The following is a 94,049-nucleotide window of genomic DNA, read 5'->3' as shown; positions in this document are numbered from 1 at the left end:
GACGACCAACACCGCCTGCACGCCCACGCAATCACCCAGCAACAAGACCACCTCTACCAACGCCAATACGACTACGACAAAACCGGCAACCTCACCCGCCTGCTCGATACGCGCAAAGGCGAACACCACTACCATTACGACCCGTTAGGCCGCCTCACCCGCGCCGACCACTCCCAAGACCTGCAGGAACGCTTCGGCCACACCCCGGCCGGCAACCTGCTCATGCAAGACCGCCCCGGCCCCGATATCGTCGCCGGCAACCGCCTGATGATCCAGGGCGACCGCCACTACGACTATGACGCCTTCGGCAACCTGATCCGTGAACGGCGTGGCCGTGGGCACGCACTCGTCACCGAATACCGCTACGACTGCCAGCATCGGCTGATAGGCCTCACCCAACCCAACGGCCAAACCGCCAGTTACCGCTACGACCCGTTTGGGCGGCGCATCAGCAAAACCGTGGACGGCATCACCACGGAGTTTTTCTGGCAAGGCGACAGGCTGATTGCCGAACACCATGCAGACCGCCATCGCAGCTATCTCTACGAACCCGACAGCTTTCGCCCGCTGGTTTTGTTGGAGGGCTTCGGCCCAAAAGATACCAAGCCCTACCACTACCAACTCGACCACCTCGGCACGCCGCAGGAGCTGACCGCCCCCGACGGCGAAATCATCTGGTCCGCCCACTACCGCGCCTACGGCCAGATCAGCCGTCTCGACAAAGGCAAAATCGACAACCCGCTACGTTTTCAGGGTCAGTACTTCGATCAGGAAAGCGGGCTGCACTACAACCGTCATCGCTACTACAATCCGGATATTGGGTGTTACCTGACGCCTGATCCGGTGAAGTTGGCGGGTGGGATCAACGCGTACCAGTACGTGCCCAATCCTACGGGGTGGATTGATCCGCTGGGCTTAAGCACCTGCCCTGGTGACGAATGCAAGCCTAACGCTCCTCCTATTTTTCCGAAGCCTAGCGTTAACGAAGGCGCGCCCGCTCTACCTCAACTGCCGAGCACTCAGCGACAGGCGAGAATAGATGAACTGACAGAGGTAAATGCAAAACAAAAAGTACTGGGTTGGGAACAGGAATACGATATGCACTCGGTTGAAAAGCATGGCCCAGAGATACCAGACAACGCTTTAAGGCAACGATCTATTGATGGAACGAATCCAACCACAGGGGAGAGGGAAACTATCAGTTCCAGCTCCCAATTTAAAACCTGGAGAATGCAGCTTCACGCTCTAAACAAAGCCATGGGTAGGATGCAAAGCAATTCACCATCTCCTACAGGTCTTGATGGAGCGGGTAACCCAGTAGTTATAGTCGAGCTACCCGGAGCTGGACGAGGCTACAAACCTAACCGGCGGGACGCAAACGATCCTAAGTACATTGAAAACATGGACAGAGCGGAGGTCAGATTTGATATAAACAATCCAACTCGGCCATTTACCGCATTCCCTAAGTGAGCAGACAATGCTGAAATGCCCATTCATGAATACACCTTACATTCCTAACATTTCTCATATATTGGGAGCCTTATCGATATACGACCTTGAGGATACAGTTGGCAAAGAACTATGGAAGTACGACCCTAACAATGAGAAAGACAGAGAGATAATTATTATTTCTTTTGTCCTGAAGAAACTTATGCATTTGTCATACAGACATCGCTTCGTATTGATGTCTGCACTCCGAGATGTGCTAGACAAACCCGACTTTGACTTTTCGAAAGAATTCGAAAGCGATTACGACGAATACATAACTATGGCTTGGGACGAAACAGAAATCGCCGACCCTAGAGGCTTCTTCGCCGATATCTACCGTTTAGCCAATGAGGTCTGGAAAGACGACCTGCAAAAAGCCAGCCTCGAAGACCAGTCAACGTGGTAGCGCTACCATTCTCCCTGACACCCCAACGCCCCCTGTGGCGAGCGAGCTTGCTCGCGTGGGGCCGCGAAGCGGCCCCAGTCAAGGCAATACGGTGTTTCAGGTAGATTGGCGGTGTCTGGTTTAGGGCTGCTACGCAGCCCAACGCGAGCAAGCTCGCTCACCACAAGTGTTCGCTCACCAGGGGGGGGTTACGTTGCCCTTAGATCCCAGCCAACGCCAAGTCCATAGCAAAGTAAGTAAAGATCAAATCCGCCCCCGCACGCTTGATCGATCCCAACGTTTCCCGCACAACCCGATCCTCATCGATCGCTCCCGCCTGGGCGCCGAACTTGATCATCGCGTATTCGCCGCTGACCTGGTACGCCGCCACCGGCAGGCGCGAGGCTTCGCGGATGTCGCGGATGATGTCGAGGTAGGCACCGGCCGGCTTGACCATCAGTGCGTCCGCGCCTTCCTGTTCGTCCAGCAGCGATTCGCGCACGGCTTCGCGGCGGTTCATCGGGTTCATCTGGTAGCTTTTGCGGTCGCCCTTGAGCGCGCTGCCGCCGGCTTCGCGGAAGGGGCCATAGAGGGCCGAGGCGAATTTGGTGGAGTAGGCCATGATCGGGATATGGGTGAAGCCGGCCTCATCCAGCGCACGGCGGATGGCCTGGACCTGGCCGTCCATGGCGGCCGAGGGGGCGATCACGTCGGCCCCGGCGCGGGCAGCGGCAACGGCCTGCTTGCCGAGGTTGACCAAGGTCGCGTCGTTGTCGACATGGGCGCCGTGCATCACGCCGCAGTGGCCGTGGTCGGTGTATTCGCAGAAGCAGGTGTCGGACATTACGATCATGTCCGGCACCGCGTCCTTGATGATCGAGGACATCCGCGAGACAAGGCCGCGTTCCTTCCAGGTGTCGCTGCCGTTGGCGTCCAGATGATGGGACACGCCGAAGGTCATCACCGACTTGATACCGGCACGGGCATAGCGCTCGATCTCGGCAGCCAGCTTCTTTTCCGGGATGCGTTGCACACCGGGCATGCTGGTGATCGGCACGAAGTCGTCGATGTCTTCTTCGACGAAAATCGGCAGCACCAGGTCGTTGAGGGTGAACTCGGTTTCCTGGAACAAGCCACGCAGCTCCGGGGAGCGGCGCAGGCGGCGTGGACGGGCTTGGGGGAACTGGCTGGTCATGGCTGTCCTGAAAAAGTGGCGGGAAATCTTTGGGGCGAAAGCTTATGCCCCAAGGCCCCGGCAGCACAAATGCCCAGGGGCCAACAGTGTATTGCGGGGGCCGTAATAATGTATTGATCTAGAGCTGTAGTCGCCCGTCGATGCACACCGCGACAGCGCCACCGACCCAGATTTCATCACCTTGACGTTCGACCCGAATCCGCCCCGCACGCCCCATGGCCGTGCCCTGGCTGACCACGTAGCACTCAGGCGCGAGTCCTTCGCCGAGCAGCCATTGTGCGACGCCGGCATTCAGGCTGCCGGTGGCCGGGTCTTCCTGGGCCCCGTCGCCTGCGACAAAGGCACGCACCTCAAACTGCGCGTCCACGTCGTCAGCCGGGTTGCAAGGCGCAATCACGCCGACGGCCAGTCCCAGCAGCTGCGAATAGTCCGGCTGCAAGGCCAGGACCTGATCACGGTCAGCCAGCATCACCGCGAGCCACCCCGCGCCATTGTCGACCCACTGGCTGCGCACAATGGCCCCCGGCGCCAGGCCCAATCCCAGGCGAACGCGCTCCAGCAACGCGGAGTCCACAGCGCCGGCGCGCATCAACGGCGGTGCAATAAACGCCAGTTCATCGCCTTGACGCCGAATACGCACCAGGCCGATTTCACACTCCTGGATAATCTCCTCGCCTTGGGGCACCCCACCCGCCTTGAGCCACGCATGGCAACTGCCCAGCGTCGGGTGCCCGGCGAACGGCAGCTCCTGCAAGGTGGTAAAGATCCTCACCCGGTAGTCCGCCCGAGCATCGCGCGGTGTCAGCAAAAACGTGGTTTCACTGAGGTTTGTCCATTTGGCGAAGTCAGCCATCTGTTGGTCGCTGAGGCTGTCGGCACCCAGCACGACGGCCAGCGGATTGCCCTTGAGCGACACGCTGCTGAATACATCCAGTTGTTTGAAATCGAAAGTCGGCATGCTTCAGCTCGGAATATTCAGGCCACGGATGACTGCCGGCCGGGCGACAAAGCCGTCCAGCGCGCGCAGTACGTTAGGGAAGTCGGCAATGCCCACCAGATCGCCCGATTCATAGAAACCGATCAGGTTGCGAATCCAGGGGAAGGTGGCGATGTCGGCGATGCTGTAGTCGTCGCCCATGATCCAGGTGCGGCCGAGCAGGCGCTTTTCCAGCACCTCCAGCAGGCGACGGGATTCCGCGGCGTAACGGTCGCGGGGGCGCTTGTCTTCGTAGTCCTTGCCGGCAAACTTATTGAAGAAACCCAGTTGGCCAAACATCGGACCGATGCCCCCCATCTGGAACATCAGCCATTGAATCGTTTCATAACGTGTCGCCGGATCTTCGGAAAGCAACTGGCTGGATTTTTCCGCCAGGTAGATCAGGATTGCGCCTGACTCGAACAGCGCCAACGGCTGGCCCGCCGGGCCGTCGGGGTCGATGATCGCGGGGATTTTGTTGTTGGGGTTCAGGGACAGGAACTCGGGGGAAAACTGGTCCTGGGTCTCGAAACTGACCTTGTGCGCCTCATAAGGCAGGCCCAGCTCTTCGAGCATGATCGAGACTTTTACCCCGTTGGGCGTGGGCAACGAGTACAGTTGCAGGCGCTCCGGATGCCGGGCGGGCCATTTGCTGTTGATCGGGAACGCGGCGATCGGGTTCATCGGGAAACTCCCTGGCGGAAAGCCCCCATGATAATCATCTGACCCACGTCCTGCATGGGTCATCAATGCGCAACATCAGCGGGCTATTATCCCCCGTGGGCGAACCAATACGCCCGCGTGCACTCTTAAGTGCGCTCAAACGGTGAATGGAGGCACCTCGCTGTACCGACACGGAATACCCGCAGGACGCCCCAGGCGTCATTGGGGCCAGGCTTGTCCGCCTTAACGTGACGCACGAAGACTCGAACCCATAATGACGATCAAGCCTCTGCGCCTTGTGCAACGACTGCAACACTACGCCTACATCCTGTTACCCCTTTTGCTGGTGAGCGGCGCCATGGTTGCCGCCCTCGACGCCCGGGAAAGCCGCGCCCAACCGGTGGACGGCGTGCAAACCCTGGTGTTCCTGCGCCACGCCGAGAAACCGGCCGGCGGCCTGGGCCAACTCAATTGCCAGGGGTTGAACCGAGCAATGAACCTGGCCACCCTGCTGCCGGAAAAATTCGGCAAGGCCAACTTCGTGTTTGCCGCCAACCCGACGCGCAATGTCGAGGAAGGTGAGCTGGACAATTCCTACAGCTATATTCGCCCGTTGATGACCATCAGCCCCAGCGCCATCAAGCTGGGCCTGCCGGTGAACATCAAGTTCTCGGCCAACGACACCAGCGACCTGGCCGACGAGCTGGTGGAAGACAAATACCACAATGCCACCATCTACACCGCGTGGTCCCACGGCTACCTGCCGGAGCTGATCAACAAGGTGGCCAGTGAGGCCTCCGGCGAAAAACACACGATTACCGACGACTGGTCCGGCAGCGACTACGACACGCTGTACGTACTGACGCTGACCTGGCACAACGGCAAAGCCTCGCTGCTCAGCCGCAACTACAAGCAAGGCCTGAACGACGGTGAAGAAACCTGCCCGCAGCCAACACAGGTGAGTGCCGATAGCTGAGGGCGTATGATGCACCGCTATTGACTCATCTGCGGACCCTCCTCCATGCCCAACCTCGCCTCCACCCAGCCCGTCCGGGGCTGGTCGTTCTGGTGGAAACCTGCCCTGTTCCTACTGGTAGCCTGTGTCGGCCTCTACTACGTGAAGTGGTCGCCCTACTACTTCAAGGCGTTTGTTGCCGCTGACAACCACAGCATCGGCGCCTCGATCCTCAACGATCAACAAAGCTCGCCATTGGCAGCAGCGCTGGCCTACGCCCAGGTGTATTTCCTGGCGATCTGGAAGGCTGCCGTACTGGCGGTGATCCTCGGCTCGCTGCTGCAAGTGCTGATCCCCCGCGACTGGTTGCTGCGCCTGTTTGGCCGTGCCGGCCTCGGCTCGACCTTGCGCGGCGGGCTGTTTGCCTTGCCGGGGATGATGTGCAGTTGCTGCGCGGCGCCCGTCGCGGCAGGTATGCGCCGCCAGCAGGTGTCGGTGGGCGCGGCACTGGCCTTCTGGATTGCCAACCCGGTGCTGAACCCGGCCACGCTGGTGTTCATGGGCTTTGTGCTGGGCTGGGGCTTTACCGCCTTGCGGCTGGTGGCGGGCATTGTGCTGGTGGTCGGCGTGTCACTGGTGGCACAGCGCATCGCACGGCCGGACCAAGTGCCGGAAGTTGCCTTGGACGCGGTGGCCGAGGCCAGCCAGGTCGAAGCACAACCCTTCTTCAGTCGCTGGCTGCGTACCCTGTGGCAGCTGTTCTGGAGCACCATACCGATCTATATCCTGGCGGTGCTGGTGCTCGGTGCCGCACGGGTGTGGCTGTTCCCCCACGTGGACGGCGCCATGGCCAACAGCCTGGTGTGGCTGGTGCCCCTGGCGATTGTCGGCACGCTGTTTGTAATCCCTACAGCGGCAGAAATCCCCATCGTACAAACCATGATGACCCTGGGCATGGGCACCGGCCCGGCCGTGGCCTTGCTGATGACCCTGCCCAGCGTGAGCCTGCCGTCGCTGTTGATGCTGCGCAAGGATTTCGATGCGCGGGTACTGGTGACGGTGGCCGGGCTGACCATGCTGGTGGGCGTGGTGTGCGGGTTGATCGGCGCGCTTATTCTCTGAGGGCGCGCTCGCGCAGATAGGCCGTGACTGCGCCCTGCTCTCCCGCAAACTCGATGCGTGCGCCTTTGCTTTCACGCTGGAAGGCGTACATCGGGTCGTAATACTCGCGCAACAGCCCCTCAATCCAGGCGCGATGCAGGTCCACGGCGCCGCTGCGCAGCTGTTCCGCCAGGGCATCCTGCATGATCGCCTGCAACCGCTGGAAGCGCTCGCCGCCCAGGCGCTTGTGGATATTGGCCAGGCTCTGGGTCAGGCGCTCGGCAAACAGCGCCTGGCCCTGCTCACCAAACACCGCGATGAATTCTGCGCACAGGTCAATCACGTAATCGCGCAGGATGCGCTCGACACGGCCTTCGACGCTGTCTTCCAGCCACACCATCGGAAAGGTCTGCATGCCCTTGTGCAACGGCAACGGCAGCGCGCAGCTGCCGATCATGCGGCTTTCATCCTCGACCACGAACTGCTCGATACCGCCCGCACGTTTTTTCAGCAGGTCCACCGCCAGGCGGTTTTCGAAGTCGATAGTGGAGGGTTGCGCCGTGGCGCGTTTGCCGAAGCTGGAACCGCGGTGGTTGGCATGGCCCTCCAGGTCCAGGGCGTTGCGCAACTGGCCCAGCACCTCGGTCTTGCCGGTACCGGTCATGCCGCCCAGCAGCACGAAATCACAGTGAGCTGCCGCCTGGTCAAGGGTCTCCAGCAGGAAGGTCCGCATGGCCTTGTAGCCACCGCCGACCCGCGGGTACTCGATGCCGGCTTCGGTCTTCAACCATTGCTGCACGATCTGCGAACGCAGCCCGCCCCGGAAGCAATACAAGTAACCATCAGGATTGGCCTGGGCAAACCGTGCCCATTGTTCGATGCGTTCAGCCTTGATCGCCCCCGATACCAGCTCATGCCCCAGCACAATCGCGGCTTGCTGGCCCTGCTGCTTGTAGCAGGTGCCGACGCGTTGGCGCTCGTCATCGGTCATCAGCGGCAGGTTGATCACGCCGGGGAACGCGCCCTTGGCGAATTCGACCGGCGCGCGGGTATCCATCATCGGCCGGTCGTTGAGGAAAATGTCGCGGTAATCGGTGATGTCAGTTGCCATCAAACCACCTCTACCGCGTGGGTCTGTCGCTCAACCAATTGGCCGATCGGCTCAAGGCTCAAGCCCAATTCAGCCGCCGTCGCGCGGAACTCGGCGTCGCCTTCAGGCGTGACCGCGATCAGCAGGCCACCGCTGGTCTGCGGGTCGCACAGCACGCGTTTGTGCAATTCCTGCAGACGCCCGACCTTGCTCGAGTAGCTGTCGAAGTTGCGCAAGGTGCCACCCGGCATGCAGCCCTGGTCCAGGTAGTCCTCGATCCCGGGCAGACGTGGGACTTTGTCGTATTCGATACGTGCGGTCACGGCGCTGCCGTCCGCCATCTCCACCAAATGGCCCAACAGACCGAAACCGGTGACATCCGTCATTGCCGTCACACCGGCCAGCTTGCCGAAACGGCTGCCGGGTTTGTTGAGGGTGCACATCCAGTCACGGGCCAGGCCGATATCCGCCTCACGCAACTTGCCCTTCTTTTCGGCGGTGGTGAGGATGCCGATGCCCAACGGTTTGGTCAGGTACAGGCGGCAGCCCACGGTGGCGGTGTCGTTGCGCTTCATATGGCGCTTTTGCACGATGCCGGTGACGGCCAGGCCGAAGATCGGCTCGGGCGCGTCAATGGAGTGCCCGCCCGCCAACGGAATACCGGCTTCGTCGCACACCGAGCGGCCGCCACGGATCACTTCACGGGCGATCTCCGGCGCCAGCACGTTCACCGGCCAGCCAAGAATGGCGATGGCCATCAACGGATCGCCGCCCATGGCGTAGATGTCACTGATGGCATTGGTGGCGGCGATGCGGCCGAAATCGAAGGGATCATCGACAATCGGCATGAAAAAGTCAGTGGTAGAGACCACGCCGCGCTCATCGTCGATGGCATACACCGCCGCGTCGTCGCGGGAGGCGTTGCCCACCCACAGGTTCGGGTCGAGGTTCTGCGCGCCGCTGCCCGCCAGGATCACTTCCAGCACCTGGGGCGAAATCTTGCAGCCACAACCCGCGCCATGGCTGTACTGGGTAAGGCGAATCGGCTCGTTCATGGTGGACCTCAAGCTATCAAGTGGGCGGATTCTAACAGACAGCAAAAAGCCGGCTGGGCTCTTGTGGGCACAGCCGGCCTTTGGGGTTGCAGCGTTACTGCCGGGCAGCGAGCAGACGCTTGTGACGGTTGCGCCGAGCGATGTTCAGGCACTCGATGGCCGCCGAGAAGGCCATGGCCGCGTACACGTAGCCTTTAGGCACATGGGCGCCGAAGCCTTCGGCGATCAGCGTCATGCCGATCATGATCAGGAAGCCCAGGGCCAGCATCACCACGGTCGGGTTGTCGTTGATGAACTTGGCCAACGGCTCGGCCGCCACCAGCATCACGATCACCGAGGTCACCACGGCGATGATCATGATCGGCAAGTGCTCGGTCATGCCCACGGCGGTAATGATGCTGTCGATGGAGAACACCAGGTCAAGCAACAGGATCTGCCCGATGGCCGCAGCAAAGCCGATGGCCACGACATTGCCAGCGCTGGCTTTCTCTTCAGGCTCCGGGTCCATGCTGTGATGGATCTCGGTGGTGGCCTTCCAGACCAGGAACAGGCCACCGGCGATCAGGATCATGTCCTTCCACGAGAACGCCTGGCCGAGCACTTCGAACACCGGCGTAGTCAATTGCACGATAAACGCAATGGTGCTCAACAGGCCCAGGCGCAACACCAGCGCCATGCTGATACCGATGCGTCGCGCCTTGGCCCGATGTTTCTCCGGCAATTTGTTGGTGAGGATCGAGATAAAGATCAGGTTATCGATGCCCAGCACGATTTCCATCACGATCAAGGTGGCCAGGGCAATCCAGGCGGTAGGGCTGGCGGCCAGTTGTAAAAGGTAATCCATAGGTCAGTCCTGACGTTGTGCTGGGGAGATTAGGTTTCTTTGGTGTTCGATTCAGACTCGTTTTCTTCCTGATCATCCTTTTTTTGTGGATTGATCAGGCCATTTGTCGCTTCACTCAACGCCTGCTCGGCAGCTTTCTGGGTGTCATCGATGGCTTGCTTGGCCGACTCGGTGGCTTTGCCCATGACCTGTTGCGCGCTTTTTTCGACCTGATCGCAACCGCTGATCATCACCAATGAAAGCGCAAGCAACGATGCCGCGCCCAGGGAATTGAGTTTCATGATGTCTTCCTCGTTAGAACCATTGGGTCCAAATAGTGGCCCCGCGATAGCGAGGCATTCTATGCAGGCAAACAGTTCAGGAAAATTCGTATTTTTCTCGCGTATACTTCGGTTTTTACGAAGTGATGATCATCATGCTCAATTACCGACAGTTGCATTACTTCTGGGTAGTGGCCAAGACCGGCAGCATCGTGCGCGCCTGTGAGCAACTGAACCTCACGCCCCAGACCATCAGCGGGCAGATCAGCCTGCTGGAGCAAACCTACGGGATTGCGCTGTTTCAGCGGGTAGGCCGCCAGCTTGAACTCACCGAAGCCGGGCGCCAGGCCCTGCCCTATGCCGAACAGATGTTCCAGACCGGCAATGAACTGGAGGCGATGCTGCGCGCGCAGCCCAATGAGCAACAGATCCTGTTTCGGGTCGGTGTGGCGGATGTGGTGCCCAAGTCCATCGTGTACCGGCTGATCGCGCCGACCATGGAGTTGAGCGAGCCCCTGCGCATTACCTGCCGGGAAGACAAACTCGAGCGTTTACTGGCCGACCTGGCGATCCAGCGCCTGGACCTGGTGATCTCCGACAGCCCCATGCCCTCGCACCTGGATATCAAGGGCTACAGCCAGAAACTGGGGGAATGTGGCATCAGTTTTTTCGCCACCCAGGCATTGGCTGACAGGTACGCCGGTGACTTCCCACAGTGCCTGCACGGCGCGCCCCTGTTGATCCCCGGCGCGGAAACCGTAGTGCGCAGCCGTTTGCAGCGCTGGTTTGCCGAGCAGCAGATCCTGCCCAGGATCATCGGCGAGTTCGATGACAGCGCCTTGATGCAGGCCTTTGGCCAATCCGGCAGCGGGATCTTTATCGCGCCCAGCGTGATCGCCGATGAAGTAGTGAGCCAGTACGGGGTGGCGTTGATTGGCCAGACCGATGCCGTCACCGAGTCGTTCTACGCGATCTCGGTGGAACGCAAGGTCAAGCACCCCGGCATCGTGGCGATTACCGAAGGTGCACGGCGAGAGTTGTTTACCGCCCTGCCCTGAGCGTTCAGGCGTTGGACGCGACCGCTGGCCTGGCGGTCATCAGCCACAGCGCCAGCAGCATCGACACCAGGATAAACCCGGAAGCGGCAAAGCCCAGGCTGCCGAGGCCGAGGGTGTCGATCACATGCCCGCCGACCATGGCCCCCAGGCCAATGCCCAGGTTGGCCCCGGCGATATTCAACGACGCCGCAAACGCCGGCGCATGGGGTGCGGCCTTCATCAACCGCACATGGCTGACCAGGAACAGCGCCGCTTGGGTCACGCCCCACACCGCCATCGCCGCCGCCAGGCCGACCGTGGAGTGGATCGCCGGTACCAGCGCGACCATGCCGGCGATCATGAAACCGCAGAACACCATGGAGGCGATCAGCGGGTGACGGTCCACCGCACGCCCGCCCAGGGAGTTGCCGATCAGCCCCACTGCGCCAAAGCCCATCAGGCACCAGCCCACCAGCGTGCCGTCGAAACCGGCCAGGCGCTCAAGGATGTCCGCCAGGTAGGTATACGCGGTGAACATGCCGCTGAATACCAGGACCGACAACAGGATATGGCCTTGCATCAGCGGGTTGCGCAGGATCTTGAACTGCGAGCGCAACGACACCTGGTCGTTCTTCGGTTGGGTCACCGGCAGGTAGATAAACAGCAGCAAGGCCTTGGCCAGTGCGACCACGGCGAGGATCGCAAACGCGGCGCGCCAGCCGAACATATCGGAAATCAGCGTGCCCACTGGAATCCCGAACACCGTGGCGCAGACGATGCCGAAGCCGATCTTTTCGATGGCGCGCCCGGCGTATTCGGGGCCGACGATATCCACTGCGGTTTCACTGGCCAGGGCCCAGAACACCGGCAGGCCCAGGGCCGGGATCAAGCGCGCCAATGCCATCACCCAGATATTCGGCGCCAATGCGGCCACGGTATTGGCCACGCCGAACAGGAGCAGGATGCTGATAAACAGACGCTTGCGGGGGAAACGGGCGCAGTAAGCCGTCAGAAACGGACCAAAGGCCGCCACGGTAAACGCAAACAAGGTCACCAGCAGGCCGGCCTGGGACACGCTGACGTTGAGGTCCCGGGCAATGGACGGCAACAGGCCGACGATAACGAATTCTGTGGTCAGCACGGTAAAACCGGCGGCCGACAGCAGCAGGATGGGAAACAGCATGAAAACTCCAGAAACGGCGACATCAACGACAGCCCGAAGGGCCCGCTGACGGAGAGGAAAGGTGAGAGGGCAGAATCTTAACAGAGTATGTCCGGCTTTTGCGAAGCCCCGGCGACCCAATGCCGCAGCGGCCGGGACAGGTCCAGCGGCATGCTAGACTTCGCGCCCTGCTTCCTACAGCCCTTTCCGCCTGCATTGCTGTGCCCTTAAAAAAACTAGAGACAACCTTCATATGACTGCTGCCCCTTCCCTTTTCCAACGCCTGGCCCGCATCAGCCTGGTCACGCAAATCGTCATCGGCTTGATCGCCGGCATCCTGCTGGCCCTGCTCTTGCCGGAGGCGGCCAAGGCCACCGGGTTTATCGGCAAGGTATTTGTTGCCGCGCTCAAGGCCGTGGCGCCGATCCTGGTGTTTGTGCTGGTGATGGCGTCGATCGCCAACCATAAACACGGCCAGGAAACCCATATCAAGCCGATCCTGTTCCTGTACCTGCTGGGCACCTTTGCCGCCGCCGTGGTGGCGGTGATTGCCAGCATGTGGTTTCCCTCATCGCTGGTGCTCGCTACCCATGACGCCACCGTGAGCGCTCCCGGCGGCATCGGCGAGGTCTTGCAAAGCCTGCTGTTGAGCGTGGTGGACAACCCCATCAGCGCACTGATGAACGCCAACTTCATCGGCATCCTGGCCTGGGCCATCGGCATGGGCATTGCCATTCGCCATGCCGGCGAAACCACCCGCACGGTGCTCGACGACCTGTCCAACGGTGTGACCCTGATCGTGCGCGTGGTGATCCGCTTCGCCCCGCTGGGTATCTTCGGCCTGGTGGCCTCGACACTCGCCACTTCGGGCTTCGGCGCCCTGCTCGGCTACGCCCACCTGCTGGTGGTGCTGATCGGCTGCATGCTGTTCGTGGCACTGGTGGTCAACCCGGCCATCGTGTTCTGGAAACTGCGCCGCAACCCGTTCCCGCTGGTGCTGATGTGCCTGCGCGAAAGCGGCATCACCGCGTTTTTCACCCGCAGCTCCGCAGCGAATATCCCGGTGAACCTGGCCTTGAGCAAACGCCTGGGCCTGCATGAAGACACCTACTCGGTGTCGATTCCACTGGGTGCCACGATCAACATGGCCGGTGCTGCGATCACCATCACCGTGTTGACCCTGGCGGCCGTGCACACCCTCGGCATTGCCGTGGACCTGCCGACCGCCGTGCTGCTCAGCGTGGTCGCGGCGATCTGTGCCTGCGGCGCGTCGGGTGTGGCCGGCGGCTCGCTGCTGCTGATTCCCCTGGCATGCAGCCTGTTCGGTATCCCCAGCGAAATCGCCATGCAGGTGGTGGCCGTAGGCTTCATCATCGGTGTGCTGCAGGATTCGGCGGAAACCGCACTCAATTCGTCCACCGATGTGCTGTTTACCGCGGCCGCGTGCCTGGGCAAGGAAGAGCAGTCGGCTTAAGCGCCAGGCGTAAAAAAGCCCGGGGTGGTTCAGGAATGAACCACCCCGGGCTTTTTTTCGAGCCTTAGAAAGCGCCCATGTAGTCACGCTTGCCCACTTCCACACCGTTGTGACGCAGCAAGGCGTATGCGGTGGTGACGTGGAAGAAGAACTGCGGCAGGCCGTAGGTCAGCAGGTAGGACTGGCCGCTGAAGCGCTTCTCTTTCGGCGTGCCTGGGCGGGTAATGATCTCGATGCCTTCCTTGCCGTCGACTTGCTCGGGCTTGATGGTGTCGACAAACGCCAGCACCTTGGCGATCAGCGCTTGCAGGTCGGCGAAGGTGACTTCGGTATCTTCGTATTTCGGCACTTCGATCTCAGCCAGGCGTGCGGAAACGCCCTTGGCGAAGTCGACGGCGATCTGCACCTGGCGCACCAGTTGGAACATGTCCGGGAACAGCCGCGCTTGCAGCAAGGCGTTGGGTTCGATGTTCCTGGCGGTGGCGTGGGCTTCGGCTTTGTTCAGCACATCGCTCAGGGCGCTGAGCATTTGCTTGAAGACGGGGATGGAGGCGGCGTACAGGGAAATAGTCATGGCAGTCTCATGGGTAATGGCAGGGTTGGAACCAGCGGCGATTATAGACACGCCAGGCGCTTGTCTTTTATTTTTTCCGGCTTAGGCTAGGCGGGGGCGTTCTCAATTAGTTTCCCCGCCGCGCTGGGGAAACTAATTGAGAGCGCCCCCATTCACAGCATAGGGAAAGCGCGATGACCGCCGAGCACGACACCGACACCCCTGAGCCGCGCCTGAACAGCACGGAAATTCGCGTCCTGGGTTGCCTGATCGAAAAACAGGCGACCAACCCGGAAACCTATCCCCTGACCCTCAACGCCCTGGTCCTGGCCTGCAACCAGAAGACCAGCCGCGAGCCGGTGATGAACCTGAGCCAGGGCCAGGTTGGCCAGAGTCTGCGTGCGCTGGAAGGCCAAGGCTTCACGCGCCTGGTGATGGGCAGCCGCGCCGACCGCTGGGAGCATCGCGTGGACAAGGCGCTGGAACTGGTGCCGGCCCAGGTGATCCTGACCGGGCTGATGTTCTTGCGTGGGCCGCAGACGGTCAACGAACTGCTGACCCGCAGCGGGCGCATGCATGACTTCGAGGATGCCGAGCAGGTGGTGCACCAGTTGGAGCGCCTGATCGCCCGCGGGCTGGCGCTGCTGGTGCCGCGCCAGGCAGGGCAGCGGGAAGATCGTTATACCCATGCGCTGGGGGATCCGGCGGACATCGAGGTGATTATCGCGGCGCGGGGAAGCCCGGTGGAGCGCTCTGCCGGCGCAGTCTCGCTGGATCGTATCGAAGAGCTTGAAGCACGAATTGCAGCTCTGGAAGAGCGATTGGCGCAGCTGGAACAGGCCTGACACGGTCAACCAGTGTGGGAGGGGCTTGCTCCCTCCCACATTTAGAGCAGCAGCGGCCTTCAGTTGCGGGCGAAGGCTACTGCCGCCTGGAACTGTTCATCCGTAGGCCGCACGCCGGTGTACAGAACGAATTGCTCCAACGCCTGGATCGCAATCACCTCCAGCCCAGTGATCACCCGCTTGCCTTTGGCCCGTCCACGCATGATCAGCGGCGTTTCGGCGGGGATCGCCACCACATCGAAGACAGTGTCCGCGGCATCCACGGCATCCGCGTCGAACGCCAGGGCATCCGCCTCGGCCCCGCCGGTCATGCCGATGGGGGTGACGTTGATCAGCATCTGTGGGCGCAAATCGCCCAGTTCCGCCTGCCACTCATACCCCAGGTTCTGCGCCAGCGCCCGGCCTGCCGCTTCGTTACGCGCCACGATCACACCATTGGCGTAACCGCCATCCCGCAAGGCGCTCGCCACGGCCTTGGCCATACCGCCGCTGCCACGCAGGGCGAAGGTCGAATCCTGCGGCACGGCGTGTGTCTTGAGCAATTGTTCGACGGCGATGTAGTCGGTGTTGTAGGCCTTGAGATGGCCATTGGTATTGACGATGGTATTCAGGGAGTCAATGGCTTGAACCGAATCGTCCAGTTCGTCCACTAAGGCAATGGCGGCCTCCTTGAAGGGCATGGACACCCCGCAACCCCGGATGCCCAACGCGCGGATACCACCTATCGCGCCGGGTAAATCCTGGCTGCTGAAGGCTTTATAGTAGAAGTTCAGCCCCAGCTGTTCGTACAGGTGGTTATGAAAACGCAAGCCAAAATTCCCAGGGCGGGCCGAAAGCGACATGCACAGTTGGGTGTCCTTGTTGGGGTGCATCTGCATGGATAACTCCTTTGAGTAAGCAAATCGGTACAGACCTTACACAACCTTTACCTAGCGGCCGTGCTGTTTTTCAGAAATACGTTGTCTTAAAAGTATCCCCGCGACATTACTTGAGTCTATTGATTGCAGACCACAAGCGCAGGGGCTAACCGAGGAATGACCATGATTCGTACAATCCCCAAGATCGCCTTGCTGGTAGGTGCACTCGCTATGGCAGGCCAAGCCTCCGCCCATGGTGGTGGATGGGGTGGCCCAGCCGTCTTGGGTGCCCTGGTCGGCGCCGCCGTAGTGGGCTCCGTGGTGGCCAGCCAGCCCCGTGAGGTCTATGTGCAGCAGCCGGTCTACGTGCAACCGCAGCCGGTGTATGCCGCGCCGCCGCCCGTCTACTACGCACCACCGCCACCGGTGTACGTGCAGCAGGAGGTTTATTACCGCCCGGCGCCGGTCTATTACGGCCCACCGCGTGGCTACTATGGCCCGCCCCACGGCTATTACCGCCGCGGCTGGTAAGTCTCAACCGTCAGCTATGCAACAGGCCTCGCCCACCCGCGGGGCCTTTTCTTGTGGGTAACGTCCGGATTTATCCTGCCAAGGTCGCTCTGAGGACAATGACCGGGCTGCAATCCCACATGATTAAGGTCGAAAGTCTACTTGCCCGAACGGGGCTCACGCTGTCATGTTTGTGTCACGCCACACTCCCACTATCAATCCTGTCCACTCCATAACAACAAGGACGACTGACCATGCCCACACAAAATCCGCACCGCACCGCTGGCCTGTGTACGTCCAGCAAGGTCTACAGCGCCCTCACGGAGCTCAAGCACCTGGAAGGCCACCGCAGCGCCAAGTTCCTCGCGCTGCTGGCGGAAAACCTGGTGCACAAAGGCCTGCTTAATGAGCAGGAAGTGGTGAGCATGCTCGATCAAGTGGTCGACTGAGGCCTTTTGTTGATGTCGACTATCGAGCCAGATGATTTTTCCTGAGCGCCTGTGCCCCGTAAGGTGACCTCCATAGCGATTGGAGGTCCTTATGCCCACTGTTCAAATCATGTCCGTCATCGGCAGCGCCGTCCCTGCCCCGCTTCGAGAGCTGGGTTTGCTGGCGTGCTGGTACGTGGTGCGCGACGGCGAAGCCATCAGCGGCCCACTCACTTCCCTGTCTGACGCCGAAAAACAACTGCAGCAAGCCTCGAACTTCCGCCTGCACGCCTGAGACTCAAGGCAACGGCAACTTGACCCGCGGCTTGCTCTCGACAAACAACGCCCAGCTGGACATGAACAGCGCCGCCACCAGCGGCCCGATCACGAACCCGTTGAGGCCGAATACCGACAGGCCGCCCAGGGTCGAGATCAGGATCAGGTAGTCCGGCATCTTGGTGTCCTTGCCCACCAGGATCGGGCGTAATACGTTGTCCACCAGGCCGATCACAAACACGCCGAACAGGCCCAGCACCACACCCTGCCAGATCGAACCGCTCAACAGGAAGTAGGCGGCCACCGGCCCCCACACAATGCCCGCGCCCACGGCCGGCAGCAGTGATAGAAACGCCATCAGCACCGCCCAGAGCAACGCACTGGGAATGTCCAGGAACCAGAAGATCAAACCACCCAGCGCCCCCTGGGTTACGGCCACCAGCACATTGCCCTTGACCGTGGCGCGCACCACCCGATTGAACTTGAGCTGCAACCGACGCTTCTGCGGCTCGGCCAGCGGCACCGCCGTGCGGACCTTGCGCACCAGTTCCGGGCCGTCGCGCAGCAGGAAAAACAGCAGGTACAACATGATGAAAAAACTCACCAGGAAATCAAACGTGCCCTGGCCGAAGCTGAACGCCTGGGTCGCAAAGAACTGGCTGCCCTGCATCGCACTCTTGACGATCTTCTCGCGCAGCCCTTCCAGGTTGCCCATGCCGAAGCGGTCCAGCAGGTGCTGGAAGTACGGCGGCAGGAAGTTCTTGAACTGCTCGATATAGCCGGCCACGTCCAGCTTGCCGCTCTCGACGTTTTTGTACAGCGTGGCGCCCTCTTGCACCAGCAACGCGCTGGTAATGATCACCGGCAGGATCGCGATCACCAGGCACACCATCAAGGTGGCCAGGGACGTCAGGTTGCGGTTCCAGCCGAAGCGCTGCTGCAGGCGACGCTGCATCGGCGCAAAGATGATGCCGAGGATCACCGCCCAGAACACTGCACCGTAGAACGGCAGCAATATCCAGATAAAGGCGACGGTCACCAGGGCCAGCAGGAGCAGCAGGGTCTTGAATTGCAGGTTGGTTTGATTCATGTCCGATCCATGTCAGAAAAGCAGGCCGCGCGTGTGCGTCCAGCTGCTTAGTCCACCGCAAATCCCGGGAGTGCCATCTTTGTTGCGGTAAGCGTAGACCCAGATCAATAAAGCCCGGTACACGTTGGGCTACGCTCGCGGCCTTTTGCGACCCGATCCCCATGCCTCTCGTCCTTGCCCCCGAACTGCTCGCCCCCGCCGGCACCCTGAAAAACATGCGCTACGCCTTCGCCTACGGCGCCGACGCGGTCTACGCCGGCCAGCCGCGCTACAGCCTGCGGGTGCGCAACAACGAGTTCGACCACGCCAACCTCGCGCTCGGCATCCAGGAAGCCCACGCGCTGGGCAAGCGGTTCTACGTGGTGGTGAACATCGCGCCACACAACGCCAAGCTCAAGACCTTCCTCAAGGACCTCGCCCCGGTGATCGCCATGGGCCCGGATGCGCTGATCATGTCCGACCCGGGCCTGATCATGCTGGTGCGCCGGCACTTCCCGATGATGCCGATCCATCTGTCGGTGCAGGCCAATACGGTGAACTGGGCCAGCGTCGAGTTCTGGCAGCAGCAAGGGATTTGCCGGGTGATCCTGTCGCGGGAGCTGTCCCTGGAAGAAATCGGCGAGATTCGCCAGCAGGTGCCGGCCATGGAGCTGGAAGTGTTCGTCCACGGTGCCTTGTGCATGGCCTATTCCGGGCGCTGCCTGCTCTCGGGCTACATGAATAAACGTGACGCCAACCAGGGCACCTGCACCAACGCCTGCCGCTGGAAATACCAGGCCACCCCGGCGGTGGAAAACGCCACGGGCGATATTGTCCAGGTGTATCAACCGGAACCCACACTGGGGATCGGCGCGCCCACCGACCAGGTGTTCCTGCTGCAGGAAGCCAACCGCCCCGACGAACAGATGCCCGCCTTCGAAGATGAACACGGCACCTACATCATGAATGCCAAGGACCTGCGCGCCGTGCAGCATGTGGAGCGCCTGACCCACATGGGCGTGCATTCGCTGAAGATCGAAGGCCGCACCAAATCGCATTTCTACTGCGCCCGCACGACCCAGGTGTACCGCCAGGCAATCGATGATGCCGTGGCCGGTCGTGCGTTTGACCGCAACCTGATGACCGACCTGGAATCCCTGGCCCAACGCGGCTACACCGAAGGTTTCCTGCGCCGCCACGTGCACGACGAATACCAGAATTACCAGAACGGCAGCTCAGTGTCCGAGCGCCAGCAGTTTGTCGGCGAATTGACCGGCGAGCGCCGCGGCGAACTGGCCGAGGTCAAGGTGAAGAACCGCTTTGCCGTGGGTCATCACCTGGAGCTGATGACCCCCGCCGGCAACTTCCACTTTGACCTGGCCAGCCTGCACAACGCCAAGGGTGAAGCCATCGATGTGGCGCCGGGAGATGGACACACGGTGTATGTGCCCCTGCCGACCGAAATGGACCTGCGCTTCGGTTTGCTGATGCGCGACGTCTAACGGGTCGCAGCGCAGAACCGGTGGATCGCCTCGCAGGCCTGGCGCAACGAGGCGTCGTCCAACGCGTAGGCGATGCGCAGGTACGGCGCCAGCCCGAACGCACTGCCGGGCACCACGGCCACATGGGCTTCGTCGAGCAAGGCATCGGCCACGTCTTCGTCGGTATGCAGCCGCTTGCCGGCCGGCGTGGTGCGGCCCAGCAGGCCGGCGCAGGACGCAAAGGCATAGAACGCACCGTCCGGGTTCATGCATTCCAGCCCCGGGCTGGCGTTCAGCAAGGCCACCACCAGGTCACGGCGCTGCTCGAATACCGCCCGTGACTGCTGGATAAAGTCCTGCGGGCCGGTCAATGCAGCAATCGCGGCCTGCTGGGAAATCGCACTGGCCCCCGACGTCTGCTGGCCCTGGAGTTTTTCCATGGCGGCCAGCAACCAGCGCGGGCCGGTGGCGAAGCCGATGCGCCAGCCGGTCATGGCATAGGCCTTGGACACGCCATTCATGGTCAGCACCCGTGGCGCCAGGCGCGGCTCGACTTGCGCCAGGGTGTGGAAGGTTTGCCCGCCGAACAGCAAGTGCTCGTAGATATCGTCCGCCAGCACCAGCACATGGGGATGTTTCAACAGCACCTGCGCCAGGGCCTGCAACTCCAGCCGGCTGTACACGGCGCCGGTCGGGTTGGACGGTGAGTTGAGGATCAGCCAGCGCGTGCGGGGGGTGATCGCCTGCTCCAGCGCCGCCGCGGTCAGCTTGAACCCCTCCTGGGCGGCGCACGGCAAAATCCTTGCGGTACCGCCGCACAATTCGACCATTTCCGGGTAGCTGACCCAATAAGGCGCGGGCACGATCACCTCGTCGCCTGCATTCAAGGTGGCGGCCAGGGCGTTGTAGATCACATGCTTGCCGCCGTTGCTGACCAGGGTGTCCTGCCAGGTGACGTCCAAGCCGTTTTCGCGACGGAACTTCTGCGCCACGGCTTCACGCAACGCTCGCACTCCGGCGACCTGGGTGTAACGCGTATGGCCGTTGCGGATCGCATCGATACCTGCCTGGCGGATGTGTTCCGGGGTGTCGAAATCCGGCTCCCCGGCACACAACGAGATGATGCTTGCGCCCTCGGCGCGGCGTGCGGCCACGCGGTCGATGATACGGTAGGTGGCAGACGGTCGGGCCTGGGCCAGGCGCGTGTTCAGGCGTTCAATGGTCATGCGTCCTTCCTCTGCAAGGTGTGATAGCCCAAAGACTCACGCGCCTGCCTGAGTGTCCTGCCGGCCTCGATCTGCGCGCGGATCCGGGCTTCCACCGCCTCGATCTGCCGGGCCGTACGCGCGACCTCCTCGGCACGGGCACGCGGCACCACCAGTACGCCATTGGCGTCGGCCACCACAATGTCCCTTGCACACACGCGCGCGCCGCTGATCGCCACCGGCTGGTTCACCGCCAGCACTTCCACACGGTCCTTGCCGGTGCGCATGTAGCGGCCCTTGGTGAACAACGGATAGCCATCGCCGAGGGCTTTGCTGACATCCCGGCACACCCCGTCGATCACCGTAGCGGCAATGCCCCGGCTGCCTGCGTACTGGGTCATGATGTCACCCCACACCGTGCAATCGCTGCGCCCGGCGTTGGCGATAACCACCACATCCCCCGGCAGCACGTCTTCGATAAAGTCACCGACCGAGCCCGGCGGCATACTCGCCGGGACGTATTGCACGGTAAACGCCGGGCCCACCACGGTGCCCCGGTAGTTATCCAGCGGTGCGATGCCCAGGCATTGGCCGGCAATCCCGAGTTTATCCATGGCATCCGACACACCCGGTGTATCGAGCCCGGCAAACAGGGCGACAAGGTGTTGATCGTTCATCGGGCAGGCTCCACGCGGATGGCTTCGAAATGGCTGTCGTGCATCACATCGGCCACCGAGCGGCCGCTGCGCACGGCCTCGACCATGCCGGCTTCACGGGCGGCGATGCGCTCAGCCAGGTCCAACACCTGCTCGATAACGGCAGCGGGGATGAACACCGTGCCGCAGCGGTCGGCAATCACGAAGTCGTCCTCCGACACGTTCACACCGCCCACGCTGACAGTGACGCCGGAATCGACCTGCACCACCCGGTTGCGCGCGCTGATCATGGTCACGCCACGGCCATAGACCGGGTAGCCGATGGACGCACTGCCGTCGATATCGCGACTGCAACCGTCGATCACCGAGCCACGAATGCGCCTGGCCACGGCGGCATTGGCGATGATGTCGCCCCAGCAGGAGATCCCCTCCAGCCCACCGGCGATCACCAGCACACGGTCGTCGGTGGTGATCGCGTCGATCACCGGGGAAATCAGGTGCACGGCGGGCGCGGCGTCAGTCTTGGGCGCCAGCTTGACCGTGCTGGCCCGGCCCACCACCTTGGGGCAGTCCCACAATGGGCGGATGCCCACCACTGCCCCCGGCAGTTGCAGGAAATCCAGTGCGTCGGAGACCGTATTGGTGTCGAGTTCAGCCAGGCGCTGAAGCGGGTCGGGAAGTGGCATGAGGTGAGCCCCTGTGGTGAGTGGGGCTCAAGTCTCACTGAGGGGCGGTGATAGGTATATTCGTATTAACGGTGGATAACCATACGCTCAACCTATGAGAATCAGATCCTGAACTGGCCGACCAATTGGCCCAAGCGTTGGCCCAGGTCCGCCAGACTGCGCGACGTCTGGGCGCCCAACTGGGTTTCATCGGCCACGCTGTCCACCGCCACGGCGATCTGATGCACACTGCGGTTGATCTCTTCGGCAACGGCAGTCTGTTCTTCGGCGGCGCTGGCAATCTGCGCGTTCATCGAGTTGATGGTGCCGATCAACTGGGCCATGGTGTCCAGGGACGCCCCGGCTTCGTTGGCCTTGGCCGAGGTGCCGTCGCCGGCATCGCTGGAGCGGCGCATGGCATCCACGGCCGCCTCGGTGCCTTTTTGCAGGCGGTCGATCATGCCCTGGATTTCCTGGGTGCTGGTTTGCGTGCGGCTGGCCAGGGCGCGCACCTCGTCGGCGACCACGGCAAAACCGCGCCCGGCCTCCCCTGCCCGCGCGGCCTCGATCGCCGCGTTGAGGGCCAGCAGGTTGGTTTGTTCGGCAATCGAGCGGATCACGCCGAGCACGCTGACAATCGACGACACGTCCTGCTGCAGGCTGTCGAGGGACACACCGCTGCTGCGGATGTCATTCACCAGCGCATGGATCTGCGCGATGCTGCCGTCCACCACGCGCTTGGCGGCCTGGCCTTCGGCGTCGGTCTGTTGCGCGGCCACGGAGGCGCCCTGGGCACTGCGCGCCACTTCTTGCGCTGCGGAGGACATCTGGTTGATGGCGGTGGCCACCTGGTCGGTCTCGTGACGCTGGCGTTCCATGGCCTGCTCCGAGCGCTGGGCCTGGTCGGACACCTGGCTGACCAGGCCGGTAAGTTGGGTGGTCATCTCGGTGATCTGGCGCACCAGGCCGTGGATCTTGTCGACAAAGCGGTTGAACGCGCCGGCCAGGTCGCCCAGTTCGTCCTGGCTGGTGATGGCCAGGCGGCGGGTCAAATCGCCTTCACCGGCAGCGATGTCGTCGAGGTTGGCTTTCATCAAATGCAGCGGGCGCAAAATGGTGTTGGCCAGCAGCATGCCGACGGCGGCGATCACCAGCAACACCACCACGGCCACGCCGAGGATGCTCAGCAGCACGCCTTCCATGCGCGTTTTCACTTTGGCTTCGACCACCGCCACCTGGGCTTCGATGCCATCCAGGTTCACCGAGGTGCCGATGACCATGTCCCACTTGGGCAGGTATTCGGTGTAGCCCATCTTGGGCACCAGTTCGGTCTGGCCGGGCTGGGTCGAGCTGTATTGCAGGTAGTGGGTGCCGTCCTTGCCGACCTTGACCAGGTCGCGGTTGACGTAGACACCGTTGGGATCACGGTTGTCCTTGAAGCTCTTGCCCACGCCGTCGGGGCTGTTGCCTTTGAACAGGCGGATGGTCTCGGAGTCGTAGCCGAAGAAGTATCCGTCCTTGCCATAGCTGGTGTTGGACAGCAGCTTGACCACCTCGGCCCGCGCCGCAGTATCGCCGGGGGCGGCCGCGTCATAGAGCGGCTTGATGGTGGTCATGGCCACTTCCACATAACTTTGCAGGGTGGCCTTGGCGTTGTTGAGCAGGCGCTGGCGGGTTTCATCCACCTCGTTGCGCGCCTGGCCCTGGAGGATCCACACGGTGGTCAGGCTGATGACCACGGCGAACAGCAACACCGGCACAACGGCGAGGGACAGGACTTTGGCCTTCAGGCTCAGACGCATGGCTTTTCTCTCTTATTGGGCGACTTGAGAGGTTATCGGCCAGCGCCTGTGAATCTGTAGATCAGAGCGTCATCGCCGCCAGCCAGCCAAACGCCAGCAACGGAAGGTTGTAGTGCAGGAACGTCGGCACCACGGTGTCCCAGATATGGTGATGCTGGCCGTCGATATTCAGGCCGGAGGTCGGGCCGAGGGTGGAGTCCGAGGCGGGCGAACCGGCATCACCCAGCGCCCCGGCAGTACCGACGATGCACACGATGGCCAGCGGGCTGAAGCCCAGTTGCACACACAGCGGCACGAAAATCGCCGCCAGGATCGGCACCGTGGAAAACGACGAGCCGATGCCCATGGTCACCAGCAGCCCCACCAGCAACATCAACAACGCCCCCACCCCACGGCTATGGCCGATGAACGCCGCCGAGGTTTCCACCAGCGAGCGTACGTCGCCGGTGGCCTTGAGCACTTCGGCAAAGCCTGACGAGGCGATCATGATGAAGCCGATCATCGCCATCATCTTCATGCCTTCGGTGAACAGGTCGTCGGTGTCGCGCCAGCGCACGATGCCCGAGACCGAGAAGATCAGGAACCCGGCCAGGGCACCGATGATCATGGAGTCCAGCCACAACTGGATGATGAACGCCGAGGCAATCGCCAGGCCGGCCACCAGCAGGGTCAGGGGGTTGTACTGCACCGCCACTTGCTCGACCCGCTCGATTTTCTCCAGGTCATACACGCGCTTCTTGCGGTAGCTGATAAACACCGCCACCAGCAACCCGACCACCATGCCCAGCGCCGGCAGGCTCATGGCGTGGGTGACGTTGACCTGGCTGATGTCCACGCCGCTCTTGGCCACGTTGGCCAGCAGGATCTGGTTGAGGAAGATATTGCCGAAGCCCACCGGCAGGAACATGTACGGAGTGATCAGGCCGAAGGTCATCACGCAGGCGATCAGGCGGCGGTCCAACTGCAATTTGGTCAGCACATACAGCAGCGGCGGCACCAGCAACGGGATAAACGCGATATGGATCGGCAGGATGTTCTGCGACGCAATCGCGACCACCCACAGCAGGCCGATCAGCAACCATTTGACGTGGTTGCCGCCGCTGGCTTCCTGACGGTCGACCAGCAGCAAGGCCTTGTCCGCCAGGGCGTGGGCCAGGCCGGACTTGGCAATCGCCACGGCGAAAGCGCCGAGCAAGGCGTAGGACAAGGCCACGGTCGCCCCCCCTCCCAAGCCACCGTTGAACGCCTTGAGCGTGGCCTCGATGCCCAGGCCACCGGTCAGGCCGCCCACCAGGGCGCCGACAATAATGGCGATGACCACATGCACGCGGGACAGGCTGAGCACCAGCATGGTGCCGACCGCGGCGATGACTGCGTTAATCATGGTTACCTCAAGCAGAAACATACAAAACAGGCATGCCCGCGCCCGGGCGGCCATCGGATGGCAGCCGGCGTGCAGGCTTGAAGGTGGTCTTATTAGAGGGCGCGCACTGTGCAGCAGGTCGCGTCCCATGTCAAAAAACGGCGCCGCTTTCAGGTTTAAATTGATCGTTTGAATAAAGAAAATGCCAGATCGGCCGATAACCGGGCTCTATGTGTTTTCAGGTAAGGATGTACCGATGTCCCTCAGACAGCTCTCCATTCAATGGAAAATCACCCTGCTCGCCGGCCTGTGCCTGCTGGGGATCGTGACCCTGCTGGTGGGTTTGTCGTTGTACCGCATGGCGCAGAGTTCCGAGCAGGTCAAGGCTTCCAGCATGCAGATGCTCGATGAAGCGGCCCAGGCTCGCATCGAGGCCCAAGGTGAGGTGCAGGCCGCGGGCATCCGCCGGCAATTCATGGACGCCTACCAATATGGGCACGGGTTTTCCCGCCAGGTCCTGTTCCTGCGTGAGCAAGCCGAAAAACGCTTCCTCGACGCCTTCGACACCCGCGAAGACCTGACCCGCCAGGTCAAGGCCGCCCTGCAGGCCAATCCGGAACTGCTGGGGCTGTCCCTGGTATTCGAAGCCAATGCACTGGATGGCAAGGATGAGTTGTTCGCCGGCCAGGCCGAACTGGGCAGTAATGACAAGGGCCGCTTCGCCCTGTACTGGTCGCAGCCGACGCCGGGCACGCTGACGTCGATGGCACTGCCGGAAAGCGACATGTCCGACACCCGCGTCGGCCCCAGCGGCGAACCGGCCAACGCCTGGTTCACCTGCCCGCGCAGCACCCTCAAGCCGTGTGTGATCGAACCGTACTTTTATGTGATCGACGGGCAAAACGTGCTGATGACCAGCATCGTGTTTCCGTTGACGGTCAATGGCAAGGTGATCGCTTCGCTGTCGGTGGACATCAACCTCAACAGCCTGCAGGCCGTGAGCCAGCAGGCCAGCCAGAAGCTGTATGACGGCCAGACCCAGGTCAGCATCCTCAGCCCCACCGGTTTGCTTGCCGGCTACAGCGCGGACGCCAGCCAGTTGAGCAAACGCCTGGATCAGGTCGATACGCAAAACGGCGCGCAATTGATCAGCGCCCTGGCCGGAGGGACACAGACCCGCAGCCTGCGCACCGACCATCAGCTCAAGGTGCTGGCGCCGTTCGCGCCGATTCCCGACGGCAAGCCATGGGGCGTGTTGCTGGATGTGCCGGAAAAAGTCCTGGTGGGGCCGGCTGAAGCACTGAAGGCCCAGATGGACGCCGATAATACCCGCGGCACCCTGCTGGAACTGGGCCTGGGCCTGCTGGCCGCCGTGATCGGCCTGATCCTGGTCTGGCTGATGGCCCGCAGCGTGACCCGACCGATCCTCGGCGTGGCCCATATGCTTGAAGACATCGCCAGCGGCGAAGGCGACCTGACCCGCCGCCTGGCGTATGACAAACAGGACGAACTGGGCCAGCTCGCCGGCTGGTTCAACCGTTTCCTCGACAAGCTGCAACCCATCATTGCCGAAGTCAAACGCTCGGTGCAGGACGCCCGTGGCACCGCCGACCAGTCCGCCGCGATTGCGACGCAAACCAGCGCCGGCATGGAGCAGCAGTACCGCCAGGTCGACCAGGTGGCCACCGCCTCCCACGAAATGAGCGCCACCGCCCAGGACGTGGCCCGCAGCGCCGCCCAGGCGGCCCATGCCGCGCGGGATGCCGACCAGGCTACCCGCGACGGCCTGACAGTGATCGACCGCACCACCACCAACATCGGCCAACTGGCGGCCGATATGAGCACCGCCATGGCCCAGGTCGAAGGCTTGTCCGCCAACAGCGAGAAGATCGGCTCCGTGCTCGAAGTGATTCGCGGCATCGCCGAGCAAACCAACCTGCTGGCGCTCAACGCGGCAATCGAAGCCGCCCGCGCCGGTGAGGCCGGCCGCGGGTTTGCCGTAGTCGCCGACGAGGTACGCAACCTGGCACGGCGGACCCAGGAGTCGGTGGAGGAAACCCGCCTGGTGATCGAACAATTGCAGAGCGGCACCGAAGAGGTTGTCGGTTCCATGGGCAACAGCTATCGCCAGGCCCAGGGCAGTGTCGAACAGGTCGGCGAGGCCGTTACCGCCCTGCGCCAGATCGGCGATGCGGTCACGGTCATCAGCGACATGAACCTGCAAATCGCCAGCGCCGCCGAAGAGCAAAGCGCGGTGGCCGAAGAGATCAACCACAATGTGGCGACCATTCGCGATGTGACCGAGTCGTTGTCGGAACAGGCCAATGAGTCGGCGCGGGTGAGCCAGGCGTTGAACAGCCTGGCGAATCAGCAGCAGGGGTTGATGGACCAGTTCCGCGTCTGAGGGTCGCAGGCAGTCCAATGTGGGGGGGCCACAGAAAGCCCCCTGCCACATTTTGATCTACGGTGTGTCAGCCATGGCGCTTGGGTAATTCGATCAGCGCCTTGAGCCCGCCCAGTTCGCTCTCCTGCAACTGCAACACCCCGCCCCACACCTCGACAATGTCGCGCACGATCCCCAGCCCCAGGCCATGGCCGTCGATCTGTTCGTCCAGGCGTGCACCGCGGCTGAAGACCTGGCCACGCTGGGCCTCGGGAATCCCGGGACCGTCATCTTCCACCGCCAGCAGGTAAGCGTGGGGCGTCTCGCTGACGCTCACGCGCACCTCCGCATCCGCCCATTTGCAGGCGTTGTCCAGCAGGTTGCCGAGCAGCTCCAGCAAATCCTCGCGGTCCCAGGGCAATTGCAGGCCCGGCGCGACGTGGTAGCTGAGGTCCAGGTGTTCGCCATGGATCATGTTCAAGGTGGCGAGCAGGCCGGGCAGTTCTTGTTCACAGTCGAACAAGGCACCCGGCAGGGTCTCGCCGGCCAGCCGGGCGCGATTGAGTTCACGGTTGAGGCGTTGTTGCACCTGCTCCAATTGCTCGCGCAGCAGTTTGCTCAGTTCGGGGTGATCCTTGAGCGCCTCGCTCGAGGCGGCGCTCAACAGCACCGCCAGCGGGGTTTTCAGCGCATGCCCAAGGTTGCCGAGGGCATTGCGCGAACGTTTGAGACTGTCTTCGGTGTGGGCCAGCAGGTGGTTGATCTGGGCGACCAGTGGCTCCAGTTCCAGCGGCACCTGGGTGTCGAGTTGCGAGCGTTGGCCTTGTTGCAGTTGGGCGATCTGGTTACGCGCGTTTTCCAGCGGGCGCAAGGCACGACGCACGGTGACTCGCTGCAAAAACAACACCAGCAGCAGTGCCGCCAGCCCCAACACCAGGCCGATCCGACGCATCAGGCGAAAACTTTCCCGCACCGGGGTGTAGTCCTGGGCCACGCTGATGGAAATCGATTGGCCAAAGCGTTTGTAGTCCGAACGCAGGACCAGCAATTGCTGGCCTTCGGGGCCCAATTGCAGGTTGCCCTTGAGCCCGGCCTCGGGCAGTCGGGGCAATTCCTGGTCCCACAGCGAACGGGAGCGCCAGTGAGTGTCGGCAAAATCGATGCGGAAGTAATGCCCGGAAAACGGCCGCTGGTAGGCCGGCGACAGGCGCTGCTCATCCAGTTGCACACCGTTGGGCCCGCGTACCAGGGCGACCAGCAGGTTCTCGGCATCGTTGCGCAACCCGGCTTCCAGGTAGCGTTGCAAACCGGCCTCGAACAACCACAGGCTGGTTTGCGCCAGCACCACGCCGACGATCACCATCACGCTGATCAGGCCCAGGCTCAGGCGGCGCTGAATCGACTTCATGCAGGGCTGGCGCCAAACCGGTAACCCTGGCCGCGCCGGGTTTCGATCACGCTGCGCCCGAGTTTGCGGCGCAGGTGGTTGACGTGCACTTCCAGCACGTTGGAGTCGCGCTCGGTCTCGCCGTCGTACAGGTGCTCGGCCAGGTGGCTTTTCGAGAGGATCTGTTCGGGGTGCAACATGAAGTAGCGCAACAGGCGAAATTCTGCGGCGGTCAGTTGGATCTCGTCGCCATCGCGCAGCACGCACTGGCGGCCTTCGTCCAGGTGCAGGCCGGCAGCCTGCAAGGTGGGTTGGTTGGCCTGCCCGTGGGAACGGCGCAACAGCGCCTGGATGCGCAGGTGCAGCTCTTCGGGGTGAAAGGGTTTGCTCAGGTAATCGTCGGCACCGGCCTTGAGCCCTTCGATACGCTCGGCCCAGGAATCGCGGGCGGTGAGGATCAACACCGGGGTGGCCAGTGCGGCGGCGCGCCATTGCGCCAGCACCTCAAGGCCGGGCAAACCGGGCAGGCCGAGGTCGAGGATGATCAGGTCGTAGGGTTCGCTGCGGCCCTGATACGCGGCGTCACGGCCGTCGGCCAGCCAGTCGACGGCATAACCCTGGCGCTGCAGGCCGGCCAGCAGTTCATCGGCCAGGGGTACGTTGTCTTCCACCAGGAGCAGGCGCATCAGTCTTCCTCATCTTTGATCAGTACACCGTTGGTGGCGTCGAGTTTGATCTCGCGCACCACGCCGTCGGTGGTCACCAGTTCCACTTCGTAGGCATATTGGCCGTGCTTTTTCTCAAGCTCGGCTTCCAGCAGGCGCGAGCCGGGATACCGCGCCATGGCCTGCTGCAACAGTTGCTCCAGAGGCAGGATCACCCCCTGCTGGCGCAGCGCCAAGGCTTCGTCCTGGTTGAGGTCGCGGGCCTGCAAGCCTGAGCAGAACACCACCAGCACCAACGCCACTCGACTGCCGGCGCGTAAATTTACCTTCATTACGTATCCTGATGATTCTTGAGAACCTGCCCGGTGAGCGCGTCCAATTCGACCTCCCATTCAATGCCGTCGGCATCTTGCAGTTCGACTTCATAGACATACTTGCCGTAAGCCTCGTCCAGGTCGGTGTCCAACAACGTTGAACCGGGGTGCAGGGCCTGGGCTGTGGCTTCGAGCTGGTCGAACGCGACAATTGTAACAGTGGCGGGCACGGTCAGTGGTTTGTCGGGGTCCACGGCTCCGGCCTGGGTCGCCGTGGAGGCGATGATAGCGGCGGCGACCAGAGCAGTGAGGCGTTTCATGATGAGTCTCCGTTACACGATGTTTTTCCTACACCGGCCACGGTAGCGGCTGCAACTTAACTGAAACTGAATTGCCACCATGGCAATTTCCAGCAGCCGTGACAGGCTACGATGCTTATTCAGGATTCACGCGGTATCGTTAGCGTTTTTCGCGAGCACGCTTGCACCTGCACCTCGCTTCAACAGAGACCGGTATGACAGCCATCCACATCAAGTTCCCCGCCCTGACCCTCAAGGCCGGCAAACGCGCCTTTGCGCGCATTCGCGAAGAGGGCCTCAAGCCTGCGGATGTCGGCACCCTTCCCGGTGCGGCCGGCGGCCCCAAGGCGCTGGGAATCCAGGGCCTGGACCTGGCGCTGTTCGGCGACTGGCTGCCGCGCGCACCGCGGGAGCGGGCGTTGATCGGCGCATCGATCGGTTCCTGGCGGTTTGCCAGCGCCTGCCTGCCCGACCCGGTGCAAGGCCTGCTGGACCTCGGCCGCCTGTACAACGAACAACGCTTTGCCAAAGGCGTGACCATGGCCGAAGTCAGCCGCAGCTGCCAGCGCATGCTCGACGACCTGCTGGCCGGCCGCGATGCACGGGTGCTGGACAACCCCGACTACCGGCTGAACATCATGGTGGTCAAGAGCCACGGCCTGCTCGCCGATGACCACCGCGGGCGCCTGGGTTTGGGCCTGTCCTCGGTGATTGCCGACAACCTGCGCGGCCGTGCGCGACTGGCGCGGCATTTCGAGCGGCTGATCATCCACGACCCGCGCCAGGCACCGCCGGTGCACCCGCTGAAGGATTTCCCCTCGCGCTTCCTTGCGCTGGACATGGGCAACCTGCGCCAGGCATTGCTGGCGTCCGGGTCGATCCCCATGGTGATGCAAGGCGTGCGCGACCTGCCCGGAGCCGGCACCGGCACTTACCGCGACGGCGGCCTGCTGGACTACCACCTCGACCTGCCCTACCACGGCGACGACATCGTGCTGTACCCGCACTTCACCGACCGGGTCATCCCCGGCTGGTTCGACAAGGGCCTGCCATGGCGGCGCAGCAACCCGCACGGTTTGCAGGATGTGTTGCTGCTGGCGCCATCCAAGGACTACCTGGCCCGCCTGCCCCACGGCAAACTGCCGGACCGCAGCGACTTCAAGCGCTTCATGGGCGACGACCCGAGCCGCAACAAGTACTGGCAAACCGCGATGAGCGAGAGCCGACGGCTGGGGGATGAGTTTCTACAACTGGCCGATAACCGTGGCCTGGGCGAGCGCTTGCAGGCGCTTTGACCCAGCGGTATGCGCGGCATGGGATCAAGCTGTTAAACTCGCCGCCTGCCAGATACCTGACCGAGCTGAAAATACTGTGGAAATCTTCAAAGAGTTTACCTTCGAGTCCGCCCACCGCCTGCCCCACGTACCGGAAGGCCATAAGTGCGGGCGCCTGCATGGGCATTCGTTCAAGGTGGCGATCCACCTGAGTGGCGACCTGGATCCCCATACCGGCTGGATTCGTGACTTCTCGGAGATCAAGGCGATTTTCAAGCCGCTCTACGAACGCCTCGACCACAACTACCTCAATGACATCCCAGGCCTGGAAAACCCCACCAGCGAAGTGCTGGCCAAGTGGATCTGGACTGAACTCAAGCCGCTGCTGCCGGAGCTCAGTGCGATCCGTATCCACGAGACCTGCACCAGTGGCTGCATCTATCGCGGCGAGTAAGCCTGCACTGTTAAAAAACCACTCTTGCGGTTAATGCCAGTCAGTTAAGGAGGAACACTGTAACTGTGGTGAGCGGGCTTGCCCCGCGTTGGGCTGCGCAGCAGCCCTAAAACACAGTCCCGGACCTGCCTGGCACACTGCAGCGCTCTTATTGGGGCTGCTGCGCAGCCCAACGCGGGGCAAGCCCGCTCGCCACAGGTTACTGTTTGCCCGTTCTATCTCTTAACTGATCGGCATTACCCTTGCGGTGGTTTTTTTGTGCCTCCCGTAGCCCCCTTCCACCCTTGCCCTTCTTCGCGGCCGAGGAGATGTCCATGGAAACTACCTGGCTGGCCCAGGCCAAACGCTTGCAAGCCTTGGCCTCCACGGGGCTGCACTTTTGCACCGATGATTTCGAGCGCGAACGCCTGGAAGAAATCGCCGAGATTGCCCACAGCATGCTGGCGCAGCTGGGCAATGTGCCCCTGGAGCGCATCACCGGGCTGGTGTCGGATTTCGCCCAGCGCTATTCGACGCCGATGATCGACGTGCGTGGCGCGGTGATCGAGGGTGAGCGGATTCTGCTGGTGCGCGAGGCCACCGACGGTTGCTGGGCGCTGCCCGGTGGTTATGCCGATATCGGGTTGTCGGCGGCGGAAAACATCATCAAGGAAATTCGCGAGGAAGCCGGGCTGAGCGTTACTGCGCGGGCGCTGTATAGCGTCACCCACAAGGCCAAGGGGTTGTACCGGCCGGATGTGCGGGATTTCTACAAGTTGTATTTCCTGTGTGAACGGGTGGATCAACTGGCGCCGGTGGCCGGGTTCGAGACCACCGAGGTGGGCTTTTTCAGCCTGGACGAGCTACCGCCGCTGTCCCGTGGACGCACCATCGAAAGTGATCTGGAGGCGGCGTTCGCCTTTCATCGCGGCGAGACCACGCAGACGCTGTTCGACTGATCCAATTTGTATCACTGCTGCACCGCTTTCGTGCCCGACTGGGCACAGCGAACACTCCCGCCTGCGTTCCCCGCCTGTTTGGCTATAAATACTGTGCACGGTGCACAGCGGCGACCGTGCGCCTGTCACTGCCGGTGATTTGGCACGCCCGGTGCAACAGGCCTGCGTCACTCATTCAGGGAGCACGCACATGACGCAGCAAGAACCGGGCAACGATTACCCCTTAAGCGAAGTCCCCATGCATGCGCGCAAAGGCCTGGCGTCGACCGCCATGGTGCTGCTGGGCTTTACCTTTTTTACCGCGACCATGTTTGCCGGCGGCAAGCTCGGGGTGGCGTTCAGTTTCACCGAGATGCTCGGCGTGGTGGCCCTGGGTAACCTGCTGTTGGGTATCTACGCCGCAGGCCTGGGTTACATCGCGTTCAAGAGCGGGTTGAACTCGGTGTTGATGGGCCGCTTCTGCTTTGGCGAGGTGGGCAGCAAGCTCAGTGACTTGATCCTCGGGTTCACCCAGATCGGCTGGTACGCCTGGGGCACCGCCACGGCGGCCGTGGTGCTGGGCAAGTATTTCGAGCTGAGCCAGGGCAGCGTGCTGGCGTTGATGGTGCTGTTCGGCCTGGTGTTCTGCGCCACGGCCTACGTGGGTTATCGCGGGCTGGAGATCCTTTCCTACATCGCGGTGCCGGCCATGGGCCTGTTGCTGTTGCTGTCGATGTGGGTCGCCACGGTGAAAGTCGGCGGGCTGGACGGGCTGCTGGCGGTGGTGCCGACCGGCGAGCTGGATTTGTCCACCGCGATCACCCTGGTGTTCGGCACGTTCGTCAGCGGCGCCACCCAGGCCACCAACTGGACGCGGTTTTCCCGCTCGGCCAAGGTCGCGGTGCTGGCCAGCCTGATCGGGTTCTTTATCGGCAATGGTTTGATGGTGCTGATCGGCGCCTATGGCGCGATCGTCTACCAACAGCCCGACGTGGTCGAAGTGTTGCTGCTGCAAGGCTTCGCCATGGCGGCAATGGCCATGTTGCTGCTCAATATCTGGAGCACCCAGGACAACACCATCTACAACTTCGCCGTGGCCGGCTGCAACCTGCTGCGCACCAAGCGGCGCAAAACCGTGACCTTGACGGGTGCGGTGATCGGCACCTTGCTGGCGTTGCTGGGCATGTACGACATGCTGGTGCCCTACTTGATCCTGCTGGGTACGGTGATTCCGCCGATTGGCGGGGTGATCATGGCGGACTTCTTCTACCGCTGGCGCGGCCACTACCCGCGCCTGGCGGATGCGCGCCTGCCAGCCTTCAACTGGGCCGGGCTGGTGGCGTACGCGGTGGGTACCGTGCTGGCGTTCAACTCGCCGTGGGTCGCGCCGTTGGTGGGCATCGCAGCCGCGTCGCTGACCTACGTCGCACTCACCGCCGTGCTGCGCGTGCCTTTGGCTGATGCCCGGGCATGAGCCTGACCATTGCGGAGGTACTGGCGTTGCCGGGGCTGGAATCCATGCGCCTGCGCGCCGGCGCTGCCGCCCTGGATAACGTCGTGCGTTGGCCTTATGTGGCGGAAAACAGCGGGATCGCCGAGTGGGTGCTGGGCGGTGAATTGGTGTTCGTCACCGGCATCAACCACCCACGGGATGAGGCCAACCTCCTGCAACTGCTGGACGAAGCCTGCCAGCGCCAAGTGGCCGGGTTGGTGATCCTGACGGGAGCGGCGTATATCCAGGCGATTCCCCAGCGCTTGCTCGACGCCGCCGAAGCCGCCGGCATGCCGCTGATCGAGCAGCCCTACTCGCTGAAAATGGTGCTGGTGACCCAGGCGATTGGTTCGGCGCTGATCCAGTCCGAGCAACTGGGACGCTCGCGGCACGACGTGCTGGAGCGCTTGCTGAGCGGGGATTATCAATCCCTGGATTTGCTGCTGCATCGGGCCGTGCAATTGAATATGCCAATGGCCGGGCATTGGCAGGTCGCCCAGCTGCAATTGGAAGGCAGTGAGCTGCTGTTTGCCCAGGGGGACGCGGCACAGGTGGAGGCACAGCTGGCGCGACAACACGACGGTATCAGTCGGCGCTTGCGTCAATTATCGGCGGTACTGCCGGTACTGGGGCGCGCCGGACAATGGACCCTGCTGCTGCCGGCACCGGATGCCGTCACGGCCTTGGCCAACCGCCAGCAACTGGCCAACTGGCTGAACCCGCTCAACCTGCGCCTGGCGCCGCTGAAATTGTTTATCGGCCTGAGCGCCGCTGCACACCCACCCGCGCGCCTGGCCCAGGCGCAGGACGAAGCACGCCAGGCATTGGTGGCGGCACGACGCTTCAGCGAGCGTGCCGGGCTATGCGTGTATGACGAACTGGGCGTGCTCAAGCTGCTCAGCGGTGTCCGTGATCGCGCCCTGCTCGACCAGTTCCTCAATGAACGCCTGGGCCCGCTGCTGCGTCACGACCTGCACCACGGCCCCAGCCTGATGCCGACCCTGGAAGCCTGGTTTCACGAGAATGGTAACCTTGTGGCTGCCGCCCAGCGCCTGGCCTTGCACCGCAATACCCTGACGCACCGTGTCCAGCGCATCGAAGCCCTGTGCGGTCTGACACTGGATAACGCTTATGACCGCCTGGACATCGGCATCGCCCTGATGATCTGGCGGCTGTCTGCCTGATTGTTTTTAGCCAAGAGGAACTTGCCCATGCACATCATCAACGCCCGCCTGCGCAACCGTGAAGGCCTGCATGATCTGCACCTGGAACACGGCCGGATCGCCAGCATCACCCCACAAACAACAGCGCCGGCAGTGGGGCCCAATGACCTGGATGCAGCCGGCAACCTGGTGATACCGCCCTTCGTCGAACCGCATATTCACCTTGATGCCACCCTCACCGCCGGCGAACCGCGCTGGAACATGAGCGGCACCCTGTTCGAAGGCATCGAGTGCTGGGGCGAACGCAAGGCCACCATCACCGAGGAAGACACCAGGACACGCGCCAAAAAGACCATCCAGGCCCTCGCCGCCCACGGCATCCAGCATGTACGCACCCATGTCGATGTCACCGACCCCGACCTCACGGCGCTCAAGGCCATGCTGCAAGTGCGCGAAGAAAGCTCGCACCTGATCGACCTGCAAATCGTCGCCTTTCCCCAGGAAGGCATCGAGTCGTACCGCAACGGCCGCGAACTGATGGAAGAAGCCATTCGCCTGGGCGCCGATGTGATCGGCGGCATCCCCCACTTCGAATACACCCGCGACCAAGGCGTGAGTTCGGTGAAGTTCCTGATGGACCTGGCCGAACGCACCGGCTGCCTGGTGGATGTGCACTGCGACGAAACCGACGACCCGCACTCACGCTTCCTCGAAGTACTCGCCGAAGAAGCCCGCAGCCGCGACATGGGCGCCCGCGTCACCGCCAGCCACACCACGGCCATGGGTTCCTACGACAATGCCTACTGCGCCAAACTGTTCCGCCTGCTGGGGCACTCCGGGATCAGCTTCGTCTCTTGTCCCACCGAAAGCATCCACCTGCAGGGTCGCTTCGACAGCTTCCCGAAACGCCGTGGTGTCACCCGGGTCAACGAGCTGCTGGAGGCCGGCATGAACGTATGCTTTGGCCAGGACTCCATCGTCGATCCCTGGTACCCGCTGGGCAACGGCAACATCCTGCGCGTACTGGAAGCCGGTTTGCACATCTGCCATATGCTCGGCTACCGCAACCTGCAAAGCGCCCTCGACCTGGTGACCGACAACAGCGCCAAGGCCATGGCCCTGGGTGACCGTTACGGCCTTGAAGCCGGGCGCCCGGCCAACCTGCTGATCCTCTCGGCCGACAGCGACTACGAGGTGATTCGCAGCCAAGGGCTGCCGCTGTATTCGATTCGCCACGGCAAGGTGTTGATGAAGCGCCAGCCCGCGCAGGTGGAGTTTGTCTAAGCACCCAGTCAGACGATTGAGTCGAGATCCAGCGGCTGTGCCCTCCCCAGCTCACTCTGCGCAGCGGGAGGGATGCTCGCGACCTGAGGCAACGCCTGGTTTTCACGATGGCGGAACCAGCGCTTGAGACTGGGTTGCAGGTTGGAGCAGTGGCTATGGCTGCCGTAGACATCACGCGCTTCAAGACGACGCCAGCGCAGGGTTTGCAGGCGTTCGCGACTGGTGTACAGGCGGTCGATCTCAGCGTTCAGCGGCTCATGGTATTCATAGGCACGGTCGTTGGCCGGGCGCTGTCGAGTCAGTTCACGCCGCTTGTCTTGCAGTTGCTTGCCCATGGTCGCAAGGGCGTGGTCGAGCAGTTCAAACTCCCGTTGGGTCACCAGAGGACCGTTGCTATCCACAGCCTGTTGCCAGCGACGCAACGTCGCCCAGGCGGCCGGGATGTAGCTGGCGGTCATGAAATGCTGCTTGTATTGCACCAACTGTTTGATCAGGCCTTCGCGATCGGGCATGTCACCGCGCGTTTGCCATGCCCGGTTGCGGCCGGCTTCTTCAATGGACTCGCAGCCCGGCTTCCACAGCACGGACGAATGCGTACCGTCCGGGAGCACGATCGGCATGAAGTGCTGTTGATCGCCGTGGTGTTGGTAGGGGTTGCCGCCAATACGCACCAGGCCGGCGGCGAACAACAGGCCCCCGGCCATGGGGGCGCTGAATAGCGTGACGGCACCGGGGATCCAGAGTTTGGCGGTGGTGTTCATCCAAGGCGCCGGGACGCTGGGGACCGGGTCGTTGTGGTTGACGATGCGGTGGTGCACCAACGCGGAAGCGCCGGCAGTGAACTCGGCATCGGCGGCGCGGGGGGCGCCGTAGGTGTAGAGGAGGATGTTGTAGTGAGCGTCGGAAATTCGGCGCAGCCCCTCAGCCAGAAGCAACGCGATGGCGCCGCCAAGGCTGTGACCACATATAACTATTCGTTGCCCGACATGAAACTGGTCGAGGTATCGCAGCACGAAGTTACGTACCGCTCGGTAAGCCTGATAAAACCCCTCATGCGCCTTGCCTACGCCATCGATGAAGGGCACTTGATGGGCGTTGGCATCTCGCAATCCATCAGATGGGCTGGCGGTGCCACGCACCGCTATCAGGATGACCTCATCGTGGTGGGTTATGAAAGCCTGGGTATCAGTACCGCCTTTTTCGTCATCGAAGAAGTGCAAATGCGCAGGGTGTTCCTGTTTTTCCTCCAACTCCGGACGATTTTGCGGATACAGCTCAGGATCGAAGGGAAGAATTTCAAAACGCCGTGAGTAAGGTACATCCTCATAAAGCGGATAAAAACGTCGCACTTGCTCCGGATCAACTCGCCAGGCTTGGTGAAACCCAGATAGTTGTTCAGCAAACAAATTTCCAACACTGGGATCCACTGGAAAGCGCACTTGATCAAATGGTTTGTCTGGGGGCTCCTGGCCAAAATCGCAGTAACTCAACGCCGCAAACAGTGCCAATTGGTACAGGTTCAAGGCACAGAAGCGGTCTTCCGTGGATAGCATTGGACGCAGGGCTCGCAGTGGACGTACTTCGAGAACGGTGTGATTGCTCGGGAACAACACCACCCCTGATAAGGAGGGTTGGGACGGACCGAACCCCAGATCAGCCATCATTTTTAGGGCATGGCGTTTGGGTCGGTAAGCAGTGGGTGTCACGGCAGGTAGATGGGAGCCCTGACGAACCAAGTCGCTCACTTCAACCTGATAAAAGTGGTCAGCTTTCTGCCGCGCAGAATTGCTCTCGGTTTGCTCACCGCTGGATTTTGAAAATTTCGTTTGTTCAGCTCTGACCTGAAGGTCGGTGATGGGTAACGGATACTTTTCTCGCCTCTGCAATGTCGAATAGTAGCTCCCCAACTCCTGATACATAGCATCGAAAACCAACACTACAGGACCACGGCAGTGCCCCTCTAATCGTACAAAACCATCTCCATTCAAACGGCCTGCGTATCGCTGCCCTGCACTGTCAAAAATTTCATAGTTGAGCCCTCCATAGGCTTTCCCGTCACCGGACTCGTCCACTAGACAAAAACTCAGCCAGTCTCCACGCAGCGTACAGGCGGGAATTTTTTCGTTAAAAAACGGTTTTTTCCATTGTTCTATCGTCATGCCTGAACATCCTTATTCACTGCAACTTGGATATATGTCACATACACGCCCATCGGGCATTTTGAAGGATTTGAAATCTGTAGTGTTACCCCCACAAAACGCGTACTGGTCCTCAAAGCTTTTGCCTCGACAGCGTTTCCACCCTTGAGAAAAACGAACCCAGTTATCGCCCATATAAGGTCGTTCCTCACTAATGAGGTTCAGCTTTATCACTACCTTTTTCCCACCCAACTCATCTCGCGAAAAAACACCGTTCGAGTGAGTTTTATATCTTTGCCCTGTAGCGCCCAGCGAATTACAGTTCAGAACCTTTCTGATCGCATGTATCGGCCCCACAGTCCGAAACAACCACTGACATTGCCAAGACAGTTCCTGAACTCCCGACTCCGGCATTCCAGGCCTATCACCCTCCAGACGATCCCGAATCGAAATCCCCGCAATATCCCCGCCAACATCCGAATCCCGCGTACCCCACTTAGCGTAAAAATCAAACTCCACATTGCGTAATACCAGCGGACACCCCTGTACCGTTTCACTCAGCGGTAACTCATAACTCGCCCGACTTGCCACCGGTTTGTACTCGGTAAAAAAAACCTTCCTCTCCGGCCTCTTGCCTCGGCGCCTTGGCAAGGTGCAGGTCTCACCCGTTGCGGGCCCGTAGTTGGCGGCAGTTTTAAGTTCAAATTCCGCCGGTAAATCCACCTCCAACGTAAAGCGATCAACCGGCTTCATCGCACACCCCGAAAGTCCCGCCGTTGCCAGTGCAAGCAGCACGCCCCATACACGCTTACTCATCCTTGTTCTCCAACATGAGCCACTGCTGCTTAACTCGTTCAAAGTGATCCCGCGGTGTTTCTCCAACCGTCGGCTGCCAACGAATCCCACTGCTGCGAGTGGCCTCTTCCAACCGTCGCACGACCAGAAACTCCAACTGTTCCGGCTGGCTCCATCGCCAACTGCGAGCCTGTTCCAACACTTGGGTCAGCCAGACCCTGGGGTCTTGGAACTCAACCAATGCCGCCAGATCTTCACTGCGTTCAGCCAGCAGGTAACGCAGGATATTGGCGTGCAGGATGGCGCTGGCATTCGGGTTGGGCGTGTTCAGCCAGGGGGCTGGCTCGGGCACCGGATAGTCACCGGGGGCAGGGTTGTCGCCACGGTGCCAACTGCCTTCATGCCAGTAGCACACACTGATCAGTGGGCCGAGGAATGCTGGCCAGTGTTCAAGGCCCAGATGGTTCAGTGCGCGCGCCAACGTACGATTGTCGTGAAGGCGGTACAGCGTCCGGTTATTCTCCGGTCCGACCAGCAGCCGGTCGCGCCAATGCCGGGACATGTCCGTCAGGTCCGCGTCTGGCAAGCTGCCCAGCCAGCCCCAATTCATCTCTGGTTCTTGCAGAAGATCGAGCAACGCGGGCTCCCCTACCTGATCCAGCAACAGGATCACGGGGCCAGCCATGGCCATTTCCGCCAGTGGGGTTTGTGCGTAGAGGCGGCAGTACGCTGGAAAACCGCGTGCCGCCAACATTGGCTGGCACGCTGCGTGATTTCCCTCAAGCATCAGGCACAGCCTGTGCCCCGCCTGTTGCTGTTGGCTCATCCATCGGCTTGGAAGGTTTTCCATCAGGCCGCCCTCCCGCCGACAGTGCAGAGGCCTTCGCGGCAGTCCTCGCATAGCGGGCAGAAGTCCGCATCCAGTTGCCTGGCCAAGTGCATGATGGCGCCCTGTGTGGCGGAGATTTTCGGGCTCTGCGCAACCAACAGGGCGTTCGCCGACCTGGTCGCGGACGGGGTTCCACCGAGGGTGATGGGCCGACTGCTGAAAATGCCGCCTGCCTGGATCACCAGGTGCTCTCCGCCGGCCTTGAAACTCAGTTGTACGCCCGCGTCGATCACCAGGCTGGCGCCGGCCTTGAGATGCACCTGTTGCCCGGCTTCAATCATCAGGGTTTGCCCGACATAGGTCCGGCTGTCGCCCTGCACGTCCAGATGATCGCTGGCGTTGAGTGCAACCTTGCGGTCACCGGTGACGTGACGATGCTCCTCGCTTTCCAGGTGCGCCGTACTTAACCCTCGAATGATTTCACGCCGCTCACCGGCCACTTCCAGGCGACTGTCATGCCCCACCTGCTGCTCCAGGTCCCGCTGGGCACGAAGGTAGATGAGCTCCTTGCCACGGCGGTCTTCCAGGTGCAATTCGTTGCCGCCGCCTCCGCCCGGGGTGCTGCGACTGCGCAAGACGCTGCGGGTCTTGTGTTGCGGCAAGGAATAGGTCGGCATGTGCAACGCATTGGCCAGGCAACCGTTGACCAGCGGCTGGTCCGGGTCGCCCTCCAGGAACGTCACCAGCACTTCCATGCCCACCCGCGGGATCATCGTTGCGCCAAACCCGTCTCCGGCCCAACCCGATGCCACCCGCACCCAACAACTGCTTGTGTCATCGCTCTTGTCCAGTCGGTCCCAGTGAAACCGTACTTTCACCCGGCCGTATGCATCGCAATGCACCTCCTCGCCGGCAGGCCCGGTCACCGTGGCGGTCTGGGTGCCGTGGATGGTCGGCTTGGGGTGCTTGAGAGGGGGTCGATACGGCGCACTCCAGGGTGTCGCGGTGAAACGGTTGCGATACCCCTGGAATGCATCCACCTCCTCACCAGTCGCATCCTCCAGCACCTGCGGTTGATAACCCTCGTGACGGACCGAAGTGATCAACCATAAATCATTGCAGGCCGGATCCGGATGGTCGTGCAGCTCAAGAAAGTGCCCACTGCGCAGCACCGCTTGGTCGCTCTTGCCCAATGCACGATATCGGCCGATCTGAAGGCGCTCCAACCCCCTGCGCGCCAGGCGAGCCCCCCGTGCATGGCCGGTAAACCCAGCCGGGTAGCGGTAGTCCTCAAGGGGTTGCGCTGAGGCAGAACCCGCGCTGTCTTGCAGGCATAAGGACGGATGCTCGAAGTCATGATCACGACGCACCGTTCGCTGGCTGCGGGTCGCCAGGCGTACGTCGAAACGCTGGATAACCCGTGTCTCGGCCAGCGGGCCGCCGGCAGATGAATAACGCTGCGCAGGCAGGCGCTGAAATACGGTCTGGTCGTCGCCAAACACCAGCACATGCTGGTGCTCGCTGTGACGGAAGTGGTAGTGAATGCCCTCCTCTTCACACAGCCGCTGGATGAAATGCAGGTCGGTTTCCGCGTATTGCACGCAGAACGTCCGCGGCGGGTAGACCACCGGCCCCAACTCAAAGGCATAGCGGTCGGCCAGGATGCCGTGGTGTTCGAGGACTGCCGCGATGATCTGCGGAACGCTGCGCTGCTGGAAAATCCGCTGGTCGCGTCGATGGGCAAGGTAGGCGAGACTCGGCGCCAATGTCAGGTGATAGCGGGTGAGCCGCCGCCCGGGGTCGTCGCGGCCAATCGCGTAAACCTGCCCGTGCAGGCCTTCATTCGCATCGCCAAAAACCAGGTAGGCAGGCTGGTGGAGCAGTGACTCCAGGTCCAGCGAAGGGTTTTCGCTGACCACCTGCACCTGGATGAAAAACGGCTGATCAAGCACCTCCTGACCGTTGAACGCCAGTACTTGAAAGTCAGTCTTTATGCCTGGAAGGATTAATTTGAAACGTGACGAAACAAACGCGTTAACCATCCGTTGTTACCCGCCAATATCGATAGTTATTACCGGACTGAGATACCTCCCCCGCCAAACATGAAATAAGTTGCCGAGGAAAAGCGCCTGAACGCCTTGAAGCTTAGCGTTTCCAGGAAAAAATCGGTCCCGAAAAAATAAAAAAGAAGTTTCGTACGACTGAGATTGAAGTGTCTTTTACAAAATAATAAATCGAGTCAATGAGCCACTTCTTAAACATCAGAAATGCCCTACACCAACTTTTATCTGATCAATTAATCAATAGCGAAACAGCTGACACCCACTCAGGGCGTCAACTGCTCAAAAGACTTCATGTCCGAGGCAGTGCAGTCCCGAACAGACTGACGCTCAGCAGCGTATCGACCTGGGTATGCAAACGTACCGGCGCAGTGCCACCCGGCATCACCACCGCGACTTCACCCCCCTCAACCCAACCCGCTCGCCACGCCGCACAGGCGACGGCACTGGCGCTGGTGCCGGAGGACGCCGTGGGGCCTTCTCCCCGCTCGAACACCCGGGCAACCACCCGGTTGCCGGATTGCCTGGCGACCCATTGCAAATTGACGCCGGCCAAGCATGGCTCGCCGCTTCCTGCCGGGGGGGCGAAGGCAATCGCCTGCAACGGTTCGAACAGCGCTGGCTGTTGCATCTGCAGATTGTCCGGCAAGGCTGACAGGTGTTCGACCAGGGTCACACAATGAGGATTGCCCACACGCACAAACTGACTGTGCGCCCACTGTGGGTTGATCGCCGCCAACGCCTTCACATGGCTCAGTTCAATGTCGCCTTGGAACACCTGCTCAACCCCCTGCGCCCCCACGGCCGACGGCCCGAACCCGGGCAAACCCAATGCCAGCCAGAATCCAGAGCGGTGCCCATAGACAGCAGGCTCGACCCGAGTCACCAACGGCGACACCCCGTCAGGCTGGTCATGATGCACGCGCAAATCACAGGCCTCGGTCATCAAGCCCTGGTCAGTAAGCGCCTGGGCAAAAATCGTCAACCCATTGCCACTGCGCTCGGCCAGGGAGCCGTCGGTGTTCACGATCAACAGGTCAAACGGCGGCTCGGCCTGGAACGGGCCCACCAGCAAGCCATCGCAGCGGTGAGCCTTGGCATCGACCGGGCGCGGTATCGAACCCCACTCGCATTCGGAGCTTATGGCTGATGCAGCCCAACCCTCGCGAGTCCTCGCGGCCTGTGCGGCGTTATTGGGCACCTCGATACCCTGCTGTCGTAAAAACGCCGGGCTGGCGACCCCGTAAATGTTGCCACGTGCGTCATAGAACTGGGTCATGGCGCCACTTGCCTTGCAATCTTCATCGGTGCGTCCGCTCGGTTGCCTACAGGGTTGGACCAGCAGCGTATTACACAATGCAGGGTATGTGGGAGGCGGCCTGGAAGGTGGTAATCCACCGTGCAAAACCCGGGGGTTCACCAGTTCCCACAGGGATTACACACCTTCCAGAACGCCTTCTGCAAAGACACTTCGTGTGTGGTTGCCAACGCCCATGGCGTTCCCGAATTGCAAAAAGAAATCATCGCCGCTGATCTCGGGGGGAACCCGGCTCGCCCCCCAAGGGCCTGATGTGCAAGGATATCGCGCCGGACATCGTTCGCTGAACGCAAAACCAAGGATTTTTTCATGACTGCCATCCCCACCTCAGCACCCGTGGTTCCCGGGCGGCTGGAACAAATGTCGACCCGTATCGCATTTTTCATCGCCGGCTTCGGCATTGCTGCCTGGGCGCCGTTGGTGCCATACGCCAAAGCACGCGCCGAACTGAGTGAAGGCACCCTGGGCCTGCTGCTGTTGTGCCTGGGGGTGGGGTCTATCATCGCCATGCCGGCCGCCGGTGCGCTGGCGTCTCGTTATGGCTGCCGACGTGTGCTGAGCGCCGGCACGATCATGATCTGCCTGGCCTTGCCCATGCTGGCCACGGTCAGCTCGATTCCGTTACTGATCGCCGGATTGTTCCTGTTTGGCGCGGGCCTTGGCACGGTGGACTCCACGGTGAACCTGCAAGCGGTGATTGTTGAGCGCGCCAGTGGCAAAACCATGATGTCGGGCTTCCACGGCTTGTTCAGCCTGGGAGGGATCGTCGGCGCGGCCGGGGTTGCCGGGCTGCTGGGGTTGGGTCTGTCACCTCTGCAGGCGACCCTGGTGGTGATCGTCATCATGGCGCTGGCGCTGCTCAAGGCCGGGCCCCATTTGTTGCCCTACGGCAGTGAAAGTTCGGGTCCGGCATTTGCGATCCCCCACGGCGTAGTACTGTTCATCGGCTGTCTGTGCTTTATCGTGTTTTTGGCAGAAGGCGCCGTACTGGATTGGAGCGCCGTGTTCCTCAGTGCCGAACGCGGTCTGGACGAGGCCTACGCCGGCCTGGGTTACGCAGCCTTCGCCCTGACCATGACTGCCGGGCGCCTGACCGGCGATGCCATCGTGCGGCGCCTGGGCGCAACCCGCGTGATCGTGATCGGTGGTGCACTGGCCACTGCTGGCATGTTGCTGGCAACGTTATTGCCAGCCTGGGAAACCGCATTGCTGGGGTATGCGCTGGTAGGTGCCGGTTGCTCGAATATCGTGCCGGTGCTGTACACCGCCGTCGGCAAGCAAACGGTGATGCCGGAACATATTGCCGTACCTGCCATCACGACCTTGGGGTATGCCGGGATTCTTGCCGGCCCCGCAGTGATCGGCTTCATTGCCCATGGCAGCAGCCTGAGCAGTGCCTTTGTGCTGATCGCAGTACTGCTCGCCGGTGTATCCCTGAGCGGCAAGGTCCTCAAGGTATGACCCCCGCACATCAGCGCGCTTTGCGGGCCTTGTCCTGTTCCAGCCAACGCTCGAGACTTTTGTTACTGAGCCAGCCGTCCTTTTGCGGCGGACCAAACAATCGTGTGCCGTTCGCACGTATCAGCGAAGGCAGCAGACCTGGCCGCTCAAGAATGTTCTTCGCCGTGTAGACACAGAGCTCGCTGTACCTGGGCCGAGGCATGCCGGAGGAAGGATCCAGCACAGGCGCACCCTCTTGATCAACGGCATGCGGGTCCTGCATGACGGCCTTGAGCATGGCGATTTCAACGTACTGGTGTTGTTCAAAGAAGAACGTCCGATCCTGCGATTTATCCCTCAATTGTTCGAACTGGCCCTGCAGGGCCAGCACCACCTGGGTATTGCCCTGGGCATGGAACGGGTCCTGGCTGAACACACTTGGCGAGCTGTTCCCCTGTAGCGTTTGGGCGGCAGCCCTGAGACTGTCACGGGTGATATCGCCGTCGCGGCTCAAAATTGCATCGCTCAACCGCGGGCGCTTGAGAATCTCGCTGACCACTTGAATCGTCCGGTCCAACTCCTCGCTTTTCCCCATACGTTCGTCTGCAACACGCTGCAATGACGAGCAGGTCAAACGCCCGTCGTTCAGGAAGGGGTACAGCCTGCCAAAATCCTTTTCCAGGGCCAACGCCAGTTGGCTGTCGGTGGACGTTACGCCGGGCTGGGCGAGGTTCGCGCGCGTAGCAGCGGGCAGGTTCTGCAGCGCTCGCTGGCGCAGCACCGACGTTGTCCCGCGCAGCACCAGAGGCACCCGCGACACGCCGTCGGGGCGCGCAGGAACAGCCCCCTGCCAGGTTCCAGAGGGCGTGAGCGGCGCTGGCACTGTAGACCGTAAAGCCGGCTCGTCCAGTGCCAAGGGCAGACCATGAGGGGGTACACCCTCGATCGTCATGGGTTTTCTCCAACGCGTTTCCGATACATACCTGCCCGGTGATCACCACCCCCAGACGGAATCAGCGAATGGATTCCACCGGCAAGTACCCCATGTGTGGTTGGACAAACACAACAGTTCCGGACAACCGATGAATACCAATGACAGCATGTAAACAACGACCAGAAGGTACGGAGATTCCCACCCTTACCGACGCAACCAGGTCGTCAGGCTATTGATCAGCCTGGAATATCTGGGGGCCTTGGCGTCATCACTCGCGACCTGCCCGGTCGCGAGCATGCCCCGGGAAAAGTCTTCCTCGACCGGCGCCTGGAATTTGCGCTGACCGGCAAAAGCCCTCATGCGCCTGGCTTCGACAGCATGCACATCGGCCGGGGCCGGGGGCTCGTGCGCAACGATGTCACCCGTGGGTACAGTCGGATCGCCATCATCCGTATTGCGAAAGAGCTCATGACAGCTGGGCTGGGGCGGGTGAAACGAGCTTGACGTCATTTGCTAGCCCTCCACACGGAATCTGAAAGCCGACCGGTTTGATCAAGGCCGGTGCCTATGAACTATGTGGTCAGTCGGCGTAAACAGTTCCTGACAAAATTGAGCCAGGCACGTCATTCAATGGCGGCGCCTGGCGGGCGGTCAGCGGGAAAGCTGATAAAGCGCTTGCCAACTGATCCGGCCGTCATCATCACGACCGGCGAGATTGTCCATTTTCCTCAACACGTCACTGCGCTTGAGCATTTCCTGGGACAGTTGGATCAGATGATCCATGGGCGAATCGCCTGTCTGTTCCTGGGCCGCCAGGCTCCTCAGGTGGTTGAAGCTCAGCTCCCGCTCCCAGGGATTACGTTTCAACTCGTCGAAATGCTCAAGCATTTCACCGGCCATTTCCTTGTCGGTCTTGTACTTGAAGTAGTTTTCCCCCTTGACCACGATGTTCACATTTTGCCGGTCGATCAGGCCATCCAGTGCACCGGTAGAAGAGTGCCGGTCCAGGGCGCCCATCACTTCCGGACGTCGTAGCAATTCGTTGGCCAGGCGAATGTTCGCGTTCGTGACCGGATTGGGAGACCAGGTTTTTTTCGCCATCCCATAGATACTGTCAACGCTGACATACCCAGGGTTGCTGCGGTCCCTGAAGGCATTGAAATTGTCACGTAACTGTTGCGCCAACTCGTCATTGCTTTTCAGCGAGTACGTCGGATCAGGCCAGCCCGGCGCGGGTGGATACGGTTTACCCACGCTAGGATAGGGGCGTGGTGGCGGATTGCTGCAGCCAGGACTCGGCCTCGGCGGCGGACTGCAGCAGCCAGGATTCGGCCTCGGCGGCGGATTGCAGCAGCCAGGATCTGGTTGTGGGCGATTCCAGCCAAACCAAGGGCCCATCCAGTGTCTGACCGTATTCATCAGGCCCTGCGCAGCCGGCGCGCTGGAGTGACGCATCACGTTGTCAGCAGCACTCTGACGGGGGGCCTGCGAAGAGGGCGCGCCGAACACGGGCCCCCTCTGGTTTTCCCGAGGCAGGAAGCTGACGTTTGCAGCCGTTTGGCCGTTGGAGGCAGTCGCTGGCCGAGGGGCTTTGACCTCAGGCCTGGAAGTGGCCTGCAAAAGGTCAGAGGTTGATGAGGTAGAGGCCTGTGTATCGGACACCAATACCGACATAGTTTTCTCCATTACAGTGGGCGCGATCTTCAGCTTGCCGCTCCAACGCAACGTCGAAGCCCTTTAGCTTTCCCATGTGTGGCAATTCTGTCGGAAACGGTTCCTGAACCAGCCGCAATATGCGCTGCGAGGATGTAAGAAACAGGACAAACGATCGCAGCCTCTTGCAAGACTGCGACTTTTCCAAGCCGATAAAGGTCAGAACCCGACGCTGGCCTGTACAAAAAACGTACGCGGCTCGCCCAGGTAAAGCCCGGCATTGTTGTCGCTGGAGCGGGTGTAGTGCTGCTGGTCAAAGACGTTTTTCACCCCCACCCCCAGCTTCAGGTTCGACAGTTGTTCGCCAAAGTCGTAGCCACTGCGCACGTTGACCGAGACATAGCCCGGGATATCACCGTACTGCCCATCGGCGGTGCCCTGGGTAATGTAGGTGCTGGTGGTACCCGGTGCACGCTGTCCGGACTGGGCGTACACATCCAGGTTGTGGGTCCAGTGGTTGACGTCGTAGCGCAGGCCCAGGGTTGCCACTTCCCGGGAATACAGTGGCAGGTCGCGCCCTTTGAACGGTACGTCACCTTCGGCGGTAGCCTTGGTGTAGGTGAAGCCGGCGTTGGCGGTCAGGCCGTCCAGGCGAGGGTCCAGGTTCGACAAGTCATAGTGGGCCGACGCTTCGATGCCGGTGTGCTTGGTGGCGCCAAGGTTGGTCCAGCCCACGGCATTGCTGACGTATTGCAGCTCATCCGAGAAGTCGATGTAGAAATACGTGAGTTCCCCGCCCCACACACTGTCGTTGTAGCGCGTACCGACCTCATAGGTCTTGGCTTTTTCCGGGTTCAGGCCGCTGGCGGTCTGGTCGCCGCTGCCGCCTTGTCCGAGTTGGAAGTACTGCAGGCTGCCGAAGGAGGTTTCGTAGTTGGCGAACAATTTCCACGCATCGGAAAGGTGGTACATCACGCTCAGTGCCGGCAGCGGTTCCCGGCTATGGACCTCGCGGCGTTTTTCCTGGGTGCGGGGCCCCGTAAGGGGGATGACCGGACGGTCGTGCCATTCGGTGCGGATGTCTTCAAAACGGATGCCCGGGGTGACGGTCCACTTGCCGATATCGATCTTGTTGTCCACATAGAAGGCGTTGGCCTCGGTGCCACCGGTGCGATCCTGGTAGACGTGACCATCGCTGCGGCCACCCGGCGTCGGCACGTTGTTGATCAGGTTCAGGCTGGTGGCCTGCTCGTGCATGCCTTCCTTGAGGTAGCGGTAACCGACGCTGACTTCCTGGGTGCTGGGGCCCACGTCGAATACATGGGACACCCGCGGCTCGATGCCGAAGGTGTAGTAGGTGCGCGGGTAGGACCCGAGGGTCGCGAGGTCGCGGTTAGCGATGTTACTGCCGCGGAAACTGTCGGAATAATAAGTCAGCACTTCGGCCTGGGTCCGGTCGTCGATCTGCCGGATGTACTTGAAGGACACGTCTTTGCGACGCCCGCTGAAATTGTCCCAATCGCGCACCGACTGGTACGGGTTGGCATCGAACTGTTTCTGGGTCAGCCCGCCGGGCATGTCGGCGCTGGCGTCGTAATAGTGGAAGTTCAGCGAGAAGTCGTCCTGGTCGGTCGGCGCCCAGTGGGTCTTGAAGATCACGTCGTCGATGTCGTTGCCGTTGTTGCTGTTGCGGTAGCCGTTGCCATTCACTCCGGAGTACAACAGCGCAGCGCCGATGCCGTTTTCGGCAGTGCCGCCGATAAAAGCGCTCTCGATGTGCTTCCAGCCACCATGGGCTGAAGTTTGCAGGGTGGTGCCGACTTCACCGGAGAATTTCTCGGGGATCGCGCGGGTCACGAAGTTGATCACGCCACCGACGTTCTGTGGCCCATAACGCACGGAACCGGCGCCGCGTACCACGTCGATGCTGTCCAGGTTGCTGGCGGTAATCGGCGCCATCGACAGTTGTGGCTGGCCATAGGGCGCGAATGCCGCCGGCACCCCGTCGATCAGCACGGTGGAGCGTGGTGACAGACGTGATGTCAGCCCGCGTACGCCGACATTGAGGGAAATATCGCTGCCACCTGTGCCGTTGGATTCCTGCACCTGGACCCCAGGCATACGACGCAGCACATCACCGACATTCATCGCGCCCTGCTCCACCATGGCTTCGCGACGAATCACCGTACGCGCGCCCGGGTGGTTCTGCACCACTTCGGTATTGGCATCCCCAAGCCAGTCGCCGACCACCCTGATGTCGGTGGCACCCAGTTCCAGGGGCGAACCGGCGTCACCGGCGCCGCTGCCGAGCGGGCGCAGGGTCACGGAACCGGCGTCGATCTGATAGTCCAGGCCACTGCCTTGCAGCAATTGGCGCAGGGCCTGTTCCGCCGACAGGTTGCCATCTACTGCGGGGGCCTGCTTGCCGGCGACCAGGTCGGGGCTGAAAAACACTTGCAGGGACGTCTGCTGCCCCAGTTGGCTCAGCGCGCTCCCCAGGGGTTGGGCCTGGATATGGATAGCGTCGCCAGCATAGGCTGCCGGCACTGCGGCACTGACAGCGAGCGCAAGGGCAAGCGGCGCCCAGCGGGAGATTTTATTGTTGTGAACGGCACAGTTTTTCACGTCGACCCCAGTCCTGTAATCGCAAGAGTATGCGGCTGTTAATGCAAACCAGTTGCAGCTGCAGGAGAAGACGAAGAACTCGGAAAAAACCTGAATCTCAGCGCGAAATAATTTCCTGGCTGCCATCCGGCAGGGTTCGCAGGGCCACGGGCAGGATATGGGGCAAAGCCTTGAGCAAGGCATCGGTATCATTGGCCTTGAACACACTGGTCAGTCGCAGGTTGCCAACGGCGGGTGTGCTGACGCGCAACGGGCGCTCGCGATAACGCGACACCTCACGGGCGACTTCACCCAGGGAGGCGTTGTTGAACACCAGTTTGCCGCTGCGCCAGGCCGTCAGTTCCTCGGTATTCACTGCGTAGGACGCTGCCACCAGGCCTTGGTCATTGATATGGGTCCCCAGCCCCGCCGTCAGCGTCACCCCCTCGTTCGGCGAGCGCCCCTGCACCTTCACCGTACCGGCCTCGACCACCACACGGGTCTGGTCATCATCGCGACGCACATCAAAGCGCGTTCCGGTGACCGTCACCTGCCCTGCACCGGCGGCGACCACAAAGGGACGGCGGGTGTCATGCTCGACACTGAACATGGCCTCGCCCTGCTTGAGTTCAACACTGCGGCGGCCTTTTTCGTAGTGCACCGAGACAACACTGCGGCTGTTCAAATCCATCGTCGAGCCGTCGGGCAATGCCACCTGGCGATGCTCACCCAGGCGCGTGCTGAAATCGGCCCGGTAGGGCTTCGGATGATCAAGGCCGCTGAACAAGCCGAGCCCCAAGGCCACGGCGACCACACTGGCCGCGACGGCGTAACGCAACACGCCGCGACGTTTTGGACGCTCGGCCGACGCCTCGCCCAACGCCTGCAAGCGGGCCTTGGGCACCAGGTCGGCGGCGCTCCACAGGCCTTGCAGCACATCGAATTCATATTGGTGTTCGGGCTTTTCACTGCGCCACGCATCGAAACGCTCGCGCTCGGTGGCGTCCAACCCAGCGTCTTGCAGGCGTACAAACCATTGCGCGGCTTCGTCGCGGGCACGGTTATCCATCATGGAAGGTCCTGTTTCAGAGCGAGCGTGTGTCATGGGGCCATCGCGTCCAGGCGCTCACGCAAATGCCGCAGGGTGCGGATCATATACTTTTCCACCATGTTCTTGGACAAGCCCAGGCGCTCGGCGATCTCCTGCTGGGTGAGGCCCTCGATCTTCTGCCAGATAAAGATCCTGCGGCAGTTGAGCGGCAACTCGGCCAATGCCCGCTCGATGGAGTCCGCCAGCTGGATCGCGTGCATGAAATGCTCCGGGTCACCGCCGTGGGGCTGGCTCTGATCAAAGGCTTCCAACGCCATGGCTTCCCGCCGGTCTTCGCGTCGGTAGGCATCCACGGCGATATTTCGCGCAGTTTGATGCAGATAAGCGCGCGGTTGCTCTACCTGGGAGGCGGTTGTCTCCAGCACTCTCACAAAGGTGTCATGGGCCAGGTCCTCGGCCTGCTGACGGTTTCTCAGGCGGCGTGTCCAGGTGCCGATCAACTCTTCGTAGTGCTCGAAAAAGCCTGTTCTGCGGGGCGGCTGAGGGATCATCGCGAGGGCACTGGGGAGGCGGGGCGTGAATAGTAATGTTTCCTATTAAGTGGAGCAATTGCTACCCGTCGACCGCGACATTGCCTGGCAACTAAAGCGCCTGTTTAAGGCGGCTCAATTTCTCCCGGCTGCCGCACACGCTCATCTGGCACCATTTGCGCAGCTTGTTCTTGGAAATATCCAGGAATAGCCAATCGCAGTCGGTGGCCGTGCAGCACTTCAAGGCACGAAGATCACCGGACACCAGCAATTGCGTGGCCTCGATCGCCAGGCGTCCGATCAACATTGCACTCAGTTCCTGGGCAGAGGTGCAGGTTTTCCACGCCCAGGCCGGCGTCCCGTCAACCGTGCGCAGCACTCGCCAGGCGGTGCCTTGCTGGAAATTCAGGTTGATCTGCTGCAAGGCGTCATCGGCCGCAGCCTGGCGCAAGGACAACGGGTAAAACACGGCATACAGGCATTCGCGGAACGCAATGATGGCGTCCAGATCCGGCTGGTAGGAAATAGGCGACTCAAACACCATGGCCTTGTATTCAGCGAACTCCTGGGCGGAGATCAACGAGGCGTGCAGCGCCCATTCAAAGAAAAACTGAAAACTGGTGAGCCGCTCTTCCATGACCTTGAGCGGCGACCCAGGACGGCGGCCGTTGGTGGTATTGATGAAGTCCAACACCTGGGCCCCGCCGATCAGACGGATGGATTTTGCAGTGCCGGTGAAATGCGTCATGCCTGCTCCTGAAAAAACGCGGTATGCCTGCGATGGCGCAGATTACCTTGTTTTCCGAAGGTGCAGGCACCGCCACCGCGGCGCCAAGACCAGCGGCTATGTGCGCTCGTCGTTACGGGCCATCCAATCGAGAATAGTCGCGACAGACTGTTCGACCGACAGCGCCTGGGTGTCCACGTGCACTTCCGGAAAGATCGGCACGTCGTAGTTCGAATCAATCCCGGTGAAATGTTGGATCAGCCCCAGGCGGGCTTTTTTATACAAGCCTTTAGGGTCACGTTGTTCCGCCGTTTCCAGCGGCGCATCCACATGCACCTCGACAAAATGCTCATTGCCGACAATGGCGCGCGCGTAGTGCCGGCTGGCCGCCGACGGTGAGATCAGCGCCACGATCACCACCAGCCCCGCGTCCAGCATCAAGCGCGCCACTTCGGCGACCCGCCGGATATTCTCATCGCGGTCGCTGTCGGTAAAACCCAGGTCGCGGCACAGGCCGTCGCGCACCGAGTCGCCGTCAATGATGCAGGTCAAGCGCCCCTGTGCCTGCAAGGCGCTGTCCAGCGCATCGGCAATCGTCGACTTGCCGGCCGCCGAGATGCCCGTCATCCAGATGACCAAGGGCTTCTGCCCCATACGCGAGCGTTCCGCGCCGAGATGGCTGAACGCAAACGCATGCAAATTCCGCTCTGGACGTTCCGCAAAATGACTCATGGCCGCTCACCCTCCGTCCCCGCCACAGGCGGTTTACCCAACAGGAACACCATCACGCATTGCACGAACAGCAACAGCGCAACCACCCAGTAGACGGTTGCGAACGAGCCGGTCAGGTCCTTGGAGAAACCGCCCAGGAAGTTGCCGCACACGCCCCCCAGGCCGATCAGCACATTGGCAATGCCGAATGCCTGGGTCAGTCGGCTGACTGGCACGATTTGTCCGATGTAGCTGGGGACAAGCCCGAAGATGGGGTAGAACGCCAGCGCAAACAAAAATGCCGCCAGGTAGAACAGCGGGAGGCTGTTGAAACTGAACACCAGGGTGGCGGCCAGCCCCGCACTCAGAAAGCACATGGCCAGCGACGCCCTGACGCCCACCTTGTCGGCGATCCACCCCACCAGAAAGCCCGAGGCCATGCCCACCGCACCGATGGTGGTCCAGACAAACCCGGCGTCCTGCACCGACACTCCCAACTCGTCCCGCAGGAACGGAGCCAGGTAAGTCTGGAACGGCAACAGCGCCATCCCGTTCAAAAACGCAATGGCCCAGGTCAGGTACAGCGAGCGACTCAACCAAGGTGCATGACTCTCGAACGCCGTCGAACGCGGCCCGGAAAAACCGGCGCCCTTGTCCGCCACCAGGTTGCGCAGCAGAAACCAGGCCACCACGCACAGGGCCACCGAGATCAGGCCCGCGGTGAGCCAGATCGAGCGCCAGCCGCCCTGCAGGGTGAGGAACGACACCAGCAAGCCATTGATGAACACGCCGTAGCTGGTGCCGCTGGAAATCAGCCCCATGACCCGCGAGCGATTCCCCGGGCTGAAGCCCTTGGTGACAATCTCCGCCAACGGGATGTACACCGAGGCCGAGCAGCCGCCGAGCAAAATCAACAGCGCCCCGGACAGCCAGATACTGTTGCTGACACTCAGCCCCAACAGCGCCAGGGAGGTCATCAGCGTCGACACCAGGCTGATTTTCCAGCCTTCGAAAAAACGGCTGATATAACTGGTGACCGATGAAAACAGCAGGAAGCCGATCTGCGCACCGCCAGTGATCAGGCCCACCGTGGTGTAGTCGAAACCGATATCGCGGCGCATGTCCACCACCAGGTTGGCGAACAGGTAGACACCAAACCCGTAGGTACTGGCCACGAACCCGGTCAACACCACCGCCAGCACGACGCTGTCCAACGGGCGCGCGCTACTGTGTACCAGTGTGCTCATCAGGTACTCCTTAAACGGCGCGTGCGGTGTGGATGACAAAATCACAATTCATCATGTCGTAGTCACGCTGGAAATCCCCGTAGCTCTCATGGGCGCAAAATCCGGACTTGAGCACCTCCCCCTTCAACTCGCCCGGCAACAGCGGATAGACCTGCAACCGGTACTGCTCGGCGTTATCGAACGAGTAGATGAACTCACACACGTGCTCATCCACCTGCCCCAGGCCGACGGATGCCTGCGTGCCGCAGTAATAGTAATGACCGCTGGATTTGAACTTGCCTGCGCGAATGGCAAAGAAGTTACGTTGATCCACAATCAGCAAGCCACCCGGATTGAGCAATGCCCTGAATTTCTCCAGCACCGCCAACCGTTCATGGGCTGCAAACACATGGCACAGCGAACTGCCCAGGCACACCACGGCATCGAAGCGCCCCAGTTCGGCGGGATCGAGGGCCTGCCAATCCCGATAGTGCGATTCGATCGCCAACCCGCGTTGCCGAAAATTCTCCCGGGCCTTGGTCAACATCGTGCTGCTGCCGTCCGTGGCGACGACATCGAACCCCGCCTGCTTAAGCTGGACCGCATGAAAACCACTGCCCGTGGAGACGTCGATCACCGACTTCACGCCGTGCTGCTTCAGCAGGTTTTCAAAGAACCCGTTCTCCCCCGCCTTTCTTTTTTCCCAATCGATCAAGTCATCCCAGCGCTCGACGAATTTTTTCGAGTATTGCGTGGCGTAACTGGCGACTTCGCTGTGCTTGTGCCGCGACATTTGATTCATCACACACCTACCAGGTTGAATGTTTGAAAGACAGGTATTTGCTCGACAGCTCGCGGGCAAATTCGGCGGACTGTTCGATGGACATGGTTTTCTTCGAGTACCCCAGCATCGCCTGCATCACGGCCATGCATTGCGGGTTATAGGTGACCGAACCATCGCAATGAATTTCATCGATACCATCCTGGCTCTGGCAGATGGTATTGATGCGCACCGCTTCGTCCTGGGGGCAGTCGGCGCTGAACTGCACCTTGATCTGCCCCTCCTGCAGCCACACCGGATAGCCGCCCGGCAACCCCAGCGGGCCGGGCGCGTGCACCAGCACCGGCGTGGGCGAAAACAACCCCTCGATCACGGTGACGGCCGAGCACGCCGTGAGGAACTGCCCATCGATACCGCCCAGGCGGCGGAACTCGGATTTAACCGTGGAAAAAATCGCTTCGGCCGGCAGGTGGGCCGCAGCCGGGCGGTCGCGCACCTCATACAACAAGCGGTAACTGGCACGCGGGGGCAAGCCGCCGCGCGGCACGTAGTGGCTGAAATAGTGCTGGGCATACAGGCACACCTGCACATCGGCGGGCGCACACTCCAGCAGCCGCGCGATGGAAAATCGCAGCGCCGGGACCAGGTTGGCGACATTGCCCACGCCAATATCCGGCGCCAGCCCGACCCTGGCCAGGATCGGGTTGACCGCATCGGGAAAGGCCGCGTTGACCGTCCTGGCCGCGATACCGGAGGCTTTTACCGCCTGCATCAAGTGATGCATCAGCGTCAGGTGCATGGGCAGCCAAGGTCCGAACTGCGCCTGGTCGAGCTGCTCGAAGGAGAGCCGGGGCAACCCCGTGATCACCCGCCACGATTGCAACGACGCACAGTTCACCACCATGTCCGGGGCCTCTTCATGCAGCACCCGCGTCACCCGCTCGATATCGGTGAGGTCGGCGATCACCGGCTTGATCGCGATGCAGTGCCCCAACTGCGCACACGACAGGGCCACCAGGTTGCACAGCCGCACGGTCGCGTCTTCATTGCGCCCCAACACCACGAATTCAAAGGCATTTTTCGGCCCGAGAATCTTCAGGATCTGCAGGCACAGGTTGCCCGCGCCCACCAGCAGCAGTTTCTTCTTGGTGGCTGACGGGCTCATCGTGGGTAGGCTCCGTTGTCTACCGGAATGACCTTGCCGGTGACATGCCGCATGGCATCGCTGATCACCAGCAAAATGACCTCGGCGACGCCGCCGGGCAGGATCGGTTCCTTGAGGATTTCCTGGCGCGCGTACTCGGCGCGGCGGTATTCAGGGATGGTGTCGTAGATGGCGGTGTCATGGATCAGCGCCGGCGACACTGCGTTAACCCGCACGAACGGCGCAAAATTCCAGGCATTGGCTTTGGTCAGGCCGATCACCGCCGCCTTGGTGGCGCCGTACAAGGCATCGCAGCTGCCTACCTCACCGGCCACCGAGGCGATATTGACGATGCTGCGCGGCGCCTCGTGTTTCATCTCCCGTTCGGCGAAGTCTTTGGAGAGATAGACCAAGGCCTTGAGGTTCACAGTCAGGATTTCGTCCACTTCGGCATCGGAATAGGCGTAGATGCTTTTGCCGTGGTAAATACCGGCGTTATTGATTAATGCATGAATAGTTGCGTGGCGCTCATACAGCGCAGGGATAAACCCCTTGATCAGCGCGTTATCCGAAAAGTCCGCGACATGGGTTTCCAATACATCCGCCGTGTAAGTGCGCTGTAACGCACGCAGGCCTTCGGCATCCTTGTCGGCACCGATAACGAAATAACCTGCCTGGATAGCCTTTTCCACAGTAGCCCGGCCGATCCCATTGGCCGCACCGGTGACAATCAACTTTTTCATACAACAATCCTTATTGGCAAAATTCATTCATGCGTGCGTAGAAGGGTCGGTGGTATTCGTAAAAGGCTTTTAATTTTGGCGACCGATCGAAAGCGTCCATATCGATAGCAGGTTTATCCGGCAGAGCAATGCGTTCACTGTTCTCCGCCGCCACATGCCAACTTCTCCAGGTTTTCCACTGTCGCGGACATTCGCGTTTCCATGTCATGGCGTGGGGCAAAAATTCAATCTGCAAGTAGTCACACAGTTTACGAATGACACGCTCCGGCTCGGCGGCGAGGTCATCGGCATTAATCACATAAGGCACTTTTCCGATGAGTTTGGTGACCACACAAAAAATCTCGTACAAGGCTTTATGCCCGATGGCCTGCACGGGCATATCGGGGTGTACCCGGTGATGGGAAATAATGCTGCTGGCGGGCTCGCGGATAATAAAAATATTGTGTTGTTGCGCCAGGAAGTCCCGGTCAACTTTCAAGTCATCCAGGCAGTGGTAACACATGTCTTTGTGAAACACATTGGTACTTTCCCGGGCCTTGAGCAGTTGCTCTTTTATGCCTTGATACGTGGTGGGCAAACTGTGATCCCATTCATCCGAAGGAATCACTGAATCTGCGGAAAACGCCATATGGGCAAACGGCTCGTGGAAAACCTCAAAATCCCCCCGCTCGATAAACACCCGTTCCAACACCGTGGAACGGGAACGCGGGTGCGCCCACAACCCGACCATCTTGTTCATGCCAGCACCCCGTATTCAGCGGCCAGGATGGCGTTGAGCGAGCGTGCGAAAGGCTTCGCCACCGGACACAGGCGCACGCAGTAGTCGGTCAGGCGCCGATTCGCACTGTTGGCCTCGTTGCAGGCGTTGATAAACGCCTCATGATTGCCAAAGTCGTAGGGCTCGATGCTGTCGATGAAATAGGCTTCGCAGAAGTACGGAATGCGAATGAGCCGGGCGAACGTCTCAGCCGGCGCCTGCTGGGGTTCACAGGCGGGTGCCACCGGTTTGCCGTGGCTTTCACGCTCGATCAGAAACTCCACCACATCCGGCGTCAGGGTGTAGCACGTGGTGGTCAGCCCGGTCTTTTCCAGGTGCCAGCAGTGCTTGTGGCCACGCTCGTCAACGTCGACCTTGATACTGGACAGCAGGGTCTTGACCGGTACCTTCGAGGCCGCGACCAGGGCCTGGATCTGCTGGTAAATCATCAGCTCGGCCCAGCGCATGTCCTCCGGGCCCAGCGCCAGGCCACGCTCGGCGGCCTGCAAGGCGAACTCGGGCTGGCAGGAAAAACGCCCGATCATAAAGGTGATCACATACTTGCAACAGTCGGTGTCGACGCCGTTGCGACGGGCGCTGGCGATGCCCCGCTCTATCGCCTGGATACCGGCCTGGAACTGCGAAACGGTGAAGCAGAACGTGATGTTGACCGAAACGCCTTGGGCCACCAGGTGTTCGATCGTCGCGAAACCCTCCAGGCTGCCCGGCACTTTGACCATCACATTCGCGGCCAGGCGATGCAGCTCCAGGCCCCGCGCGGTCATGCGTTCGCTGCACCGCACATCCGACGGGTCGACCTGGGCGCATAGCCAACCATCGGCCTGAGCCGATTGCACCCACAACGGCTTGAGCATCGAGGCGCCTTCTGCAATCACTTCGTTGTACAGCTGCTTGCGCAATTCCCCGGGAGACAGGCTGGCCAGATTAAAACGCGACGACCAATACTCTTTCTTGTCGAGGATTGCCGCCGTCACCAGCCGGGGGTTGGTGGTCACACTGCTGAAGCCCCAAGGCTGGGAGAGATCCTGCGGCATCAACTGTTCGATATGGGCAGCGGCCGCCGGGTACTTGTCCAACAAATGCTGTTTATACGGTGCGTACACCACGGGCGACGAATCCCACCACACTTCCGAACGTGGATCATTACGTTTAAGTCGCTCTATATAACCCAGTGTGCCCACAACACTTGCTCCTTGAGTAACGTGATCAATGAGGGTCGGTAACTCACGCATATCGGCAAAAGGTAACGCGCCGGCTTCGGCCAATATTCGATGTCGAGACAACGGACCAAAACCCAGGACTTTTATAGTGGCTGCAACGGCGGCTTGAATCCCTGTGACACTGTCTTCAATCACCAGCGCATCACAGGGTTCGACGTTGTAAGTTTCACACGCCGTTAAAAACACCAGCGGATCAGGCTTCCAACGCCCCAATTCATAACAACTGAATATTCGCCCTTCGAAATAAGGTAACAACCCCACAACGCGCAAACACTGTTCGATCTTATTGCGCGGCGCACTCGAGGCTACGCAATAGGGAGTTTCCAGCACTTCCAATACGTCAAGTATCCCATCAGTCGCTTTCACATTAAGCGTCAATGCTTCAAGCGCTCGAACTCGGAAGTCCTCTTCAAACTGAGGGGGCAAACAAATACCCAATAACGGTTCTACTTCGCGCAGGCAATCGGCAATCTTTCTTCCACGAAAGTGCTCAATGAAATACACACTATCCAGTGTCTTGCCGTCCTGTACGTGAGCATTAAGCATGCCGATCAATACAGACAAGGTGATCTCTTCGCTTTGGACGAGTACACCGTCGCAATCGAAAATAACTAACTTAGGCAACGGCGTAGCTCCCTGCTCTGGTAGTTCCCCTATAGCTGCCGATAAACACATAGGCATCTCTTATAGGTGACTCCGCATGACTTCCGAACTACCAGCGGAACGGGTTGAGGTGTGCTTATAAGACACGGGGCAAAAAACCCTGTCAAACGCTTTTTAGCGGTTTTTTAGTATCTTATGGTTATTTTTTATTCTTCTGTTATTCCATTTTTCACCATGGTTGTAGTCGCTAATTTCACACGGCTGAACTTCCGTTACGCGCCGTCAGTCAGCTACTTGAACTCACGAATTCAAGGTCGGGTGGGCAATGCATATCTCGTTGGAGCAACAAGTGGCACTGGTAACAGGCGCCAGTTCCGGTATCGGCGCCGGTGCGGCCAGGGCCCTGGCGCAGGCCGGTGCTGCGGTGGTGCTCAATTACAACAGCCAGGCCGCGCCCGCCGAGGCCTTGGCAGAGCAGATCAACGCCGAGGGCGGCCGGGCGATTGCCATCGGCGCCGACGTGTCGAAAGAAGCCGATGTGGAACGCCTGTTCGCAAAGACCCTCGAGGCGTTCGGCCATCTGGACATCCTGGTGGCCAACTCCGGTATGCAGAAGGACGCCGCCGTGGTCGACATGACCCTCGACGACTGGAACGCCGTGATCGGCGTCAACCTCACCGGCCAGTTCCTCTGTGCCCGGGCGGCGGTACGCCTCTTCAAGCGCCAGGGCATCCGTGAAGGCGTATCCCGCGCCGCCGGCAAAATCATCCACATGAGCTCGGTGCACCAGTTGATCCCCTGGGCCGGGCACGTGAATTACGCGGCGTCCAAGGGCGGCGTTGACATGCTGATGCGCACCCTCGCCCAGGAAGTGAGTGAACAGCGCATCCGTATCAACGGCATTGCGCCGGGGGCGATTCGTACGGCGATCAACCGTGCCGCCACCGAAGGTGCGGCGGAACAGGCGCTGCTCAAGTTGATCCCCTATGGCCGGGTCGGCGATGTGGAGGACGTGGCCAACGCTGTGGTATGGCTGGCCAGTGACGCCTCCGACTACGTGGTCGGCAGCACCCTGTTCATTGATGGCGGCATGAGCCTTTACCCGGAGTTTCGTGACAATGGTTGATTTGAAAAAAGAACCACAAAGCGCCATCGATGCCCACGGCATCATCGGCGACATGCGCAGCGCAGCGCTGGTAAACGATAAAGGCAGCATCGATTTCTTCTGCTGGCCGGAGTTCGACAGCCCGTCGATCTTCTGCTCACTGCTCGACACCCCCGATGCCGGCACGTTCCAACTCACCCCGGACCTGCCCAACGCCCGCCGCGAACAGATCTACCTGCCCGACACCAATGTGCTGCAAACCCGTTGGCTCAGCGATGAAGCCGTGGTGGAAATCACCGACCTGCTGGTCATCAGCGAAGAAATCGACGACGTGCCCCTGCTGATTCGCCGCGTACGCGTAGTCAGCGGCACGGCCACCCTCCATCTGCGCTGCGCCGTGCGCCATGACTATGCGCGCGCGCCCACCGAGACGAGCCTGGATAACGCCAGCGTCTGTTTCAACGCCGATGGCCAGCCGGGCATGCGCCTGTGCGGCAGCCATCCGTTGCAGATCGAAGATAACGCCGCCGTGGCCCGCTTCACCCTGGGTCAGGAAGAAAGCGCCGAGTTCGTACTCGGCGGCCAGGACGATGAGCGTGTGGGCAGTGTCTGCACCGACCTGGCCCTGGCCCACACCTTGAAGTTCTGGCGCGGCTGGATCGCGAAGTCGAACTACCGCGGGCGCTGGCGCGAAATGGTCAACCGCTCGGCCCTGGCCCTCAAGCTGCTGACCTCGCGCAAACACGGCGCAATCATCGCCGCGGCCACCTTCGGCTTGCCGGAAACGCCTGCGGGCGAACGCAACTGGGACTACCGCTACACCTGGATCCGCGACGCCTCGTTTACCGTCTACGCGTTTATGCGCCTGGGTTTTGTCGACGAGGCCAACGCCTATATGCGCTGGCTCAAGGGCCGGGTCAGCGACTGCTGTGGCCAGCCGACCAAGATCCATATCCTCTACGGCATCGACGGCCGCCAGGAGCTGCCCGAAACCACGCTGGAGCACCTCAGCGGCCACGGCGGCGCCAAGCCGGTGCGCGTCGGCAATGGCGCGGTCGACCAGGTCCAGCTGGATATCTATGGCGAGTTGATGGACGCGGTGTACCTGGTCAACAAGTACGGCGAAGCCATCTCCCACGAGGGCTGGAAACACACGGTGGAAGTCGCTGACCAGGTGTGTGAAATCTGGAACCAGAAAGACGTGGGCATCTGGGAAATGCGCGGCGAGCAGCATCACTTCCTGCATTCGCGGCTGATGTGCTGGGTGGCCCTGGACCGTGCGATCCGCCTGGCCTCCAAGCGCTCGTTGCCGGCGCCGTTTGCACGTTGGGACCAGACGCGCCAGGCGATCTATGCCGATATCTGGAGCAACTTCTGGAACGAAGAACGCGGGCATTTCGTGCAGCACATCGGCAGCACCGCCCTGGACGGTTCGATGCTGCTGATGCCGCTGGTGCGTTTTGTCGCCGCCACCGACCCGCGCTGGCTGAGCACGTTGCAGGCGATCCAGAAAAGCCTGGTGCGCGACGGCATGGTCTACCGCTACCGCAACGACGACAACGCGATCGACGGCCTGCAAGGCACCGAAGGCGCATTCGCCGCCTGCTCGTTCTGGTACGTCGAATGCCTGGCCCGCGCCGGGCAGGTGGAGAAGGCCCACCTGGAATTCGAACAACTGCTGCGCTACGCCAACCCGCTGGGCCTGTATGCCGAAGAGTTCGACAGCCAGGCCCGCCACCTGGGCAATACGCCCCAGGCGTTGAGCCATCTGGCGTTGATCAGCGCGGCGACGTTCCTGGACCGCAAGCTCAGTGGCGAGAAGACGACCTGGCAGCCCTGAGGCGCCCTGCCTTTACAGGCAGGGCATCCCGCCATGTCTTTCGACTAGAGTTTCAACACCTGACAGGAGTCCACCATGACCATCACCGCCCCACTCCTCTACGTGCGCACCTCCATGCTCGATGTGGCGTATGAAACCCACGGTCCCATCGACGGCGAGCCTGTGATCCTGCTGCATGGTTTCCCTTACGACCCGCGCGGCTATGACGAGATTGCGCCGGTGCTGGCCGAACGCGGCTACCGGGTGCTGGTGCCGTACCTGCGCGGTTATGGCCCTACGCGGTTTATCAACGCGCAGGTGATGCGCTCCGGCCAACAGGCGGCGCTGGGCAAGGATCTGCTGGATTTCATGGATGCGCTGTCGATCCCGCGCGCCACCCTGGCCGGGTATGACTGGGGCGGGCGCGCGGCGTGTATCGTCGCGGCGCTGTGGCCCGAACGGGTACGCGGGCTGGTGACCGGCGATGGCTATAACATCCAGGACATTGCCAGGTCGCGCCAGCCACGGGCGCCGGCGACGGAGCATCGGTTGTGGTACCAGTTCTACTTCCACACCCCGCGCGGTGTGGACGGGCTGACGGCCAATCGCCGCGAACTGTGTGAGTTGCTGTGGTCGCTGTGGTCGCCGTCCTGGGCCGAAGGGCCGGGGCTGTATGGGCAGACGGCGCCGTCATTCGATAACCCGGATTTTGTCGAGGTGGTGATTCACTCCTATCGCCATCGTTTCATGTATGCGCCTGGCGATCCGGCGCTGGAAGCCATCGAGCAGGCCCTCGCGCGGCAACCGGCGATTGCGGTGCCGAGCATTTCGCTGTGCGGCGCCGATGACGGCGTAGGCCCGCCGTCGCAAGAGGATGACGACGTGGAGCATTTCAGCGCTTTTTACCGGCGGGAGGTGTTGCCCGGTGTGGGCCACAATATTCCCCAGGAAGCACCGCAGGCCACCCTCGACGCCCTGCTTGAATTGCTCGCCTAGGCCACCGGCGAGAACCGCTCGCGGTAGGCCTGGGGCGTCACCGACAAGGCCCGCATAAAGCTGCGGCGCAAGGTTTCTTCGCAGCCGAAACCACACTGCACGGCGATGCGCTTGATCGATGTGGTGCTGTCGGCCAGTTGCCGGCGCGCGCTTTCGACACGGATCAGCTCCACCGCGCGCGCGGGCGTCTGGCCGGTTTCGGCGCGGTAGTGGCGCACGAAGCTGCGCTCGCTCATGCCGGCCTGGGCGGCCAGGGTCGGGATACTCAGGTCGAGGGCCAGATGCTCGGCTATCCAGGCATGCAGCTCGGTGAAACGACTGCCGCCCTTTTGCAGGGACAGGGTCACGCTGAATTGCGACTGGCCGCCGGGGCGTTTCAGGAACACCACCAGGTGCCGCGCCACTTCCAGGGCCACGGCGCGGCCCAGGTCTTCTTCCACCAGGGCCAGGCACAGGTCGATACCAGCGGTCACACCGGCGGAGGTCCACACCGCGCCCTGCTGGATAAAGATCGGGTTGGGCTCCACGGTCAGCGCCGGAAACTTGCGCGCCAGTTCTTCGCAACGGGTCCAGTGGGTGGCGACGCGGCAACCATCGAGCAAGCCACTGGCCGCCAGCAAAAACGCACCGGTGCACACCGACGCCATGCGCCGACTGTGCCGGGCTTTTTCGCGCACCCAATCCACCAGCGCAGGCTTTTCAGCGGCGCCGTACACGCCCCAGCCACCCGCGATCACCAGGGTGTCGCAGGGCTGGTCGACCGCAGGCAACGGCTCGGCCACCAGCGCCAGGCCGGCGGAGGTCATCACCGGGCCGGCCTGGTCGGCGATCACCGTGACCGCGTAAGGCAACGGCACGCCACGCTGGCGCGCCAGGTCATTGGCCGACGCAAACACCTGCAACGGCCCGGTGACGTCGAGCACCTGGGCATTCTCGAAAGCGAGTACGTGAACAATTCTGGGCATGATTGGCGTGATTCGTGGGTTCAATGGCGTATTCGCCAAAGCCTAGGCCGCTAGAGTGAGGTCGTCTACCCCTTTCTCGGAGCTTCATTCATGACCTTGCAGATCGGCTTTCTGTTGTTCCCCGGCATTCAGCAACTGGACCTGACCGGCCCCTACGACGTATTGGGTTCGCTGCCGGACGTGAAACTGCACCTGGTATGGAAGGACCTGGCGCCGGTCACTTCAAGCACGGGCCTGGTGTTCACGCCGACCATGACCTATGCCGACTGCCCGACGCTGGATGTGATCTGCGTGCCCGGTGGTTCCGGCGTGGGCCCATTGATGGAAGACCCGCAGACCCTGGACTTCCTCAAGGCCCAGGCGCAGACCTCGCGCTACGTGACCTCGGTGTGCACCGGCTCGCTGGTGCTCGGCGCAGCGGGGTTGCTGCGCGGGCGCAAGGCGACGACGCACTGGGCCTACCACGACATGCTCGCCCCGCTCGGCGCCATCCCGGTACAGGAGCGCGTGGTGCGTGACGGCAACCTGTTCACCGGCGGTGGCATTACCGCCGGTATCGACTTTGCCCTGGTGCTGGCGGCGGAGTTGTACAGCGAAGCGGCGGCGCAACTGGTGCAGTTGCAGATCGAATACGCGCCGGCACCGCCGTTCGATTCGGGTCGTCCGGACACAGCGCCTGCGCATGTGCGGGAAGAAGCCAACAAACGCACCGCCGAATCGCGCAGGGTGCGCGGTGAAATCGTCGCGCGCGCAGCAGCACGGCTGGGCTGAGCCTGTACCTGTGGTGAGCGAGCTTGCTCGCGCTGGGGCGCGAAGCGGCCCCAAGCTTTGGAGGGGCTGCTGCGCAGCCCCGGCGCGAGCAAGCTCGCTCACCACAACAAGCTCGATCACCACAACAAGCTCGTTTGGCCACAGACCGCTTGCTCGCCGCACAATCCCTTCACCTCATGGGGTCAGGTTGGGCGCGACATCACCGCCAGGCGCACCGCCAGCACGCTCAGCACCGTCGCCAAGCCCCATCTCTGTAACCAGGCGCCTCTTGGGCGCCTGGCGAAGAAGCGGCTCAGCACCCCGCCGAAAATGCCCAGCAGCAGGTGAAACACCCCAGCGATCAAGGTCAGCACGCCGCCCAACAGCATCAACTGCACGGCGATGGAGCCGGCCTGCGGCCGTACGAACTGCGGCAAAAACACCACAAAAAACAGCAACGCCTTGGGGTTGAGCAGGCTGTTCAGCATGGCCTGCAGAAACACCCGGCCAAGGGGCACACGGTGCAGGTGGGCAGTATCTGGCCCAGGTTTTTTCTGCAGCGTCTTGAACACCAGCCACAGCAGGTAGACCACACCCGCACAGCGGATCACGTCAAAGGATGGCGGCCAACTGGCGACCAACGCCGTCACCCCGCTGGCGGTCAATGCGCTCAGCAGTATGTCGGCCACACCGATGCCCAGGGCCGAGGCCACTCCCCCACGCCAGCCGTGAGTGACGCCATGGCTGATCACAAAGGCCATGTTCGGCCCCGGGGATAACAGCAACAACAGCACAGCACCTGAAAAAACCGCCAGGGTCCCAAGGTCGATCATGCTCAAGCCCTCCACCGGGAAAGCCTGCAGATTAGTGCGTGGGCCCGGAGCGAACAAAAAATTGTGCTGGATACATTGTTCATCGGCAATTGCGAATGGCCACGACCAGCGTCTAGAATGCGAAACATTATCAATTAAGACTGCTGCGCCAGGATGCCCATGTCGAGCGATCACCCACTGGACCATGCCGCCATCGGCCAGCTTTACCACACCCATCACTCCTGGCTGCGCGGCTGGTTGAGCCGGCGCACCGGTTGCCGTGAACGTGCCGCCGACCTCGCGCAGGAAACCTTTGTGCGCCTGCTCAACGCACGCAAACAGCAGGCTGTGCTGCAGCCGCGCGCGTACCTGAGCAGCATCGCCCGCAGCTTGATGATCGACCAGTACCGGCGCCGTGAATTGGAGCGCGCCTACCTCGAAAGCCTGGCGCATTTCCCCCAGGCCGACGTGCCGTCGGAAGAAACCCGCCTGCTGATTCTCGACAGCCTGGAACGTATCGACCGCCTGCTCGACCAGCTCAAGCCGCGGGCGCGTGAAGCGTTCCTGCTGGCGCAACTGGACGGCCTGACCTGCGCTCAGATCGCCCTGCGCCTCGGGGTGTCCAAGGCTACGGTGGAGCGTGATCTGTCCAAGGCGCTGCACGCCTGCTATCGGTTGCGCTATGCCGACCTCTGACCCGCGCCTGGTCGACCAGGCTATCCAGTGGATGATCAAGCTGCGTTTCAACGTCGCCGACGACGCCAGCACCGCTGCGTTCGAGCGCTGGCTGCACACCAGCGCCGAACACCAGCAGGTCTGGCAACGGGTGGCGACGATGAATGATGAGTTCAGCCACCTGCCCGCGCAGGTCGGCCGCCACGCCCTGCACGGGGCGCGTCGACGTATCAGCCGGCGTGAAGGGTTGAAGCTGCTCGGCCTGGTGGCCGGTGCGGCCGGCCTGACCTGGTTCGGCCGCGACTGCACCCCGCTGCCCGCCTTGATGGCCGACTACCGCACTGCCACCGGCGAACGGCGTTGGGTGGCGTTGAACGACGGCAGCCGCATCCAACTGAACAGCGCCAGCGCACTCGACACGGCGTTTACTCAGGAACGGCGCCTGGTGCAGTTGCGCCAGGGTGAAATACTGGTCAATCCCGGTGCCGACACGCGGCCCTTCTGGGTACAGACCCGTGACGGTTACCTGCGCGCCCTCGGCACGCGCTTCCTGGTACGCGAAGAGCCCCAAGGCACCATGCTCGCCGTGCAGCAGGGCACGGTGGCGGTGTTTGCCGACAACCACGCCGCCGGCGCGCGCCAAGTGATCAACCCCGACGAACAGGTGCTGTTCGACCGCAGTGGCATTCGTTCTCTCGCCTCCAATGGCCTGGACCCTTGGGCCTGGAGCGATGGTGTGATCAGCGCCCGGGACATGCGCCTGGATGCTTTCCTCGCCGAGCTGGGCCGCTACCGCAACGGCCTGCTGCGCTGCAGCGAAGCGGTGGCCGGGTTGCGGGTGTCGGGCACTTATCAGTTGGACGACACCGATGAGGTGCTGGGCCTGGTAGCCCACTCACTCAAGCTCGATGTCACTTACCGCAGCCGCTACTGGGTGACCGTCACCGCCCGCGTTTAACATTCTCGAAAATAAATGAGGTGAATTCTCATTGCCGCTCGACCTGTAAGGAAAGGCCGATCAACAGGCCGGTTCTGTTCACTTCCTTCAGGAGCATCCCGCGGTCATGCACGCGTTCCCCTTCCCACGTTCACCCCTCAAGCACGCGGTGCACGCCGCCTTGCTCGGCGCCTGCCTGAGCTGCGCAACCGCGCCGCCGTTCGCATGGGCCGAAACGCCGGCCAGCGACACCCAGGCCCGCGACTGGAACATCGCCGCCGGTTCCCTGGCCACGGCCCTGGACCAGTTCGCCCGCCAGGCCGGCATCAGCCTGTCGTACGACGCCACCAGCGTCGCCGGCAAGACCAGCCAGGGCCTGAGTGGTCGCCTGGACCGCGAGCAGGCGCTCGACCGGTTGCTGCGTGGCCAGGGCCTGCAAGCCCAGCGCCAGGGCAACAGTACCTGGCTGCTGTTGCCGCAAGTGGCCGACGGCGGCGCGCTGAACCTGGGCGCCACCACGGTCACCGGTGAGCGGTTGGGCACCACCACCGATGGCACCGGGGCCTACACCACGGGTGCGGTGACGATCGGCAAGGGCGAACACAGCCTGCGGGAAACGCCGCAATCGGTGAGTGTGATGACCCGCCAATTGATGGATGACCAGAACCTCACCACCATCGATGACGTGATGGAACGCACGCCCGGGATCACCACTTACGAATCACCCATGGGCGGCAAATATTTTTATTCCCGTGGTTTCAAGATGCTCGGCCAGTACCAGTACGACGGCGTGCCCCTGGACATGGGCAAGGACTACGTGCAGGCCGACAGCTTCAGCGCGAACATGGCGATCTACGACCGCGTCGAAGTGCTCAAGGGCGCGGCGGGCATGCTCAAGGGCGCCGGCACCGCCAGCGGCGCGGTGAACTTCGTGCGCAAGCGGCCCCAGGCCAAGCCCACCACCAGCCTGTCGCTGTCCGCCGGCACCTGGGACAACTACCGCGCCGACGTCGACACCGGCGGCCCGCTGAATGACAGCGGTACGGTGCGCGGCCGCGCGGCGATCAGCCAACAGAATCGCGGTTCCTACATGGATATTTCCAAGCGCCAGGACCAGGCTTTCTATGGCGCCCTGGATGTCGATCTCAGCGCCGACACCACCCTGGGCTTCGGCGCCAGCCATGAAGACGTCGACGCCACACCGTGCTGGGGCGGCCTGCCGCGCTATGCCGACGGCAAAAGCGCCCACCTCAGCCGCTCCACCTGCCTGGGCCAATCCTGGAACGACTGGCAAAGCCGGCGCACCACCTTCTTCGCCGACCTCACCCATCACTTCAACGATGACTGGAAACTCAAGGTTGCGGCCGTGCACAGCCGCAACCTGCAAGACACCAAATACGCCGCCAGCGAAGGCACCATTGCCTACGGCAACCCGACGCCTACGGCCAACTCCTATGCGGCGCTGATGGACTACGACCACAAGGACTTCGGCCTCGACGCCTATGTGGACGGCAAGTTCGAAGCCTTCGGGCTGGAACACGAACTGATCCTCGGTGCCAATGGCAGCCGTGGTACCCAGGACGATGTGTACGCGATCCAGAACCTGCCCAGGCGCCAAGGCATCTACCAACCCGACCACCATTTCCCGGAGCCGGCCAACAGCACCTTCTGGCCGAACATGTATCGCGGCGGCACGGTGAAGGAAACCGCCACCCAGTACGGCGCCTACACCACCTTGCGCCTACGCCTGGCCGAGCCGTTGATGTTTATCGTAGGCAGCCGCGTGAGCTGGTACGAGAACCGTCGCCAGTCCAACAACCTGGCCTGGGGCGAGTGGGCCTTGCAGGATGCCCGCACCCGGGAAACCGGTGAAGTGACGCCGTTTGCCGCACTGATCTACGACCTCAACGAGCACCTGTCGGTGTACGCCAGCTACGCGGATATCTTCCAGCCGCAAAGTTCCTATGCCACGCTCGATGGCGCCGCGCTCAAGCCGAAGATCGGTGACAACTACGAGCTGGGTATCAAGGGCGAATGGTTCGACGGGCGCCTCAACAGCTCCCTGGCGCTGTTCCGCGCCGTCGAGAAAAACGCGGCCGAATCCGACTACATCGCCCAGTGCCCGACCTCCGCCGACGGCTATTGCTACACCGACAGCGGCAAGGTGCGCGCCCAAGGGGTGGAGGCGGAAATCAGCGGTGAAGTGCTCGAGCGCCTGCAGGTATCCGGCGGCTACACCTACACCCAGACCAAGTCCCTGAAGAACATCGATACCGCCCTGGAGGGCGGTACGTCCAACACCTACGTACCTCGACACATGCTGCGCATGTGGGGCGACTACCAGCTCGACGGCGCCCTGTCGAAATGGAGCGTGGGCACCGGCGTCAACGCCCAGAGCAGCAATTACCGCGTGCAGACCATCAAGCTCGAACAGGCCGGTTACGCAACCTGGAGTGCCCGTGTGGCGTACCGTATCGACGACACTTGGACCGTCGCACTCAACGGCAACAATCTATTCGATAAAAGCTACTACAACACTGTCGGAACAGCCTCCTGGGGCAACTTTTATGGCGAACCGCGAAATTTTACGGTGAGTTTGAAAGGCAACTTCTGATCTGGCGAAAGTCCCGCAGGCAGGGCACTTCGTGCGCCCTGCCAACCCCTCTTTGTCCCCCCTTCCTACCGCCTTTGAAAAAAGGTTTTTCCTTTATGCAGGAAAAATCCTGCATTTGTTTCTACACTCAAAAACACACCCAATCACCGCGTACCCGGACAAGGAATGTCAATAAAATGCCGAACAAAATACTGATAAACCTGTCTTCCCTGCCATCTCCGCACCACAGTCAATTAATTGACAGATTGATTAAGGTAACACTCCTGTAGTCACTACCCCCGCAAATTCCCTTCAAATGGATAGCTGCATTTGAATTGATAGTTGCGTATTACCCAGAGTAGCCGTAGTTGGAAGTGCTCTCTAAAGCAGTTCGCTGCTTTATTGAACAAACATCCAAACAATAGCTCTGGCGTGCAATGAGGGATGTTTTATGCGAGAGAAGTCGTCCGTCGACAGCCTGTTTTTAACGCGCGCCGGTTTTGTTGAGTTCTTTGTTGTTTTCGTCAAGTTCATACATGGCCTGAGTGCCATTTTGCCCCCGCTGATCCTGGTGATGTTCATCGACCCGATGGACCCCGAACTGCGCGGGCACTTCCTCGGCCTGCTGGTATTTTTCGCGGTCCTGACGATCATTCTGTTCCAGGCCCTGGGCATCTATTCCGAAGAACTGTTCAGCAACCGACTGCGCCTGAAAACCAAGGTGAAGGCATGGTCGGCGGCGTTTTGCATCCTGTTGTTCATGTACCAGATCCTGCAGTTTTTCCCGCAATTGACCCCGCGTAACCTGGTGGCCTGGTACGTCGCCAGCCTCGGGTTGTTCTGCCTTGAGCGCCTGCTGATGCTGCGCCTGTACCGCAGCCTGATGCGCAAGGGCAAATACCTGCAACGTACGGTGATCCTGGGCTTTACCGACACCGCCATGCACGTCGCCGACCACCTGCAACGCAACGGTGATATCCGCTCCGGCCTGATCGGCTTTATCGACGATCGCACCGAGCGGATCCCCAAGGAATTGAGCAACCTGCCCCTGCTGGGCAACACCCGTGAGCTGGAAAAACTCATCCGCGCCGAGCAGGTCAACCAAGTGATGATCTGCCTGCCCTGGGCCGCCGAGCAGCGCATCCACGGGCTGGTCAATCGCCTGCGGCAGATGTCGGTCAACGTGATGCTGGTGCCCGACATGGCCGCCCTGCGCTACGGCCATAGCCGCATCACCGATGTGGGCGGGATCCTGATGTTCAACACCTCGCAATTGCCGTTGCGTGGCTGGTCGCCGGTGATCAAGCGCCTGGAGGATGTGCTGCTGGCCAGCCTGGCCCTGGTGGCGCTGTCCCCTCTGATGGTCGCGACGGCGATTGCGATCAAGCTCGACTCCAAAGGGCCGATCCTGTTTCGCCAGAACCGCTTTGGCTACAACGACAACGAAATCCGCGTGTTCAAGTTCCGCTCGATGTACACCGACCAGAGCGACTTCACCGCCGAACGCCAGACCACCCGCCAGGACCCGCGCATCACCCGGGTGGGACGCATCATCCGCAAGACCAGCATCGACGAGCTGCCGCAATTGTTCAACGTGCTGCTGGGCAACATGTCCATGGTCGGCCCGCGCCCCCATGCCACGGCGACCAAAGCCGCCGGCATACCCTTCGAAGTGGCGGTGAGCGAGTACAGCTCGCGCCACCGCGTGAAACCGGGGATTACCGGCTGGGCGCAGATCAACGGTTACCGGGGTGAGACCGACACCCTGTTCAAGATCCAGAAACGTGTCGAGTACGACCTGGAGTACATCTCCAAGTGGTCGGTGTGGTTTGACCTGTACATCGTTTTCATGACGGTCCCGGCCGTCCTTTCCACCAAGGAAGTCTATTGATGAAGACCCTCAACGGATTAATTCCCTGCATCGTTTCCGGTGGTTCGGGCACTCGACTGTGGCCGGTGTCGCGGCAGAACATGCCCAAGCCGTTCATGCGCATGCGCGATGGCCAGAGCCTGCTGCAAAAAACCTTCCTGCGCGCGGCCAAACTGCCCGGCGTGGAAAGCGTGCTCACGGTGACCAACCGCGACCTGTTGTTTCGTACCCTCGATGACTACCGCGGAGTGAACAACGCCCGCCTGCCCCTGGACCTGCTGCTGGAACCGTTCGGTCGCAACACGGCGGCGGCCATCGCCGTGGCGGCCCTGCATGTGCAGGAGCATTTCGGCGGCGACGCACAGTTACTGGTGATGCCCGCCGACCACCTGATCCTCAATGAAGTGGCGTTCGCCGAGGCCGTGACCCAGGCCCGCGACCTGGCCGAAGCCGGCTACCTGGTGACGTTCGGCATCCAGCCCGACCACCCGGAAACCGGTTTTGGCTATATCGAGCAAGGCGAGGCGCTGAGCCATGGCTACCGGGTCAAACGCTTCGTCGAGAAACCCGACCTGGCCACCGCCCAGGCCTACCTGGACGGCGGCAAGCACCTGTGGAACGCCGGCATGTTCTGCTTCAAGGCCAGCACCCTGGTGGATGAGCTCGCCACCCATGCACCCGACGTGCTGGAGGCCGCATGCGCCGCGCTGGAGCACAGCCAGAGCCTGCAGAACACAACCTCGCGCCAACGTGAACTGGATGCGGATGCGTTCGGCAGTGCCCCGGATATTTCCATCGACGTGGCCTTGATGGAAAAGTCCCGGCAAGTGGCCGTGGTGCCCTGTGACATTGGCTGGAGCGACATCGGGTCCTGGGAAGCGCTGCGCCAGCTCACCCCCAGCGATGCCCATGGCAACCAGGTCAATGGCGAAGCGATTTTGCACGACGTGCACAACTGCTACATCGACTCGCCCAAGCGCGTGTTGGGCGCCGTGGGGGTGCGCGACCTGATCATCGTCGACACCCCCGACGCGCTGCTGATCGCCGACGCCCACCGCAGCCAGGATGTGCGCCATATCGTCGCCGAGCTCAAGCGCCAGAACCATCCGGCGTACAGCCTGCACCGCACGGTGACCCGGCCGTGGGGCACCTACACCGTGCTGGAGGAAAGCAGCCGTTTCAAGATCAAGCGCATCGTGGTCAAGCCCCTGGCCTCGCTGTCGTTGCAGATGCACCACCACCGCAGCGAACACTGGGTGGTGGTCAGCGGCGCGGCACAGATCACCAATGGCGACCGCGAGTTCCTGATCAACGCCAACGAGTCCACCTACATTCCCGCCGGGCACAAACACCGGCTGACCAACCCCGGCATCATCGACCTGGTGATGATCGAAGTGCAGAGCGGCGAGTACCTGGGCGAAGACGACATCGTGCGCTTCGACGACATCTACGGCCGCGCGCCTGCCGAGGCGAAGAAATGACATGCGTACTTCATTGATCATCCCCACCCGTAACGCCTCCAGCCACCTGGCACGCCTGCTGCCTGCGCTGAAGATGCAAACCCTGCAACCTGACGAGATGCTGGTGGTGGACAGCGCCTCCAGCGATGACACCGTGGCGCGCTTTCGAGCGTTCGGCGCGCGGGTCGAGGTGATCGACGCCCGTGACTTCAACCACGGCGGCACCCGCCGCTGGGCCAGCGAACAGGTGGGTGGCGACGCGCTGATCGTGATGACCCAGGACGCCATCCCGGCAACGCCCGAGACCTTTGCCAACCTGCTCGATGAATTGCAGCAGGACCCGCTCAACGGCGTCGCCTACGGGCGGCAATTGCCCCACCCCGATGCGGGCTTGCTGGGCGCGCAATCGCGGCACTTCAACTACCCGGAACACAGCCGCAGCAAAAGCCTGGCCGATGCACCGGAGCTTGGGATCAAGACCTGCTTCAGCTCCGACTCGTTTTCGGTGTACCGGCGCAGTGTGTTGCAGGCCGTTGGTGGCTTCCCTGCCGACGTGATCGGCAGCGAAGACGCCTTTGTGGCCGCACGCATGCTGCTCGACGGCTACAAGGTGCGCTATGCCGCCACCGCGCTGGTGCATCACTCCCACGATTACAAACTCATGGACGAGTTTCACCGCTACTTCGACATTGGCGTGTTCTACGGCCGCGAGCCGTGGATCAAGCAGGCCTTTGGCGACGCGGGTGGCGAGGGCAAACGCTATGTGCTGGCCGAACTCGCGGCGCTGCGCAAAGCCGGCGCCTTGCACCGCGCGCCCGAGGTGCTGGTGCGCAGTGCGTTCAAACTGCTCGGTTACCGCCTGGGCCATCTTGAACGCCGCCTGCCGCTCGCCCTCAAGCGGCGCATCAGCATGTTTCCCGGTTATTGGAGGTGAGCAGCATGACCCACAGGAAGTCCCCCTTGATGAAGCGAAGCGTGCTCGCCCTGGCCATGCTGGCCCTGGCCGCCTGCAACACCCCGGCGCGTATCGAGCCACCGGACAGCAAGACCGTCGAGGACGGCAAGCGCGCCCTCGACCAACTGGCCCAGCTGCCACCGGCGGTGGAACGCATCCGTATCGGCGACCAGTTGCGCATCGTCCGCGATGCCGGCGAGATGCCGACGCTGTCGGCGTTCAACGTCAGCACCATCTACGAGCTGACGCTGTACACGGTGCAGACCGACGGCAAGATCAACTACCCGTTCCTGGGGCCGATCCAGGTTGCCGGGCGCCAGCCATCGGAGCTGGCCACCCAACTGACCCACGAGCTCGCGGCGACCTACCGCGAACCCCGGGTGACGGTGAACATCAACCAGGCACCGAGCAACTCGGTGATCGTCGGCGGTGCGGTGAATAACCCCACGGCGGTGCAGATCGCCACGGCCAACACCCTGGAGCAGGCGATTGTCGGCGCCGGCGGGGTCAGCCCGGCGGGCAACGCGAGCATGGTCGCGCTGCTGCGCGAAGATGCCCAGGGCGCCTATCGTGCTTACTTCCTGGACTTCAGCCAGCTCCTCAAGACCGGCGCCAACGGACGCAAGCCGGTACGCCTGCAACGCGGCGACGTGGTGTTCGTGCCCAAGTCCAACGTCGGCGAGCGCATCCAGGGCGTGGACACCTACATGAACCAACTGATCCCGTTCACCAAGTCCATCGGGGTCGGCTACAACTACACGCGAACCAGCGGCGGCAGTAATTAAAGGAGCGACATCCCATGATCGAGATCCGTTCTTTTCGTGATCTGCTACGCCTGTTCTTCATCTTCCGCCACGAGTTCAAACTGGCCGCCATTGCGGCACTGGTGATCATTCTGCTGGGGGCTTTCCTGCTGCCGGCCAAGTACGAATCCACGGCGCGCCTGCTGGTCAAGCCGGGGCGTGATTCGACCTTGCCCATCGAGATCAGCAACCGCCAGGCGCTGGTGATGCCCAGCACCCAGCGCGACCCGATTGTCGACGAGGAGCGTCTGCTCACCGGGCGCCCGATTGTGCGGGCGGTGGCCGAGCACTACCTGGAGGTGATCAGTAACGCACCGCCACCGGAAGGCTTCTGGAAGCGCACCAAGTATTACGTCAAGAGTGGCGTAGGTGCGGTGTTCGATGGCATCCGCGTGGTACTGGAAACTGTCGGCGTGGTGGAAAAAACCACGCCGGTGGAACGCCTGGCGGCGGGCCTGGAAAAGAACTTCGAAGTGAGCCACGCGGCCGGCTCCACGGTCATGGACATCAACTTTACCTGGGGCGACCCGGAGATAGCCCAGGCGGTGGTCAAGGATTGGGTCGAGACCTATGTCAACGAACGCACCCAGGCCCTGGGGCGCAAGAGCCTGTACGTCTTCTATGAAGGCCAGGTCGCCACCAGCGCCACCGAGATCCAGAGCTACAAGCAGCAGATCCTCACGCACCTGAACCAGATCGGCGCGGCGAGCATCACTGATCGCCTGGAAGACTTGTCCGAGCGCATCAACGTACTGCGGGGCGAAACGTTCAACACCACGCGCCTGATCGCCTCCTCCGACAGCGCTATACAGAGCACCCGCACCCAGCTCAAGAGCCAGCCCAAGGAAGTCACCACGGTGCGCCAGATCGCACTGAACCCCCAGCAGCAGGACCTGCGCCGCCTGCTGAACCAGAAGCTGCTGGAAAAGGCCGACATGATGCGCACCTACACGGACAACGCGCCGCCGGTCAAAGCCCTGGATGCGTCGATCCGCGCAATGCAGGCCCATGTCGCGAGTGAAAGCAACACCGTGCAAAGCTCGGAAAACCGCGCGCCCAATACCCTGGAAATCCACTTGCAGCGAGTACTGCTGGATGAGTCGAGCAACAACCTCGCGCTGCGTACCCAACTGACTCAACAACAGAAACAACTGGCCAACCTCGAAGCCCAGCGCAAGCAAGCCCTGGAGATCGAACCGGAACTGACACGCCTCGCCCGGGAGCTGGGCGCCGCCGAACGCAACTACGCGCTGTATGTGGACAACCTGGAGAAATCACGCATCGACCGTGAACTGGATAACAGCCAGATCAGCAACATCGCGGTGATCGAAGAGGCCACCCTGAACCCCGGCCGCATCTTCCCCAAAACCCTGGTGATGCTGGTGCTGGCGGTCCCATTCGCCGTCGTCGTCGGCCTGCTGGTGATTTACCTGTGCTACCTGCTCGACCAGCGCATCCACGATGGCGGCCTGGCGGAACGCAAGTTCGGCCTGCCGCTGTGGACCACCTTGCCCGAGCTGGACACCAGCACCGCCCAAAGCACCAACGCGTTCAATGCGAGCATCTACCGGCTGTACGGGTTGCTGCAGTTGGAGCGCATCGCCGAGCAGGGCCTGACCCTGGGGCTGACCTCGGCACGTCACGGCGAAGGGGTGACCTTTGTGGTGGAACAACTGCGTCAGTTGCTGCAGGAAAACGGTATCAACGTGCGTGTGGGCGGCGCCGAACCGGCGGCGCCAGGTGAAGTGGTGCTGCTGGACGCCTCGGCGCTGCTGGATAACCGCGATGCGTTTATCAACCTGCGTCGGGCCGACCTGATCGGGCTGGTGGTGGAAGCGCAGAAGAGCACGGTGCCGGTGGTGGAGCACGCGCTGTCGATCCTCAACACCGCGTTCGGCAAGGTCGACGGCATCATCATCAACCGGCGCAAATTCGAAGTGCCGGCCAAGGTGCTGAAAACCATCGCCAAGTACCGAGGGGCATTCTGATGCGCGTCGCCCTGCTCGCCCCGTTACCGCCGGAGAAAAATGGCATCGCCGACTACGCGAACCATTTCCGCAGGGCACTGGAACAACTGGAGGTGACGGTGCTGACGCCGTTGGCCGGGGTGGCGGGCAACAGCGAGGCGATCAAACAGGCCATCGGTGGTTTCGACTGGCACAGCGTGGACCTGGTCCACGCCGAGCTGGGCGGCGGACGGCTGGGGGAGTTCCTGGCCCTGCGCGAATTGCGCAAGGCCTACCCGGCACTGCCCTTGACCGCCACGGTGCATGATCCGGAACGCATCGTCTGGCGGCGTGAGCGCTTGCCATTCCCGTTGAACCTGCTGGAGCGCTTGCCCAGCCCGATGCCACAGGCCGCAGTGGTGCTGGCCGATCCGCTGACCTTGCGTGAAGAGCGCCTGGTCGCCGCCGGCTTGACCCGCTTGATCACCCTCACCCGCCTGGGCGCCGAGTGCCTGGGCCAACGCATGCAACTGCCGGCGGGGAAAGTCGCGGTGATCCACCATGCCAACCTGGCGATTGCATCGGCGCCGTTGCCGCCCCTGGATACGCTGCGCCTGCTGTACTTCGGGTTTATCTACCGGGGTAAAGGCATCGAAGACCTGTTAGAGGCCCTGGCCGGCGTATTCAAGCAGGCCCCCGAATTGCGTGAGCGTGTGCGCCTGACCCTGGCCGGTGGCACCGCCGCCGAAATGGCGTTTGGCGCAGGCGGCAACTACCTGGAGCAGTTGAACCGCCAGATCGCCGAACTCGGCCTGGCGGATGCCATCGACTGGCAGCTGAACCTGCCGGCCGACGAGATTGCCCAGACCATCCAGGCCCACCATGTGATGGTACTGCCCTATCGCGAATCGAAAAAACTCGGCCTGCTCGGGCGCCAACGCGGGACTAGTGGCGCGCTGTCCTGGGCTGCCGCCTGCGGGCGTGGGGCGATTACCTCCGACGCTCGCGCGTTTGCCGAGGAAGTCGCCAGCGGCAACGGTGCCCTCTACCCCGAAGGCGATGTGGATGCCCTCAGCGCGCAACTGCTGCGCCTGGCGCGCACGCCGCTGCTGGCCCGGGACTGGGCCGAACGCGCCGGCGAAATCGGCCGCGAGCGCTTATGGCCGTTGACCGCGCAAAAGTTCAAGGCACTGTTTGAGCAAGCCATCGAGGGCCGCCACCATGGCGCGTAAACGCACCTACGTCGCCACCCTGGTTGTGGTCGCCGCCCTGGGCCTGACCGCGTTTTTGTGGGGGCGCCAGGCCGATGCCGAGAGCCATGTGCTCAAGGGCAACAAAACCGTGGTGTGGAAGGATTTCCTCGGGGTGAACGCGCAGTTCCTGTGGTTCGCCCCTGAGCGCTATCAGAAGCAGATCGACCGTCTCAAGGCGCTGGGCCTGGAGTGGGTACGCCTGGATTTGCATTGGGACCAGCTGGAGCCGGTCGAAGGGCAGTACCAGGTTGCGACGCTGGATCAGTTGGTGGGCAAACTGCAGGACAACCAGCTCAAGTCGGTGTTCTACCTGGTCGGGTCGGCGCCGTTCGCCACCACTGCGCCGGTGGGGGCGCCGTATCAGGACCAGTACCCGCCAAAAGATCCTAACGTGTTCGCCAACCGCATGGCGCTGTTGGCCCAGCGCTACCCCAGTGTTGACGCCTGGCAGGTGTGGAACGAACCGAACCTGCTGGGCTTCTGGCGCCCGGTGACCGACCCGGCCGGCTACGCCGCACTGCTGACTACCACCGCCGCCGCGTTGCGCGCAATGAACCCGAGCAAACCGGTGGTGGCCGCCGGCATGGCATTCTTCAGCGAAATGCCCAACGGCCAGAGCATGTTTGATGCCCTCGGCGCCCTGGGCGTGGCCAGCCTCAATACCGTCGTCTCGTACCACCCCTATACCCAATTGCCCGAAGGCAACGACCCGGCCAACCTGGACTTTATCGCCAGGACCACCGCGCTCAACCAGGCCCTGCGCAACGGCGGCGTGCAGACCCTGTGGAGCACCGAGTGGGGCTGGTCGACCTACACCGGCCCCAAAGACGCCCAGGACATCATCACCCCACAGGCCCAGGCCGATTACGTGGTGCGCCGCCTGGCGCTGATGAGTGCGCTGGATTACGACCGGATCTTCCTGTTTACCCTCAGCGATCTGGACCAGCGCGCCAGTGTGCGGGACCAGTCTTACGGCTTGCTCGACATCGACGCCAACCCCAAGCCGGTCTACACCGCGCTGAAAAATTTCCTCGACGTCAGCGGTCCGACGCTCACCCCCGGCGATCCGCCCAGCGCCGACCAGTTGCCCGACGGCCTGTTCAGCATCGGCTGGACCCGCGCCGACGGGCGCAAGCTATGGTTCTTCTGGGCGGCCGGGGGCGGCAACGCACACCTGCCCAACCTGGCCAGCGCCACCCTGTATGACCCGCTGCGCGGTACGCAAACCCCGGTAAGCGGCACCCATGGACTGACCGTCATGGTCAAGCCGAACCTGCAAATTCTGTTATGGGAGTGAGGCCCGCCATGCGCATTTTATGGATCCTGCCCTACTCGCCCTGGCCCGCCACCAGCGGCGGCAAGACGCGCCAGTTCCACCTGCTGCGCAGCCTGGCGGCGCGGGGGCATCGGATCACCTTGCTGCTGCATGACAAGCATCCGGTGTCCCCTGCCGACCGCCAGGTGCTGGAAGCGTTTGTCGAACAGTTGATCATCCTGCCGCGCCGCCCGTTGCGCAGCCTCAAGACCCTGGTGGCGGGGCTGTTTGCACCCTACCCGCTGCTGGCCAGCGTGAATGGGCTGGCGGGCGAGTTGCAGGACACCTTCAACTGGTTGCTGGGTGAGCAGTGGGACGTGGTGCAGATCGAGCACAGCTACAGTTTCCAGCCTTACGAGGATGCGCTGGCGCGTAAATCACAGCCCTTTGTGCTGACCGAACACAATGTGGAATCGGCCCTGGGCGCGGCCACCTACGACCGCTTGCCGCGTTGGTCGCTGCCGTTCATTCGCTACGATCAATGGCGCTATGCCCGCTGGGAACGCCGGGTGATGCGCCAGGCCGCGCAGGTGGTGGCGGTCACTCAAAGCGATGCGCACACCCTGGAGAAAATCGCCGGAAAACCCGTGCCGGTGGTGGTCAATGGCGTGGACTGCGATCACTTCGCCGCCGCCCATCCCGACCCGTCGACACGCCGCGTGCTGTTCCTCGGCAACTATGAATACGCGCCGAACGTGGACGCCATCGAATGGGCCCTGGATGAAATCCTGCCCAAGGTCTGGGCGCGCTGTGCGGATGCGCGCATGAGCGTGTGCGGCTTCGGCATGCCCGGCAGCTGGCGCGAGCGTTGGAAAGACCCGCGTATCGAGTGGCAAGGCTTCGTGCCCAACCTGCTGGACCTGCAATCGAGCTGTTCGGTGTTCCTGGCCCCGTTGCGCCACGGCGGCGGCTCCAAGCTCAAGGTGCTCGAAGCCCTGGCCGCCGGCCTGCCGCTGGCCAGCACCGAACAAGGCGTGTCGGGGCTGGACCTGGTGGAAGGCCTGGACTACCTCGGTGGGCAAAGCGCCGACGACCTGGCCGATGCCGTGGTGCGCCTGCTGCAATGCCCTGAAGCCGCCGCGCCCATGGGTGAGGCGGGCCGCGCCTACGTACGCCGCGCCCATGACTGGAGCGTCGCCGCCAGCCAATTGGAGCAGGTGTACGCCACCCTCGTGCCGCTGAGCCAGAGGGAGCCCGCATGCGTATAGGCCTGGATTACCGCACCGTCGGCACCTCGCCGCAATCGGGCATCAGCCGCCAGGTGTATGCGCTGGAAAGCGCCCTGCACACCTTGCCGGGCATTGAACTTGAACGGTTTACCGTGGCACCACTGGGCGATGAAACGCGCCTGCAGGCCCACTGCCCGGCGTGGGGCTGTGCCAAGACCGCCATGCACCAGCCGCAGAATCGTCTGCGTTTTGAGGCCGGTTTTCTGCCGCGCGCCTTGCGCGAGGAGCGTATCGACCTGTACATCAGCACCTTCAACATGGGCCTGCCGTTGCCGCCCAAACCGAAAGGCTTGCGCACCGTGGTACTGCTGCATGACCTGTTCCAGATCACCCTGGAGAACTACCATGCCAACCGCTTGAAGGCGCTGATCTACAAGACCAGCGATCGCCTGTCGATTACCTACGCGGTGCACAGCGCCGACCGCGTGTGGACGCCGTCGCAATACAGCGCCGATGAAACCGCACGGCTGTTTCCCAAGGCGGTGGGCAAGATTCGTGTGCTGCCCAATCAGGTCGATGGCTTTGCCGGGCTGGTGGCGGACCTGAGCCGGCATCAATTGCCCGAGCGCTACTGGCTGCTGGTGGGCACCCGCGAGTTGCGCAAGAACGTGCCGTTTTTGGTGGACGCCTGGCAGCAGGCGCGGCGCCAATCCCCTTCGGTGCCGGAGTTGGTGCTGGTGGGCAGTTTGGAACACTTGCCCGAAGCCCAGCGCACATTGCCGGGGATTCGCGCCCTGAGTGGCGTGTCGGACGCCGAGTTGCAGGGGCTGTACCGCCAGGCGTCACGCCTGTGGCAGCCGTCCTATGCCGAAGGCTTTGGCCTGCCGGTGATCGAGGCCCTGAGCGTCGGTACGCCGGTGGCGGTGGCGAGCGGCACTTCGCTGGATGAAATCACCCCGCCGTCGGCCCCGCGGTTTTCGCCCACCGATGGCCCGGCGCTGGTGCAATTGATGCTCAGCCTGGGCGCGCGGCCGGATGAAGACTGCGCCGAGCAACGGCGCCTGTGGGCGCAACGTTTCAACCATCATGCTTATCGCCAACGCCTGGCCGAACTGATCGAGGAACTTCAGTGAGAGTGAACCTGGCAAGCCTCGTCGCGATCCTCTTCGGCCTGCTGTTTGGCGCCCTCGCCCTGTTGCTGTCGCCGGCCAAGGCGTTCCTGGCCGTGGTCGGCCTGGCGGGGGCGGTGACCATTCTGCGCTTTCCGTTGTGGGGGCTGTTGCTGTTCGCCATGATCGCCACGTTCATGCCGTACTCGACTATCAACCTGGGGATCCGCAGCACCGTCAGCGAAGCGATCCTGGCCCTGACCTGGGGCGCGGTGCTGTGGCACAACTTCCTGGCCCGCCTGCCCGATACGCCCAGCCTGACCCGCCGCCCCACCGACCAGATGCTGCTGTGGCTGATGCTGTTCAGCGTGTTCCCGTTTATCGTCGGCCAGGTCACCGTCCACGCCGACAGCAGCGGCGTGGCCAACTGGCTGCGCTGGTTGCTGAGCCTGTCGGCGGTGTTCCTCTGCGCCAGATTGCTGGTGGACCGCAAGCAGCGTGAATCCTTGGTGATCGCCCTGTTGCTGGGCAGCCTGGCGATGCTGGTGCTGTCGATTGCGGTGTTCGTGCGCACGCGCTCCGGGGCCGGCATTGCGCCGATTCTGGCGTTGTTCAACTACGGCAACTTCGACATGTTGAAATTCGGCCTGGAGGCCATGTCTTCGCGCATGGGTTCGCCGTGGATGCACCCGAATGCCATCGGCGGGATCATGGCATTGCTGCTGCCCCTGGCCTTCTGCTTCGGCGTGACCGAACAGGGCTGGAAACGTGCGCTGGGCCTGGGCGTCGCCTGCCTGGGCGCGGCGGCGTTACTGTTGGCCAGCAGCCGTGGCGCGATGGTCAGCCTGGCGTTGGTGCTGGTGTGGATGGCTACGCGCCGCGTGCCCTACACCGGGCGCCTGCTGATGATCGGCGCGGCGCTTACCGTGGCACTGGTAATGGCCTACCCACCGTTGCAGGAACGTCTGGCGACGATTTTCTCGTCGGACAACGCCAGTACCGAAGTGCGGTTCGACGAGTACCGCATGTTCCCGCAGGCGGTGGTGTCTTATCCGTTCGGGATCGGCTTCAAGGTTGACCCGCCGGTACCGGGCACCCACCTGCTGGGGATCTCCAACCTGTGGCTGAACTTCATCTACAAGACCGGCATCGTCGGCATGCTGTTCTTTGTGGCGGTGACCGTGCGCTGGTGGCGCGAGGCGCGTCCGCAAAAAGGCCCGATCCGCCTGACCAAGGACAATGCCCTGTGGCTGGGCACCACCGGCGGGATTCTGTCGGCGCTGGTCAGCGGCCTGTTCGACCACTACTTCAGTTTTGCGGTGGTGATGGTGGCGTTGTTCTGGCTGATGGTGGGCATCAATGTGCTGGAGGCGCGGCGGTTGTTTCCGGCGCGGCTGCCGCAGGTGAAGACCGTGGCCTACCGCAAACACCTGCCTGATGGGGCACGGCCCTGATGCTCGGCTCCGCCGCCTGGCTGACCCTGGCGACCCTGGTGGGCCTGTGCCTGGGATTTGCCCGTGAATGGTTGCTGGTGGCGGCCTGGGGCGCCGGAGAGCGCAGCGATGCCTTCCTGATCGCGCTGTTTTTGCCGGAAGCGCTGCGCATGTCGTTGGCCGGCGGTGTGCTGAGCGCCGCCGCGCTGCCGTTGTACCTGCAACGCAAGCATGGCGAACGCCTGGAGTGGCTGGCGGTGCTGTTCCCGGCGTTGCTGCTGATCGCGCTGGTCATGAGCCTGCTGCTGACGCTGTTGGCACCGTGGCTGGTGCAAGTGCTCGGCCCGGGGTTGGCCGACACCGCCACAGTCTTGGCCAGCAGCAACCTGCAGATCCTCGCCTGGTGTGTGCCGGGCTTGATGTTGCATGGGCTGTTCAGCATTCCCTTGCAGGCCAGCGAACGTTTTGTCCTCGCGGGGCTGGGCTCGTTGCTGTTCAACCTGCCGCCGGTGACGTACCTCGCCCTCGCCGGCACCACCAGCCAACCGCACGCGCTGGCCCTGGCCTGCCTGGCCGGCAGCCTGTTGATGCCGCTGGCGCTGTTGCCGTCGGTGTGGCGCCAAGGCTGGCGGCCATGGCGCTGGCAACTTAGCGTCGCACCCTTGCGGGAGCTGGGCCAGCGCATCGGACCGCTGTTGCTGAGCAATGGCGCCAGCCAGGGGTTGGCGCTGATCGAGCGGCTGGTGGCATCGCTGCTGGGCGAAGGCGCGGTGACCTGGGTCAACCTGGCGCGCAAGCTGATGAACCTGCCGCTGATTGCACTGATGAGTCTCAACCAGGTACTGCTGGGCATGATGAGCCGCCGTCAGGGCGATGAGCGCCTGGCCCTGCTCAAGCGCGGCCTGGAAACCGCCAGCGTGTTGACCCTGCCTGCCGGTGTCGGCCTGGTGGCGGCAGCCCCGAGCCTGGTGGCATTGCTGCTGCCCAGGCAATCGGCGGATTCGCCGTTGCCGCTGCTGCTGGCCTGGTTTGCCGTGCCGTTGGTGTTCGGCGCCTGGAACGCCTTGCTCGCGCGCTATGCCTACGCCGCCGGCGATACGCGCGAGCCGCTGCGCTGCGAGTTGCTCGGCAGCCTGGTCAACGTGGTGTTGCTGGGAGCGCTGCCCTGGGTGTTCGGCCTGGCCGGTATCCCCTTGGCCGCACTGGCCGGCGTGCTCTGCACCGCACTGTTGCTGATGCAGCGCCAGGCCTTGCTCGACGCCGTGCCCTGGGCCCGGCACTGGCTGCTCAGTGCACTGCTGATGGGGCTGGCGGCGCTGATGCTGTTTGGTATTGAGGGCGTGTGGCTGCAACTGGGGCTGAGCACCCTGGCCGGCGCTGTGGTGCTGCTCGGCATGGGGCTGTGGCTCAAGCCGTGGCGCAAGGCATGAATGATCGATCGGGAGCACTCAGGTGAAAAATCGCTGGATTCAAATGGATATCGCCAAGGGCATCGGCATCCTGGTGATCGTGTACGCCCACAGTTGGTTTGTCGCCACGTCGCCGGACTTGATGTACCCGATCCTGGCGTCGTTCGTACTGCCGTTGTTCTTCTTTCTGTCGGGGGTGTTTTTCAAACCTGAACAGCCGTTTGTCGAGATGGCGGTGCGTAAGGCCGACGGCCTGCTCAAGCCGTTTTTCTTCACCATGCTGGTGTATGTGATCGTGCGCGATGTGCTGCGCGGCCAACCGCTGCTGCCGGATATCGGCGGCGTGCTGTACGCCTCGGTGGACACCATCCCGTGGCAGGCGCTGTGGTTTTTGCCGCACTTCTGGGTGGCGATCCTGTTCAGTTGGGCGGTACTGCGGCTGATCCAGCGCCTGCCGCTGGCGGTGAGTTGCGCAGTGATGCTGGTGCCGCTGCTGATCGGCATCTGGATGCTGCCGTGGTTCTGGCAACTGCCGGCGACTCTCGGCGGGCAAATCTGGGTGCTGCCCGGCCTGCCCTTCAGCCTGGATATCACCCTGATCAGCAGCGCGTGTTTCGTCTACGGCTACCTGCTGCGCGACTGGCTGCGTACCCATGCGGGCTCCCTTTTGACCCTGCTGGTGTCGGGGGTGCTGTTCGCGGCGGTGTTCCTCTACCGGGGTGACACCATGGACCTGGCGCAGCGTCGCTACGACCACTGGCTGTGGACCAGCCTGCTGGCGGTGATTGGGGTGTACCTGTGCTGGGCGTTGGCGCGGGTGCTGATGGCGTCGGCCCTGATCACCCGGGTCATGACCTACATCGGCCAGTCGACCCTGATCCTGCTGATCTTCCATGGGGAGATCCAGCACAAGACATTCGATTTGATGGAGCGTCTGGGGCTGCACGCGTTTGTCGCGGCCTGTATCGGCTTTGTGGTGGCGGTGGTGGTGCCGTTGTTGATCGGGGAAGTGATCAAGCGGGTGGCGTTCCTACGGTTTTTCTACTTTCCATTTCCACTGCGCAAGGCTGCCGGATAACGGTAGGAGCGAGCGTGCTCCTACCGGGTATCAGGTTCAGTCATCCAGTTGTTGCGCGGCGGGCTTGCCGGCGTGTTTCGCCGGCTTGGCGCCCTTGGCCGGAGCCGGTGCAACGGGCTCGGGTTCCGGGGCGGCGGCGGTTTCTTTCTCGGCCATCGGCATCTGGTCGATGGCGCTGAAAAACTCTTTCAAGTCGAGGCTATCCGGCGGCACGGTCTTCTCGACTTTCTTCTCGCCATCCTTGCCCACCAGGATCACTTTGGTGCCGCTGCCGGCGCCCAGTTTGAGGGCGCGGATCAGCGCATTGGTCTCAGGCGGCGTGAGCTTCTTGTTGTCCTTGGGGTCCTTGGCGAACTTCTCCCCTTCGGCACCGATGCTGCCGAACTTCACGGTGTAGAACACCATGCTGCGCTCTTCAAAGGACTGCTTGGTGGCAGGCTCGTCCAGTTGTTTCTTGAGGGTCGCCAGTGTGTCGTTGCCGGAATCAAGCTCCACCACCACCAGTGGCCGGGCTTTGCCCAGGTCCTGCTTGAGCGGGTTGATATCATCAGCAGCCAACAGCGGCCCCGTAAAAGCCATCAAGGTAGCCAGGGTCAGCGACCGGATGAGCATGCGCACCTCCTTTGAATTCCATGCAGGGTTCTTGAGTTTCATGTCTGCGACAGTCAAATTCAAGGATGATTCCTACACCGCGTTCAGAAAGCGTAGGCCAGGACGCCCGCTCCGCAAGGACTTGGCGGCGACATGCGGCATTGTTTCCTTTGATTGCACAAACATTACGAGACCTTCCAGCCCGGCCAATGGCGGGCAAAGACAGGCGCCACGATCGGGTCGGCATCCACCTGCGCCAGGGTCTGGGCAAAACCTGGCGCCAGGGCAGTCAACGCCTCACGCGCTTCATCCCAGCGCGACACCGCCGCCGCCATGATGCCCAGCGCATTCGGTGCGCCGTCGGGCGCGAACAGCTGGCCGGCAAACTGTTCGGCAAACACCACCCAGGCCTGGTGCAGATAGCGGCGCGTGCCGGTGGTCAATTGCGTCTGCACCACTTCATCGACGTTGCCCAGCCAGCGTTGCGGGTAGTCGATGATGCCGATCGCCGAATAACAGTTGGCCGCGATGTACACCAGGCCGCGGATGATCTGGTCACGGTCGCCGCCCAGCAGATGCGCATCGGGAAACGCCAGGCCCAGGTGGATCAGGATCGCGGCACTTTCCGTCAGCACCTGCCCATCGGGGGTAACCAGGGTGGGCACCTGTTTGAGCGGGTTGATACGGGCAAGCTCGTCGCTGCCCTCGCCGTCGGCCCAGGAGGCGGCGTCTACTCGTCGCCATGGTACCGCGCACCGCTGCAGGGCGATTTCGATCATGCAGGAGCCGGATTCGTCGATGCCATAGAGTGTGTACATAGCCTTTCCTCCATTGGATGAATCAAGGATTTTAGAACAGGCCCATTTGCCCGCCGACCAGGGTGCTGAAATCGTCACTCACGAACGGCAGTATCGCATCCGCGACCGGTTGCAATTGCCGGGTGACGTAGTGGTCGTAATCAATCGGCGCCTGGCGTACTTCCAGCGGTTCGGGGCCGTTGACGCTGATCACGTAGCGGATCCAGCCGCCGCGCTGGTACTGGCGCGGTCGCCCCAGGCGGTCGTTGTATTCATCGGCCAGGCGCGCCGCGCGTACATGGGGCGGCACGTTGCGCTCGTAGTCATCCAGTTGACGGCGCAGACGTTTGCGGTAGATCAGCAGTTCATCGAACTCGCCGCTCAAGGTGCGGCGCACGTAGTCGCGTATGTAGTCCTGATGGGGCTGGCGGTGGAAGATGCGTTGGTAGAGTTCCTGCTGGAACCGGCGGGCCAGGGGCGACCAGTCGCTGCGTACGGTCTCCAGGCCTTTGTAGATCATCTCTTCGCTGCCGTCGGCACGTACCACCAGGCCGGCGTAGCGCTTCTTGCTGCCCTCCTCCGCGCCGCGAATGGTCGGCATCAGGAAGCGGCTGAAGTGGGTTTCGTATTGCAGCTCCAGGGCACTTTGCAGGCCGAACGCGCTGTGCAGGTGCTCACGCCACCAGGTGTTGACGTGCTTGACCAGCGCCTGGCCGATACGGCTGGCGTCGTCCTGGGAATGCGCGCTGCCGAGCCACACGAAGGTGGAGTCGGTGTCGCCGTAGATCACCTCATACCCCTGGGCTTCAACCAGTTCGCGGGTCTGGCGCATGATCTGGTGGCCGCGCATCGTGATCGACGAAGCCAGGCGTGTATCGAAAAAACGGCAACCGCTGGAACCGAGTACGCCGTAGAACGCGTTCATGATGATTTTCAGCGCCTGGGACAGCGGCGCGTTGTGCTCACGCTTGGCCTCTTCGCGACCTTCGGAGACACGCGCAACGATGGCCGGCAGGCAGTGCCGGGTGCGAGAAAAGCGTGCACCGCGAAAGCCTTCGACGGAGTCGCTGTCGTCGGGGTGCTTGAGGCCTTCGATCAGGCCCACCGGGTCGATCAGGAAGCTGCGGATGATCGAGGGGTAGAGGCTTTTGTAATCGAGCACCAGCACCGATTCGTAGAGGCCGGGGCGCGAGTCCATGACAAACCCGCCGGGGCTGGCCTGGGGTGGTTTGTCGCCCAGGTTCGGCGCGACGAAGCCCTGGCGGTGCATCAGCGGCATGTACAGGTGGGTAAACGCCGCCACCGAGCCGCCGTTGCGGTCAGCCGGCAACCCGGTGACGCTGGCGCGCTCGAGCAGGAACTTGAGCAGCTCGGTCTTCTCGAAAATCCGCGTGACCAGCTCGCAGTCCTTGAGGTTGTAACGCGCCAGGGCGGGCTTGTCCTCGGCGAACATGCGGTTGATTTCGTCCATGCGTTGATACGGTGTGGAGATGTCCTTGCCCTCGCCGAGCAGGGTTTGCGCGACGTTTTCCAGGCTGAAGGATTCGAAGCTCCAGGTGGCCGAACGCAAGGCTTCGATACCGTCGATAATCAGGCGCCCCGCGGCCGCGGCGAAGTAATGGTTGCGGCTGCCGTGTTCGCGCCAGGCCATGGGCTCATCGCCGCGACCGAGCATCAACGGCACGTTGAGGCGCTGGGCATGTTCGTGGAGTACGCGCAGGTCGAACTGCACCACATTCCAGCCGATGATTGCATCGGGGTCATGGGTGGCGAGCCATTGGTTGAGGCATTCGAGCAGTTGGGCGCGGGTGTCGCAGTAGTCGAGCTTGAAATCCACCGCGTCCGTCTTGTTCGGCGGGCCGAGCATGTACACCTGGCGTTCGCCGCAGCCTTCGAGGGCGATGGAATAGAGGTCGCCCTGGGCGGTGGTCTCGATATCCAGGGACACCAGCTTGAGCGGCGGGCGGTAGTCGGGCGCGGGCTTCATCTGCGCATCGCACAGGGCACCGCCGGCATCCGGTGTACCCCCGAACCAGACCGGAGCGGTGATGAAACGCTCCATCATGTAGCGTTCCGGCGGGCGCACATCGGCTTCGTAGACATCGACACCGGCGGCGCGCAGGCGCTTTTCCACGTCCATCAACTGGCGGTGCTGGCGCGTGTAAAGGCCCAGGACCGGGCGGTGATGGAAATCGCAGAGTTGCAGCGGGCGCAATTCGATATCGCGTTCACCTTTGAGCAACCAATCCAGCGGCTTGCGATGGGCCTCGGGAATAAACATCACCGAGGTCTGCACGGGTAGGCGGATAAACCGTGGCCCCTGGTCTGTGGCCAGCCAGAAACTGACCTCCGTGCCCGCCGGGGTGTCGCGCCAATGCCGGGTCAGGACAAAACCCTGCTGTAAATCCACCGTACCGCACCTCTGGAATAGCTTTCAGGCGTTGATTCTACGCGGCATCTGGGCAAACGCGGCAGGTAAACGCGCATGCAAGCGGTGGACTTCTAAAGGCGGCGAAAGCGGGCACCGCAATGGTGCCCTTTCTCCAGTTCACGCCCGACGTGCTTTGCTCAAATAGTTTTCGATATTGCCCATCTGATCGTCCCAGCCACGGGAGTTCATCTTGAAGGCCTTTTGCCGACGAGCCTCCGGCACCGCGTTGAAACCGGATTCAACCACCCGCAGCAAAATGCCCGGCGCCCGATCCTCAATGGTGAATTCAACCAGTGTCGGGGTTTCCTTGTCGTAGTCGACGCCCTTTTCTACCGCGAAGGGGTGCCACCAGAAAGAGAACAACGTTTGCGGCAGGATGCGTTCGATTTTGGCTTTCCAGATCACGTGTTCGTAACCTGGGTAGGTAATCGGCGCCTCTATGGTTTCCCCTGCCACAAAGGCTTTGCCCTTGAGGGCGATACCAAACCAATCGCCGAATTGCTCGGCATTGGCGAGCGCTTCCCAGACCTGTTTACGTGAAGCATTCAGCAGAACTTTTCGCTCAATGCGATCTAATACGTGCATAAGTCACCTCCTCCATTGACAGTAGGCGACACCAAATAATGCGCAACCTCAGGTTGTAAGCAATCATGATGACCCCGTCCTTGAACCGGCAATACGTTTATGACTGACCCATTGAATGGAAGTTGCTTCTGCAAAGGTGTCCGCTATCAGGTGGACCAGTTGGACATGCCTATCAGCCACTGCCACTGCGCAAGCTGCCGCAAAATACATGCGGCGCCGTTTGTCGCCACTGCAGGCGTAATGCGCGAACATTTTCGCTGGACGCGGGGAGAGGAGCTGTTGGCGTCCGTTGAATCTTCGCCGGGCAAGCTCAGGCATTTCTGCTCGCGCTGTGGCTCACATCTGATAGCAGAACGTGGGCATCAGCCCCATGTGATCGTGCGGGTGGCGACGCTGGACGATGATCCGGGCGTCAGGCCCACCTCGCACATCTGGACGGCCCATGATGTGCCCTGGCTTGCCCATGAAGGCATAGAGCAATGGGACGAGTGGAAGGCATGATTTAAACGCGGGGGTCACCTGGCGCTTTTGCCGGCGTCGCATATTGCGGCTTCAGGTGACCGTCCTGGTCGAGTAGCCAGGCATCCATGATTTGCCGCACCACCGGACCCGCGACGCGACCACCGGCCTCACCGTTTTCGATCATCACCGAAATCACGATCTTCGGATGTTCGGCCGGAGCGAAGCCAACGAACAACGCGTTGTCACGGTGGCGTTCCAGTGTCTTCTCGCGGTTGTAACGCTCGCCTTGCTTGATCGCAACCACTTGCGCGGTACCGCTCTTGCCGGCAATGCGATATTGCGCCCCTTGTGCGGCGGCCCGGGCGATACCTCGTGGGTCATGCATCACCAACTGCATACCGTGATTGACCTGCTCCCAATCACGCGGATCCTTGAGGACGACGTTGGGCATGGGGTTCTGGTCCACCGGCGGCTCGCCATTGATCGTCTTGGCCAGGTGCGGGCGATTCCACACGCCTTTGTTGGCGATCAACGCCGTGGCCTGGGCCAATTGCAGCGGAGTGACTTGCATGTAACCCTGGCCAATGCCGAGGATCACGGTTTCACCAGGGAACCAGGGTTGGCGCCGTGTGGCGCGCTTCCATGCCTGGGATGGCATCAAGCCAGCGGACTCTTCGAACATGTCCAGGGAGACTTTCTGACCCAGGCCGAACTCAGCCAAGTAGTCATGCAGGCGGTCAATGCCGAGCTTGTGAGCCAGGTCGTAAAAGTAAGTGTCGTTGGAACGCATGATGGCAGCGTCCATGTCTACCCAGCCGTCACCACTGTGGTTCCAATTGCGGTATTTGTGGTCAAAGTCGGGGAGCTGGTAGTAACCGGGGTCGAATACACGGGTCTGTGGGGTGACGACACCGCTGTCGAGACCAGCGATGGCCACTTCTGGCTTGATGGTCGAACCTGGCGCATAGAGCCCCCGGAGGACGCGGTTGAACAGCGGCCGGTCAATGGAGTCGTGCAGCGCGGCATATTCCTTGAAACTGATGCCGGTGACGAACAGGTTCGGGTCAAAACTCGGCTTGCTGACCATGGCCAGCACTTCACCGGTTTGCGGATCGAGGGCAACCACCGAGCCACGGCGATCACCCAGGGCCTCTTCCGCAGCCTCCTGGAGCTTCACATCGAGGCTCAGGACGATATTTTTGCCAGGGATCGGGTCGGTGTGCTTGAGCACACGGAGTACGCGGCCCTGGGCATTGGTCTCAACCTCTTCGTAGCCGACATGACCATGCAGTTCGGACTCGTAGAAACGCTCGATACCGGTTTTGCCGATGGACTGCGTGCCACGGTACTCCACCGAGTCGAGGGCTTTGGATTCTTTCTCATTGATCCGCCCCACATAACCGATGGAGTGGGCAAAGTGCGCGCCCAGCGGGTAGTGACGGACGAATTGCGGCTCTACATCTACTCCTGGCAGGCGGAACTCATTTACCGCCAGCAATGCAATTTGCTCTTCGGTCAACTCGTAAAACAACGTCACGGGGACGAATGGGTGGCGTGCCTGCTTCAGAGCCTTGTCGAACAGTGCTCGGTCTTCGACAGGCAGGTGCAGCAAGTTGACGATGGCGTCGAGCTCGCCCTTGAGGTCAGTGGTGCGCTCGCGGGTGATGGTCAGGTTGTAGCTGGGTCGATTATCAGCCAGCACCACGCCATTACGGTCATAGATAAGGCCGCGCGTCGGAGTGATGGGCAGCACATGGACGCGGTTGTTTTCAGAAATCGTGGAGTGGTAGTCGAACTGTACGACTTGAAGGAAATACATACGCCCCACCAGGGCACACGTAATGCCTATCACCAACAACGCACAAGCGAGCAGGCGCTTGTTGACCAGGCGGTTTTCTTTTTCGTGATCTTTAATCGGTATCGGTTCAGGCATTTCTACAGCATCTCGTTGAAGAAGGTCGACGCCGCATCCTGCGATGAAAGATCAGTCCTTGGGAAATGTGCTGCACCATACCAAAAATGCAGAAACACTTTGCATTGAATTCCCCAACGGCACTCTGAAGTGAGTTCCCTCTCGACGGGTACGGTGATACGGCAGCTGCCCTTGAAGATAATCAACAGCTCATCCGCCTAGGCGTACCCACTTTTCGAGCACCCAAAACAAAACCCCATCTGCTTTCGCAAATGGGGTTTCGGAATTTAATCTTGACGATGACCTACTCTCACATGGGGAAACCCCACACTACCATCGGCGATGCATCGTTTCACTGCTGAGTTCGGGATGGGATCAGGTGGTTCCAATGCTCTATGGTCGTCAAGAAATTCGGGTACTGAGTCGTGGCCAGTTGGCCTCGCTTCAGCAAATTGGGTATGTGACAGCTGTCGGTGCTTTGTGAAATCTCGAACTTTCGGTTCATTG

Annotated in this window: 86 protein-coding genes, 1 rRNA gene and 3 pseudogenes; 40 read left to right on the top strand and 50 right to left on the bottom strand. The window is 61.9% G+C overall.

The genetic code is table 11. The features are described 5' to 3' along the window. Both B9N88_RS30145 and B9N88_RS30140 read left to right on the top strand, forming a co-directional pair. Positions 1–1,470: RHS repeat domain-containing protein (locus tag B9N88_RS30145; protein WP_143491281.1), on the top strand; the 1,470-nt coding region annotated here is incomplete at its 5' end. A gap of 25 nt (positions 1,471–1,495) precedes the next feature. After that, positions 1,496–1,894 carry a hypothetical protein gene (locus B9N88_RS30140; protein ID WP_315899086.1) on the top strand — a complete coding sequence of 133 codons (399 nt, stop codon included), beginning with the start codon at positions 1,496–1,498 and terminating at the stop codon, positions 1,892–1,894. A gap of 199 nt (positions 1,895–2,093) precedes the next feature. Here the strand turns inward: B9N88_RS30140 and hemB are convergent, their stop codons facing one another. The 3 genes from hemB to B9N88_RS30125 form a co-directional block, all read right to left on the bottom strand. After that, positions 2,094–3,068 carry a porphobilinogen synthase gene (gene hemB / locus B9N88_RS30135; protein WP_027603168.1) on the bottom strand — a complete coding sequence of 325 codons (975 nt, stop codon included), beginning with the start codon at positions 3,066–3,068 and terminating at the stop codon, positions 2,094–2,096. A gap of 118 nt (positions 3,069–3,186) precedes the next feature. Then, positions 3,187–4,026 carry a PhzF family phenazine biosynthesis protein gene (locus B9N88_RS30130; RefSeq protein ID WP_027603167.1) on the bottom strand — a complete coding sequence of 280 codons (840 nt, stop codon included), beginning with the start codon at positions 4,024–4,026 and terminating at the stop codon, positions 3,187–3,189. A 3-nt stretch (positions 4,027–4,029) separates the two neighbouring features. Further along, positions 4,030–4,728, bottom strand: coding sequence for a glutathione S-transferase N-terminal domain-containing protein (locus tag B9N88_RS30125; protein WP_027603166.1), 699 nt, complete (start codon positions 4,726–4,728; stop codon positions 4,030–4,032). 253 nt (positions 4,729–4,981) lie between these two features. Here B9N88_RS30125 and B9N88_RS30120 point away from each other — a divergent pair, with 253 nt between their 5' ends. Next, positions 4,982–5,683, top strand: coding sequence for a hypothetical protein (locus B9N88_RS30120; RefSeq protein WP_027603165.1), 702 nt, complete (start codon positions 4,982–4,984; stop codon positions 5,681–5,683). 45 nt (positions 5,684–5,728) lie between these two features. Continuing rightward, a complete protein-coding gene (locus B9N88_RS30115; RefSeq protein ID WP_027603164.1) occupies positions 5,729–6,784 on the top strand; it encodes a permease in 1,056 nt (351 codons plus the stop codon). Here B9N88_RS30115 and mnmH read toward each other — a convergent pair. From mnmH to B9N88_RS30095, 4 genes are all read right to left on the bottom strand, one after another. Further along, positions 6,774–7,874, bottom strand: a complete 1,101-nt coding sequence (gene mnmH / locus B9N88_RS30110) for a tRNA 2-selenouridine(34) synthase MnmH (RefSeq protein ID WP_027603163.1) — start codon at positions 7,872–7,874, stop codon at positions 6,774–6,776. The two genes, B9N88_RS30115 and mnmH, sit on opposite strands and share 11 nt — an antisense overlap. Next, the gene (selD, locus tag B9N88_RS30105) at positions 7,874–8,908 is read right to left on the bottom strand and encodes a selenide, water dikinase SelD (RefSeq protein ID WP_027603162.1); all 1,035 of its coding nucleotides are present in this window, start codon (positions 8,906–8,908) and stop codon (positions 7,874–7,876) included. The genes mnmH and selD overlap by 1 nt, the downstream gene beginning before the upstream one ends. A 94-nt stretch (positions 8,909–9,002) precedes the next feature. Beyond that, positions 9,003–9,752, bottom strand: coding sequence for a TerC family protein (locus B9N88_RS30100; protein ID WP_027603161.1), 750 nt, complete (start codon positions 9,750–9,752; stop codon positions 9,003–9,005). Between the two features lie 29 nt (positions 9,753–9,781). After that, positions 9,782–10,033: a hypothetical protein gene (locus tag B9N88_RS30095; RefSeq protein ID WP_027603160.1), complete on the bottom strand. Its 252-nt coding sequence runs from the start codon at positions 10,031–10,033 to the stop codon at positions 9,782–9,784. 134 nt (positions 10,034–10,167) lie between these two features. Between B9N88_RS30095 and nhaR the strand changes: the two genes are divergently transcribed. Continuing rightward, positions 10,168–11,070 carry a transcriptional activator NhaR gene (gene nhaR, locus B9N88_RS30090; protein ID WP_027603159.1) on the top strand — a complete coding sequence of 301 codons (903 nt, stop codon included), beginning with the start codon at positions 10,168–10,170 and terminating at the stop codon, positions 11,068–11,070. Positions 11,071–11,074: 4 nt separating this feature from the next. Here nhaR and B9N88_RS30085 read toward each other — a convergent pair whose 3' ends face one another. Further along, the gene (locus B9N88_RS30085) at positions 11,075–12,232 is read right to left on the bottom strand and encodes an MFS transporter (RefSeq protein WP_027603158.1); all 1,158 of its coding nucleotides are present in this window, start codon (positions 12,230–12,232) and stop codon (positions 11,075–11,077) included. Positions 12,233–12,464: 232 nt separating this feature from the next. Between B9N88_RS30085 and sstT the strand changes: the two genes are divergently transcribed. Further along, positions 12,465–13,685, top strand: a complete 1,221-nt coding sequence (gene sstT, locus B9N88_RS30080) for a serine/threonine transporter SstT (RefSeq protein WP_027603157.1) — start codon at positions 12,465–12,467, stop codon at positions 13,683–13,685. A 64-nt stretch (positions 13,686–13,749) separates the two neighbouring features. On the opposite strand, the gene B9N88_RS30075 is transcribed toward sstT, so the two are convergent. Further along, entirely contained in the window at positions 13,750–14,259 is a 510-nt protein-coding gene (locus B9N88_RS30075) for a DUF1993 domain-containing protein (protein ID WP_027603156.1), read from the bottom strand. A 173-nt stretch (positions 14,260–14,432) separates the two neighbouring features. Between B9N88_RS30075 and B9N88_RS30070 the strand changes: the two genes are divergently transcribed. Beyond that, the gene (locus B9N88_RS30070) at positions 14,433–15,083 is read left to right on the top strand and encodes a YceH family protein (RefSeq protein WP_027603155.1); all 651 of its coding nucleotides are present in this window, start codon (positions 14,433–14,435) and stop codon (positions 15,081–15,083) included. Positions 15,084–15,142: 59 nt separating this feature from the next. Here the strand turns inward: B9N88_RS30070 and B9N88_RS30065 are convergent, their stop codons facing one another. Beyond that, positions 15,143–15,961, bottom strand: a complete 819-nt coding sequence (locus B9N88_RS30065) for a shikimate 5-dehydrogenase (RefSeq protein ID WP_027603154.1) — start codon at positions 15,959–15,961, stop codon at positions 15,143–15,145. 156 nt (positions 15,962–16,117) lie between these two features. Between B9N88_RS30065 and B9N88_RS30060 the strand changes: the two genes are divergently transcribed. The 3 genes from B9N88_RS30060 (at position 16,118) to B9N88_RS30050 (ending at position 17,173) form a co-directional block, all read left to right on the top strand. Continuing rightward, entirely contained in the window at positions 16,118–16,471 is a 354-nt protein-coding gene (locus tag B9N88_RS30060; protein WP_027603153.1) for a hypothetical protein, read from the top strand. 233 nt (positions 16,472–16,704) lie between these two features. Beyond that, complete coding sequence (locus B9N88_RS30055) at positions 16,705–16,899, top strand: hypothetical protein (RefSeq protein ID WP_027603152.1); 195 nt, start codon at positions 16,705–16,707, stop codon at positions 16,897–16,899. A gap of 91 nt (positions 16,900–16,990) precedes the next feature. Continuing rightward, complete coding sequence (locus B9N88_RS30050) at positions 16,991–17,173, top strand: hypothetical protein (protein ID WP_027603151.1); 183 nt, start codon at positions 16,991–16,993, stop codon at positions 17,171–17,173. A gap of 3 nt (positions 17,174–17,176) precedes the next feature. Here the strand turns inward: B9N88_RS30050 and B9N88_RS30045 are convergent, their stop codons facing one another. Next, positions 17,177–18,244 carry an AI-2E family transporter gene (locus B9N88_RS30045; protein ID WP_027603150.1) on the bottom strand — a complete coding sequence of 356 codons (1,068 nt, stop codon included), beginning with the start codon at positions 18,242–18,244 and terminating at the stop codon, positions 17,177–17,179. 161 nt (positions 18,245–18,405) lie between these two features. Here B9N88_RS30045 and yegQ point away from each other — a divergent pair, with 161 nt between their 5' ends. Continuing rightward, positions 18,406–19,725 carry a prephenate-dependent tRNA uridine(34) hydroxylase TrhP gene (gene yegQ / locus B9N88_RS30040; protein ID WP_027603149.1) on the top strand — a complete coding sequence of 440 codons (1,320 nt, stop codon included), beginning with the start codon at positions 18,406–18,408 and terminating at the stop codon, positions 19,723–19,725. Here the strand turns inward: yegQ and B9N88_RS30035 are convergent. The 6 genes and pseudogenes from B9N88_RS30035 to B9N88_RS30015 all read right to left on the bottom strand — a co-directional run bounded on the left by B9N88_RS30035 (position 19,722) and on the right by B9N88_RS30015 (position 25,413). Continuing rightward, positions 19,722–20,930: a pyridoxal phosphate-dependent aminotransferase gene (locus B9N88_RS30035; protein WP_027603148.1), complete on the bottom strand. Its 1,209-nt coding sequence runs from the start codon at positions 20,928–20,930 to the stop codon at positions 19,722–19,724. The two genes, yegQ and B9N88_RS30035, sit on opposite strands and share 4 nt — an antisense overlap. Continuing rightward, positions 20,927–21,586 carry an RraA family protein gene (locus tag B9N88_RS30030; RefSeq protein ID WP_027603147.1) on the bottom strand — a complete coding sequence of 220 codons (660 nt, stop codon included), beginning with the start codon at positions 21,584–21,586 and terminating at the stop codon, positions 20,927–20,929. Before B9N88_RS30030 ends, B9N88_RS30035 begins: the two co-directional genes overlap by 4 nt. After that, the gene (locus tag B9N88_RS30025) at positions 21,583–22,251 is read right to left on the bottom strand and encodes an RraA family protein (RefSeq protein ID WP_027603146.1); all 669 of its coding nucleotides are present in this window, start codon (positions 22,249–22,251) and stop codon (positions 21,583–21,585) included. The genes B9N88_RS30030 and B9N88_RS30025 overlap by 4 nt, the downstream gene beginning before the upstream one ends. Positions 22,252–22,352: 101 nt before the next feature. Then, positions 22,353–23,108 carry a methyl-accepting chemotaxis protein gene (locus tag B9N88_RS33440; RefSeq protein ID WP_370671271.1) on the bottom strand — a complete coding sequence of 252 codons (756 nt, stop codon included), beginning with the start codon at positions 23,106–23,108 and terminating at the stop codon, positions 22,353–22,355. Between the two features lie 102 nt (positions 23,109–23,210). Next, positions 23,211–24,032: pseudogene (locus B9N88_RS33435) on the bottom strand (cache domain-containing protein); the annotation flags it as partial. A gap of 61 nt (positions 24,033–24,093) precedes the next feature. After that, positions 24,094–25,413, bottom strand: coding sequence for a Na+/H+ antiporter family protein (locus B9N88_RS30015; RefSeq protein ID WP_166655334.1), 1,320 nt, complete (start codon positions 25,411–25,413; stop codon positions 24,094–24,096). A gap of 184 nt (positions 25,414–25,597) precedes the next feature. Between B9N88_RS30015 and B9N88_RS33430 the strand changes: the two are divergent. Together B9N88_RS33430 and B9N88_RS33425 are read left to right on the top strand one after the other, a co-directional pair. Beyond that, positions 25,598–26,941 (top strand): annotated as a pseudogene (locus B9N88_RS33430) (HAMP domain-containing protein); the annotation flags it as partial. Between the two features lie 102 nt (positions 26,942–27,043). Beyond that, a complete protein-coding gene (locus B9N88_RS33425; protein WP_371263343.1) occupies positions 27,044–27,799 on the top strand; it encodes a methyl-accepting chemotaxis protein in 756 nt (251 codons plus the stop codon). A gap of 67 nt (positions 27,800–27,866) precedes the next feature. Here B9N88_RS33425 and B9N88_RS30005 read toward each other — a convergent pair whose 3' ends face one another. The 4 genes from B9N88_RS30005 to B9N88_RS29990 are packed head-to-tail and all read right to left on the bottom strand — an operon-like array spanning position 27,867 to position 30,464. Next, positions 27,867–29,186: a sensor histidine kinase gene (locus B9N88_RS30005; protein WP_027603142.1), complete on the bottom strand. Its 1,320-nt coding sequence runs from the start codon at positions 29,184–29,186 to the stop codon at positions 27,867–27,869. Continuing rightward, positions 29,183–29,851, bottom strand: coding sequence for a response regulator transcription factor (locus B9N88_RS30000; RefSeq protein WP_027603141.1), 669 nt, complete (start codon positions 29,849–29,851; stop codon positions 29,183–29,185). Before B9N88_RS30000 ends, B9N88_RS30005 begins: the two co-directional genes overlap by 4 nt. Then, on the bottom strand, positions 29,851–30,162 hold the full coding sequence (locus B9N88_RS29995; protein WP_027603140.1) for a PepSY domain-containing protein: 312 nt from the start codon (positions 30,160–30,162) through the stop codon (positions 29,851–29,853). Before B9N88_RS29995 ends, B9N88_RS30000 begins: the two co-directional genes overlap by 1 nt. Then, positions 30,162–30,464 (bottom strand): PepSY domain-containing protein, encoded by a 303-nt coding sequence (locus B9N88_RS29990; protein WP_027603139.1) that lies wholly within the window; start codon positions 30,462–30,464, stop codon positions 30,162–30,164. Before B9N88_RS29990 ends, B9N88_RS29995 begins: the two co-directional genes overlap by 1 nt. 194 nt (positions 30,465–30,658) lie before the next feature. On the opposite strand from B9N88_RS29990, the gene B9N88_RS29985 reads away from it, so the two are divergent. The 6 genes from B9N88_RS29985 (at position 30,659) to codA (ending at position 37,027) form a co-directional block, all read left to right on the top strand. Next, entirely contained in the window at positions 30,659–31,738 is a 1,080-nt protein-coding gene (locus tag B9N88_RS29985) for a patatin-like phospholipase domain-containing protein (protein WP_027603138.1), read from the top strand. A gap of 76 nt (positions 31,739–31,814) precedes the next feature. Then, complete coding sequence (queD, locus tag B9N88_RS29980; protein ID WP_003237990.1) at positions 31,815–32,171, top strand: 6-carboxytetrahydropterin synthase QueD; 357 nt, start codon at positions 31,815–31,817, stop codon at positions 32,169–32,171. A gap of 314 nt (positions 32,172–32,485) precedes the next feature. Continuing rightward, positions 32,486–33,109: an NUDIX hydrolase gene (locus B9N88_RS29975; RefSeq protein ID WP_027603137.1), complete on the top strand. Its 624-nt coding sequence runs from the start codon at positions 32,486–32,488 to the stop codon at positions 33,107–33,109. Positions 33,110–33,299: 190 nt separating this feature from the next. Next, positions 33,300–34,562, top strand: a complete 1,263-nt coding sequence (codB, locus tag B9N88_RS29970) for a cytosine permease (RefSeq protein WP_027603136.1) — start codon at positions 33,300–33,302, stop codon at positions 34,560–34,562. Continuing rightward, positions 34,559–35,764, top strand: a complete 1,206-nt coding sequence (locus tag B9N88_RS29965; RefSeq protein WP_027603135.1) for a PucR family transcriptional regulator — start codon at positions 34,559–34,561, stop codon at positions 35,762–35,764. Before codB ends, B9N88_RS29965 begins: the two co-directional genes overlap by 4 nt. A gap of 27 nt (positions 35,765–35,791) precedes the next feature. Then, on the top strand, positions 35,792–37,027 hold the full coding sequence (codA, locus tag B9N88_RS29960; RefSeq protein WP_027603134.1) for a cytosine deaminase: 1,236 nt from the start codon (positions 35,792–35,794) through the stop codon (positions 37,025–37,027). Between the two features lie 8 nt (positions 37,028–37,035). Here the strand turns inward: codA and B9N88_RS29955 are convergent, their stop codons facing one another. The 5 genes from B9N88_RS29955 to B9N88_RS29935 form a co-directional block, all read right to left on the bottom strand. Next, complete coding sequence (locus B9N88_RS29955) at positions 37,036–39,186, bottom strand: lipase family protein (protein WP_027603133.1); 2,151 nt, start codon at positions 39,184–39,186, stop codon at positions 37,036–37,038. 12 nt (positions 39,187–39,198) lie between these two features. Next, entirely contained in the window at positions 39,199–39,981 is a 783-nt protein-coding gene (locus B9N88_RS29950) for a hypothetical protein (RefSeq protein WP_027603132.1), read from the bottom strand. After that, on the bottom strand, positions 39,974–40,810 hold the full coding sequence (locus B9N88_RS29945) for a DUF4123 domain-containing protein (RefSeq protein WP_027603131.1): 837 nt from the start codon (positions 40,808–40,810) through the stop codon (positions 39,974–39,976). The genes B9N88_RS29950 and B9N88_RS29945 overlap by 8 nt, the downstream gene beginning before the upstream one ends. Next, positions 40,810–42,831: a type VI secretion system Vgr family protein gene (locus B9N88_RS29940; RefSeq protein WP_027603130.1), complete on the bottom strand. Its 2,022-nt coding sequence runs from the start codon at positions 42,829–42,831 to the stop codon at positions 40,810–40,812. Before B9N88_RS29940 ends, B9N88_RS29945 begins: the two co-directional genes overlap by 1 nt. Before the next feature lie 310 nt (positions 42,832–43,141). Further along, on the bottom strand, positions 43,142–44,128 hold the full coding sequence (locus tag B9N88_RS29935) for a diaminopimelate epimerase (protein WP_027603129.1): 987 nt from the start codon (positions 44,126–44,128) through the stop codon (positions 43,142–43,144). Between the two features lie 348 nt (positions 44,129–44,476). Here B9N88_RS29935 and B9N88_RS29930 point away from each other — a divergent pair, with 348 nt between their 5' ends. Continuing rightward, entirely contained in the window at positions 44,477–45,628 is a 1,152-nt protein-coding gene (locus B9N88_RS29930) for an MFS transporter (protein WP_027603128.1), read from the top strand. A gap of 10 nt (positions 45,629–45,638) precedes the next feature. On the opposite strand, the gene B9N88_RS33040 is transcribed toward B9N88_RS29930, so the two are convergent. The 16 genes and pseudogenes from B9N88_RS33040 to B9N88_RS29855 all read right to left on the bottom strand — a co-directional run. Continuing rightward, entirely contained in the window at positions 45,639–46,559 is a 921-nt protein-coding gene (locus tag B9N88_RS33040; protein ID WP_027603127.1) for a hypothetical protein, read from the bottom strand. Between the two features lie 186 nt (positions 46,560–46,745). Further along, positions 46,746–46,901 carry a type III secretion effector protein gene (locus B9N88_RS32520; protein ID WP_098480019.1) on the bottom strand — a complete coding sequence of 52 codons (156 nt, stop codon included), beginning with the start codon at positions 46,899–46,901 and terminating at the stop codon, positions 46,746–46,748. 291 nt (positions 46,902–47,192) lie between these two features. Then, entirely contained in the window at positions 47,193–47,795 is a 603-nt protein-coding gene (locus B9N88_RS33035; RefSeq protein WP_256221035.1) for a hypothetical protein, read from the bottom strand. A gap of 1 nt (position 47,796) precedes the next feature. Then, positions 47,797–47,931, bottom strand: a complete 135-nt coding sequence (locus B9N88_RS33030; RefSeq protein WP_256221034.1) for a hypothetical protein — start codon at positions 47,929–47,931, stop codon at positions 47,797–47,799. Between the two features lie 482 nt (positions 47,932–48,413). Continuing rightward, the gene (locus tag B9N88_RS29910) at positions 48,414–50,819 is read right to left on the bottom strand and encodes a TonB-dependent siderophore receptor (protein WP_027603125.1); all 2,406 of its coding nucleotides are present in this window, start codon (positions 50,817–50,819) and stop codon (positions 48,414–48,416) included. Positions 50,820–50,916: 97 nt separating this feature from the next. Beyond that, positions 50,917–51,870, bottom strand: a complete 954-nt coding sequence (locus B9N88_RS29905) for a FecR family protein (protein ID WP_043293201.1) — start codon at positions 51,868–51,870, stop codon at positions 50,917–50,919. A 29-nt stretch (positions 51,871–51,899) separates the two neighbouring features. Continuing rightward, complete coding sequence (locus B9N88_RS29900; protein WP_027603123.1) at positions 51,900–52,400, bottom strand: sigma-70 family RNA polymerase sigma factor; 501 nt, start codon at positions 52,398–52,400, stop codon at positions 51,900–51,902. 91 nt (positions 52,401–52,491) lie between these two features. After that, positions 52,492–53,127, bottom strand: a complete 636-nt coding sequence (locus tag B9N88_RS29895; protein ID WP_043293200.1) for a CGNR zinc finger domain-containing protein — start codon at positions 53,125–53,127, stop codon at positions 52,492–52,494. A 96-nt stretch (positions 53,128–53,223) separates the two neighbouring features. Then, positions 53,224–53,838, bottom strand: a complete 615-nt coding sequence (cysC, locus tag B9N88_RS29890; protein WP_027603122.1) for an adenylyl-sulfate kinase — start codon at positions 53,836–53,838, stop codon at positions 53,224–53,226. Beyond that, the gene (locus B9N88_RS29885; RefSeq protein ID WP_027603121.1) at positions 53,835–55,064 is read right to left on the bottom strand and encodes an MFS transporter; all 1,230 of its coding nucleotides are present in this window, start codon (positions 55,062–55,064) and stop codon (positions 53,835–53,837) included. Before B9N88_RS29885 ends, cysC begins: the two co-directional genes overlap by 4 nt. A gap of 10 nt (positions 55,065–55,074) precedes the next feature. Then, positions 55,075–55,845 carry a class I SAM-dependent methyltransferase gene (locus B9N88_RS29880; protein WP_027603120.1) on the bottom strand — a complete coding sequence of 257 codons (771 nt, stop codon included), beginning with the start codon at positions 55,843–55,845 and terminating at the stop codon, positions 55,075–55,077. A 7-nt stretch (positions 55,846–55,852) separates the two neighbouring features. Continuing rightward, on the bottom strand, positions 55,853–56,989 hold the full coding sequence (locus tag B9N88_RS29875) for a Rossmann-fold NAD(P)-binding domain-containing protein (protein WP_027603119.1): 1,137 nt from the start codon (positions 56,987–56,989) through the stop codon (positions 55,853–55,855). Beyond that, entirely contained in the window at positions 56,986–57,711 is a 726-nt protein-coding gene (locus tag B9N88_RS29870; RefSeq protein ID WP_027603118.1) for an SDR family oxidoreductase, read from the bottom strand. The genes B9N88_RS29875 and B9N88_RS29870 overlap by 4 nt, the downstream gene beginning before the upstream one ends. A 10-nt stretch (positions 57,712–57,721) precedes the next feature. After that, positions 57,722–58,450, bottom strand: a complete 729-nt coding sequence (locus B9N88_RS29865; protein ID WP_027603117.1) for a sulfotransferase-like domain-containing protein — start codon at positions 58,448–58,450, stop codon at positions 57,722–57,724. Then, positions 58,447–59,670 carry a transaldolase family protein gene (locus B9N88_RS29860; protein WP_043293199.1) on the bottom strand — a complete coding sequence of 408 codons (1,224 nt, stop codon included), beginning with the start codon at positions 59,668–59,670 and terminating at the stop codon, positions 58,447–58,449. Before B9N88_RS29860 ends, B9N88_RS29865 begins: the two co-directional genes overlap by 4 nt. Before the next feature lie 123 nt (positions 59,671–59,793). After that, positions 59,794–60,384: pseudogene (locus B9N88_RS29855) on the bottom strand (HAD family hydrolase); the annotation flags it as partial. 253 nt (positions 60,385–60,637) lie between these two features. On the opposite strand from B9N88_RS29855, the gene B9N88_RS29850 reads away from it, so the two are divergent. From B9N88_RS29850 to B9N88_RS29840, 3 genes are all read left to right on the top strand, one after another. Continuing rightward, a complete protein-coding gene (locus B9N88_RS29850; protein ID WP_027603115.1) occupies positions 60,638–61,438 on the top strand; it encodes a glucose 1-dehydrogenase in 801 nt (266 codons plus the stop codon). Then, entirely contained in the window at positions 61,431–63,257 is a 1,827-nt protein-coding gene (locus tag B9N88_RS29845) for a glycoside hydrolase family 15 protein (protein WP_027603114.1), read from the top strand. Before B9N88_RS29850 ends, B9N88_RS29845 begins: the two co-directional genes overlap by 8 nt. A 75-nt stretch (positions 63,258–63,332) precedes the next feature. Next, entirely contained in the window at positions 63,333–64,232 is a 900-nt protein-coding gene (locus B9N88_RS29840) for an alpha/beta fold hydrolase (protein WP_027603113.1), read from the top strand. On the opposite strand, the gene B9N88_RS29835 is transcribed toward B9N88_RS29840, so the two are convergent. Next, complete coding sequence (locus B9N88_RS29835) at positions 64,229–65,197, bottom strand: GlxA family transcriptional regulator (RefSeq protein WP_027603112.1); 969 nt, start codon at positions 65,195–65,197, stop codon at positions 64,229–64,231. The genes B9N88_RS29840 and B9N88_RS29835 overlap by 4 nt on opposite strands. Positions 65,198–65,287: 90 nt before the next feature. On the opposite strand from B9N88_RS29835, the gene inhA reads away from it, so the two are divergent. Continuing rightward, a complete protein-coding gene (gene inhA, locus B9N88_RS29830) occupies positions 65,288–65,968 on the top strand; it encodes an isonitrile hydratase (RefSeq protein WP_027603111.1) in 681 nt (226 codons plus the stop codon). Between the two features lie 182 nt (positions 65,969–66,150). Here the strand turns inward: inhA and B9N88_RS29825 are convergent, their stop codons facing one another. After that, entirely contained in the window at positions 66,151–66,780 is a 630-nt protein-coding gene (locus B9N88_RS29825) for a LysE family translocator (RefSeq protein WP_027603110.1), read from the bottom strand. 159 nt (positions 66,781–66,939) lie between these two features. Between B9N88_RS29825 and B9N88_RS29820 the strand changes: the two genes are divergently transcribed. The 15 genes from B9N88_RS29820 (at position 66,940) to B9N88_RS29750 (ending at position 86,764) form a co-directional block, all read left to right on the top strand. Then, on the top strand, positions 66,940–67,455 hold the full coding sequence (locus B9N88_RS29820) for a sigma-70 family RNA polymerase sigma factor (protein WP_027603109.1): 516 nt from the start codon (positions 66,940–66,942) through the stop codon (positions 67,453–67,455). Further along, positions 67,442–68,392, top strand: a complete 951-nt coding sequence (locus B9N88_RS29815; RefSeq protein WP_027603108.1) for a FecR domain-containing protein — start codon at positions 67,442–67,444, stop codon at positions 68,390–68,392. The genes B9N88_RS29820 and B9N88_RS29815 overlap by 14 nt, the downstream gene beginning before the upstream one ends. Before the next feature lie 106 nt (positions 68,393–68,498). After that, the gene (locus B9N88_RS29810) at positions 68,499–70,985 is read left to right on the top strand and encodes a TonB-dependent siderophore receptor (protein ID WP_027603107.1); all 2,487 of its coding nucleotides are present in this window, start codon (positions 68,499–68,501) and stop codon (positions 70,983–70,985) included. Positions 70,986–71,415: 430 nt separating this feature from the next. Beyond that, positions 71,416–72,855, top strand: coding sequence for an undecaprenyl-phosphate glucose phosphotransferase (locus tag B9N88_RS29805; RefSeq protein ID WP_027603106.1), 1,440 nt, complete (start codon positions 71,416–71,418; stop codon positions 72,853–72,855). Further along, positions 72,855–74,315: a mannose-1-phosphate guanylyltransferase/mannose-6-phosphate isomerase gene (locus B9N88_RS29800; protein ID WP_027603105.1), complete on the top strand. Its 1,461-nt coding sequence runs from the start codon at positions 72,855–72,857 to the stop codon at positions 74,313–74,315. Before B9N88_RS29805 ends, B9N88_RS29800 begins: the two co-directional genes overlap by 1 nt. Before the next feature lies 1 nt (position 74,316). Beyond that, on the top strand, positions 74,317–75,228 hold the full coding sequence (locus B9N88_RS29795) for a glycosyltransferase family 2 protein (protein WP_027603104.1): 912 nt from the start codon (positions 74,317–74,319) through the stop codon (positions 75,226–75,228). Positions 75,229–75,257: 29 nt separating this feature from the next. Next, positions 75,258–76,034: a polysaccharide biosynthesis/export family protein gene (locus B9N88_RS29790; protein ID WP_027603103.1), complete on the top strand. Its 777-nt coding sequence runs from the start codon at positions 75,258–75,260 to the stop codon at positions 76,032–76,034. Between the two features lie 14 nt (positions 76,035–76,048). Next, positions 76,049–78,040 carry a GumC family protein gene (locus tag B9N88_RS29785; RefSeq protein ID WP_027603102.1) on the top strand — a complete coding sequence of 664 codons (1,992 nt, stop codon included), beginning with the start codon at positions 76,049–76,051 and terminating at the stop codon, positions 78,038–78,040. Further along, a complete protein-coding gene (locus B9N88_RS29780) occupies positions 78,040–79,230 on the top strand; it encodes a glycosyltransferase (RefSeq protein ID WP_027603101.1) in 1,191 nt (396 codons plus the stop codon). The genes B9N88_RS29785 and B9N88_RS29780 overlap by 1 nt, the downstream gene beginning before the upstream one ends. Then, positions 79,220–80,548, top strand: a complete 1,329-nt coding sequence (locus B9N88_RS29775; RefSeq protein WP_027603100.1) for a cellulase family glycosylhydrolase — start codon at positions 79,220–79,222, stop codon at positions 80,546–80,548. Before B9N88_RS29780 ends, B9N88_RS29775 begins: the two co-directional genes overlap by 11 nt. Before the next feature lie 8 nt (positions 80,549–80,556). Then, complete coding sequence (locus B9N88_RS29770) at positions 80,557–81,774, top strand: glycosyltransferase family 4 protein (RefSeq protein ID WP_027603099.1); 1,218 nt, start codon at positions 80,557–80,559, stop codon at positions 81,772–81,774. Further along, a complete protein-coding gene (locus tag B9N88_RS29765) occupies positions 81,765–82,868 on the top strand; it encodes a glycosyltransferase family 4 protein (RefSeq protein ID WP_027603098.1) in 1,104 nt (367 codons plus the stop codon). The genes B9N88_RS29770 and B9N88_RS29765 overlap by 10 nt, the downstream gene beginning before the upstream one ends. Before the next feature lie 2 nt (positions 82,869–82,870). Beyond that, positions 82,871–84,298, top strand: coding sequence for an O-antigen ligase family protein (locus B9N88_RS29760; RefSeq protein ID WP_027603097.1), 1,428 nt, complete (start codon positions 82,871–82,873; stop codon positions 84,296–84,298). Beyond that, the gene (locus tag B9N88_RS29755) at positions 84,298–85,707 is read left to right on the top strand and encodes a lipid II flippase MurJ (RefSeq protein WP_027603096.1); all 1,410 of its coding nucleotides are present in this window, start codon (positions 84,298–84,300) and stop codon (positions 85,705–85,707) included. Before B9N88_RS29760 ends, B9N88_RS29755 begins: the two co-directional genes overlap by 1 nt. Positions 85,708–85,729: 22 nt before the next feature. After that, positions 85,730–86,764 carry an acyltransferase family protein gene (locus B9N88_RS29750; RefSeq protein WP_081744341.1) on the top strand — a complete coding sequence of 345 codons (1,035 nt, stop codon included), beginning with the start codon at positions 85,730–85,732 and terminating at the stop codon, positions 86,762–86,764. A 36-nt stretch (positions 86,765–86,800) separates the two neighbouring features. Here B9N88_RS29750 and B9N88_RS29745 read toward each other — a convergent pair whose 3' ends face one another. The 4 genes from B9N88_RS29745 to B9N88_RS29730 all read right to left on the bottom strand — a co-directional run bounded on the left by B9N88_RS29745 (position 86,801) and on the right by B9N88_RS29730 (position 91,168). Beyond that, positions 86,801–87,376 carry a DUF4174 domain-containing protein gene (locus B9N88_RS29745; RefSeq protein ID WP_027603094.1) on the bottom strand — a complete coding sequence of 192 codons (576 nt, stop codon included), beginning with the start codon at positions 87,374–87,376 and terminating at the stop codon, positions 86,801–86,803. 164 nt (positions 87,377–87,540) lie between these two features. Then, positions 87,541–88,173 carry a glutathione S-transferase N-terminal domain-containing protein gene (locus tag B9N88_RS29740; protein WP_027603093.1) on the bottom strand — a complete coding sequence of 211 codons (633 nt, stop codon included), beginning with the start codon at positions 88,171–88,173 and terminating at the stop codon, positions 87,541–87,543. A 31-nt stretch (positions 88,174–88,204) separates the two neighbouring features. Then, a complete protein-coding gene (locus B9N88_RS29735; RefSeq protein WP_027603092.1) occupies positions 88,205–90,562 on the bottom strand; it encodes a DNA polymerase II in 2,358 nt (785 codons plus the stop codon). Positions 90,563–90,700: 138 nt separating this feature from the next. Next, a complete protein-coding gene (locus B9N88_RS29730; protein ID WP_027603091.1) occupies positions 90,701–91,168 on the bottom strand; it encodes an SRPBCC family protein in 468 nt (155 codons plus the stop codon). Between the two features lie 99 nt (positions 91,169–91,267). Between B9N88_RS29730 and B9N88_RS29725 the strand changes: the two genes are divergently transcribed. Further along, on the top strand, positions 91,268–91,669 hold the full coding sequence (locus tag B9N88_RS29725; RefSeq protein ID WP_043293198.1) for a GFA family protein: 402 nt from the start codon (positions 91,268–91,270) through the stop codon (positions 91,667–91,669). 1 nt (position 91,670) lies between these two features. On the opposite strand, the gene mrdA is transcribed toward B9N88_RS29725, so the two are convergent. Then, complete coding sequence (gene mrdA / locus B9N88_RS29720; RefSeq protein WP_027603090.1) at positions 91,671–93,563, bottom strand: penicillin-binding protein 2; 1,893 nt, start codon at positions 93,561–93,563, stop codon at positions 91,671–91,673. 270 nt (positions 93,564–93,833) lie between these two features. After that, positions 93,834–93,949 (bottom strand): 5S ribosomal RNA (rrf, locus tag B9N88_RS29715). Positions 93,950–94,049 lie beyond the last annotated feature (100 nt).

Source organism: Pseudomonas sp. LAMO17WK12:I1, from assembly GCF_900177315.1.
GTDB lineage: Bacteria > Pseudomonadota > Gammaproteobacteria > Pseudomonadales > Pseudomonadaceae > Aquipseudomonas > Aquipseudomonas marginalis.
The sequence above is the reverse complement of the archived record's forward strand: the minus strand, read 5'-3'. Positions and strand labels throughout refer to the sequence as shown.

Excerpts from the sequence above, each read along its gene's own strand:
- B9N88_RS30140 (WP_315899086.1), top strand. The coding sequence starts at position 1,496 with ATGAATACACCTTACATTCCTAACATTTCTCATATATTGGGAGCCTTA.
- hemB (WP_027603168.1), bottom strand. The coding sequence starts at position 3,068 with ATGACCAGCCAGTTCCCCCAAGCCCGTCCACGCCGCCTGCGCCGCTCC.
- B9N88_RS30130 (WP_027603167.1), bottom strand. The coding sequence starts at position 4,026 with ATGCCGACTTTCGATTTCAAACAACTGGATGTATTCAGCAGCGTGTCG.
- B9N88_RS30125 (WP_027603166.1), bottom strand. The coding sequence starts at position 4,728 with ATGAACCCGATCGCCGCGTTCCCGATCAACAGCAAATGGCCCGCCCGG.
- B9N88_RS30120 (WP_027603165.1), top strand. The coding sequence starts at position 4,982 with ATGACGATCAAGCCTCTGCGCCTTGTGCAACGACTGCAACACTACGCC.
- B9N88_RS30115 (WP_027603164.1), top strand. The coding sequence starts at position 5,729 with ATGCCCAACCTCGCCTCCACCCAGCCCGTCCGGGGCTGGTCGTTCTGG.
- mnmH (WP_027603163.1), bottom strand. The coding sequence starts at position 7,874 with ATGGCAACTGACATCACCGATTACCGCGACATTTTCCTCAACGACCGG.
- selD (WP_027603162.1), bottom strand. The coding sequence starts at position 8,908 with ATGAACGAGCCGATTCGCCTTACCCAGTACAGCCATGGCGCGGGTTGT.
- B9N88_RS30100 (WP_027603161.1), bottom strand. The coding sequence starts at position 9,752 with ATGGATTACCTTTTACAACTGGCCGCCAGCCCTACCGCCTGGATTGCC.
- B9N88_RS30095 (WP_027603160.1), bottom strand. The coding sequence starts at position 10,033 with ATGAAACTCAATTCCCTGGGCGCGGCATCGTTGCTTGCGCTTTCATTG.
- nhaR (WP_027603159.1), top strand. The coding sequence starts at position 10,168 with ATGCTCAATTACCGACAGTTGCATTACTTCTGGGTAGTGGCCAAGACC.
- B9N88_RS30085 (WP_027603158.1), bottom strand. The coding sequence starts at position 12,232 with ATGCTGTTTCCCATCCTGCTGCTGTCGGCCGCCGGTTTTACCGTGCTG.
- sstT (WP_027603157.1), top strand. The coding sequence starts at position 12,465 with ATGACTGCTGCCCCTTCCCTTTTCCAACGCCTGGCCCGCATCAGCCTG.
- B9N88_RS30075 (WP_027603156.1), bottom strand. The coding sequence starts at position 14,259 with ATGACTATTTCCCTGTACGCCGCCTCCATCCCCGTCTTCAAGCAAATG.
- B9N88_RS30070 (WP_027603155.1), top strand. The coding sequence starts at position 14,433 with ATGACCGCCGAGCACGACACCGACACCCCTGAGCCGCGCCTGAACAGC.
- B9N88_RS30065 (WP_027603154.1), bottom strand. The coding sequence starts at position 15,961 with ATGCAGATGCACCCCAACAAGGACACCCAACTGTGCATGTCGCTTTCG.
- B9N88_RS30060 (WP_027603153.1), top strand. The coding sequence starts at position 16,118 with ATGACCATGATTCGTACAATCCCCAAGATCGCCTTGCTGGTAGGTGCA.
- B9N88_RS30055 (WP_027603152.1), top strand. The coding sequence starts at position 16,705 with ATGCCCACACAAAATCCGCACCGCACCGCTGGCCTGTGTACGTCCAGC.
- B9N88_RS30050 (WP_027603151.1), top strand. The coding sequence starts at position 16,991 with ATGCCCACTGTTCAAATCATGTCCGTCATCGGCAGCGCCGTCCCTGCC.
- B9N88_RS30045 (WP_027603150.1), bottom strand. The coding sequence starts at position 18,244 with ATGAATCAAACCAACCTGCAATTCAAGACCCTGCTGCTCCTGCTGGCC.
- yegQ (WP_027603149.1), top strand. The coding sequence starts at position 18,406 with ATGCCTCTCGTCCTTGCCCCCGAACTGCTCGCCCCCGCCGGCACCCTG.
- B9N88_RS30035 (WP_027603148.1), bottom strand. The coding sequence starts at position 20,930 with ATGACCATTGAACGCCTGAACACGCGCCTGGCCCAGGCCCGACCGTCT.
- B9N88_RS30030 (WP_027603147.1), bottom strand. The coding sequence starts at position 21,586 with ATGAACGATCAACACCTTGTCGCCCTGTTTGCCGGGCTCGATACACCG.
- B9N88_RS30025 (WP_027603146.1), bottom strand. The coding sequence starts at position 22,251 with ATGCCACTTCCCGACCCGCTTCAGCGCCTGGCTGAACTCGACACCAAT.
- B9N88_RS33440 (WP_370671271.1), bottom strand. The coding sequence starts at position 23,108 with ATGGAACGCCAGCGTCACGAGACCGACCAGGTGGCCACCGCCATCAAC.
- B9N88_RS33425 (WP_371263343.1), top strand. The coding sequence starts at position 27,044 with ATGGAGCAGCAGTACCGCCAGGTCGACCAGGTGGCCACCGCCTCCCAC.
- B9N88_RS30005 (WP_027603142.1), bottom strand. The coding sequence starts at position 29,186 with ATGAAGTCGATTCAGCGCCGCCTGAGCCTGGGCCTGATCAGCGTGATG.
- B9N88_RS30000 (WP_027603141.1), bottom strand. The coding sequence starts at position 29,851 with ATGCGCCTGCTCCTGGTGGAAGACAACGTACCCCTGGCCGATGAACTG.
- B9N88_RS29995 (WP_027603140.1), bottom strand. The coding sequence starts at position 30,162 with ATGAAGGTAAATTTACGCGCCGGCAGTCGAGTGGCGTTGGTGCTGGTG.
- B9N88_RS29990 (WP_027603139.1), bottom strand. The coding sequence starts at position 30,464 with ATGAAACGCCTCACTGCTCTGGTCGCCGCCGCTATCATCGCCTCCACG.
- B9N88_RS29985 (WP_027603138.1), top strand. The coding sequence starts at position 30,659 with ATGACAGCCATCCACATCAAGTTCCCCGCCCTGACCCTCAAGGCCGGC.
- B9N88_RS29975 (WP_027603137.1), top strand. The coding sequence starts at position 32,486 with ATGGAAACTACCTGGCTGGCCCAGGCCAAACGCTTGCAAGCCTTGGCC.
- codB (WP_027603136.1), top strand. The coding sequence starts at position 33,300 with ATGACGCAGCAAGAACCGGGCAACGATTACCCCTTAAGCGAAGTCCCC.
- B9N88_RS29965 (WP_027603135.1), top strand. The coding sequence starts at position 34,559 with ATGAGCCTGACCATTGCGGAGGTACTGGCGTTGCCGGGGCTGGAATCC.
- codA (WP_027603134.1), top strand. The coding sequence starts at position 35,792 with ATGCACATCATCAACGCCCGCCTGCGCAACCGTGAAGGCCTGCATGAT.
- B9N88_RS29955 (WP_027603133.1), bottom strand. The coding sequence starts at position 39,186 with ATGACGATAGAACAATGGAAAAAACCGTTTTTTAACGAAAAAATTCCC.
- B9N88_RS29950 (WP_027603132.1), bottom strand. The coding sequence starts at position 39,981 with ATGAGTAAGCGTGTATGGGGCGTGCTGCTTGCACTGGCAACGGCGGGA.
- B9N88_RS29945 (WP_027603131.1), bottom strand. The coding sequence starts at position 40,810 with ATGGAAAACCTTCCAAGCCGATGGATGAGCCAACAGCAACAGGCGGGG.
- B9N88_RS29940 (WP_027603130.1), bottom strand. The coding sequence starts at position 42,831 with ATGGTTAACGCGTTTGTTTCGTCACGTTTCAAATTAATCCTTCCAGGC.
- B9N88_RS29935 (WP_027603129.1), bottom strand. The coding sequence starts at position 44,128 with ATGACCCAGTTCTATGACGCACGTGGCAACATTTACGGGGTCGCCAGC.
- B9N88_RS29930 (WP_027603128.1), top strand. The coding sequence starts at position 44,477 with ATGACTGCCATCCCCACCTCAGCACCCGTGGTTCCCGGGCGGCTGGAA.
- B9N88_RS33040 (WP_027603127.1), bottom strand. The coding sequence starts at position 46,559 with ATGACGATCGAGGGTGTACCCCCTCATGGTCTGCCCTTGGCACTGGAC.
- B9N88_RS32520 (WP_098480019.1), bottom strand. The coding sequence starts at position 46,901 with ATGAGGGCTTTTGCCGGTCAGCGCAAATTCCAGGCGCCGGTCGAGGAA.
- B9N88_RS29905 (WP_043293201.1), bottom strand. The coding sequence starts at position 51,870 with ATGATGGATAACCGTGCCCGCGACGAAGCCGCGCAATGGTTTGTACGC.
- B9N88_RS29900 (WP_027603123.1), bottom strand. The coding sequence starts at position 52,400 with ATGATCCCTCAGCCGCCCCGCAGAACAGGCTTTTTCGAGCACTACGAA.
- B9N88_RS29895 (WP_043293200.1), bottom strand. The coding sequence starts at position 53,127 with ATGACGCATTTCACCGGCACTGCAAAATCCATCCGTCTGATCGGCGGG.
- cysC (WP_027603122.1), bottom strand. The coding sequence starts at position 53,838 with ATGAGTCATTTTGCGGAACGTCCAGAGCGGAATTTGCATGCGTTTGCG.
- B9N88_RS29885 (WP_027603121.1), bottom strand. The coding sequence starts at position 55,064 with ATGAGCACACTGGTACACAGTAGCGCGCGCCCGTTGGACAGCGTCGTG.
- B9N88_RS29880 (WP_027603120.1), bottom strand. The coding sequence starts at position 55,845 with ATGAATCAAATGTCGCGGCACAAGCACAGCGAAGTCGCCAGTTACGCC.
- B9N88_RS29875 (WP_027603119.1), bottom strand. The coding sequence starts at position 56,989 with ATGAGCCCGTCAGCCACCAAGAAGAAACTGCTGCTGGTGGGCGCGGGC.
- B9N88_RS29870 (WP_027603118.1), bottom strand. The coding sequence starts at position 57,711 with ATGAAAAAGTTGATTGTCACCGGTGCGGCCAATGGGATCGGCCGGGCT.
- B9N88_RS29865 (WP_027603117.1), bottom strand. The coding sequence starts at position 58,450 with ATGAACAAGATGGTCGGGTTGTGGGCGCACCCGCGTTCCCGTTCCACG.
- B9N88_RS29850 (WP_027603115.1), top strand. The coding sequence starts at position 60,638 with ATGCATATCTCGTTGGAGCAACAAGTGGCACTGGTAACAGGCGCCAGT.
- B9N88_RS29845 (WP_027603114.1), top strand. The coding sequence starts at position 61,431 with ATGGTTGATTTGAAAAAAGAACCACAAAGCGCCATCGATGCCCACGGC.
- B9N88_RS29840 (WP_027603113.1), top strand. The coding sequence starts at position 63,333 with ATGACCATCACCGCCCCACTCCTCTACGTGCGCACCTCCATGCTCGAT.
- B9N88_RS29835 (WP_027603112.1), bottom strand. The coding sequence starts at position 65,197 with ATGCCCAGAATTGTTCACGTACTCGCTTTCGAGAATGCCCAGGTGCTC.
- inhA (WP_027603111.1), top strand. The coding sequence starts at position 65,288 with ATGACCTTGCAGATCGGCTTTCTGTTGTTCCCCGGCATTCAGCAACTG.
- B9N88_RS29825 (WP_027603110.1), bottom strand. The coding sequence starts at position 66,780 with ATGATCGACCTTGGGACCCTGGCGGTTTTTTCAGGTGCTGTGCTGTTG.
- B9N88_RS29820 (WP_027603109.1), top strand. The coding sequence starts at position 66,940 with ATGTCGAGCGATCACCCACTGGACCATGCCGCCATCGGCCAGCTTTAC.
- B9N88_RS29815 (WP_027603108.1), top strand. The coding sequence starts at position 67,442 with ATGCCGACCTCTGACCCGCGCCTGGTCGACCAGGCTATCCAGTGGATG.
- B9N88_RS29810 (WP_027603107.1), top strand. The coding sequence starts at position 68,499 with ATGCACGCGTTCCCCTTCCCACGTTCACCCCTCAAGCACGCGGTGCAC.
- B9N88_RS29805 (WP_027603106.1), top strand. The coding sequence starts at position 71,416 with ATGCGAGAGAAGTCGTCCGTCGACAGCCTGTTTTTAACGCGCGCCGGT.
- B9N88_RS29800 (WP_027603105.1), top strand. The coding sequence starts at position 72,855 with ATGAAGACCCTCAACGGATTAATTCCCTGCATCGTTTCCGGTGGTTCG.
- B9N88_RS29795 (WP_027603104.1), top strand. The coding sequence starts at position 74,317 with ATGCGTACTTCATTGATCATCCCCACCCGTAACGCCTCCAGCCACCTG.
- B9N88_RS29790 (WP_027603103.1), top strand. The coding sequence starts at position 75,258 with ATGAAGCGAAGCGTGCTCGCCCTGGCCATGCTGGCCCTGGCCGCCTGC.
- B9N88_RS29785 (WP_027603102.1), top strand. The coding sequence starts at position 76,049 with ATGATCGAGATCCGTTCTTTTCGTGATCTGCTACGCCTGTTCTTCATC.
- B9N88_RS29780 (WP_027603101.1), top strand. The coding sequence starts at position 78,040 with ATGCGCGTCGCCCTGCTCGCCCCGTTACCGCCGGAGAAAAATGGCATC.
- B9N88_RS29775 (WP_027603100.1), top strand. The coding sequence starts at position 79,220 with ATGGCGCGTAAACGCACCTACGTCGCCACCCTGGTTGTGGTCGCCGCC.
- B9N88_RS29770 (WP_027603099.1), top strand. The coding sequence starts at position 80,557 with ATGCGCATTTTATGGATCCTGCCCTACTCGCCCTGGCCCGCCACCAGC.
- B9N88_RS29765 (WP_027603098.1), top strand. The coding sequence starts at position 81,765 with ATGCGTATAGGCCTGGATTACCGCACCGTCGGCACCTCGCCGCAATCG.
- B9N88_RS29755 (WP_027603096.1), top strand. The coding sequence starts at position 84,298 with ATGCTCGGCTCCGCCGCCTGGCTGACCCTGGCGACCCTGGTGGGCCTG.
- B9N88_RS29745 (WP_027603094.1), bottom strand. The coding sequence starts at position 87,376 with ATGCTCATCCGGTCGCTGACCCTGGCTACCTTGATGGCTTTTACGGGG.
- B9N88_RS29740 (WP_027603093.1), bottom strand. The coding sequence starts at position 88,173 with ATGTACACACTCTATGGCATCGACGAATCCGGCTCCTGCATGATCGAA.
- B9N88_RS29730 (WP_027603091.1), bottom strand. The coding sequence starts at position 91,168 with ATGCACGTATTAGATCGCATTGAGCGAAAAGTTCTGCTGAATGCTTCA.
- B9N88_RS29725 (WP_043293198.1), top strand. The coding sequence starts at position 91,268 with ATGACTGACCCATTGAATGGAAGTTGCTTCTGCAAAGGTGTCCGCTAT.
- mrdA (WP_027603090.1), bottom strand. The coding sequence starts at position 93,563 with ATGCCTGAACCGATACCGATTAAAGATCACGAAAAAGAAAACCGCCTG.